This window comes from Calditrichota bacterium, assembly GCA_013152715.1.
In the GTDB taxonomy this organism is placed as follows: Bacteria; Zhuqueibacterota; Zhuqueibacteria; order Thermofontimicrobiales; family Thermofontimicrobiaceae; genus 4484-87.
In genome coordinates, this window is record JAADFU010000094.1 from 57,672 (window position 1) to 143,160 (window position 85,489).

The 85,489-nt window shown below is 45.3% G+C and carries 85 protein-coding genes (1 of these 85 running past the window's edge); 60 read left to right on the forward strand and 25 right to left on the reverse strand.

The window, feature by feature from the left end; genetic code table 11:
* Both GXO74_07440 and GXO74_07445 read left to right on the forward strand, forming a co-directional pair.
* Window positions 1-392, forward strand: partial view of a glucose 1-dehydrogenase gene (locus GXO74_07440; protein ID NOZ61500.1) — the 3' portion only. It extends 385 nt beyond the left edge of the window; the window shows 392 of its 777 coding nt (coding positions 386-777); the start codon falls outside the window, past its left edge; it ends in the stop codon at window positions 390-392.
* Window positions 393-480: 88 nt separating this feature from the next.
* A complete protein-coding gene (locus tag GXO74_07445; GenBank protein ID NOZ61501.1) occupies window positions 481-1,017 on the forward strand; it encodes a hypothetical protein in 537 nt (178 codons plus the stop codon).
* A gap of 261 nt (window positions 1,018-1,278) precedes the next feature.
* Here GXO74_07445 and rnr read toward each other — a convergent pair whose 3' ends face one another.
* The gene (gene rnr / locus GXO74_07450) at window positions 1,279-3,417 is read right to left on the reverse strand and encodes a ribonuclease R (protein ID NOZ61502.1); all 2,139 of its coding nucleotides are present in this window, start codon (window positions 3,415-3,417) and stop codon (window positions 1,279-1,281) included.
* A 394-nt stretch (window positions 3,418-3,811) separates the two neighbouring features.
* Window positions 3,812-4,087 carry an HU family DNA-binding protein gene (locus GXO74_07455; protein ID NOZ61503.1) on the reverse strand — a complete coding sequence of 92 codons (276 nt, stop codon included), beginning with the start codon at window positions 4,085-4,087 and terminating at the stop codon, window positions 3,812-3,814.
* Window positions 4,088-5,081: 994 nt separating this feature from the next.
* Between GXO74_07455 and GXO74_07460 the strand changes: the two genes are divergently transcribed.
* The 11 genes from GXO74_07460 to ychF all read left to right on the forward strand — a co-directional run bounded on the left by GXO74_07460 (window position 5,082) and on the right by ychF (window position 16,752).
* Window positions 5,082-5,927 (forward strand): MBL fold metallo-hydrolase, encoded by an 846-nt coding sequence (locus tag GXO74_07460; GenBank protein NOZ61504.1) that lies wholly within the window; start codon window positions 5,082-5,084, stop codon window positions 5,925-5,927.
* A 33-nt stretch (window positions 5,928-5,960) separates the two neighbouring features.
* Window positions 5,961-6,449: a hypothetical protein gene (locus tag GXO74_07465; GenBank protein NOZ61505.1), complete on the forward strand. Its 489-nt coding sequence runs from the start codon at window positions 5,961-5,963 to the stop codon at window positions 6,447-6,449.
* Window positions 6,450-6,559: 110 nt separating this feature from the next.
* On the forward strand, window positions 6,560-7,414 hold the full coding sequence (locus GXO74_07470) for an RNA polymerase sigma factor RpoD/SigA (GenBank protein NOZ61506.1): 855 nt from the start codon (window positions 6,560-6,562) through the stop codon (window positions 7,412-7,414).
* Window positions 7,415-7,615: 201 nt separating this feature from the next.
* Window positions 7,616-8,473: a deoxyribonuclease IV gene (locus GXO74_07475; GenBank protein ID NOZ61507.1), complete on the forward strand. Its 858-nt coding sequence runs from the start codon at window positions 7,616-7,618 to the stop codon at window positions 8,471-8,473.
* A 77-nt stretch (window positions 8,474-8,550) separates the two neighbouring features.
* Window positions 8,551-9,939: a dihydrolipoyl dehydrogenase gene (lpdA, locus tag GXO74_07480; GenBank protein NOZ61508.1), complete on the forward strand. Its 1,389-nt coding sequence runs from the start codon at window positions 8,551-8,553 to the stop codon at window positions 9,937-9,939.
* 29 nt (window positions 9,940-9,968) lie between these two features.
* Window positions 9,969-10,859 carry a lipoyl synthase gene (gene lipA / locus GXO74_07485; GenBank protein ID NOZ61509.1) on the forward strand — a complete coding sequence of 297 codons (891 nt, stop codon included), beginning with the start codon at window positions 9,969-9,971 and terminating at the stop codon, window positions 10,857-10,859.
* A gap of 128 nt (window positions 10,860-10,987) precedes the next feature.
* Complete coding sequence (locus GXO74_07490) at window positions 10,988-11,239, forward strand: 4Fe-4S dicluster domain-containing protein (GenBank protein NOZ61510.1); 252 nt, start codon at window positions 10,988-10,990, stop codon at window positions 11,237-11,239.
* Between the two features lie 103 nt (window positions 11,240-11,342).
* Window positions 11,343-13,763 (forward strand): AAA family ATPase, encoded by a 2,421-nt coding sequence (locus GXO74_07495; GenBank protein ID NOZ61511.1) that lies wholly within the window; start codon window positions 11,343-11,345, stop codon window positions 13,761-13,763.
* A 169-nt stretch (window positions 13,764-13,932) separates the two neighbouring features.
* On the forward strand, window positions 13,933-14,673 hold the full coding sequence (locus GXO74_07500; GenBank protein NOZ61512.1) for a phosphate ABC transporter ATP-binding protein: 741 nt from the start codon (window positions 13,933-13,935) through the stop codon (window positions 14,671-14,673).
* Complete coding sequence (fetB, locus tag GXO74_07505) at window positions 14,673-15,461, forward strand: iron export ABC transporter permease subunit FetB (GenBank protein ID NOZ61513.1); 789 nt, start codon at window positions 14,673-14,675, stop codon at window positions 15,459-15,461. Before GXO74_07500 ends, fetB begins: the two co-directional genes overlap by 1 nt.
* A gap of 199 nt (window positions 15,462-15,660) precedes the next feature.
* On the forward strand, window positions 15,661-16,752 hold the full coding sequence (gene ychF / locus GXO74_07510; protein NOZ61514.1) for a redox-regulated ATPase YchF: 1,092 nt from the start codon (window positions 15,661-15,663) through the stop codon (window positions 16,750-16,752).
* 7 nt (window positions 16,753-16,759) lie between these two features.
* Here ychF and GXO74_07515 read toward each other — a convergent pair whose 3' ends face one another.
* The 18 genes from GXO74_07515 to GXO74_07600 form a co-directional block, all read right to left on the reverse strand.
* Window positions 16,760-17,611 (reverse strand): PHP domain-containing protein, encoded by an 852-nt coding sequence (locus GXO74_07515; GenBank protein NOZ61515.1) that lies wholly within the window; start codon window positions 17,609-17,611, stop codon window positions 16,760-16,762.
* A 51-nt stretch (window positions 17,612-17,662) separates the two neighbouring features.
* Window positions 17,663-18,727, reverse strand: coding sequence for a quinolinate synthase NadA (gene nadA, locus GXO74_07520; protein NOZ61516.1), 1,065 nt, complete (start codon window positions 18,725-18,727; stop codon window positions 17,663-17,665).
* On the reverse strand, window positions 18,714-19,511 hold the full coding sequence (gene tatC, locus GXO74_07525) for a twin-arginine translocase subunit TatC (GenBank protein NOZ61517.1): 798 nt from the start codon (window positions 19,509-19,511) through the stop codon (window positions 18,714-18,716). The genes nadA and tatC overlap by 14 nt, the downstream gene beginning before the upstream one ends.
* 202 nt (window positions 19,512-19,713) lie before the next feature.
* A complete protein-coding gene (locus GXO74_07530; protein ID NOZ61518.1) occupies window positions 19,714-19,923 on the reverse strand; it encodes a hypothetical protein in 210 nt (69 codons plus the stop codon).
* Between the two features lie 19 nt (window positions 19,924-19,942).
* On the reverse strand, window positions 19,943-20,320 hold the full coding sequence (locus GXO74_07535; GenBank protein NOZ61519.1) for a response regulator: 378 nt from the start codon (window positions 20,318-20,320) through the stop codon (window positions 19,943-19,945).
* A 50-nt stretch (window positions 20,321-20,370) separates the two neighbouring features.
* On the reverse strand, window positions 20,371-20,754 hold the full coding sequence (locus tag GXO74_07540; GenBank protein ID NOZ61520.1) for a response regulator: 384 nt from the start codon (window positions 20,752-20,754) through the stop codon (window positions 20,371-20,373).
* A gap of 678 nt (window positions 20,755-21,432) precedes the next feature.
* Complete coding sequence (gene rsxA / locus GXO74_07545) at window positions 21,433-22,062, reverse strand: electron transport complex subunit RsxA (protein ID NOZ61521.1); 630 nt, start codon at window positions 22,060-22,062, stop codon at window positions 21,433-21,435.
* A 25-nt stretch (window positions 22,063-22,087) separates the two neighbouring features.
* Entirely contained in the window at window positions 22,088-22,684 is a 597-nt protein-coding gene (locus tag GXO74_07550) for an electron transport complex subunit E (protein NOZ61522.1), read from the reverse strand.
* Window positions 22,685-22,702: 18 nt separating this feature from the next.
* Window positions 22,703-23,314, reverse strand: coding sequence for an RnfABCDGE type electron transport complex subunit G (locus GXO74_07555; protein NOZ61523.1), 612 nt, complete (start codon window positions 23,312-23,314; stop codon window positions 22,703-22,705).
* On the reverse strand, window positions 23,311-24,402 hold the full coding sequence (locus tag GXO74_07560) for an RnfABCDGE type electron transport complex subunit D (GenBank protein ID NOZ61524.1): 1,092 nt from the start codon (window positions 24,400-24,402) through the stop codon (window positions 23,311-23,313). Before GXO74_07560 ends, GXO74_07555 begins: the two co-directional genes overlap by 4 nt.
* A 109-nt stretch (window positions 24,403-24,511) precedes the next feature.
* Window positions 24,512-25,846 carry an electron transport complex subunit RsxC gene (gene rsxC, locus GXO74_07565; protein NOZ61525.1) on the reverse strand — a complete coding sequence of 445 codons (1,335 nt, stop codon included), beginning with the start codon at window positions 25,844-25,846 and terminating at the stop codon, window positions 24,512-24,514.
* 55 nt (window positions 25,847-25,901) lie between these two features.
* Complete coding sequence (nrdR, locus tag GXO74_07570; protein ID NOZ61526.1) at window positions 25,902-26,348, reverse strand: transcriptional repressor NrdR; 447 nt, start codon at window positions 26,346-26,348, stop codon at window positions 25,902-25,904.
* A gap of 17 nt (window positions 26,349-26,365) precedes the next feature.
* Window positions 26,366-27,658 (reverse strand): serine hydroxymethyltransferase, encoded by a 1,293-nt coding sequence (locus GXO74_07575; GenBank protein ID NOZ61527.1) that lies wholly within the window; start codon window positions 27,656-27,658, stop codon window positions 26,366-26,368.
* Between the two features lie 122 nt (window positions 27,659-27,780).
* Window positions 27,781-28,221 (reverse strand): ribose 5-phosphate isomerase B, encoded by a 441-nt coding sequence (gene rpiB / locus GXO74_07580; protein ID NOZ61528.1) that lies wholly within the window; start codon window positions 28,219-28,221, stop codon window positions 27,781-27,783.
* A gap of 174 nt (window positions 28,222-28,395) precedes the next feature.
* The gene (locus tag GXO74_07585; GenBank protein NOZ61529.1) at window positions 28,396-29,676 is read right to left on the reverse strand and encodes a tetratricopeptide repeat protein; all 1,281 of its coding nucleotides are present in this window, start codon (window positions 29,674-29,676) and stop codon (window positions 28,396-28,398) included.
* A 181-nt stretch (window positions 29,677-29,857) separates the two neighbouring features.
* On the reverse strand, window positions 29,858-31,102 hold the full coding sequence (locus tag GXO74_07590) for a hypothetical protein (protein ID NOZ61530.1): 1,245 nt from the start codon (window positions 31,100-31,102) through the stop codon (window positions 29,858-29,860).
* Between the two features lie 35 nt (window positions 31,103-31,137).
* Window positions 31,138-32,328: a DNRLRE domain-containing protein gene (locus GXO74_07595; protein ID NOZ61531.1), complete on the reverse strand. Its 1,191-nt coding sequence runs from the start codon at window positions 32,326-32,328 to the stop codon at window positions 31,138-31,140.
* 35 nt (window positions 32,329-32,363) lie between these two features.
* A complete protein-coding gene (locus GXO74_07600) occupies window positions 32,364-33,638 on the reverse strand; it encodes an imidazolonepropionase (GenBank protein NOZ61532.1) in 1,275 nt (424 codons plus the stop codon).
* Window positions 33,639-34,085: 447 nt separating this feature from the next.
* On the opposite strand from GXO74_07600, the gene GXO74_07605 reads away from it, so the two are divergent.
* From GXO74_07605 to GXO74_07765, 33 genes are all read left to right on the forward strand, one after another.
* Window positions 34,086-34,424 (forward strand): HU family DNA-binding protein, encoded by a 339-nt coding sequence (locus GXO74_07605; GenBank protein ID NOZ61533.1) that lies wholly within the window; start codon window positions 34,086-34,088, stop codon window positions 34,422-34,424.
* Between the two features lie 34 nt (window positions 34,425-34,458).
* Window positions 34,459-35,223 (forward strand): class I SAM-dependent methyltransferase, encoded by a 765-nt coding sequence (locus GXO74_07610; GenBank protein ID NOZ61534.1) that lies wholly within the window; start codon window positions 34,459-34,461, stop codon window positions 35,221-35,223.
* 475 nt (window positions 35,224-35,698) lie between these two features.
* Window positions 35,699-36,967, forward strand: coding sequence for an exodeoxyribonuclease VII large subunit (locus tag GXO74_07615; GenBank protein ID NOZ61535.1), 1,269 nt, complete (start codon window positions 35,699-35,701; stop codon window positions 36,965-36,967).
* Window positions 36,968-37,017: 50 nt separating this feature from the next.
* The gene (gene xseB, locus GXO74_07620; GenBank protein ID NOZ61536.1) at window positions 37,018-37,230 is read left to right on the forward strand and encodes an exodeoxyribonuclease VII small subunit; all 213 of its coding nucleotides are present in this window, start codon (window positions 37,018-37,020) and stop codon (window positions 37,228-37,230) included.
* 13 nt (window positions 37,231-37,243) lie between these two features.
* On the forward strand, window positions 37,244-39,187 hold the full coding sequence (dxs, locus tag GXO74_07625; protein ID NOZ61537.1) for a 1-deoxy-D-xylulose-5-phosphate synthase: 1,944 nt from the start codon (window positions 37,244-37,246) through the stop codon (window positions 39,185-39,187).
* Between the two features lie 314 nt (window positions 39,188-39,501).
* Entirely contained in the window at window positions 39,502-40,377 is an 876-nt protein-coding gene (locus GXO74_07630; GenBank protein ID NOZ61538.1) for an NAD(+) kinase, read from the forward strand.
* 222 nt (window positions 40,378-40,599) lie between these two features.
* Window positions 40,600-43,197 carry a DNA mismatch repair protein MutS gene (mutS, locus tag GXO74_07635; protein NOZ61539.1) on the forward strand — a complete coding sequence of 866 codons (2,598 nt, stop codon included), beginning with the start codon at window positions 40,600-40,602 and terminating at the stop codon, window positions 43,195-43,197.
* 35 nt (window positions 43,198-43,232) lie between these two features.
* Window positions 43,233-44,297 (forward strand): PorV/PorQ family protein, encoded by a 1,065-nt coding sequence (locus GXO74_07640; protein NOZ61540.1) that lies wholly within the window; start codon window positions 43,233-43,235, stop codon window positions 44,295-44,297.
* A gap of 390 nt (window positions 44,298-44,687) precedes the next feature.
* Complete coding sequence (locus tag GXO74_07645; GenBank protein NOZ61541.1) at window positions 44,688-45,569, forward strand: YicC family protein; 882 nt, start codon at window positions 44,688-44,690, stop codon at window positions 45,567-45,569.
* 48 nt (window positions 45,570-45,617) lie between these two features.
* Window positions 45,618-45,881 carry a DUF370 domain-containing protein gene (locus tag GXO74_07650; protein NOZ61542.1) on the forward strand — a complete coding sequence of 88 codons (264 nt, stop codon included), beginning with the start codon at window positions 45,618-45,620 and terminating at the stop codon, window positions 45,879-45,881.
* Window positions 45,882-45,890: 9 nt separating this feature from the next.
* On the forward strand, window positions 45,891-46,484 hold the full coding sequence (gene gmk, locus GXO74_07655; GenBank protein NOZ61543.1) for a guanylate kinase: 594 nt from the start codon (window positions 45,891-45,893) through the stop codon (window positions 46,482-46,484).
* A gap of 14 nt (window positions 46,485-46,498) precedes the next feature.
* Entirely contained in the window at window positions 46,499-46,783 is a 285-nt protein-coding gene (locus tag GXO74_07660) for a DNA-directed RNA polymerase subunit omega (protein NOZ61544.1), read from the forward strand.
* Window positions 46,784-46,794: 11 nt separating this feature from the next.
* Entirely contained in the window at window positions 46,795-47,994 is a 1,200-nt protein-coding gene (gene coaBC / locus GXO74_07665; GenBank protein ID NOZ61545.1) for a bifunctional phosphopantothenoylcysteine decarboxylase/phosphopantothenate--cysteine ligase CoaBC, read from the forward strand.
* A 21-nt stretch (window positions 47,995-48,015) separates the two neighbouring features.
* Window positions 48,016-48,729, forward strand: coding sequence for a uracil-DNA glycosylase (locus tag GXO74_07670; protein ID NOZ61546.1), 714 nt, complete (start codon window positions 48,016-48,018; stop codon window positions 48,727-48,729).
* 57 nt (window positions 48,730-48,786) lie between these two features.
* Entirely contained in the window at window positions 48,787-50,145 is a 1,359-nt protein-coding gene (dnaB, locus tag GXO74_07675; GenBank protein ID NOZ61547.1) for a replicative DNA helicase, read from the forward strand.
* On the forward strand, window positions 50,126-52,381 hold the full coding sequence (locus GXO74_07680) for a bifunctional (p)ppGpp synthetase/guanosine-3',5'-bis(diphosphate) 3'-pyrophosphohydrolase (protein ID NOZ61548.1): 2,256 nt from the start codon (window positions 50,126-50,128) through the stop codon (window positions 52,379-52,381). The genes dnaB and GXO74_07680 overlap by 20 nt, the downstream gene beginning before the upstream one ends.
* 59 nt (window positions 52,382-52,440) lie before the next feature.
* The gene (locus GXO74_07685) at window positions 52,441-52,749 is read left to right on the forward strand and encodes an integration host factor subunit beta (protein NOZ61549.1); all 309 of its coding nucleotides are present in this window, start codon (window positions 52,441-52,443) and stop codon (window positions 52,747-52,749) included.
* A 91-nt stretch (window positions 52,750-52,840) separates the two neighbouring features.
* Window positions 52,841-53,251 carry a Holliday junction resolvase RuvX gene (gene ruvX / locus GXO74_07690; protein NOZ61550.1) on the forward strand — a complete coding sequence of 137 codons (411 nt, stop codon included), beginning with the start codon at window positions 52,841-52,843 and terminating at the stop codon, window positions 53,249-53,251.
* Window positions 53,252-53,490: 239 nt separating this feature from the next.
* A complete protein-coding gene (locus GXO74_07695) occupies window positions 53,491-54,501 on the forward strand; it encodes a Gfo/Idh/MocA family oxidoreductase (protein NOZ61551.1) in 1,011 nt (336 codons plus the stop codon).
* Window positions 54,498-56,048, forward strand: a complete 1,551-nt coding sequence (lnt, locus tag GXO74_07700; GenBank protein ID NOZ61552.1) for an apolipoprotein N-acyltransferase — start codon at window positions 54,498-54,500, stop codon at window positions 56,046-56,048. The genes GXO74_07695 and lnt overlap by 4 nt, the downstream gene beginning before the upstream one ends.
* 220 nt (window positions 56,049-56,268) lie before the next feature.
* Window positions 56,269-57,297: a hypothetical protein gene (locus tag GXO74_07705; GenBank protein ID NOZ61553.1), complete on the forward strand. Its 1,029-nt coding sequence runs from the start codon at window positions 56,269-56,271 to the stop codon at window positions 57,295-57,297.
* A 39-nt stretch (window positions 57,298-57,336) separates the two neighbouring features.
* Window positions 57,337-58,062 carry a hypothetical protein gene (locus GXO74_07710; GenBank protein NOZ61554.1) on the forward strand — a complete coding sequence of 242 codons (726 nt, stop codon included), beginning with the start codon at window positions 57,337-57,339 and terminating at the stop codon, window positions 58,060-58,062.
* A gap of 11 nt (window positions 58,063-58,073) precedes the next feature.
* A complete protein-coding gene (bamD, locus tag GXO74_07715; protein ID NOZ61555.1) occupies window positions 58,074-58,841 on the forward strand; it encodes an outer membrane protein assembly factor BamD in 768 nt (255 codons plus the stop codon).
* Window positions 58,842-58,869: 28 nt separating this feature from the next.
* Window positions 58,870-59,484 (forward strand): nicotinate-nucleotide adenylyltransferase, encoded by a 615-nt coding sequence (locus tag GXO74_07720; protein ID NOZ61556.1) that lies wholly within the window; start codon window positions 58,870-58,872, stop codon window positions 59,482-59,484.
* Window positions 59,485-59,836: 352 nt separating this feature from the next.
* On the forward strand, window positions 59,837-60,514 hold the full coding sequence (locus tag GXO74_07725) for a Crp/Fnr family transcriptional regulator (GenBank protein ID NOZ61557.1): 678 nt from the start codon (window positions 59,837-59,839) through the stop codon (window positions 60,512-60,514).
* Between the two features lie 59 nt (window positions 60,515-60,573).
* Window positions 60,574-61,023, forward strand: coding sequence for an NUDIX hydrolase (locus GXO74_07730; GenBank protein NOZ61558.1), 450 nt, complete (start codon window positions 60,574-60,576; stop codon window positions 61,021-61,023).
* Window positions 61,024-61,323: 300 nt separating this feature from the next.
* Window positions 61,324-62,697: a hypothetical protein gene (locus GXO74_07735; protein ID NOZ61559.1), complete on the forward strand. Its 1,374-nt coding sequence runs from the start codon at window positions 61,324-61,326 to the stop codon at window positions 62,695-62,697.
* A complete protein-coding gene (locus tag GXO74_07740) occupies window positions 62,694-63,284 on the forward strand; it encodes a hypothetical protein (GenBank protein ID NOZ61560.1) in 591 nt (196 codons plus the stop codon). The genes GXO74_07735 and GXO74_07740 overlap by 4 nt, the downstream gene beginning before the upstream one ends.
* Window positions 63,281-63,712 carry a hypothetical protein gene (locus GXO74_07745; GenBank protein NOZ61561.1) on the forward strand — a complete coding sequence of 144 codons (432 nt, stop codon included), beginning with the start codon at window positions 63,281-63,283 and terminating at the stop codon, window positions 63,710-63,712. Before GXO74_07740 ends, GXO74_07745 begins: the two co-directional genes overlap by 4 nt.
* Before the next feature lie 59 nt (window positions 63,713-63,771).
* A complete protein-coding gene (locus GXO74_07750) occupies window positions 63,772-64,302 on the forward strand; it encodes a hypothetical protein (protein ID NOZ61562.1) in 531 nt (176 codons plus the stop codon).
* Window positions 64,303-64,714: 412 nt separating this feature from the next.
* Window positions 64,715-65,938: a hypothetical protein gene (locus GXO74_07755; GenBank protein NOZ61563.1), complete on the forward strand. Its 1,224-nt coding sequence runs from the start codon at window positions 64,715-64,717 to the stop codon at window positions 65,936-65,938.
* Between the two features lie 205 nt (window positions 65,939-66,143).
* The gene (gene meaB, locus GXO74_07760) at window positions 66,144-67,076 is read left to right on the forward strand and encodes a methylmalonyl Co-A mutase-associated GTPase MeaB (protein ID NOZ61564.1); all 933 of its coding nucleotides are present in this window, start codon (window positions 66,144-66,146) and stop codon (window positions 67,074-67,076) included.
* A gap of 11 nt (window positions 67,077-67,087) precedes the next feature.
* Entirely contained in the window at window positions 67,088-67,717 is a 630-nt protein-coding gene (locus GXO74_07765; protein ID NOZ61565.1) for an HAD family phosphatase, read from the forward strand.
* Between the two features lie 28 nt (window positions 67,718-67,745).
* Here GXO74_07765 and GXO74_07770 read toward each other — a convergent pair whose 3' ends face one another.
* Window positions 67,746-68,090 (reverse strand): hypothetical protein, encoded by a 345-nt coding sequence (locus GXO74_07770; protein NOZ61566.1) that lies wholly within the window; start codon window positions 68,088-68,090, stop codon window positions 67,746-67,748.
* 145 nt (window positions 68,091-68,235) lie between these two features.
* Between GXO74_07770 and GXO74_07775 the strand changes: the two genes are divergently transcribed.
* Window positions 68,236-68,784 (forward strand): hypothetical protein, encoded by a 549-nt coding sequence (locus tag GXO74_07775; protein NOZ61567.1) that lies wholly within the window; start codon window positions 68,236-68,238, stop codon window positions 68,782-68,784.
* A 528-nt stretch (window positions 68,785-69,312) separates the two neighbouring features.
* Here GXO74_07775 and GXO74_07780 read toward each other — a convergent pair.
* Window positions 69,313-69,879: a hypothetical protein gene (locus GXO74_07780; GenBank protein NOZ61568.1), complete on the reverse strand. Its 567-nt coding sequence runs from the start codon at window positions 69,877-69,879 to the stop codon at window positions 69,313-69,315.
* A 123-nt stretch (window positions 69,880-70,002) separates the two neighbouring features.
* Window positions 70,003-72,291 carry a hypothetical protein gene (locus tag GXO74_07785; GenBank protein ID NOZ61569.1) on the reverse strand — a complete coding sequence of 763 codons (2,289 nt, stop codon included), beginning with the start codon at window positions 72,289-72,291 and terminating at the stop codon, window positions 70,003-70,005.
* A gap of 147 nt (window positions 72,292-72,438) precedes the next feature.
* On the opposite strand from GXO74_07785, the gene GXO74_07790 reads away from it, so the two are divergent.
* From GXO74_07790 to aroQ, 13 genes are all read left to right on the forward strand, one after another.
* On the forward strand, window positions 72,439-73,116 hold the full coding sequence (locus tag GXO74_07790; GenBank protein NOZ61570.1) for a hypothetical protein: 678 nt from the start codon (window positions 72,439-72,441) through the stop codon (window positions 73,114-73,116).
* 146 nt (window positions 73,117-73,262) lie between these two features.
* Window positions 73,263-74,201 carry a sugar phosphate isomerase/epimerase gene (locus GXO74_07795; GenBank protein NOZ61571.1) on the forward strand — a complete coding sequence of 313 codons (939 nt, stop codon included), beginning with the start codon at window positions 73,263-73,265 and terminating at the stop codon, window positions 74,199-74,201.
* Between the two features lie 176 nt (window positions 74,202-74,377).
* Window positions 74,378-75,208, forward strand: coding sequence for a sugar phosphate isomerase/epimerase (locus GXO74_07800; protein NOZ61572.1), 831 nt, complete (start codon window positions 74,378-74,380; stop codon window positions 75,206-75,208).
* A 160-nt stretch (window positions 75,209-75,368) separates the two neighbouring features.
* Complete coding sequence (locus GXO74_07805; protein NOZ61573.1) at window positions 75,369-76,595, forward strand: DegT/DnrJ/EryC1/StrS family aminotransferase; 1,227 nt, start codon at window positions 75,369-75,371, stop codon at window positions 76,593-76,595.
* 289 nt (window positions 76,596-76,884) lie between these two features.
* A complete protein-coding gene (locus GXO74_07810) occupies window positions 76,885-77,142 on the forward strand; it encodes a chorismate mutase (protein NOZ61574.1) in 258 nt (85 codons plus the stop codon).
* 15 nt (window positions 77,143-77,157) lie between these two features.
* The gene (gene aroF, locus GXO74_07815; GenBank protein NOZ61575.1) at window positions 77,158-78,174 is read left to right on the forward strand and encodes a 3-deoxy-7-phosphoheptulonate synthase; all 1,017 of its coding nucleotides are present in this window, start codon (window positions 77,158-77,160) and stop codon (window positions 78,172-78,174) included.
* A gap of 9 nt (window positions 78,175-78,183) precedes the next feature.
* Complete coding sequence (locus GXO74_07820; protein NOZ61576.1) at window positions 78,184-79,278, forward strand: prephenate dehydrogenase; 1,095 nt, start codon at window positions 78,184-78,186, stop codon at window positions 79,276-79,278.
* A 2-nt stretch (window positions 79,279-79,280) separates the two neighbouring features.
* Complete coding sequence (gene aroA, locus GXO74_07825; protein NOZ61577.1) at window positions 79,281-80,561, forward strand: 3-phosphoshikimate 1-carboxyvinyltransferase; 1,281 nt, start codon at window positions 79,281-79,283, stop codon at window positions 80,559-80,561.
* Window positions 80,554-81,432, forward strand: a complete 879-nt coding sequence (locus tag GXO74_07830; GenBank protein ID NOZ61578.1) for a shikimate dehydrogenase — start codon at window positions 80,554-80,556, stop codon at window positions 81,430-81,432. The genes aroA and GXO74_07830 overlap by 8 nt, the downstream gene beginning before the upstream one ends.
* A 1-nt stretch (window position 81,433) precedes the next feature.
* Window positions 81,434-82,624 (forward strand): chorismate synthase, encoded by a 1,191-nt coding sequence (gene aroC, locus GXO74_07835; GenBank protein ID NOZ61579.1) that lies wholly within the window; start codon window positions 81,434-81,436, stop codon window positions 82,622-82,624.
* Between the two features lie 59 nt (window positions 82,625-82,683).
* The gene (locus GXO74_07840; GenBank protein NOZ61580.1) at window positions 82,684-83,211 is read left to right on the forward strand and encodes a shikimate kinase; all 528 of its coding nucleotides are present in this window, start codon (window positions 82,684-82,686) and stop codon (window positions 83,209-83,211) included.
* Window positions 83,208-84,308 carry a 3-dehydroquinate synthase gene (gene aroB / locus GXO74_07845; protein NOZ61581.1) on the forward strand — a complete coding sequence of 367 codons (1,101 nt, stop codon included), beginning with the start codon at window positions 83,208-83,210 and terminating at the stop codon, window positions 84,306-84,308. The genes GXO74_07840 and aroB overlap by 4 nt, the downstream gene beginning before the upstream one ends.
* Window positions 84,309-84,310: 2 nt before the next feature.
* Complete coding sequence (gene aroQ, locus GXO74_07850) at window positions 84,311-84,751, forward strand: type II 3-dehydroquinate dehydratase (protein NOZ61582.1); 441 nt, start codon at window positions 84,311-84,313, stop codon at window positions 84,749-84,751.
* Window positions 84,752-84,827: 76 nt separating this feature from the next.
* Here aroQ and GXO74_07855 read toward each other — a convergent pair whose 3' ends face one another.
* Both GXO74_07855 and GXO74_07860 read right to left on the reverse strand, forming a co-directional pair.
* Window positions 84,828-85,208, reverse strand: a complete 381-nt coding sequence (locus GXO74_07855; GenBank protein NOZ61583.1) for a co-chaperone GroES — start codon at window positions 85,206-85,208, stop codon at window positions 84,828-84,830.
* Window positions 85,209-85,303: 95 nt separating this feature from the next.
* Window positions 85,304-85,489: nuclease (locus GXO74_07860; GenBank protein ID NOZ61584.1), on the reverse strand; the 186-nt coding region annotated here is incomplete at its 5' end.

Here is an 85,489-nt window from a genome sequence, read left to right on the forward strand (position 1 = left end):
CTTCTCTGATTGAGCGGGAAGGAAATATCGTCAATGTTTCCAGTGTGACCGGATTGCGCGCTTTTCCGGGAGTACTTTCCTACTGCGTGAGTAAAGCCGGCGTCGATCAACTTACTCGATGCGCAGCGCTCGAACTGGCATCCAAAAAAGTCCGCGTAAATGCCGTAAATCCCGGTGTGACAGTTACGGAATTGCATCGCCGCGGCGGCATGGACGAAAAAGCATATCAGGCATTTTTGGGGCACAGCAAAACAACACATCCCATTGGCAGGGTCGGCGAACCGAGAGAAATCGCGGAATTAATTTTATTCTTGGCGTCTCCCCATGCGAGCTGGATCACCGGCGTAAGTTACAGCATCGACGGCGGCAGAGCGCAGACGTGTGCAAGGTAAAAATAAATAGAAATAGCGAGAAATCGGGTTTTCCAAAAATCTGGGTTCTGAAATCAAAACTCGCTTTCTGAAACCAGCGGAAAAAGACATGTATTCAAAAAATATTTTTCTCACCGGCGATCTTCATGTGGGGAAATCTACAATTGTTCAAAATGTCTTGAATCGATTGAAAGTGGCAGAGATTGGCGGTTACAGAACTGAAGTTATTTTCGAAAACGGCAAGAAACTCGGTTTCAAAATGATTTCTTTTTCAGGCGAAGAAAAAATATTTGCCCATGCCAGTTTCACAAAAGGAAAGCGTTTTGGCGATTTTCGCGTGCAATTGGAAGTTTTCGAAAGCTTCGGTGCGCAAATTCTCACGACTGCTCTTGAACAGAATGGCCTCATTGTCATAGATGAGATCGGGGCCATGGAAAAACACGCCCAAAAATTCCGAGAGGTAATTTATGAATGTCTTGATGCGCCAATTCCGGTGCTCGGTGTTTTTCAGCAGCGGGCAAAATGGGCAAAAGCGATGTTGGAAGCGCGGAACGATTGTAAAATTTTCGCGGTTGAGCGGTTAAATCAACGCGCTGTGGAAGATTCAGTGTATCATGCGTTAACTGGAATTTTTTCTGGTCGTTAATTCAAAATATCTGAGCGTTGTCGGTTGAGAATTAATGCTGTGACCCTATGATGTGAGCAATTTTTCGTAATACGAACAAGTCCCTGTTCGCAAAATTTTTTTGATAATTTTTTTCGGGTTCCTCACCATTTGCTGTGGGTAAATATTCATCAGTCCGTCATTTTTACGCTAATTTGTGTACGCCGTGTATTACGTTCAATAGAAAAATGCATTATTTCAAATTTTGCAATGAATAGTTTCTGGTTAACACTTTGCTGAATTTTATTTGTACCGATACGGATCTTCTTTCAAAATTTCGACTAATTCAAAATCAATAATTTTTTCTTCCGGATTGACGAGCAAAACTTTGACAGTGACCGGATCGCCTAGTTGATAAGTTTTTCCCTGATAGGCGCCGAACAGCAGATAGCGCGCTTCGTCGAAATTGTAATAGTCGTCGTCAAGCGTCGTGATGTGCACCAATCCTTCGATGAGATAGTCTGAGAGTTCAACAAAAATACCGAATGACGTGACACCGGAAATGATGCCCTGGAAGGTCTGTCCCACTTTGTCTTGCATGAATTCAAGCTGTTTCGTTTTGACAGAAGCGCGCTCCACTTCCATGGCGCGAATTTCCATATCAGTGGCGTGGGAGCAGATTTTTTCCAATTTTTCCGCTGGCAAGGGAATTTTGTTGGCATCCTTGAGATATTGTTTGAGCAGCCTGTGCACCATCAAATCCGGATAGCGGCGAATGGGAGAGGTGAAATGTGTGTAATATTTCAGCGCCAGACCGAAATGCCCCTCGTTTTTGGTGGTATACTTTGCCTTCATCATGCTGCGTACCATGATTTCCTCTACCAACAGTTTCCGTTCGTTTCCTTCCAGAGATTGCTGCAAATCTTGAAACATGCGCGGCGTCACCCGAGATGTGGATTTGAAATTAATACCCAGCGCTTTGAGAAATCGGCGGAAGTCTTTGAGCTTTTCGCCGCCGGGTTTTTCGTGAACGCGATAGGGGAAAGGCAGGTCAAAACCGGTCTTTTCCTTCAAAATTTTGTCCACATGTCGGGCGACGATCGAATTTGCCAGTACCATGAATTCCTCGATGAGTCGGTGACTGTCCAATTGATAAACGCGAACAATATCCACAGGTTTGCCCTCATCGTCCAATTTGATGCGCACTTCGTGGCTGCCAAAATCGAGGCTGCCGCGCTCCTGGCGTTTCTGAATCAATTTTTTGCTCAAACGAAACATTTCGAGTATCGTGCCCTGAAATTTGGCGTCAGTGATTTTGCCGTCGATCAAATCCTGAATTTCTTCGTACGTAAATCGGCGGTCGCTGTCAATGATTGATTGCTGAATGTCATATTTAATCACGCTGCCATCTTTCGCCATCTCGATGAGTACGCTGAAAGTCAACCGATCGACTCCCTGTTTCAAGGAACAGATTTCATTTGACAGCCGTTCGGGAAACATGGGGATCACGCGATCCACGAGGTAGACAGAAGTAGAGCGATTCCGACTTTCGCGATCCAGCTCTGTCTCGGGCGCAACGTAATAGCTGACATCGGCGATGTGCACGCCTAACAGATAATGCCCGTTGTCCAGAATTTTGAGAGAAATCGCATCGTCAAAATCTTTAGAATCAACCGGATCAATGGTGAATGTCAATTCTTTACGCCAGTCCAATCGTCGCTTGATTTCACTCTGGGGAATTTCATCAGGAATGGCTTCGGCTTCTTTGATTATTTTTTTGGGAAAAATGTCCGGCAAATCAAAAGATCGGGCAATGGAAAGCACATCAATTCCCGGATCGCCGGGGCGGCCTAAAATTTCCACGATTTCGCCGGTCGGATTTTGCCTTTCGTCCGTCCATTCCAACAATTGAGCGACAACTTTCTGGCCGTCTTGGGCCCCATTTTGCTTTTCCGGAGCAATATAGAGTGTGCGGTGAATTTTCAAATTATCGGGAACGACAGTTCCCCAATACTTTCCTTGTCGAAATGTTCCCACAAAATTGTTATGGGCGCGTTGCAAAACTTCCACCACTTTGCCTTCCTGATTTTTCCCGCGCAAGCGGGCGAACAGTAGAGCGCGTACCCGATCGCCGTGAAATGCCATGCCCATATTCTTCTGGCTGATGAAAATATCCGCTTTGTCGTCGTCTGTAATCAGAAAACCGTAGCCCTGCGTCTTGACGTGTAAAATGCCCTCCACTTCGTAAGAGCGCAGTCCTTGACCGATTTTGCCTTTTTTGTGGCGTGTGATAATGCCCTGTTCTGCAAGCTTTTTCAGCTTACGTTTAAAAGCCGGATATTGGCGGTCGTCGATTTTAAGAATTTTTCCTAATTGCTTGGGTTTGTAATATCGCTCGGGATATTTTTCAAATAATTGAATGAGTTGGTCTTCGATGCTCATTGTTTACCTGCTTTCTACTGTATGTTTTTATTGACAATTTTTGATTCTATTTTTCGAATTTTGTTTTATTTTTAAAAAATTGTTTTCTCTGATTTACGCCGCCCCAAAATGCGTCCGTTTGTTGCTACTGTCGTTTTCACAGTACTGTTGCGATCAGGACTTCTTGGTGAAATAGCAGTGAGCTTTATTTTTTTCAGGAGCAATGGGTTCGAACCGATGAGGTACGAAATATGATTAGCCTTGATTTTGAAAATTAAAAAGGAAATTTCCATACCGAAGAAATAGCTTGTTTAGATAAAAGCGGGTTTCGTATTTTTTTCAATAGACACCACAAAAAAGAAAACGGAACCCCTGAAAAGAAGTTCCGTTTTATAAGAAGTTCTTTCTGAGAAAATTATTTGAGAGCGTCTTTCAAAGCTTTGCTCGCCGAGAATTTCGGTCTTCTTCCGGCCGGAATCTGAATTTTTGCGCCGGTTTGCGGATTGACGCCGGTTCTGGCTGCGGTATTCATTACTTTGAATGTACCGAAACCTTGAAAAGTGAAAGAGTCGCCTTTTTTGAGGCAATCGGTTAAAGCGCCAAAGACAGCATCGACGGCAGCAGCAGCCACTTTTTTAGAGGGCATTCCTTCTACCGCAGCGATTTTATCGATAATTTCGGCTTTTGTCATATTTTGTTTCCTCCTCAAGCTTGTTTAAAGTTAAATTGATGACATTGTGGCTAAAAGTAATAATAAAATTTGAAAATGTCAATGAAAAAATTAAAAAAGGCAAAAAACTCGAAAAAAATTTGGATTGGCGAAAAATGAAGAAACGACGATTATTGCCCTTCCGTTCGCTAATCACGCAGGAATAATACGATGAGCAATGGCCCGGAGAATTTGGGAAAGGACGATTTGTATTTTCTCTCATTTTTTTCTCGATGATTTCGGAAGTTCCTACGAGATGAAAAATATCAAATTCGCTCTTAAAATACGTCAGCATCGAGGTGTCGCGGCAAGAAAAGGCACAGCAATTATTGGCGATCCGGCCGTTTTTTGGGAGGATGCTACTATCGCGAGCTCTGTCATTTGGCGATTATTTTTCATCCTGTAGAATTTTCATCGAAGTCGAAGTTCATCTCAAATAGTCATAAAAGGCCATATTTTGGTTTTCCCGGCAAACAAGAGAATGATTTTTGCTACATATTTCCGCTAAATTGCGCTAAGTAATGTATTATTAGAAGAATGCTTTGCTGGCGATCATTTTGGCAACCAGATTTGCATTTCAAAAGATTGTTTCTGAAAACTATTGTTTTCCGATGGGGAAGGTTCAATTGAAATTGGAAGTGAGGGGGTAATTACAATATAATCGGAGAAAATAGGCTGAAAATGGTTGAAAGCGGACAATTATAATGGATATTGACATAATTTATCGGCTAATTGCTTAGTGAAAAAGAAATCGACTTTTCTTGAATACGCAAGATTACCATTTTTTCATGTTGACGTTTTATCTCTAATTTTGAACAATATTTGCTCAGTTAAGCGATTCAGTCGGGAAATTTTTACGCTTTTTGAATATCAGTGCATGACATTTTTGCAATCGCAATTGTGAATTACAGGATAGCTCTGTCAATCTGCAACTTTGAATTCAGACATGCGGCGCGTGCTTGAGGAGGCAACTGATTTGAAAGTGACATTTTGGGGTACCCGGGGGTCCATTCCGTCGCCCGGTCAAGAAACCATCCACTATGGCGGCAACACTACATGTTTGGAAATTGAATTGAGCGACGGCACATTGCTGGTTTTTGACGCCGGCACCGGGATAAAAAAATTGGGACAACATATCGTCTCAAATTCGCGAGTCGGGAAGATCAATATTTTTTTCACGCATTCTCATTGGGATCATATTCAAGGTTTTCCTTTGTTTGCTCCGGCGTATTCGGATAAATACGAGATTGAAATTTACAGTTGCCCACCGGTCTTTCGCAATGTCCAGGAAATTTTAACCAGCCAAATGGATGCGCGATATTTTCCGGTTCGCTTTAGCAATTTGAAAGCCAAAATTTTATTTCATCAGATAGAAGAGCCAAAGTTTAACCTGGGCGCGGCGGTCATCGAGTGCATAAAAAATAATCACCCCGGCGGAGCCAATGGTTTCAAAGTAACGGATCACAACAAAATTTTGGTTTTCATTACTGACAACGAATTACACGCGCCTGGGAATTCCAGTTCCACCTGGGAACAATTTGTCGATTTCTGTCGCGGCGCGGACCTGCTAATTCATGATTCGCATTATTTATCCGATGAATTGAGAAATGCCATCGGCTGGGGACATTCTTCTTACGAGCAGGCGTTTCAATTGGGAATCGCGGCGGGAGCAAAAGAATTACTTTTTTTTCACCATGATCCGGACCGCACTGATGGTCAGATCGATGAAATCGTCAGGGGTTTTCGCGAAAGAATAAAGAAAATGGGCCAAAAAATGAAACTTGACGCTGCAACTGAGGGTACAAAATATAGGTTAACTTAAGAGAGCACTCATTTAGCCAGTAGGAGGTACTGAATGAGTGAAATTGCTGAGAAACAACGAATAGTGAGCATGTTGCTCCAATCAACGCTGCGTTGCGCTGAATTTTATGAGGTATTAAGCGCCCACAGCAGGCATGAACAACTGAAGAAAGTTTTTACGGGTTTGAGCAAGGATGGCAGACAGTTGGGCCGGCGTCTCGAATCCTGGAGTGAATTGAGCGCGCACATTCATCCCCGCCAATACTTCGATTTCGATCGCTCCCGATTTTACTTTGAATCTCTGAGTCGGAAATCTTTACAAGCAAATACGGAAACCCGGGCAGAGGTTTTGCCGGAGTTAGCTGATACCATCTGCGCTATCCAGATCGCGATTAGTTTTGAAAAAGATGGCATTTTGTTTTGGGAAGAAATGAAATCCGTTTGTGAAGGAAGGTTGTCCGATTTTGTCAAAGAACTGATCTCCCTCAAGAAGCAACGATTATCTATGTTACTAAACATGAAAGGAAAATTAGCCTCGGGATAAAAATTTGCTTTTTTTGACGCGAATCACATTATTTTTTTATGAATTTGCTTATCTTTTATTTGTAATGTTAATAATGCTAATCTTCCAACCAAAGAAGGCGGGTGATTTCTATGAAGAGAAAAAAGCAGGTAAGCCAGCCCCATGAGGTGCTTTCCAATTATCTCCATGATATCGACCAAATTCCGATGTTGTCGGAAAAGGAGGAAATCAAACTCGCCGAACGTATCAAAAAAGGCGACCAGCACGCGCTGGACAAATTAGTTAATGCTAATCTCAAATTTGTCGTTTTTGTTGCCAAAGATTACAAGAATCGCGGTTTGCCATTTGACGAGTTGATTTGCGAAGGCAACGTCGGGTTGATGGAAGCGGCGAAAAGATACGACAGCAAGCGCGGCGTGAAATTTATCAGTTACGCGGTGTGGTGGATTCGGCAGTCCATTTTGCGCGCTCTTGCCAACAACTCCCGTATCGTCAGACTGCCGGTGAATCATGTCTGGGCATTGCAGAAAATGGTTAACACCGTGGAAACATTGGAACAAACTTTAGGGCGTTCGCCAGAATTGGAAGAGGTCGCCCATGCAATGGAAATTTCTCCGCAGAAACTCTCTAAAAGTTTGAAATACTGGGGCCGAGAAATGTCGCTGGAAGATTCAACATATCCCGGAGAAGAAAGCCTGTCTCTGCTGGAAAAGATTAGCAGCGATGAGTTCGTTGAGCCCTCGCGAAATCTGCTCGACGAATCGCTAAAACTGGACGTCAAAATGACGCTGGACACGCTGACGGACATCGAAGCGAGTATTATTCGTTTTTACTACGGTATCGGGACAGAGAGGCCTCTCACATTGCTGGAAATCGGAAAGAAATTAAATCTTAGTCGCGAGCGGATTCGGCAGATTCGCGATCGAGCGATTCGAAAACTGCGCTACTTACATCGACGGGAACGGTTGCAGGGATATCTTGGTTAAGGCAAGCGTTTCGGTTGCTTTGTTTGTGTATTTAAATTTCCTGGGGAAAAAGCCACTAGCGAATTTCAAATTTCGATGGTGGCTTTTTTGTTTTTGAAAGAAAATCTTGCAGTTTTTTCCGAATTAATTCTTTGAAATTTCAAAAAAATGTATTAAATTCAATACTTGAAATCAAACAAAATCAGGAGCCTGAATTTTCAATTGAATAAAGACGAGAATATTTTACTCGGCGCTCACGTTTCCGTCGCCGCCGGCGTGCATTTGGCGCCGCAGAGAGGCCAGGAGATCGGCTGTACTGCAATTCAAATTTTCACCAGAAATCAGCGCCAGTGGACATCACCGCCGCTTTCCGATGACGAGGTCGGGCAGTATTTCGAATCACTGAAAAATACCGACATTCGCAGCGTTGTGGCGCACAGCAGTTATTTAATTAATCTGGCTTCGCCCGACAAAAATCAATTGCAAAAATCGAGGGAATCTTTTATTTTAGAGCTCGACCGCGCCGAGCGACTGAAATTGGACGGCTACATTTTTCATCCGGGCGCTCATAAAGGCGCAGGGGAAAAATCCGGCATGAAGCGCGTGACCGAGCAGTTGAATCTCATTCTGGCGGAGAGACCAGATCACAAAACAAAAATTTTGTTGGAAACGACCGCCGGTCAGGGCACTTCGCTGGGGCACAGTTTCGAGCAATTGGCTGAAATGATCAGCGGAACCACGCAGCCGGAGCGGCTCGGCGTTTGTCTGGATACGTGCCACATTTTTGCGGCTGGCTATGATTTTCGCAGGCGGGAGCAGTACGAGAAAATGATGGCTGATTTTGATCGCATCATCGGACTGAACAAACTTGCGGCAATTCATGTCAACGATTCAAAAACTGGATTCGGCTCGCACGTGGATCGGCACGAACTCATCGGAAAAGGAGAAATCGGACTGCAAGCCTTCGCTTTTATCATGAACGATCAGCGTCTGGGGCAGGTGCCGAAGATTATTGAATTGCCCGGCGGGCCTAATAGCGACAGAGAAAATTTGCGAATTTTAAAAGGTTTAAGGAAATAGTCAGCTAATCTGCTGAAAGATGATTTTATTGATGTATTTTGTAAAAAAATAAACAAAAGGGGTGATTTGTGGAGAAAATGGCTTTCGATTTGGTTGTTGTTGGCGCCGGCCCTGGCGGCTATGTGGCCGCGATTCGTGCGTCGCAATTAGGGATGAAAGTTGCGGTTGTGGAAAAGGAACACTTAGGCGGCATCTGCCTGAATTGGGGATGCATTCCGACAAAGGCGTTGCTGAAGAGTGCAGAATTGTACTCGTCGATGAAATCAGCTAACAAATTTGGTTTGAAGGCGGAAAATATCGATTTTGATTTTTCGGCGATCATTAGGCGTAGCCGGCAGATTGCTTCGCGCATGTCGAAAGGAGTGGCTTTTTTATTCAAAAAAAATAACATTATGACGTTTGTCGGCAGCGCGAAATTGATTGACGCAAAGACAGTTGCTGTCGTGAAAGACGATGAACAAATCGCGGAATTGACAGGAGCGAAAGTTTTAATTGCCACTGGCGCCAGACCGCGGTCCATTCCGGGCATTGAAATCGATCACCAGAAAATCATCACCAGCCGCGAAGCCATGTCGCTGGAAAATCTGCCGGCGTCGCTCATCGTCATCGGCGCCGGCGCCATCGGCGTGGAGTTCGCGTATTTTTACCAGACGCTGGGTTGTCAGGTGGCATTAGTGGAGATGCTGCCGCATCTTCTGCCGGTGGAAGACGAGGAAATCTCTCAGCAGTTGGAACGTTCTTTCAAAAAACAGAAGGTGAAAATTTTCACGGAATCCCTGGTGAAAAATGTCAAAGTGGGTGCTGACGACGTGGTTGTTTCCATTGAGAAAAACGGAGAAATTGTGGAATTGCGGGCGGAGATGGCGCTGATGGCAATCGGCGTGCAGGGAAATGTTGAAAATATTGGGCTCGAAGATGTGGGCGTGAAAACGGAACGCAGTTTTATCCCGGTGGATGAATTTTACCGCACGAATGTGGAGTCGATTTACGCCATCGGCGACGTGGTGGGGCCGCCGTGGCTGGCGCACGTGGCTTCAGCCGAAGGCATCCGCGCCGTTGAAAAAATGGCGGGAAAAGATGTCGCTGCGGTGAATTACGACGCGATTCCCGGTTGTACTTATTGCCAGCCACAGATCGCCAGCATCGGTTTGACCGAAAAAGCAGCAGCGGAAAAAGGTTTTGCGGTGAAAATCGGGCGTTTCCCGTTCGTGGCAAATGGCAGGTCGCTGGCAGCCGGCGAGAGCGAGGGAATGGTCAAATTGATTTACGATAAAAAGACAGAAAAGTTATTGGGCGCGCACGTCATTCACGCCGAAGCCACGGAACTCATCGGCGAATTATCCGTTATAAAATCTCTCGGCGTTGCGGGACACGATTTGATTAACACGGTTCACGCGCATCCGACGCTTTCGGAGTCCATCATGGAAGCGGCTGCTGCGGCGTTCGGCGAGGCAATTCACGTTTAATTTTGTCGGAAAATTTCAGAAAGGATTTCATGCGAATTCGCGAGAAAAGACATCCGCGGTGGATGAAGGTTCCGCTTCCGGCCGGAAGATCATTTCAGAATGTGCGAAAATTGGTTCAGAGCAATCATTTGCACACAGTCTGCCAGAGCGCGCACTGTCCGAATATCGGTGAGTGCTGGGGCAACGGCACCGCGACTTTCATGATTTTGGGTGACCGCTGTACGCGAAACTGCCGCTTTTGTAATATTCAATCCGGAGCGCCGGCGCCGGTCGACCCGGACGAGCCGAAACGCGTCGCTGCGGCAGTGAAAACACTCAACTTGAATTACGCGGTAATCACCTCTGTGACGCGCGACGATTTGCCCGACGGCGGCGCTGCACATTTTGCTGAAACGATTCGGGAAATCAAAAAATTGTCGCCGGATTGCCGGGTAGAAGTTTTGATTCCGGATTTGCAAGGCAAAATTGAAGCTCTGAATATCGTCTTCGACGCCGCGCCTGATGTTTTGAATCATAATTTGGAAACCGTGCCCTCGCTTTACCGCCAGGTCCGGCCCGGCGCAGATTTTCAGCGTTCATTGACTGTGCTGAAACTTGCCAAAGAAAACGGGCTGCTTACAAAATCCGGGCTCATGGTCGGACTGGGCGAAGAATTGCGCGAAGTTTTGGGAGCGATGTCGCAATTGCGTCGGGTGGGTTGCGATTTTTTGACTATTGGTCAATATCTCCAACCTTCTGCCGAACATTTGCCCATTGCGCGCTATGTAACACCGGCTGAGTTCGCCAATTTGGAAAAGCAGGGAGAGGAAATGGGCTTCGTCCGCGTCGAAGCGGGCCCTCTGGTGCGCAGTTCTTATCACGCGGCTTTGGGATTTCAATTGTCAGAATCGGCTGAAATGAGTTATCCGTCTCCCAGTTGAAGAGCTGTTAAAGGGGGCATTTCAAAAAAAATTTACTAAAAAATTTCATGTAATTTCACTTGATTTTTTTGTGAATATTTTGTATAATTGCCACTTCAATTTTATTTTGAAAAATGCCAACACGTTGGATGACAAAATCATGGAGGAAAGAAGTGGCTCATGTAATCGTTGACCTGTGTACGATGTGCGGAAGTTGCGCGGAAATATGTCCGACCGAATGCATCAGCGAAGGCGAGGATCAGTATTACATTAATCCGGAAGAATGTATCGATTGCGGAACCTGCGTCGACGCGTGTCCAACGGACGCAATTTATGCGGAAGAAGAACTGGCGCCGGATCAAAAGGAATTTATTGAAAAAAATGCAGATTTTTTTAGTTAACCAACTCATTGAAATTTAAAAAGTTGCGGTAGGAGCTCTCCCGAGGCTCCTATCATCGTTTTTGGAATGGCGTTTTTTTGCCAATTTTTAGGAGACCAAGCCAATGTCCTCCCGATCAAAGGAAGTGCCCCCCAATAAGCTTCGTTATTTTTATGATCCGAAACAATTCAAATTTAAAACCACTGACGAGTTAGAGCCGCTGTCTGAAATTATTGGTCAAGATCGCGCGGTAACTGCGGTCGATTTCGGCGTTCAGATTAAAAATTTAGGCTACAACATTTTTGCCGTTGGTCCGACCGGAGCCGGAAGGACATCCACCATCAGAGATGCGGTGCAAAAAAGAGCGAAAAAATTGGCTGTGCCGCCTGACTGGTGTTACGTTTACAATTTTCAAAATGGGGACAGGCCTGTTGCGCTGAAGCTTGCGCCGGGAGATGGCAGAAAATTGGCAAAAGCGATGAACGGGCTCATTGTCAAGCTGGCTCGCGATGTGCCGGCGGCGCTGAATTCTGAGGAATTTCAACGGCAAAAAAAATCCATCATGGAGCAGTTGCAAATTCAGCAACAAAATTTGCTGAATGGTTTGACCGAAAAAGCGCACAAAAAAGGTTTCAGTCTGCGAAAAATTGCTTCCGGCCTGGTGCTGCTGCCTGTTCTCGACGGAAAACCGCTGACAGTTGAGCAAATAGATGCTTTGCCGGAGGAGCAGCGCGAGAAATTGCAGGAGGTCGGCGCCCGATTGCAGGAAGAATTGAATGACGGTCTGAAAAGCATCCGCAATTTAGAACAGGAAATGCAGGAGAAATTGGAAAAACATCTCAAAGAAATCCTGCGGCTGGCGATCGACAACCCGATTGCGAAAATCAGTGAGCAGTTCGAAAAATATCCGAAGGTCGTAGAATATCTGGAAGAAGCAGAAGAAGATTTGCTCAATACAGCGGCCGGGATGTTTTCCGAGGCGCCGGAAGAAGAAGAGGCGGAGGAATCCATCGACCACAGTTGGATCAAAGGATTGCAGCTTCACCGCTATCGGGTGAATGTTTTTGTGGACAACAGCGAAACAAAAGGCGCGCCAGTAATTGTGGAAACGAATCCGACTTACAACAATCTCATTGGCCGCATTGACCGCGTTCCGCGAAAAGGGCTTTTACTGACTGATTTTACAAAAGTTAAATCGGGTTCGTTGCAACGGGCAAATGGCGGATTTCTCATCATCGACGCGGAACAACTTTTCCGTTCAGCGTTGGCGTGGCAGGCGTTGAAACGCTCGCTGAAAAACCAGTGCGCTGAAATCACCGATCTCAGTGAGGAATCCTCTCATTTGAGCGTCAGAACGCTGGAGCCGGAGCCAATTCCCCTGGATATTAAAATTATTCTCATCGGCAGTTCCGGAATTTATTACACGCTGCTCAGCTATGACAGTGATTTCAGTAAATTGTTCAAAGTGAAGGCGGATTTTAGCGTCACCATGCCCTTGAACAAAAGGAATATTTTGAATTATGCTCGTTATTGTGCGGGTCAGTGTCAAAAAGAAAATTTGCTGCCGCTTTCGCCAGATGCAATGAGCCGCGTTGTGGAATATGGTGTGGAAATCGCAGAAGACCAGAAAAAATTGACCACGCGATTTAATTATGTTCGCGATGTGTTGGTCGAAGCAAATTATTTCGCGCAAAAAAATCAGCATCGCACGATCACCGGCGAAGATGTTCGGGAAGCGCTCGCTGCAAGCAGATTTCGGCACAATAAATACGAAGAATTAATTCAGGAGATGTTCCGCGAAAAAACATTATATTTGAACGTGAGCGGCTACCGCGTGGGTGAAGTCAATGGATTGACTGTCCTGGATTTGGGCGATTACACCATGGGGAAACCCACGCGCATCACAGCGAGAGTTTCTCTGGGTCAGGACGGCGTTCTTGCCATCGACCGGGAAGTGAAAATGAGCGGTCCCCTGCACAATAAAGGCGTGTTGATTTTGTCCGGTTTTTTGCAAGGCATGTTTGGCGCTGACAAAAAAATCTCCATTTCGGCAAGTATTACGTTTGAACAAGTCTACTCCACGGTGGATGGCGACAGCGCTTCATCGGCGGAATTGTACGCGCTGCTTTCCAGCTTGTCTGAAATTCCAATTAATCAGTCCTTTGCTGTCACCGGCTCTGTGAATCAGATGGGTGAGATTCAGCCCATTGGCGGCGCCAAATACAAAATTGAAGGTTTTTTCGATGTGTGCGCTGCGCATGGATTGACTGGCGAACAGGGAGTTTTGATTCCAAAATCCAATTTAGCCAATTTAGTGCTCCATGATCGCGTCATCGATGCTGTGAAAGAGGGGAAATTTCATATTTACGCGGTCGCTACTGTGCAGGAAGGGATTGAAATTTTAACAGGCAAAAAAGCCGGCCGCCGTGGCAAAAACGGGAAATTTCCGGCGGGAACTGTTTTCCGTGCAGTGGACGAAAGATTAGAAGAGATGGCGGAAAAATTGAATTCAGGCAGGTCGAAACAAGGGAAGAAGAATTCCTGATTTTTGAGAGCAGGTTGAGATCAACGGCTGGCAATTTCAGCGATGAAATGTTTACTGATCGCGAGTACAAAAAATACAACTCTAAAATTTGATTTGCACTAACGAAGACCAGAAATTCACCGCCGATTTTTCCGAGGGAATTTCCAAAGGGGAGGAACCGCAAATTCCAATGAAATTGACTGTTGCGCATGTTTTCAAGCAGATTCAGATTCCTGATGAAGAAAATGAACTGCGCAGGATTGATATTCTCAGCGATGTGAGCGTTGATTTTTTGGGCGCTAAAATTCACACCGTCATCGGGCCCTCCGGCAGCGGGAAAACGACTCTTTTGCGAATGGTCAACAAACTTGACTCGCCGACAAAAGGGAAAATATTAATAGAAGATCAGGACATCGCGGAAATTCCGCCGCGCGAGTTGCGCAAACAAATTGGCATGGTGTTTCAGACGCCGGCTTTGTTTCGCGGAACAATCACCGATAATGTGGCTTACGGCCCCGCGCTTTTCAAACGAAAATTTTCCGAAACCGATGTGAAAAATCTGCTTGAAAAAGTCGGATTGAAAGAATTGAATCCCAATCGGAATGTGGAAAATTTGTCCGTGGGGCAACAGCAGCGGATTTCTTTTGCCAGAGCCCTGGCGAACGAGCCGCGGATTTTGCTCCTGGATGAACCCACTTCGGCGCTTGACCCGACGGCTGCAAATAATTTGCTGGATTTAATCCGTTCCATCAATCAGGAATTAGGAATTTGTATCATCATGGTGACGCACATCATGGAACATGCAAAAAGAATCGCCGATAGTGTCTGTCTGCTGGTGGGCGGCAAAGTTGTGGAGACAGGGGAGACCAGGCAATTTTTTCAGCAGCCGCATACCGAAATCGCGCAAAATTTTATTCGCGGAGAGATGTGATGGAATACGTGAATCTGAGTTATTTTGATCTACTCATCGCTTTTATTTTGATACTCATTCCCATTATCATTTCCTTCAAAGCCAGGCTGGGGATCGAAAAAGAAATTTTCATCGGCACGGTGCGCACTTTTGTCCAGCTCATTGCCATCGGTTACGTTTTGAAATATATTTTTGGTCTGCGCGATTGGCGCGCTGTTTTGCTGATGATTATTCTGATGTCAATTGTCGCCGGGAGAAATGCTGTCAAACGGCAGAAATTTGAGATTCCCTATCTTTTTCCGCTGGTCACATTTGCCATTCTGTCAGGCGCATTTGTCTCCATGGCGACGCTGCAAATATTGATTTTGCGCGTAAAACCGTGGTTTGAACCGCAGTACCTGATTCCAATCAGCGGCATGATGCTGGGTAATGCCATGAATGCTGCGGCTCTGGCAATAGATCGTTTATTTAGCGAAGCGCGCAGCCGGCGTTACGAAATCGAAGCCGCGCTCGCGCTGGGCGCTTCTCCTTTGCGCGCAGTTTCGCCGCTTATCCGGGAAGCCGCACGCGCGGCAATGATGCCGACTATCAACGCCATGATGGTCGTCGGGCTTGTGCAATTGCCAGGAATGATGACCGGCCAGATCATTGGCGGCGTGGCGCCGGAACAATCTGTGCGCTATCAAATTATAATTATGTATATGTTGGCGGCGTCGGTAACAGTTTCCTGTTTGACAATTTTGTATCTGGCTTATCGTTTACTGTTCACTAAAGAAGAGCAATTGGAACTGAAAATGCTGCAATTTTAAAGCGGAAGATTTTATTGGAGAAAAATATTCTGCCTTAGAATCTCAGCGATTCAACAGAAAAAAAGGAAGTTTTCAAGTTTTTTTGAGGCATTAAACAGGTAAATATTCAGGGGGCACTTTTGAGTGATTTGACTAACAAGCTCAGAATATTTAATAACACTTTGAGCCTTCGCGGCTAAAAAAAGAAAAGGGGAAAATTATGGGCTTCAAGTGCGGACTTGTCGGCTTGCCCAATGTCGGAAAATCGACAATTTTCAATGCCCTGACCGCGCAGCAAGTGGCGTCTTCAAATTATCCCTTCTGTACCATCGATCCTAATATCGGAGTCGTTCCCCTTCACGACGAGCGGCTGGAGAAAATTGCCGAAATCATCGGTTCAGAAAAGTCAGTGCCGACAACGCTCGAATTTATCGATATCGCCGGGCTGGTGAAAGGCGCCAGTCAGGGAGAGGGTCTGGGAAATCAATTTTTAAATCATATTCAGGCTGTCGATGCGGTCGCTCATGTCGTCCGTTGTTTTGAAGATAAAAATGTGGCTCACACTTCCGAAAACCTCGACCCGATTCTCGATCTGGAAGTCGTGATCACAGAGCTCATTCTCAAAGATTTGGAAATTGTCGAACGACGGGTTAGTCGATTGCAACATGCAGTCAAAAGCGGGGACGCAAAGCTCAAAGAAGAACTGGCGATTTTGACAAAAATTCAAGATCACTTGTCCCGGGGAATTCCGCTGAAAAAAATGGAGCTGAATGAAAAAGAGCGCGATTTAATCCGTGAAATGAATCTGCTCACGCTCAAGCCGGCAATCTACATTGCGAATGTGGACGAATCGCACCTACAAAATAATGATTATGCTCAGCAGCTCAAATCTTTCGCCGAAACTCAGAGGGAACCGTTTGTCGCCATTTGCGGCAAAATTCAGGAAGAGATCAGCCAATTAGATACAGAAAGTCAAGCGATCTTTTTAAAAGAATGGGGGATAGACGAGTTGAGTTTGAATGCTGTGGTTCGCGCCGGGTACGAGGTTTTGCATTTGAATACATTTTTTACGGCAAACGAAAATGAAGCCCATGCCTGGACCGTTCCTCAAGCCACACCTGTGCATCGGGCGGCGGGAAAAGTGCACACGGATTTTGAAAAAGGGTTCATCAAGGCGGAAGTGATCAAATATGCTGATCTGGCTCGTCTGGATTCGGAAAGAGAAGTCCGGCAACGCGGTCTGATGGGAGTGCACGGCAAAGACTATCTTGTGCAGGACGGCGATTTGATATTTTTCCATGCTCATCGCTAACAACCGTTTACACGCCCGCACGTTCTTTCATTTTTTCCAGAAAATGATAAGGCACATTCAACTGTCCAATGTGCACGCCATTCCCCGGCGCAGCGTGGCAGTCGGAACCGCCGCTTTCCAGTAAATTTTTTTCGCGAGCGATCTGCCGAAAATGATCGACTTCTTCCTGCGTGTGTTTGGGGTGTAGCGTTTCAATACCATCCAGCCCGACTTTGGCTAAAGAACAAATTTCCTCGTCTGAAATTTCCCTGTCCGGATGCGCCAGCACGCAAATTCCGTGAGCGCTCTTGATCAAACTAATAGCATCTTGGGGTGTGATTTTGAATTTTGGCACCCAGCAAGAACAGCCATCGCCGAGAAAATGGCGAAAAATTTCCTGGAAAGAAGTTGCCAGTCCTTTGTTAATGAGCGCATAGGCGATATGAGGTCTGCCGATAGACGCATTTTTGCCTGCAGCTTTGAGCACATCTTCAAACGTCAAATCAAATCCGAGATTATTAAAATTTTTGATGATTTTCTTAGCGCGCTTGGTGCGTTCATTTTTAAAAAATTCAATATAATCGATCAGCGATTTATCGTTATAATTAAAAAGATAGCCCAGTAAATGCATGTCTTGCTTATTGCCGCGAGCCGAAATTTCTATGCCATTAACGAATTCGATGCCTTTTTTCTGGCTCAACTTATTTGCAGCGGGGAGCGCAGAGATATTGTCGTGGTCAGTGATACTGATGGCTTTGAGTTTCATTTTCTGCGCATGAGCAAATATTTTGTCAACGCTCAGATTGCCATCCGAATGATTGGAATGAATGTGAAGGTCGATTCTGTTTCCAGAAAAATCCACTCGTTGACGCGTAAGCATGCGAATTTCCTCGAATAAAAATTTACGGTTTTGGTTTTTTAAAGGAAAGTATCAGCTTAACGTGAGCATTCTTTCCAAAGCCAGCGACGCATCACGGGCAATGTCCGCCGGTACACGAACGATGTTTTCTTTGCCAAGATTTTCCAGCGTAAAACAAAGATTGTGCAAATTGATTTTGTACATGTTCGGACAAAGAGAACGAGCCAGCGGAAAAACGGTTTTGTCCGTCGATTCTGTGCTCAGTCGATGCACCAAATTGATTTCCGTGCCAATGGCAATCGTTGTTCCTGGCGGCGCATTTTTCACGTAAGAAATAATCTGAGAAGTCGATCCGTCCGCATCCGCAGCGTTTACGACTCCTTCCGGGCACTCTGGATGAACAATGACTTTTCCGTCGGGAAATTTCTGGCGAAAAACCTCGATGTGTTCGCTTTTAAACCAGGCGTGGACGTGGCAGTAGCCTTTCCACAGGATGACTTTTGCATTTTTTATCTGCTCCGGCGTGTTCCCGCCCAAGGGGAGTGTGCTGTCCCAGAGGATTTTTTGCTCCGCTGAAATGCCTAATTTATTGGCCGTATTTGCACCGAGAAACTGATCCGGGAAAAAGAAAACTTTGTCCGAATTGTTGAGCGCCCAGGTCAAAATTTGCCTGGCATTGGACGAGGTGCACACTGTCCCGCCATTCCTACCGCAGAAAGCCTTTAATGCGGCAGCCGAATTAATGTAAGTGATCGGCGTGATGGTGGTCTCGGGCGCTGCTTGTTTAATTTCTGCCCATGCTTCGGAAACAGTGACGGAATCTGCAAAATCGGCCAGCGGACAGCCGGCGGACAGTTCCGGAATGTGCACAATTTGGTGCCTTGCAGTCAAAATATCGGCGGCTTCAGCCATAAAATGAACACCGCAAAAAACGATGTATTTTGCCTCTTTCTGTTCTGCCGCTAGTTTACTTAAACCAAAAGAATCTCCCTTGAAATCGGCAAACCGCAGCACTTCGTCGCGCTGGTAGTGGTGACCCAAGATGGTTAGTTTTTTCCCCAATTTCGTTTTGACAGCAAGAATGCGTTGGCTCAACTCATCGGTGGACATTTGGCGATATTGCTCAGGCATCATCATCTTTTTCTTTTTCCTGCTTGCGGTAAACAAATTTTGAAACCCAGATACTAATTTCGTAAAGCAAAATCAGGGGTAAAGCCAGACATACTTGAGTAAAAACATCGGGCGGCGTCAGAATCGCTGCGACAAAGAAAATCAGCACGATACCGTAGCGACGTTTGCTGCGCAGAAAATCAGGAGTGAGAATCCCCAATCTGGTCAGAAAATAGGCTAAAAGGGGCAGCTCGAATATTGTTCCGAAAACGATAATGAGCAGGGTGACAAATTTTAAATAATCCTGAATTCTAATCGTCGGCTGCAATTGGTCGCTGCCGAATGACAAAAGGAAATTCAATCCGTAGGGGATGATGATAAAATAGCAAAATAAAGCGCCGACAGCGAAGAAAAAGACAGACACAAATACGAAAACCGGAATGTATTTTTTTTCTTTTTTGTAAAGACCGGGCGAGACAAATTGCCAGAGCTGGTAGAAAATTACCGGAAGGCTCAAAAGGATGCCGGCGAAAAGCGCGATTTTAATATGAACGATAAAGCCTTCAGTCGGAGCGAGAAAGATGAGCTTTTCATTTCGCGGATAAGGATGGAGCAAGATTTGCATGATTTCATGGGACACAAAGTAACTGCCGATGCTGAGAAGAATGACGGACAGGAGACTTTTCAACAATCTTTGCCGCAATTCTTCCAAATGATCAAGAAAAGGCATCACTTTTTCATCGGACGAATCATTCGATCCCTCTGACGCAGAATTCTCTTGATTTTCAATTTTTTCTTTTTCTTCGTCCATTTTTTCCAGTCATTCGTTCGTGAGATATTTGAAATTGAGAGAAACGCTGTTGTAAAGGCTTCCAAAGTACAAAAAATCACGCTAAAAATCAAGACATATTTAACGCTCACAGCGGGGTTTTAGTTTCTTTGAAAAAAAAAGAAGGCGGGCATTGCGGAGATTGAGCGACCAATGTGAGAAAATTAATTCGCCGCCATTATTCTTATTTCCAGATATGGTAAATGATTGCCACAATCCAGAAAAAGAAAGAAAGTCCGGCAAACGCAAGCGTCAAAATAGTCAACGGCGTCCACGCAAAAAGATGCGCCCCAAATTCTTTGCCGAATTTAATAATTTGTACTGCCACATGAATCCAGATAGTGGCGATGGAGAGTACTAACGATGTCTGGGCAATTTTATTGAAAATATCCATAAATAGCTCCTTGCTCCGGCTAGGGTTTCGTCACTGGGTATTTTGACTGAATGATTTCGATCAATTCGTCAATAACAAATGGTTTGGCGACTAACGCCAACGGTTTGATTTTTTTGACTTGTGGGTCATCGGTCATAAATGTCAGACCAGTCACAAAAATAACATCGATGGGGAATTGTTTTCGAATCGACTTGACGATATCGATGCCGTCCAATCCACTGGAAAAGAAAATTTCCGTCAGTACCAAATCGGGTTGATAATGCTTTATTTTTTCCAATGCCTGGTTGCTGTTTCTGACAATTTGGATGCGCTTGAATCCGAATGATTCCAAATTCGCTTTTATCTCCAGCGCAATGATTGATTCCTCATCGATTATGAGAATCTTTGGCGAAATCATTTTGTGCCTCGTGCTTTTAATCCCAAGCGGATTAAAAATTGTTTCTTTAGTCAGCTTTTTCCGTTGTTAGAGTTCAGAGCGGATTCAATAGCGTCCAAAAGCTCCCATTCGGCAACCGGCTTGCTGAGTACCGCCGCTGGTTTTGTTTGTTGGAGCTGTTTTTCCGAAATCAAATCCGTATTCCCCGTGAGAAAAATGACGGGAATTTTTCTCGCCTGTCTGATCTTTTCCGCCGCTTTAATACCGTCAAATTCTCCTTTGATCCTGACGTCCATCAATACCAGATCGGGCAGTTTTTTGGCTGCCAGATTCACAGCTTGTTGCCCGGAAGTTGCGGTAGAAAGTACCGAAAAACCCTGGGATTCCAAAATCAGATGAATTTCCAAAGCAATGATTGCCTCGTCTTCGACGACAAGTATTCGCGGTGCGTCCATAGGCTGCACTTTCTATGTTGTTATTGATTAGTGGTCTCCAGTGCTTGTTTCGGAACTGCTTTCTTTCTCTCAATTTTTTACAGCAAAAGCAAAGAATCAGGAAATTTATCATTTGCTAAACAGGATGTTGATGAGAGTCCCGCTTTTTTTTTAATGTCAATAGAGCCTTCCAATTGATTGTAACCAATGAATGCACTAATTTCATTGCCAGTGATTGTGCTTTTTCCAGCGAAAATTCAGGCGGTAGCCGATTCGATCTTACCGTCCTTGTTCTTTTTGCAGGAAAGAACTATCTAACTGCTCGTTGTAATTTTTCTGAAAAATTTTTACAAGTATTTCATTTTGAAAATTTTGTGCTTGGCGTTTTTCATTTCTAATATCAAATGAAAGCTTGTTTTTATTTTCAAAAAAATTTCGTATAATCAAATGAAGAAAATTTTCTGAATTGTGGCACAATAACCTCATAATAAACAATCGGATATATTGCTGCCTAAAAAAGAAAACAAGTGCTCGTTTTAGTTTGGGAAGATTGTCTTCAATCTTTACCTGATTCAATTCTTTCTTGCGCAAATGTTATGCCAAAAAAAAACCGAATCCCAATGAGGAATTCGGCTCTGGCAAAGCAAAAATTAATGAATAGATTAGTCAAAAAAAGTGTGGGAGGACTCTTGTTCTAATTTACAGTTTCAACCCGGAAAAACCCAAAAACGCAATAGACATCAAGCCGGCCATTAAAAAAGCAATGGGAACGCCGCGCAGCGCTTTGGGAATGGGCGCTAAATCGAGCCGTTCGCGAATCCCGGCCATCAAGACTAACGCCAATGTAAAACCGATTCCGGCAGTGAAGCCGTACACGATACTTTCGATGAAGTTGAAATTTTCGTCCAGGTTCAAAAACGCCACGCCCAAAATTGCGCAGTTGGTGGTAATCAAAGGCAAATAAATTCCCAGCGATTTGTACAGCGTGGGGCTGGCTTTTTGCACGACCATTTCCACAAATTGCACCAGGGATGCGATTACCAGAATGAAGGCGATTGTTTTCAGGTAGGTTAAATCCGGCGGCTCCTTGGCTGAAAAAATTAAATAGAAAATATTTGCAGTGGTGGGCTTGAGCATGAAAGCGTAGATCAGCCACGTCACCATCGACGCCAGCGTCATGACGAAAGTCACGGCCATGCCCATGCCGACTGCCGAGTCCATATTTTTGGACACGCCGATGTAAGGGCAGATGCCAAGGAATCTGTTGAGCACGAAGTTGTTGATGAAAATTGCGGAAATGGTGATGACAAACAAATGATTAAAATCCATTTTATCCTCCAAAAGAAAGCTTATTTCAAGCGTTTCGTTTCGCGTCTAACCAGTTAAAAAATCCCAAAAACAAGCCCAAAGTCAGAAAGGCGCCGGGCGGCAGAATGAGCAGCAGCACCGGCTCGAAGCTGTGCGGCATGAGTGGAATTCCCCAAAGACTTCCATTCCCCAGAATTTCTCTGACAATAGAAATTAATGTCAGGGCAAAGGTAAAGCCCAGTCCCATTCCCAGTCCGTCAAGGAATGAGTAGAAAACCGGATTTTTGCCGGCGAATGCTTCGGCTCGTCCTAAAATAATACAGTTGACAACAATGAGGGGAACAAAAATGCCCAGCGATTTATGCAATGCCGGCGCAAAACCAGCCATGAATAAATCGACAATGGTAACAAAGGTGGCAATGACGACGATGTAAATAGGAATGCGAATTTTCTTGGGCACACCTTTGCGGATGAGGGAAACGATGACGTTCGACATCATCAGCACAAATGTCACGGCAACGCCCATTCCGATGGCGTTCTGCACGGAATTGGAGACTGCCAGCGTGGGGCACAATCCCAGCACTAATTTGAAAACCGGATTTTGTTTGTAAAACCCTTTTGTGAATTCTTTTATCATCGACATAATTTAATGACCCTCTTGCTAACTTACTTGTTCGGTTTGTGTTGTATTCTTTTTTGTCTTGAAACCACCGAGACGTTTCTCTAATTGTTTCAGTCCTTCTTTGATGGAATTTGTAACGGCGCGCGATGAAATAGTCGCGCCGGTTATTGATTTTATCGGACCGTTGTCTTTGTCCACGGCTAACTCATCAGCGTAACGATTAAGGAACTGAATTTGAAACCAGGGAGAGCTTTCTCCATATTTGACTTGTTCGATTTTCGTGCCCAGCCCTGGCGTTTCCTGTTGTTCCATTATTTTGATGCCGATGATTTTGCCTGTTGTGTCCACGCCGACCATGGTTTCGATCACGCTGGAATAGCCGGATTTTTTGGCAATAAAAGCGTAGCCGGCAATTTCCTTTTTCTCCTGTGAAGGGTAACCGATGTAATAAAGAAGCTCATCGTTTTCCGTCACTTTCTCGATAGCTTTGGGGTCTGCTGTGGGAAGAGCGGCGATTAGCGCACGTTCGATTACAAGCCGTTTTTGCTCTTCGATTTTCGGTTTAGTTATTTTATTAACCATGGACAGAGCGGCGCTGGCAAGCACTGTTACCAGCAACAAAATTCCGCCTAATTTATAAATTTCCTTCATTTTTGCTCCACCTTTCCAAATGTTTTCGGTTTTGTGTATCGATCAAGCAAAGGCACGGTTAAGTTCATTAATAAAATGGAGTAAGAGACGCCCTCGGGATAGCCGCCGACGAGACGAATGATGACAGTGATCACACCGCAGCCAAATCCGAACCAGACGCGCCCCTTAGGCGTCACCGGCGAAGTGACCATGTCCGTCGCCATAAAAAAGGCGCCCAAAATCAGTCCTCCTGACAATACTTGAAACAGCGGATCGCCGCTAAAAAATCCCTCAGTGCCGGCAAAAATCCACGTCAACAGCGCGACAGTTCCGATGTAGGTCAAAGGAATTCGCAAGCCGATGTAGCGTTTGTAGATCAAATACAGCGCGCCGATAAGCAGCAAAAATACGGATGTTTCTCCGATACAGCCGCCGACTTTTCCCCAGAAGAGATTTGCGTAAGAGTCCGAGAGCTGTGAAATAGCATTATTTGCGAGATTCGCTTTTGCTTGCAAAACCGGATTTTCAATTCCGCTTTTGAGGACGTCACGCCACTCGGACAAAATGCCGCGCTGCGTTTTGAAGACATTCAGCGGCGTGGCAGAGGTAATTGCATCGAGGCCGTAGTTTACAATCGCATGTGGGTTTATTCCGGAAAGGCTTCCGCCTCGCGGCGCGACTTTGAAAATAGTCATGTGCGATGGCCAGGAAGCAAGCAAAAAAGCGCGACCTAACAAAGCCGGATTCATCGGATTGTAGCCTAATCCGCCAAAGGGGATTTTGCCAATGGCAATAGCAAAAGCGGAGCCAATCACAGGAATCCACCACGGCACTTCCGGCGGCACATTGAACGCTAACAAAATTCCGGTGACGATTGCGCTGCCGTCAGCTATGGTGATCGGTTTTTTTGTCAATTTTTCAATGAGCGCTTCGGTAATCATTGCCGAGAGAATCGCCAGAACAATGGTCCATGCCGCCTGCGCTCCAAAAAAATACACTCCGCCAATTGCGGCCGGCAGCAACGCGATGACAACGCCGAACATAATTTTCTGCACAGAATCCTTATGAGCAATGTGCGGCGAGGCTGAAACTAGTAATCGATTTTCCATTTGTTTCTTTCCCTGCAAGTCGTTCAGTTAGTAAAGAATTGACGTCAATTTTTCAACATTTGCTTTGAGCCTATTCCTGATAAATTAAAAAATAAAAGAGAGAAAAATTTTAAGCCCGCGCTTTGAGCGATTTTGTAATTTCCAATTTAGCGTATTTGAATAAATGGACGTGGCGAATTCGCGACGGACAAACAAATGAGCACGATCCGCATTCGATACAGTCCAGCACTCCTAACTTGTGCGCTTCTTCGAAATTGTCGTATTCTATCTGACGCGCCATCTCATTGGGCAACAAATTCATCGGACACACATCCACGCAACGGGCGCAGCGAATACAGGGATCCGGATCGCGGAGCGCCGTCTCTTTTTCGGTGAGCGCCAGAATTCCGGACGTGCCCTTAATCACAGGCACTTCCAGCGTGTACTGCGCAATTCCCATCATGGGTCCGCCGTTGACGATTTTGATGGTATTTTCTTTCAAACCACCGCAGAAATCGATCAAATTCTGAAACGGCGTGCCGATACGGGCGAGCACATTTTTTGGCTCGTTGATTCCCAAACCGGTCACCGTGACCACGCGCTCGATTAATGGTTTTTTGGAAGAAACCGCATCGAAAATTGCTTTGGCGGTGCCGACATTGTGGACCAGACAGCCCACATCCATCGGCAGACCGCCAGCCGGGACTTTGCGGTTAGTAATAGCTTTAATTAATTGTTTTTCAGCGCCTTGCGGGTATTTTACAGGCAGAGAAACGACTTCCGCATCCATTTTCATTTCTTTCACTGCCTGACGCATGGCACGGACAGCATCTGGCTTATTGTTTTCGATGGCGATGTAGCCATTTTTACAGCCAAGAATTTTCATAATAATTTTGACGCCTTCCAAAATGTCGCGCGTTTTTTCCAGCATTAAGCGATGGTCTGCCGTAAGATAGGGTTCGCACTCGGCGCCGTTCAAAATAAAAGTATCAATCGGTTTGTCCGCCGGCGGTGATAATTTGACATGGCTGGGAAAAGTTGCGCCGCCCATGCCTGCCAGACCGGCGTTCAAAATGCGTTTTTTCATTTCGTCCGCGTCCAGTTCCGCGTAATTTTCGTCAAAAGCAATGTCCGGAGACCATTCGTCTTTGCCGTCATTTTCGATGATGATGGACAAAACTTTTCCGCCGACAGGATGAGGACGTGGATCGATTGCTTTTACCGTTCCGGAAACGGTTGCGTGCGACGGAACGGAAACAAAACCCTTGGCCTGACAAACGACATCGCCAATTTTTACTTCGTCGCCTACAGCGACTACTGGCTCCGCCGGCGCACCGATGTGCTGCTGGACCGGAATAATAACCAATTCAGGAGCAGGCATCACTTCAATCGCTTTGTCCTCAGCGAGTTCCTTGTATTCGTGTGGATGAACACCGCCTTTGAAAGTAAGCTTCTTTAACCTCATAACACCTCGATCTTGTTTTTGTCAATTAACCATCTGTAAATTGATCTCTTGCTTCTTAATTTAATCCTTGCAGCTCTTCCAGAAATTCTTCTTTATCTTGAAATTTTCGGTAAACAGACGCAAAACGGACATAAGCCACATGGTCGATTTTTTTCAGTCGTTCCATGACCATCAGCCCGATTTCTTGGGAAGAAATTTCATCGACGGATTTGTCTTTCAATGAATTTTCGATTTGTTCAACAAGGTCGTCGATTTTTTTAATGGAAATCGGTCGTTTGGCGCAGGCGACAAGAATGCCCTGCCTTAGTTTCTCCCGATTGAACGCTTCCCGACGATGGTCCGCTTTGATGACCAGAATCGGCGTCTGTTCGATGTATTCTTTCGTTGTAAATCTTTTGCGGCAAGCCAGACACTCACGTCGGCGGCGAATAATTTTGCCGTCGTTCTTGGCTCGGGAATCAATTACACGGCTATTTTCGTGACCACAAAACGGACAACGCATAGGAATCCCTCATAAAATTATTCAAATTTTGGGTAGAGGGGAAATTTTTGGCACAGATCGAATACCCGCGATTTTATCTTTTCGTGAACGGCTTCACTGTCAATGTTCATTAAAACCTCGTTGATCATCTCAGCGATTTCAACCATTTCCGGCTCTTTCATTCCGCGCGTGGTCAAAGCCGGCGTTCCGATTCGAATGCCGCTGGTAACAAAAGGACTCTGGTCGTCGAAAGGAACCATGTTTTTATTCACGGTAATTCCCGCCTGTTCTAACGCCTTTTCTGATTGTTTTCCGGTGAGTCCTTTGTTGCGCAGATCAATGAGCATCAAGTGTGTATCTGTGCCGTTGGATACAAGATTGTAATCCATTTCCATTAATTTATTTGCCAGCGTTTTGGCGTTTTTGATGACTTGTTTCGAATATTCTTTAAACTCAGGCTGTAACGCTTCCTTGAATGCCACAGCTTTGGCCGCGATGACGTGCATCAGCGGGCCGCCCTGAAAACCGGGGAAAACGTTGGAATCGACAATCTGTCCGATTTTTCTGAGTTTTCCTTTGGGAGTCTTTATTCCCATGTCATTTTCTTCATTTTCCCCGACCAGAATCATGCCGCCGCGCGGTCCGCGCAACGTTTTGTGCGTTGTCGTCGTCACCAGATGACAGTGGGGAAGCGGGCTTTTAATTAAACCGGCAGCAATCAACCCCGCCGGATGTGCAATGTCGGCGATCAGTTTCGCACCGACACGGTCGGCAATTTGGCGAAAAGCGGCGTAGTCAATTTCGCGCGGATAGGCGCTGGCGCCGGTGATAATTAGGCGTGGTTTTTCTTTCAACGCCAGGTCTTCCACCTGATTCATGTCGATGTAACCGCTCTTTTTGTCCACGCCGTAGGAGATGATGCGAAACAATTTGCCGGAAAAATTAACCGGGCTGCCGTGCGTCAAATGGCCGCCGTGATCCAGATTCATGCCCATCACGGTGTCGCCGGGCTTGGCGAAAGTAAAATAGGCGGCAATGTTCGCTTGCGAACCGGAATGGGGCTGGACATTGGCGTATTCTGCCTGGAAAAGTTGTTTGGCCCTTTCGCGCGCTAATTCTTCCGCTACATCGACATAAACGCAGCCGCCGTAGTAACGCTTTCCCGGATAGCCTTCGGCATATTTATTTGTCATTACCTGACCCATCGCTTCCATCACCGCTGCACTGACAAAATTTTCAGAAGCGATAAGTTCCAGTTTATCGTTCTGGCGCGAAACTTCATTTTGAATCGCTTGAAAAATTTCAGGGTCTGTTTCTTTTAACATAGACATTTGTTTTCCTCAACAAATTGAAAAGTCAACTGATTACTCTTAATTTAAAGAGCGTGCTCCAAAACCTGTATTTCCAAAAATGTCAAATAATAGCAATTTATAATTCCAATATAGTCAATTATTTACATGCCAGTTAACTGATGAATTTTATTGATTCGTCTCAGATGCCTGCCGCCGTCAAAAGGGGTTTTTAGCCAGACATCGACAATTTTGAGAGCTTCAAAATGGTCGATGAGTTTTCCCGGCAATGCGAGAACATTTGCATTGTTGTGGCGTCTGCTTAATTCTGCCATTTTCTCAGTCAAACACAATGCCGCTCGGATGCCGCGTACTTTATTGGCGATGATGGACATGCCAATTCCCGACGCGCACATCAGAATTCCCAGATCAGCTCTTTGCTGGGCGACGGCGCGTGCAGCAAGAATCCCATAGTCCGGATAATCAACGGATTCGGATTTGAACGTACCAAAATCTTCTACTGCCAAGCCAATTTTTTCCAGATGCTCTTTTATCTTGTTTTTAAGATCAAGACCTGCATGGTCGGATGCAATCGCTATCGTCATTGGGAAAAGACCTTTTATGCCAAAAATTGCAAAATATGAAACGGGAAAACCGTTGCTCAACGAGGGATTTGATCAGGTTGAGCAAAAAACTCGTAGAATCAATTTGTCAAGCAATAACGAGCCTCAAAGGCGATCTGACTCTGAGGCTCGCTTTAAATCGTCAAACTGCAGTTGTTAATAAATCCAGCTATAACACTTTTTCTTGGGCTTTGTCTGGCCCTTGTGGAAAAAGCGGTCTTCTTTTTTGGGAATGAAATCTTTGAGGTAATTGAGACGCGCTTGCGCCGTGTCTTTAAATTGCAAATCAGTTGTTGCTTTTTTGTACTCTTTGTAAGCTAATTCGTAAACAAGCTTGTCGTCAAAGTCAGCCACATCTTTGCCGGTTTGGCGCATACATTCATCGACGGCCGCTTCGAAAATCTCCGCGCGTACAATGTAAGCCAATCCGTACTGGTTGTCAATTTTCAACGCCTTGTTTGCGTATTTGCGCGCAGTGGAGAATTGTTTGAGTTCTTTGTAGCAGGTCGCAATGTCCGTGTAAATTTTTTTGTTATCCGGCTCCATTTTTACGACTTCTTTGTAAATATTGATGGCGCGCTTGTAGTTGCCGACATTCTGCAATGCGGAAGCCAAATAAGTCATCGCCTGTACGTCATTCGGCTTCAAACTGAGCATCGCTCCAAAATTCGAGATGGCTTTCTCGTACTCGGCGACATTAAAATATTCTTTCCCCAGATTAAACAGGTTTTCTGTATTCTGCGGATCTAACTTTTTTACTGATTCCATTTGCTGAATGGCAGCGTCAGCATTTCCGGTGGATTTGTAGAGCTTGCTCAGCGTTTGCTGGGCGTCATTGTCATTCGGATCGAGCTTAACGACTTTCTCATAGGCGCGAATAGCGTCGTCAGTCTGATCGTTTTTAATGTAAAGCAGGGCTAATCGCTTCCAATCTGCGGGCCTCTTTTCATCAATAGCCAAGGCTTTTTCGTACTGGTCAATCGCCTCTTCGATGCGCCCGAGATTGTCGTAGATGTAGCCCAGGCTGCGATGAAGGTGCGCAATGTTGGGGAATCTTTGCACTCCCATTTCCAATGCAATTTGCGCTGAGTCCGCTTTGTTCAACTTGATATATGAGTCGGAAAGATAGGTGAATAAGTTTTTGTATTTATTGATGGTGTCCAGCTTAGCGACTTTCCAGAAATAGGGAATAGCGTTGCTGTACATCTTGTTTTTATAATTTTCATAGCCCAGACTGAAATTAAGCGCCATTTTTCGTTCGTAAACTTGCGTTAAAGAATCCTGAATTGCTTTTTGGCGTTCAGGAGAAATTTGCGGCCCTTGCTGTTGGGCTGTCGGCACACAGCCAAAATTGAAAATTCCAGCGATTGCAAGCAAAGACAGAACCGCGACGATCAGTAATCCGGTTAGAGTTTTGCGTCCTACAAAATCTTTCATTATGACACCTCTCAAGAATGTTCGATCTTTTCCAACGTTCAAATTTTTATTAGTGTTATTTAAACAATTGAATTTAAAAATTTTTTTAAAAGATGCAAGAGAAAAGTTACAAAATTTTATATTTTCAAAAAATAGTTTTTTTAGAATCGGCAAAATGGGAGCGCCGGAAAACAGCGAAGCGCTATTCCGCATTGTTATTTCTGCGAACAAACCATTTTTCGCCGGCAATCACGCTGATATACACCTTAAAAATCTGTTCTTTTACCGTATTGGTAGTCAATTCGCCGCGCCGGCCGTACTGCAGCGCTAAATCGACGCGACCCTTGCCGTTATAATAAGGAAATCCGAGTCCGAAAGAAACGCCGTATTCGTTGACAGTTTCGCCGTTTTCGTCTGTGTAATTGAGTTGCTGCAAAAAATACCCGGCGCGATAGGTCATCTTTTGGTGATATTTTGCCAACATATTAGTCGATGGCAGCATTTCCACGCCGGCGCTGATGCGGAAACGGTCTTGCAGTTCGCCTGCGACAATGCCGGATCCGTCAAATTTGCTCCACGGATCAGACAGGTAACTGGTCACAAACCGATATTTGTTGCGATACGTGTAGGACGTGCCAATTGCCCACATTTCCGGCATGGTCATCTTTTGCTCTTCCGACACATAATCCGCGAGCTTGTTCGGAAACGAGCCTTTTATTGTTCCGAATTGCGTCTCATCGCGAAACGTCAGGTTGTGCCGCGGAATAAAAAATGCGCCCAAATACAGGGAAGAAATCGGATTGACGTTTGCGCCGAAGGTAAAAGAAGAGCCCCAGACTTTGCGCGAGATAGCGTCTGAAGTGTCCCAGAACAGATCGGACACATAATCCACACGCCACTTTTTTGTCATTTTCCCGAAATAATAATTGAAATAAACTCCCAAAGAAACGTTTTTGATCGGCGACAAACCAAAGCCGGCGTGGATTTTATTCAAACCGCCTTCTCCCTCGACTATTTTTGTGTAATGGTAATCATCGATAGCGCCGGACACATTGAAAGAGTAGTCAAATTGTGAAAAGGGCGTCAGTCCTGCCGCTACTACAAATCTGTTTGTTTTCAACGGGAACGCGAGCGATACGCCATTGAAATTGCTGTATTTGGAAAAGCCGCTTCCGGCGTTAGATTTTGACCAAAACGACTGATGGACAAAATCGCCGCTCAATCGAGAAAGCGTGATGTTCACTAATGTCGCCGGGTTCAGACTATTGATTTGAAAACCGTCGGGCAAGGCGATGTTGGCGCCGCCCAGACCGATTGCCTGAGCGCTGGTGTAATCGATGCGCTCACCGAATCCGCGGTTGGAAAAAAACGATTGCGCCGTCGCCGGCGAACTGATAGCGATGAAAATTATTCCGATAATGAGAAAAAATATCGTTTTTCGTTTCATTGTCAAACTCCGTCTAACTTAAAAGTGGTGCGTCCTTAAAATTCATGATTTGCCGGCGTCGTGTAATAGAGATAAATTTTGGGCTGAAGCGCCGAATCCGCATTGACCGAATAAAATGCGATACGCGCCAGGGTTGTGCCTTCGCTGAATGCCTGCAATTGAAAGCCGTAATTTTCATACTGTTGCGATATCCACGCCTGTACGGTCGGCGTGATGTCGAACGTGAGCACACTGTCCGCCACTGTTGGGGAGTACGATGCGCTTTGCGGCGTTTCCCACAGCGAGGCGTCGCCCCAGGGCGAAGTCATGCGATAAATGAGCGCGTTATTTGCGCCTTCAGCATTACGAATGGAATGCGCTGCGTTTGAGGTCAGTTCCAGGATAGCGCGATTGATGTGGTAAGTCGTGTCAAATTCAGACAGGTCAAAATCCAGGTAGCTGCGAAACGCCACGCCTCTGCCCATATACAAAAAGTTCGCGTCCAAAGCGAGGTTTTCCGGTGGATCGAGAAAGATGAATTGATCTTTTGTCGTGTAATAAGTCAATGTGTCTTGCTTATCACCTGTGGAATCTGTGAAATTGTAAATCAAAGTCATTCTCGGCATGTAAGAAGCTTGCAACGATTCATAGGCGTAAAACACCGCCATGTATTCGGCGCTTTCCGTTTCCAGCCAAAATCCATGCTGCGCGCCGCTGGAGTCGGTTTTCAGCCATTGATTCACGAGCGTTGTGTCCAACGCAAAACTGATGCCGTTCAACGAGTCGGAATTAATCGTTTGCGTGGCCAATAGAAAATTGTTATCTGGCAGCGGCGGGTTTTCAGGACCGATGTCTGTGGTGTCCGCTAAATAGATGTTCACAGTCGCCTGCCGGGGTGTGTTCCAGTAAGTGGTGTCTCCCGGCGCCAGCCGATCCTGAATTTGGAGTTTCAACTCGGCGGAAATCACGTTGATCGTGTCGGGCAAATTGCTGAACTGTAAAAAAATGCCGCTGTGGTATTGCTCGTACGTTCCCAGCAGCAGATCTGTGCTTTGCGAAGTATCGATTCTTTTGGCTTCGTAAGCACCGCTTTCCGGCGTCGCTAACAGCGTTTTGTCGGCGATTTCGCCTTCTTGATTGCCGATAATGCGTTGATAACCGTCAGGAAGCGGTTTGTTTTTTTCGCAGCTAGCGACAAGGAGCCCCAATAACCCAATGAGTAAAATAAAACATCGCGATTGGTTCATCAAATTCCTCTTTGTTTTCATGTCAAAACATCCCTTTATCGTTGAACCGAATAATTTTTTTCCCAGATTACTCTTCCGGATTTTATAACCTGATTCACGTGCGAAACGCCGAAATGATACGGCAAATAGCGGTAATTGGGAATTTCCCACAACGCAAAATCAGCCTGCGCGCCCGCTTCAATTTTCCCTAATTTTTCTCTGTCAATTGCCTTCGCCGCTGTTGCTGTGGTTGCTGCCCACAACTCTTTTGCGCTCATCTTCATGTAAATGGAGGCAATGGTCATCATCAGCGGCAAAGATTGCGTCATGCAACTACCGGGATTGAAATCCGTGGCAATGGCTACTAGCGCGCCAGCGTCGAGCATTTTTCTCGCCGGCGCGTAGCGATTCAATCCCAGAAAAAACACGGCGCCTGGCAGCAAAACGGGCACGGTATTGCTATTCTTCAGCAGTCCAATGACCTCGTCGCTGACATAATCGAGGTGGTCCGCAGAAATCGCATTTAATCGCGCCGCCAGTGCAGCGCCACCGCTGGAACTGAGTTGATCGGCATGAATCTTCAATTTCAGCCCGGCATCGAGCGCCGCCGATAAAATTTTCTCTGTTTCTCTTAAATTAAAGACGTGTTCTTCGCAAAAAATGTCGCAAAATTCCGCCAGGTTTTCTTCGACGACGCGGGGAATCATTTCTTCGATGATCAACTGAATATATTTTTCCCGCTGATTGCGGTATTCATCGGGAATCTCATGGGCGCCCAAAAAAGTCGGAATCAAATCCAGCGGGTGGATGTCATTCAATTTTTTAATCGCCTGAAGCGATTTGATTTCATCTTCCAGCGACAGACCGTAACCACTTTTCGCCTCGATGGTTGTGGTGCCGCATTCCACGAATTGATCCAAATAGGGAAGGGCGTGTTCCACAAGTTCGTCTGTGGACGCTTTTCTCAATTGCCGTACCGAATAGCGAATGCCGCCCCCGGCTTTGGCGATTTCAGCGTAAGTTTTTCCCTGATTGCGCTGTTCGAATTCATGTTCGCGTGTGCCAAAAAACACCGGATGCGTGTGCGCGTCAACGAGACCGGGCGACACGACAAATTCCCTGGCATCAATAACATGAGTTTCCGGCGAAAGTGTAATTTCAGCCAAAACCTCTTTTGTCGAGCCGAACGCCGCTATTTCGCCAGCGACACACGCCACGGCGCCGTCAGGAATAATTTTGAATTTGCTTTCATCAGTCGGCTTGTCAGCAGGACAGATGAGTTCCCGGGCGCTTTTTATCAAAAGATCGGGTTTAATTGTTTTTTCCGCCATGAGTGGGTTACATTCTTATTTGAAAAAGCCACGCCAATATAATGAAAATTTCAGTGAAATGCCAATAAAAAAATGTGTTTTTCTCAAACAAAACTTTAACTCGCCACTGAGAAGTTTGTTTCATTAGTAAAATGATTTTGCAAACGGGAAAACAGCGGCTGATAAAACAATGCTCGTCAACTTTTCATATTTTATATTGACTTTTTGATTTAATTTTGTTATCTTAAATTTCTTGAACATTTACAGAAAGTTAGCAAACGGGGGCGTGCAAAAGGCGGATTATCAGAGCTTATTTTAGAGTAACGACGTCGGAATTGTCTGGCAGATTTTGAGAAAATTGTCAACCAAAGCCGACGGACGAATTATTTTCATTATTCGGGCGGCATAAAAAAATTGCGCTAATTGCCATTAGCAAAAAAATAATTTGGAAATCCAAAGCCGGGTCGAATGCGAAACTCGATTGTAATCGATGAACGGTTCTTAAGGAGGATAACCGTGACTAAAGCCGACATCGTCGATATTATTGCCGAGGGAACGGGTTTAACAAAATTGGAGACGGCTGCTGTGGTTGATGGAGTGATTGCCACGATAAGCTATGCCCTAAAAAAAGGCGAGCCCGTGGATTTGCGTGGTTTCGGTCGCTTTCACACTGTGCTGCGTGCGCCGCGCAAGGGAAGAAATCCCAAGACCGGCGAGGAAGTTGACATTCCGTCCCGTCGTATGCCAGTATTCCGCGTCTCCAAACAGTTGCGTGATTTTGTGAATGCGCCTGACGATGAGTTGTAAAAATTTTAGTTGCCTTGAAAAATAACAGAATTGCATGAATTTAGTTAAACGGCTGAAACAATTTGGCAAGACGGCGTCTGACGATCGTGGTGCCTATCAGAATTATCAAAATAGAATCGGTGAATATTATTTAACCCATTTTGTACGAAAATTTTCCACGGGTAAAAAAGTATTGGACATTGGCTGCGCCGAGGGCGGCGTGTTGGTGCCGTTTCAGCGGGCTGGTTTTCAATGCGCCGGTCTGGAATACAGCGAGCATCGGGTGCGTTTTGCTCGTGAGCATAGCCCGTCGGACATTCGGTTTTTTCACGGGAATATCGAAGAATTCCATCCGGACGAAAAATTTGATGTGATTTTGATGCTCGACGTCATTGAGCATCTGCAGCGCAAGCGGCAGGCGCTGGAAAACCTGCAAGCCATGCTGCAGCCGCACGGTTCTCTGATCATTGCATTCCCGCCGTTTAAATCGGCGTTTGGCGGACACCAGCAGGTGATGAGTTCGATTTTACAGTTCATCCCGTTTCTGCATTTGCTGCCTGAAAAAATTTATCGCTGGTTATTGGAACACGTGGAGCGCAAAAACGTTGAATCACATTTCCGTAACTACCAGACTGGTCTGACGATTGCCGAGTTCGAAAAATTAGCCCCAAAAGCCGGCTTTTGCATCATCGAACGCACTTTCCACATTGTTCGCCCGCGGCAAGCGTTTCGTTTTGGCATCAAAATGCGGGAAAATCGCTGCCCTATTTGCCGGGAATTTTTGAGTTCGGGAGCGATTTATGTGCTTGGTTTAGCCTGAGCGTTGAATTGAAATAAATTTAATTGAATACATTAAAGGACAGATGTTACCGTTAAGGAGGTGGAGAAATGCCGAGCGGAAAAAAGAGAAAAAGAGCGAAGATTGCGACGCATAAAAGGAAAAAAAGACTCAGAAAAGATCGCCACAAAAAGAAAAACCGCTAATTGATGGTATATTTGGTGACTGAGATTTTGATTTGCACAGGAATTTAATCCGGAAATTGGGTGGCGTAACGAAGTTTTAAACGAAATTTTTTGTCGGTCGAAAAAAATGCAGGCCTGACGAATGAAAGCCATATCATCGCACAATTCAATGGATAATTTTTTCCAGTCTGATTTCTTTGAATCCAATGCAAGCGAATTCTCATTTGAAATTTTAAACATGAAAGAGGTATGTTGAGTACCTCTTTTCATTTATATACCTGAAAAGCGTGAAAAGTTAATTACCGCGATTAAAATGAAAGTTAATGTTGCCGATGTTTGATGAATTTCCTGACATATCAGGCGGCGCTGTTTACACCGTGTCGCAGTTGAATCAGGAGATAAAAATGCTCCTGGAGACAACGATTCCGGTGATCTGGTTGGAAGGTGAGATTTCCAATTTGAAATTTCATTCTTCGGGTCATGTCTATTTTTCGCTGAAAGACAGGGATTCGCAGATTCCGGCAGTGATGTGGCGCTCAAGGAAAGAGCGTCTTGCTTTTACGCCGCAAGACGGCATGAAAGTGCTTGCTCTGGGTCGCGTGGCTGTGTTTCACAAGCGAGGTTATTACCAATTCGATGTGATGAAATTGCGTCCGGCCGGAGTGGGTGAACTTCAGTTGGCTTTTGAGCAATTGAAAAACAGACTTAAGGCTGAGGGTCTATTCGATCAGGCGCAAAAAAAGCCGATTCCGCGTTTCCCGCGCAGAATAGGCATTGTGACTTCGCCGACGGGCGCTGCGATTCGCGATTTGTATCAGGTGCTGAATCGCCGTTTTTCGGGTGTGGAAGTGATTCTTTTTCCGGTGAAAGTTCAGGGCGAGGGCGCTGCTGCAGAAATCGCCGCAGCCATTGATATTTTCAACGAATACGGCAAGGTGGATGTTTTAATTGTCGGTCGCGGCGGTGGGTCTCTGGAAGATTTGTGGGCGTTTAACGAAGAGGAAGTGGCGCGCGCCATTTTTCGCTCGAAAATTCCAGTCATCTCTGCCGTCGGACACGAGATCGATTTCACGATTTCGGATTTCGTCGCTGATCTGCGCGCTCCCACGCCGTCGGCAGCCGCGGAATTGGCAGTTCCCGACCGCGAAGAATTGCTGAGCAGAATTCACAATCTCCGACAACGGATGCAGCAAACCTCTCGCCAGCGGTTACAATTTGAGCGCGATCGTCTCAGCCGTTTGACCGGCAGTTACAGTTTTCGGCGCGCGCCGGATATGCTGCGCGAACACAAGTTGCATCTGGATGAGCTGCTCAATTCCCTGCAGCGGAGTGTGCAGCATCGGATTTCCATGTTGAAAACTCAGGTTTCTTCGACCGGGCGGCGTTTGCGGACGCTGTCTCCGATTCATGTTTTGAAACGCGGCTACAGCATTTGCCAGAAATCCGACAACGGAAAAGTCGTCCGGCAATTTGATGAATTGGCTGCGGGCGAGCCGGTACAACTGCTTTTTTATCGAGGAAGCGCACAGGCCGTGGTTGAAAAAATATCAAAGACGAATGCGTTGGAGAAACTTCAACAGCGATTTGCCCAAAATGAGTAAAATTTTATTTTGCTGAAATTATAAAATGTTCCAAAAGGGAGAAAGACGAGATGGCGGAAAAAACTTTTGAACAAGCCATGGAAAAATTGGAAAAAATTGTGAGCGAATTAGAAACTGGCGATTTAACTTTGGATGAAACTGTCCGCAAGTTTGAAGAAGGCATGAAGCTGGCGGATTTTTGCACGGAAAAGTTGAATCAAGTCGAACAAAAATTGAAAAAATTGGTTAAAAACGAGAATGGCATCGCAGAGGAAATTTTTTAGATAAGAGGCTTTCATGAACAATTTATTGGACAAAATCGATTCGCCGGAAGATCTGAAAAAATTATCCATTCCGGAATTGGCTAATTTATGTCGGGAGATGCGCGAATTTCTCATTAATAGCCTGTCCAGGACTGGCGGTCATCTGGCGCCGAGTCTGGGGGTCGTGGAATTGACGCTGGTGTTACATTATGTTTTTGATTCTCCGCGCGACAAAATTGTCTGGGATGTGGGACATCAGGCGTACGTCCACAAGATTTTGACCGGCAGGAGAGACCAGTTCCACACTATTCGTCAATTCAAAGGAATCAGCGGCTTTCCGAACATTTTCGAGAGCGAGTATGATTGTTTTGGCACAGGACACGCGAGCACGGCGATTTCAGCCGCTTTGGGAATGGCGACGGCTCGCGACCTGCAACTTTTAAATAATCACGTCGTTGCCGTTGTCGGCGACGGCGCGCTCACCGGCGGTCTGGCGCTGGAAGGTCTGAACAATGCCGGCGCTTCCGGGAGGAATCTTATTGTCATTTTAAATGATAATAAAATGTCCATTTCCAAAAATGTCGGTGCGCTGTCGAAGTATCTGACGACAATTATTACCGCGCAAAGTTACAATAAATTGAAAAATGAAATCTGGGAAATTACAGGAAGGCTGGCTTCTTTTGGTGAAAAGCTGCGTTCGGCAGTGGGGCGTCTGGATGAAAGTTTGAAGTCCATTTTGGTGCCGGGTCTTCTTTTTGAACGGCTTGGTTTTCGCTATTTTGGACCGGTGGACGGTCACAATATTTCCCGGTTGATGCATGTGTTGCGAGCGGCGAAACGGTTGAAAGGCCCGATTTTGATTCATGTCATGACGACAAAAGGCAAGGGCTACCAACTGGCGGAAGAAAACGCGCCAAAATTTCACGGTCTGGGTGCGTTTGACAAGACCACAGGCGAGTCCGTGAAAAAGAGCGCGCTTCCTTCTTACAGCAAAGTATTCGGCGAGACGTTGGTCGATTTGGCTCAAAAAAATGACAAATTAGTAGCTATCACCGCCGCCATGTCGCTGGGCACGGGACTGGTTCCTTTTGCGGAGAAACACCCTGACCGGTTTTTTGACGTTGGCATTGCGGAGGGACATGGCGTGACGTTCGCCGCCGGTTTGGCGACGCAAGGATTGCGGCCCGTCGTCGCCATCTATTCTACATTTCTGCAGCGCGGATTTGATTCCATCATTCATGATGTTGCGCTGCAAAAATTGCCGGTGATTTTTGCGCTGGATCGTGCCGGCTTGGTCGGCGATGATGGTCCCACGCATCATGGTGTTTTTGATCTGAGCTATTTGCGCGTTATTCCGAATATGGTTGTCATGTCGCCAAAAGACGAGGCTGAGCTCAAAAATATGCTCTACACCGCGACAAAATACACAAAAGGCCCCATCGCCGTCCGTTATCCGAGAGGCGTCGGGATCGGAGTTTCGCTCGATTCTCCGTACCATGAATTGCCAATCGGAAAAGCAGAAACGCTGAAAAAAGGCAGCGACGCGCTCATCGCTGCGATCGGGCCAATGGTGTATCACGCACTTGAAGCGAGCAAAAAATTGGCAAACAAAGGAATCAGCGTGGAAGTTATTAACGCGCGATTTGTCAAACCCCTGGATGAGGCTTTATTCAAAAAGAAATTTAAACATTTTGAGCATATTTTTACGCTGGAGGACAACACTGTTGTCGGTGGTTTCGGGAGCGCCCTGGAAGAATTGCTGCTGAGCACTGAAAGTTATCACAACGTGACAATTCACCGGCTCGGCGTGCCGGATCATTTTGTGGAGCATGGTACTCAAAATGAATTGTACCAAATCTGCGGAATGGATGTGGATTCTATTGCTGAAGTCATAGTCAGCAAAATATCCGGCCATCACCGACGAAAGATGAATCTTCGTCGTTTGTTCAGCGCTAACGGCTCTCGCGAAGGTGCTTGAAAAAGTGGGGCGGATTAGTTTCACGGATTCAGAGATAAATTTTATTTTGCGTTGAATGGTTGAGTTCATGCCAAAAATTGCTAATTGCACAATTTTAACTCTTTTAATTTCAACAAAATCAATTAGTTGAAACTTGTAACAGAGGCTTTTTGAAGCTCATGGTTTCCAATATCAAATTTGTTCAAAGATGGTATTATTTCAAAGAATCTTTGTGTTTTTTGTTTCTTTACGGCTTGTAATTTTGATTTGCAGAGTTCCATTTCTGCTCAGCAATCTCTTCGGCAAAACATAAATGAAAAGCGGAGCCTGAATTTATGATTTTTGGCGTCAGCGGCAATACCACGAAAGAACTTGTCAAAAGTGTGATACCTCAATTATTGCGCTGGTTTGCTGATCGACGGATAAAATTTATTCTGGATCAGGAATTAGCCAATTTTCTTCAATTGAACGGAGCCGTCGAAACCGGTCAGTTATCCGAGTTTTGTCGGAGTTGCGACGTCGTTTTGTCCTTTGGCGGCGACGGCACCATTTTGTCAACGGCGAGAACTGTGGGGAAAAGCGCAACGCCAATCCTGGGCGTTAATTTGGGAGGGCTCGGTTTTTTGACTGAGGTCGGCGTGGACGAGCTCTATCCCACGCTGGAAAATATCATTCACGGTGAGATGTCGATCATTGACAGAAAATTGTTAAAAGCGGCGGTTGTTCGGGGGCGTCATCGGGAAAAATATTACGCGCTCAACGACGTGGTTGTGGATCGCGGCGGATTCAGCCGCGTGATTCGCCTGGACGTTTACATTGATGATTCTTATCTGAATTCTTATCTCGGCGACGGCGTGATAGTGGCGACGCCAACCGGGTCCACGGCATACTCGATGTCGGCAAGCGGCCCTATTTTGTTTCCCAATGTGAATTGCACGATCATCAATCCCATTTGTCCGCATACGCTGAGCGTGAGACCTGTAGTCATCCATGATCGCAGTGTCGTGAAAATTATTCCTGATTTGCGGGAAAGCATCATCACCATGAGCGTGGACGGACAAATCAGCCAGCAATTCCCCAAAGGCGATCATGTGGAGATTATTCTGAAAAAAGCGGAATTCAGTATCCGCTGCATTCAAAAGGAGAGCAAAAATTTTAATGAGCTTTTGCGGAAAAAGTTGAATTGGGGCATTGACAAGCGGCATGATTGATGGGGGGATTTGGCTTTTGGCCTCTCGCCTTTGGCTTTTCGCTTTTGACTTTTAGGCATTTTCACTGATAAAAAGTTCGCCAGATGCTCCGAAGTCGCATTTCCGCCAGTTGGCGGGTGATGCGTTTAATCAGCGTCCTATTTTGGCAAAGATCACAAATGAGAAATTGGAAAAATATTCGGATTTGGGCACATGAAAGATAGTTCTGCGTCCACGCCTTTGATGGAACAATATTTAGCGATTAAAGCCAAACATAAAAATGCCATTTTGTTTTATCGCATGGGCGATTTTTATGAAATGTTTTACGATGACGCCAAAATCGCTTCCGAAGTGTTGGGGATTACTCTGACTTCTCGCGCCCACGGCAAAGCCGCTAAAGTGCCATTGGCAGGATTCCCTTATCATGCGCTGGATAATTATTTGACAAAAATGATCAAAGCCGGCTATCGGGTGGCAATTTGCGAGCAGGTTGAAGACCCCAAAACGGCGAAGAAATTAGTCAAGCGCGACGTAACAGAAATTGTGACGCCGGGAACGACCTTTTCCGATGAACTGCTGGATTCCAAACGAAATAATTATCTGGTTTCCATTTATCTGCGAAAAGATATCTGTGGTTTGGCGGCGGCGGATGTGACCACCGGCGAATTTTTTGTCAATGAATTTTTTCCGGAAAAGCTGCGCGAACAATTGATGCTGATCAACCCCTCGGAACTACTCGTGGCTGAGTCTCAGCAAAAAAATGTCGCTGACCAAATCGCTTCGGAACTCCATAGTTTCATTACTGCACGCGAAGATTGGGTTTTTAACCGCGATTTCGGCTACGAGAAACTCATCCATCATTTTAAAACTTCCTCGCTGAAAGGCTTCGGCTGCGAGGATTTGACCGTGGGGATTGTTGCTGCCGGCGCCCTGCTGGATTATTTGAAAGAAAATCAGAAAAACAGTCTCTCCCATTTCACACAAATCAAACGTCGTTTCGATTCTGATTTTATGGCGGTAGATCCAACCACGCAGCGCAATCTGGAGCTCATTCAACCGCTCTCTGCGCGTGACAATCGCGGCGTTTTGATTCACGTTCTGGACAAAACAAAAACCGCCATGGGCGGGCGTCGCTTGGTAAATTGGCTGCTGAATCCTTTGAACCAAATCGCTCCCATAAACCGTCGGCTGGACGCCGTGGAGGAATTGTTCAAGCAGGAGATGACGCGTCGCGAGCTGCGCGAATCGCTTGGAAAAATGGGGGATCTGGAACGGCTGTTGTCGCGAATCACCACCGGGCGCGCCAATGCCAGAGATTTGATCGCGCTCAAGTCGGCGCTGCGCATTGTTCCCGAAATAAAAGAAAAATTAGCGCCGTTGGAAGCGGACTATCTGGCGCAGATCAGAGAACAATTGCACGAGTTGCCCGAAGTCGTGGATGAAATCGAAGCGGCGCTGGTCGAAGAACCGCCGCTGTCCGTGGTCGACGGCGGACTGATCAAACGCGGCTACAACGAAGAACTGGATCAATTGCGCGAAATCGCTTTTTCCGGCAAGGATTGGATCGCCCGTATGCAACAGAGCGAACGCGAACGCACCGGAATTCCCTCGCTGAAAGTGGGATACAATAAAGTTTTCGGCTACTACATTGAAATAACCAAGCCGCATCTGGCAAAAGTGCCCACCAATTACATGCGCAAGCAGACGTTAGTCAACGCTGAGCGTTTCATCACGCCGGAATTGAAAGAATACGAGGAAAAAATTGTCGGCGCTGAGGAAAAAATCATTGAGCTTGAATTTCAGCTATTCGATCAAATACGTCAGCACGTGAGTCGGCGGGTGCGCGAAATTCAGGAAAATGCCAGACAAATTGGTGATCTGGATTGCTTGCTGAATTTTGCGCAAATTTCGCGTGATAACGATTACAACCGCCCGCAAATTACTTCCGGCGATGAAATTGATATCAAAGAAGGCCGCCACCCGGTGGTGGAACAGCTTCTTCCCGCCGGAGAGTCGTTTGTGCCCAACGATGTTTACGCCAACAATAGCAGCGACCAAATTTTGATCATTACGGGTCCTAACATGGCGGGAAAATCGACTTATTTGCGGCAGGTGGGTTTGATCGTGTTGATGGCGCAAATCGGCTGCTTTGTTCCGGCGCGGGAAGCCAAAATGGGACTCGTGGATAAATTGTTCACGCGCGTGGGGGCGTCGGATAATCTGGCGGGCGGCGAAAGCACATTTTTAATGGAAATGAACGAAACCGCTAATATTTTGAACAATGCGACGACGAAAAGTTTGATTTTGCTCGACGAAATAGGTCGGGGCACGAGCACTTTTGACGGGCTTTCCATTGCCTGGTCGGTGGCAGAATATTTGCACAATACCAGCGCCGTGGCGGCAAAAACGCTTTTTGCGACACATTATCATGAATTAACGGAACTTGCGCGGATTCTACCTCGTGTAAAAAACTACAATGTCGCGGTCAAAGAATGGGGCGACCAGGTAATCTTTTTAAGGAAAATTGTGGCTGGCGGTTGCGACAACAGTTATGGAATCCATGTGGCGCAATTGGCCGGCTTGCCGCGCATCGTGATCGAGCGGGCGCGGCAGGTGCTCAGCAATCTCGAAAAAGACGAATTCACCGAGACCAGGACGCCGCGTTTGGCGAGGCCTCGGTCGCCGGAGGGTAAGCAAATCGTTCCGAGCCAACTCGATTTTTTTTCAAGGCAGGAAACGGCACTGAGAGAAAAATTAAAAGAGATCGACGTTAATCAATTAACGCCGCTGGAAGCATTGAATACATTATCTGAACTGAAAAAATTGATTGATGGCGAATAAAATCGAATAATCAACTAAAATAGCGTGGGATTTCTATGAAATTAAAAAGAAATGTCAGCAATTGTTTAGTTTTGTCAATCTTTGTCTTTGTCGGTTTCGCGCAGGCCGGCAATATTGTCAAAGCAAAGTATGCGGGTGAATTTTTAGCGAGCGGCGTCGGCGGGCGCGCTCTCGGTATGGGCGGCGCTTCTGTCGCCATCGCCAACGATGTGACTGCCGGGTACTGGAATCCGGCGCTATTGACGCAAATTGATTACCCGCAAATTATCGGCATGCACGCGCAGCGGTTCGCCAATATCGTCAATTACAATTACGGCGCCGTGGCTTTGCCTTTCGGGAAAACAAGCACGCTGGCGCTGTCCGTGATTCGTCTGGGAGTGGACGACATTCCCAATACGACCGAGGCGCTGTTAGATTACGGCCTTGACGGAAAACCTAACACCGGCGATGAGGGCGAAGGCAATGGCGTCATTGATGAAAATGAACGAATTGATCCTTACAAGGTATTTTATTTTAATTCGGCTGAATGGGGCATGTTTTTGAGCTATGGTGCTCGCGCCAATCGGAAAATTTCCTACGGCGGAAGCGTGAAATTTTTGCTCAAGCAGTTGGGCGAACAGAGCGCCTGGGGAGTGGGTTTTGATGTTGGCATGATCTATCGCTTCAGCGACCGATTTAAACTGGGCGCCAATTTGCAGGACGCGACAACGACGTTGCTCGTTTGGGAAAAAGGCCGTCAGGAAGCGATTATTCCCACGCTGAAATTGGGAAGCGCTTACATTTGGGAATCCTCTCTCATCGGCGGCAGTCTGATTCCGGCCTTCGATGTGGATGTTCGCTTTGAAAATCGTCGGTACGCTTCGCAATGGAATGTCGGCGCCGTCAGTTTTGACAGCCACGCCGGATTCGAATATCAGTTCAAAAAACTGATCGCGCTCCGTTTCGGAATGGACGCCGGTCGGTTCACCGCTGGCATCGGTATTCGCTTGCCGAAGTTGATGGTGGATTACGCTTTTCTCAGTCACAATGATTTAGGAGATACCCATCGGATTTCCGTCAAATTGACAATTGATGAGAAGCGATTTCAACGCCGTCGTTGAACCTCTTCCGATTTGAGCGCATTCTTCTGAATTATTTTCCTGCTATTTGTTCACACGAAAAAGCATGCCGCCTTCTCAAGGGGATTGGGATGAATATTTATTTTTTTATTTGACGAATAAATATTCATTTTTTTTTGATGGAAATAGATTTTTCCGGAAGAAAATGAACGCCAGAATCGTCGGCAATTTTCAGCGAGACAGTTTTTCGTCTGAAAAAATGAAAAAAAATGGCTTAAACTCAAGACTATAAGCGGTAAAAACGGGATTTGAGATAACTCTTTAAAAAAAAAGAAAAAACATAAAAAAAAGTTTGACAATTTCAAAAAAAATTTGTATAATCTAACTCACACTTAATTTTCAACTTATACGTATTTAGGAACGGAAACACCAATGATCAAGAGCATGACTGGATTTGGGCGGGCTGAACTTGTACGAAACGATTTTGAAGTGGTGGCAGAGGTTCGCTCGGTGAACAATCGTTTTCTCGATATTCAAGTGAAATTGCCAAAACAGTTTTACCATTTGGAGCATGAGGTTAAAAATATTGTCAGGGATTATGTGACGCGCGGCAGGGTTAATATTTATGTGAATTTGAAATATGAAAATGGCGATGCGCAGAACGGGCTGGAGGTTGACGATCATGCGGTACGAATGTACCTGAAATTGCTCCAAAATTTAAAGAAGAAATATCGCCTGGGCGGAAAAATAAAGATCGATCATTTGCTCAATTTTGCGGATATTTTTTCTTTCGAGGCGGCTGGCGAATACAAGCAGGAAACGTGGGAGATCGTCAAGCAGGTGCTTTCTCAGGCGCTGACGCGCTTTTCAGAAATGCGCAGCAGTGAAGGCGAAGAGCTGGGAAAAGATTTGCGTGCGCGCATTGAGAATCTGAATCGTGTCGTTGCCAGAATAGAAAAAATTGCGCAAGATCGCCACGAAGAAGATCTGAGTCAGTTGCGGGAGCGAGTTCACGATCTCATTGCCGACGAAAATGTTGACGAACAGCGTTTGCAGACAGAGTTAGCACTGATGATTAACCGGATGGATGTGACCGAAGAATGCGTTCGTTTTCGCAGTCATAACAAGATGTTTCTGGAGTCGCTGAAGGCGGAGCAATCAATTGGGAAAAAATTGAATTTTATTTTGCAGGAGATGACGAGAGAGGCAAACACTATGGGCTCCAAAGCCAATCACGCGGAGATTGCTCATTTGGTGGTGGACATAAAGGAAGAAGTGGAAAAGATCAGAGAACAAGTACAAAATATTGAATAAATAATTTCAAAAAATCGGTTAGCGAATTAAAATAGAGAGGATATAACGATGATGATCAGTATCGGATATAGAAATTATTTATTAGCGGAACGGATCGTCGCCATCGTGTCGCCGGAGACGCGCCCCACAAGGAATCTGATTGCCGGCGCAAAAGAGCGCGGAATGCTCGTCGATGCCACAATGGGGAAAAAGACAAAATCTGTGATTGTCACTAACAGCAATCATGTGGTTTTATCGGCAAATTCAGCGGATACCATTGTCCATCGCATTGAAATCTCAGAGGTGAAAATTGGCGTGGACGAGGAGAACTGAATCGGGCGCATGAACGGATTATTGATTTTTTTTGCCTCTCCTTCGGGCGGCGGAAAGACGACGGTCATCAAGGAATTGCTCAACCGCTATCCGGAAAGATTTGTCTATTCTGTTTCGAGCACCACAAGAAAACCGAGGCCTGGCGAAAAACACGGCGCGGATTATTATTTTCTGGCGGAGCAGGAATTTCGGCAAAAAATCGATAGAAATGAGTTTCTGGAATGGGAGCACGTTCATGATTATTACTATGGGACGGACAAAGTTCTCATCGAACGCTATCTGGCGCAGGGTAAACATGTGCTGCTGGATTTGGACGTCAACGGCACGCTGAATGTCAGCAAGGAATATCCTGAGCATTCAGTGACGATATTTCTCGCGCCGCCATCGGAACAAGTTTTGATCAGGAGGCTCAAAGCGCGCGGTACAGATTCGGCAGCGGAAATTAGGCGGCGGTTGCAGCGATTTTCAATGGAAATGGAGAAGGCAAAATATTTTCAGCACGTGGTTGTCAATGATGAACTGGAAAAAACAGTTAGCAAAGTTTTGTCAATTATTTCAAATTATGAAAATAAAATGGACGTTAAAAATATAAAGCAAGCCTAAGGAGGGCGTTATTTATGTCAGCAACTATATCTCTGGAAGATTTGGAAAAATTTAGCGAAAATGTTTACGAAGCTATCATCGTCATTGCCAAACGAGCGCGGCAGATCAATCAGGAACAAAAGCGAATGGTTGAGGAAATTGTGGGCTTGGATGACATGGAAGGCTCCGAAGAGGACGAGGACTATTTGAACGATGAAGAAGAAAGAAATTACATCACATTACCCAAGCCGACGCGATTGGCGATGGAAGAATTTTTGCAGGGAAAAATAAAATATGAGTTCCTTAAAAATGCTGAGTAATTTGTAATTTTATGTTTGCCAATAAAAACATTTTAGTCGGAGTCACCGGGGGGATTGCCGCCTATAAAAGTTGCGAGATAATTCGAGAAATAAAAAAGAACGGCGGAAATGTCCGTGTTGTGATGACGCCGGCGGCGACGAAATTCATCACGCCGCTGACGCTGGCAACGTTGTCGGAAAATCCGGTTTTGATGGATATGTTTGCTGATGAATTCGGCGGTTCCACAATTCATATTGAATCCGCGCGTTGGGCTGATGCGATTTTGACGTGCCCGGCGACGGCAAACACAATCGGGAAAATTGCCTCGGGCATTTCAGATAATTTGTTAACCACGCTGGTCATGGCGGCGACGGTGCCTGTTTTGTTGTGTCCTGCGATGAACAAAGAGATGTATCGCAACATGATGTTCGTTGAAAATGTCGCCAAATTGAAAAAAGCGGGCTATATTTTTGTCGATGCTGACGAAGGTGAACTGGCGTGCGGCGAAGTCGGTGAAGGACGGTTGGCGGAAACGCACAAAATTATGTTCGCGCTGAGAAAGGCACTTTTCGGCAAAAATGTGCTATCCGGAAAGAAAATTTTGGTTACCGCCGGAAGGACAGAAGAAGATCTCGATCCGGTGCGCTTTTTGACGAATCGCTCCAGCGGCAAAATGGGTTACGCCATTGCGGAAGCTGCGGCTATTGCCGGGGGCGAGGTGACGCTTGTCAGCGGGCCGACGCAATTGCCGATTTTTTCAGCGGGAAAATTTATCAGTGTACGCACAGCGGCAGAAATAGCGGCGGCGACGGAGAAAGAATTCCCGAAACAAGATGTGGTCGTCATGGCGGCGGCAGTGGCGGATTTTCGGCCGGAACAAGTTTCAGCGCACAAATTAAAAAAAGACGATGCCCGCTTGACGCTAAATCTGGCGCGAACCAGGGATATTCTTCAGTGGATGGGAAAAAGAAAAGGCGACAAATGTCTCGTTGGTTTTGCGCTGGAGACTGAGAATGAGGTGCAAAACGCACTTGGGAAATTGCGACAAAAAAATCTGGATTTAATTGTGGTGAATAATCCGCTGACTTCAGGCGCGGGTTTCGCTCACAGTACCAATGTCGTAACTATCATCGACAAATCCGGGAATCAGGAACAACTCCCGCTGATGAGCAAATTTGAAGTTGCCAGCCAGTTAGTGGATCGTATTGCGAATTTGTTGACAAAAAATTAGGGGATTTATCTGAGGACAGAAGTGGACACATTCATCGACTTGCTCGATAAAACAAAAGAATTTTTTGCCGTTCAGCAGCAGCTTTACGGAGATCAAATTTTCACAAATATATCGGCGGAACGACTTTCGTTTTTATCTTCTGAACGTGCATTTCCTGCAATGATGGACCTGTCAAATCGCGTCAGGGATTGTCAAAAATGTCCGTTGGCAAAAACGAGAAAGCAGGTCGTGTTTGGCGGGGGCGACGTCAATTCAGATATTCTGCTCATTGGCGAAGCTCCGGGTTATTATGAGGATCAGGCAGGAGAGGTGTTTGTCGGCGAAGCCGGACAATTATTGGACAAAATTTTGGCGGCGGTAGAATTGGATAGAAAGCAAATTTACATTACGAACGTTGTCAAATGCCGTCCGCCAAAAAATCGCGATCCGGAGCCTCACGAGCGGGCCGCGTGTTTTCCGATTTTGCGCAAACAAATGGAGATTTTGAAACCAAAATACATACTGGCGCTGGGCAGGATCGCAGCGCATGTTTTGCTGAATACCACCAGACCGCTGAGCAATCTGCGAAATCGCGTGTACAGAAAGTACGGCGCCTTGATGGTCGTCACTTACCATCCGGCGGCGTTATTGCGAAATCAGAAGTTGAAACGGGACACATGGGGAGACGTTCAGGTTTTTCAGAAATGTTTTTCCGAAAAATATCGCGGTGAAGTGATTGACCTTGATAAACATTAATTTTTTGTACGGAAATTAATTCACGGGATTGGCGCCATGGCAACGACAAAAGATAAGATGCCGCAAACGCAGCGTATTCCCCCGCAAGACATCGAAGCGGAGATGGCTGTTCTCGGATCGATGTTTTTGGATCTGGAAGCCGTTGGCAAGACTGTCGAAGTTATTCGGGATGCGAATTATTTTTATAAAACGGCTCATCAGATTATTTTTGAAGCGGCAAAAGAACTGTACGACAGGCGCGAACCCATCGATGTGATCACTTTGTCTGACCGGCTTAAAAAAAGAAATAAATTGGACGCCGTCGGCGGGCAATTTTATCTCGTCCAATTGGCGGAGAAAGTGCCGTCCGCTGCAAACGTAGAATTCTATGCCAAGATAGTGCTTGAAAAGGCTTTGTTGCGGCGTTTGATCGAGCTGAACACAAAAATTATTGCCAAGGCTTACGGCCATTCTGGCGATGTGTTCGAATTGTTTGATGAAGTTGAAAAAGAGATTTTTTCGTTGACAGAGCGGAAACTCATTCGCGGTTTTGAGTGGATTTCGCCCACTCTGCACGAAACGATGTCGCTGATTCAGGAATTTGCCGGAAAAAAAGGCGGCGTCACAGGCGTCGCGTCCGGGTTTCGCGAGTTGGATGCGAAAACTTCCGGATTTCAGAAATCTGATTTGGTCATTATTGCCGGGCGGCCATCCATGGGCAAAACAGCTTTGTGTTTGAACATCGCCCGTAACGCTGCGCTGGATCATCAAGTGCCGGTCGGTTTGTTCAGTTTGGAAATGTCAAGTCATCAATTGGCACTGCGCATGTTGTGCGCCGAAGCGCGCGTCGATTCTAATGCCGTTCGCACCGGAATGTTGCCAAAACACGAGTTCCCTAAATTGAGCATGAATGTCGGAAAGTTAGCCTCAGCGCCGATTTTTATTGACGACACGCCGGCGATGAATATCCTGGAAATTAAAGCTAAGGCGCGACGTTTAAAATATGAGAAAGATATTGGTCTGCTAATTATTGATTATTTGCAGCTCATTCAAGGTCCGGAAAGATCTGAAAGCCGGCAGATGGAAATTTCTGCCATTTCGCGCTCGTTAAAAGCGCTGGCGAAAGAATTAAATATTCCGGTAATTGCGCTGTCTCAGTTATCTCGGGCCGTGGAAGCCAGGGGCGGAGATCGCCGCCCGATGCTGTCTGATCTGCGTGATTCCGGAGCTATTGAGCAGGACGCGGATGTAGTGCTTTTTATTTACCGGGCGGAACGTTACGGAAAAACCGATAAACCGGGAATCGCGGAAATCATTATTGGCAAGCAACGTAACGGGCCGGTGGGCACTGTGGAGTTGTCTTTTATCCCTGAATATACGATGTTTTCTGACTTAGCGCGCGGAAGGGAAGAGCAAGTTGAAGTTAGCACATTCTAAAACGAATATGTTAAAAGAGCGCCAGCCATTCGATATTTCCGGGGAAATTGAGGAAAGATATCGAAGCGGCTTGCGCAATTTGATTCGCAAAATTCGGAAGTACTATCCCGGATTCGATGTGCAATTGCTCAAGAAAGCGTACGAATTTGCTTACAACGCGCATCGTGACCAACTCCGTATGTCCGGGGAGCCTTACTTTGAGCATCCGTTGCATGTGGCAAATCTTTTAGCGGAACTGCGGATGGATCTGGTCACCATTTGCGGCGGTTTGCTGCATGACGTCGCTGAAGACACCGGCGTTTCGCTGGATGAAGTCCGCGAAGAATTTGGCGCTGAAATCGCGACGCTGGTGGATGGTGTGACGAAAATCAGCGAGTTGAAATTTGATAGCTTCGAAGCGCAGCAGGCGGAAAATTTTCGCAAGATGATTATTTCCATGGTTGAAGATATTCGCGTGATTCTGATTAAATTTGCCGATCGACTGCACAACATGCGCACTATTGACTTTTTACCGGAAAAAAAACGCGGTCGGATTGCGCGGGAAACAATGGATATTTACGCGCCATTGGCGCACCGGCTGGGCATTGCGCGGATCAAGTGGGAATTGGAAGATCTGGCGTTTAAAACGCTTTATCCTGATGAATATAAATCTATTGTTCAAAGAATTTCCGACAAACGAGAGGAACGGGAGCGTTACATTCAGCGAGTGAAAAGACCGCTGCAACGGGAATTGAAAAAGTACCATCTGCAAGCCGCTATCACCGGCAGACCCAAACATTTGTACAGCATCTACAACAAAATGCGGCGGCGTCATGTGCCGTTCGAGGACATTCTGGACCTTCAGGCGCTGCGCGTTGTCGTAAAAAAAATCGAAGATTGCTATTTTGCCTTGGGCATTGTTCATAGTTTATTTACGCCTATTCACGAGAAATTTAGCGATTACATTGCCACGCCCAAATCGAATATGTATCAATCGTTGCATACGAAAGTGGTCGGTCCCGAAGGAAAAACAGTGGAAATTCAGATTCGTACCGAAGATATGCATCGCACCGCCGAAGAAGGCATCGCCGCGCATTGGCGTTACAAAGAAGGAAAGGCAAAAGAAGATGAGTTGGATAAACATCTGATTTGGCTCCGCCGCGTACTTGAGTGGCAGCAAGATACGCCTGGTTCTTCCGAATTTATGGAGTATTTGAAAATTGACCTGTTCCACGATGAAGTTTTTGTATTTTCCCCCAAGGGTGATCTTTTTCGTCTGCCGGTCGGGTCGACGCCGATAGATTTTGCTTTTAGTGTGCATACGGCTATTGGCTACCATTGTCTTGGCGCAAAAGTGAACAAGAAAATTGTTCCTTTGAGTTATCAGTTGCAAAGTGGCGACGCGGTGGAAATTATTACTTCCAAGACTCAGCATCCCAATCCGGATTGGATTCATTTTGCGAAAACAACCAAAGCGAGATCAAAAATTAAACGCTGGGTAAATGAATCCATGTCCGAGCAGAGTCAGAAGCTGGGGGCGGAAATTTTGAACAAAGAACTGAAAAAGAGAAAAATTTCCGCGAAACCGGAAGAGTTGCAAGAACTGGCGCCAAGTTATGGCTTTAATGACGTGAACCAGTTTTTTGCCGCGATTGGGCGAGGCGAAGTGTCGCCGGTGAGCATTGTTCACAAATTAAAGCCTGATACCGAAGAAGAAAGAGAAAGCAGGAGCGGTTTTCAGAAATTTTTGCGACGGCCGAAAAAGGCGGGCAAGGGTGTTTTGGTTCAAGGGGTGGATAATTTGTTGATTACGTTCGGGAAATGTTGCCAGCCCGTGCCGGGCGAGCAAATTGTTGGCTTTATCACCAAAGGACGCGGCGTTGTTATTCATCGCACGGATTGCAAAAATATGTTTACTCTGATGAAGCAGCCGGATCGGATAATTGAAGTCGAATGGGATGTGGAGAAGGATCAGCTTTTCAATGTCTCATTATTTTTAATAGCTCACTCGCGAAAGAAATTTTTAAATGAATTAATTGATGCCATGTCGCGACTTAATGTTACAATTTCCAAGTTGAATTTGAAAAAAGCCGAAACTTTCACGCATGTTCATGTTACTCTTGAAGTAAAAAATTTGCATCATCTGAAGCAAATCATCGCCCGGTTGAATAAATTAGACGGCTTGTTACAGGTCGAGCGAGTGAGCAGCGGGGAAGAAGAAAAAGAGGAGGCGAAATTTTTTCATGTCGTAAATTAAGAATAATTAATTCATAGAAATCTAAAAGATTCGTCGCATAAACATAAGGAGCAGACTCAATGAAAAGAACCATCACAAAAAAAGATGTGGCTAAACGTACCGCGAAACTGGTCGGGGAAAAGATCTATCTTACTGAGAAAATTGTGGATGGTGTTTTTACAACATTGCGTGAGTTCATGTCCGAGGCAGACCCGGAAGTCCGCATTGAAATTCGAGATTTTGGCGTGTTTGAAGTAAAAACCACAAAACCAAAACCCAAGGCTCGTAATCCGAAAACAGGGGAAATCATTTATGTCCCGGCGCGTCGAAAAACCCATTTCAAGGCGGGAAAATTGCTGAAGGAAATATTGAAACAACCGCTTGAATAAAAGCGAAATTTCAAGACCGCCGTGATGAATTGATTGCGGCGGTTTTTGTCATAAATCGTTGAAGGAGAGTGATAGCATTCAAGGACGAATATTGTCCGTCGATTTTGGCGAACGACGCGTGGGCATTGCCATCAGCGATCCCCTGGGCGTCATCGCTCAGCCATTGCCGACGATTGAAGTGAAATCCAACGCACAACTTCTGCGCGATCTCGGAGAAATAATTCAAAAAAAAGCAGTCGTCCGGATCGTCGTGGGAATGCCGTTGAATTTAAAAGGCGAGCGAGGAAAAACAGCGCAAGCTGTGGAAAAATTTGTGCGGCAGTTGAGAAAAAAAGCCGCCGTGCCCGTGGAAATTTGGGACGAGCGATTCACCTCTGTGGTGGCGGAACAGACAATTCGCGCCATGGGAAAATCTCCCAGCCGCCACAAAGGAAAAATTGATCAAATTTCAGCGCAATTAATCTTACAAAATTATCTGGATGCAAAAGCTCTCAGAAGATGAGCGCTTAAAAACTGATAATGAGAATTGGTGCCCGCGAAATGGTACTGTGTCGGCATCGTGCATTTTTCGCGGCAAAGCGCTGAAATTTTCAGGCGTAGCTTGTAATGTCCCGATTTCTCAATAGACTCCGCCGCGGCGTCCGGGTTTTTGAATGTGCGCCTCCGAGATATTCAAAGCGGAATTCAAATGTGATGCGAAGCCAAAAACACAAAGGAATTTAACGACACGGATTTTAATTTATGGGATCGAAGAAGTTTCGAGTTGGAGTGAGCGGCGTCAGCGGGATCGCGCAGATGCTTCATTTGCCGATTTTAAGCAAGATGGCAAATGTCGAGGTCAGCGCGGTTTTCGATTATGATTACTATCGAGCGAAGCGCATCGCTGAAAAATTTAAAATAAAACATGTTTTTAATAATTTTGATGATTTTGTGCGCTCGCCAAATTTTGATTTGCTGGACATCTGTTCGCCGGTGAATTTGCATTTTAGCGAAGCTTCGTCAGCGATCAAATCTGGCAAGCATGCCCTCATTGAAAAACCATTCACACAAAACGCAATAGAAGCGGCAGCAATTGTCGAGCTGGCACAGTCGAAGCAAAAGCGCATCATGTCATTGATGAATTTGAAGTTTCGCCCCGATGCTATTGCGCTGAAAAGTCTCCTCGATTCTAACAAAATTGGCGATGTTTTTTTTGTCAAAGCCGGCTGGCTGAGGCGAAATGAAAAATGGCAACAAAAGGCTGTTTTTCAAAAAAATCAACAAGGCGTGATCATGCATTTGGGTTTGCAGTTAGTGGATTTGAGCTTGTGGCTGCTGAACGATCCGAATGTGAGAACTGTCAAGGCAAACGGTTTTCGCCAAATTATGAAGTCGTGGGTCGAAGACACTGCTTTTTTGCATCTGGGATTGGAAAATAACGTCAGTGTCGCACTTGAAGTCGGATGGAAGCTCGATTATGGCGCAGATTTTCTCTACGTCAATTTGCTGGGAGAACACGGCGCAGCGAAATTGAACCCCTTTACTCTGTTAACGGAGAATAATGGAAAATTGGTGGAGACAAGATCCGGCGAAACGATTTTTCATGACGACCCTTTTCATAAATCCTACGAAAACGCGCTCTCGCATTTTTTCTATTGTCTGGAAAATGATCAACCTTTACAAATCAGCGGCGCTGAAATTATCAACCGCATGAAAATTATCGATGCGGTTTATGAATCAGTCAAGACCGGGAAAGAGGTAGAACTGACATGAAGCGAGACCTGATTTTTTCACTATTAACAGGATTTTTTCTTTCTCTTGCTTTTCCGCCGTTTCATCTTGGATTTTTAGCGTATGTGGCATTGATCCCTTTCTTTTTTCTTTTGCAAAGTAAAAATTTCCGGGAATCGGCTCGCTGGGGCTATGCGACCGGTTTGTTTGTGAATCTGGGGACGCTTTATTGGATCAGTTGGGTCACAGTCCCCGGGGCAATAGCGGCTATTTTGTATTTGCCGGTATATTTTGTGCTTTATGCCGTTATTCACACTTTTTTGCAACGGCGGCTCCCTGAAAAATATTTCTATCTGTGCATTCCTTTTTTGTGGACTGGCATGGAATATTTGCGTTCGCTCGGCGTGTTGGGTTTCCCGTGGAATTCTTTGGCGTACACGCAAACTTATTACCTGTCGCTGATTCAATATGCCGAGTACACCAGTTTGTTTGGCGTTTCTTTTTGGATCGTATGGTTGAACGTCATTATTTTTCTGATCATAAAAAACGTGAATAATTACCGGAAAATTGTCTTCTATTTTGCACTGTTGATTTTACTTTTTCTCTTGCCTTACATTTACGGCAAAATTGTCGTGCCGCCGTCGAATGAAGCGCCTCAAGAAAAGATTCGCGTTGGTTTGGTGCAAGGGGACATCGATCCCCTGGAGAAATGGGACGACGCCTTTCGCATGGAAAATCTGAAAATTTACCAGTCGTTGACCTATCAAATGAACACCGATTCCCTCGATTTGATTATCTGGCCGGAAACTGCGACACCGGTCTATCTGCGCGATTCTGAAGTTTATCGTCAGGCGATACGGGAAATCGTGGACAGTCTCCATGTTTCGTTGATTACCGGCACTCCGGATTACCAATTTCTTCCCGACCATAGCTACAAAACGTTCAACGCCGTATTTTCATTTGTCCCCGGAAAAAAAAACTTTGACGTCTATCGGAAGTTACATTTAGTCCCTTTCGGCGAGCGCGTGCCCTTTACGGAAACGTTTCCATTCATTGCAGATCTGCTGGAAAAGTTGGAAATGGGCGAGGGGAATTTTTCGCCGGGAGATTCGATCGTGTCCTTTAAAATTCCTTGGAAAAAGACGTCTGCATCGCGAACGGCGTCTGAACGTCGCTATTTCATGGCGCCGGTGGTTGTCTGTTTTGAGTCGCTTTTTTCCAATTTGGTGCGAAAATTCGTATTGAACGGGGCCGATATCCTCATCATCATTACCAACGATGCCTGGTTCGGTAAAAGTCAGGCGCCGTTCCATCACGCTCAAGCCGCTGTTTTTCGCGCCATTGAAAATAGAATTTCTATTGCTCGCTGCGCAAATACGGGAGTTTCCATGTTCATCGACGCCTATGGCCGTACCAGTTCTGAGACGCCGATTTGGGTGCGCACCGCTATTTCTGGCGAACTGACGCCACGCCAAAAAAATACTTTCTTCAGCGTTCACGGACATCTGTTTACGAATATTGTTTCCTTATTCAACTTGCTTCCATTGATTTATGCAATTCTTTCTCTGTTGCGAAAAAATAACAGCTAAATTGCCGCCTTCTGGCAGGATTTTTGAGACTTATTCCCGACGATAAAATTAAAATATTAAAAACCATTATTATTGCCAAAAGTTGGGAACTATTTAATGAAAGATTGATTAAATGAGTACCCAAAAATTCAAGACAGTGTAAAATTCAATATTTTTTCCTGATTGCAAAAGCGGTTATTAACAAACGCCTCAGCGGGAAACGTAGGCGACTTACGAACAAATGAAAATTATCATTTTAAAATATTTGATTCCATTTTTGTTGCTCGGTTCAGTGAGCGTTCAAGCGCAAAATGATTTGTTTCTGTCGCTCAGCACGATGAAGGCAAAGCCGTTGTCCATGGCAAGCGCCTACACCTCCGTCGAGGATAATCTTGTTTCCGGACTTTACAATCCGGCGTCTTTGCGTTTGTTCAAAGGGGAAAAGAATTTTCGCGTCACGTTTTTCCTGAATCCGATCGCGCCGGCGAGCGCTATTTATGAACGCTACGGCAAAGAGCCGGCGGATCCGAGCCTGGAATCGCGTTCAGTGTGGAAAGATGCTTTGCTGCTTTTCAAAGGCGTTGTCATCTCTGCCAAATTTTTAGATTTCGGTCTGGTTTTTAACGAACAAATCATTGATCCGCGCGTGATTTCGCAGCAGAAAGATATTTTTTCTTATTATGATTTCTCCAAAAATAGTTCTCATTCGGCTATTTTGCATTTGCGGTTAGCAGACCGCGTCTCGCTTGGCGCATCAGGCACGTTGTTTTTGCGGGAGCAAGGCGATAAGGTTCAGCGAGGCTTCGGATTTAGCTACGGCATTTTGATGAAACCGGCCAAGCGAATGAACGCCGGCGTTGTCTACCATTACTTGCCGCGACTGATGTCGGACGTTCGTATCCCGCTGGAAAAAATGGTGGATCAAACCATCAACGTCGGGCTTTCTTACTATCCGTTTGACGCGACGACATTATCGTTAGATTTGAGAAATTTAACCGAGGAAAAAGGCAAGAGCGTCATCGAATTGCGTTTTGGTGTCGAGCAGCGAGTTTTTTCATTGTTCGCGTTGCGTGGCGGTTATTTCAAAGAGCGCTTTTCTGATCGGGAACAAATTTCGGCGGGAATCGGCATACTGGATACTAATATTTTCTTCTCGCGCGCGGAAAAATTTCAGCGCTCCCCGTTTTTGCTCAATTACGCGGTGATTTTCGAGAAAAACAACGCAGTGACCACGCGCTGGCACGTGGTCACTTTTGGCCTCAGATTTTAATAAATTTTCTGATTCATCGCTGGCAAATGAAAGCGATAGATGATTTCGCTTCCCTTACAATTGACCACTCGATTTTCCCATGAGCGGGAACTTTATCCCTACAGTGGAGTTTTATTTGGTGATTATTCTGAAGATAAAAACATGGCATTTCGTATTTTTCGCGCTCAAATTATTTTTTTGCTAATTTGTCCGCTTCTGCTGAGCGGTCAAACAAATCAACCCAGCTCTAATGTCGAAATTTTTCAGCGGTTAGCTCATGCCATCGTCTGCGAAGCAGCGCGGGACGCTGGCGTTGATTCGCTGCACGGCGTCGTTTTTCGTTCCCGAAGCGAAAATGGTTCTGGTGATTGGTTGGTTGAAAATGCGTTCATTCGCTATTTTCTGAAGCAAAATATCCCGGTGCAGATGGCTAATGACGCGAAAAACGAAAACGCTTTGTTGTTTGAATTTTATCTGACAGAGCTTAAAATTAGCTATCAGAAAGCAGCCGCCAGAAAGCAAGTGACGCGTCGCTTTTCTGTCAAAATTGACGTGCGCGTTTCGCGCGGACAGGCGAAATCGGTTGTTTTGCTAAAGAGTTATGTTAGAAAATATCAGGATACGATACCTGTTCATTCTATTGAACAGGTGGAATCTGCACGGTATCCATTCACACATGCGGATTTTTCCGGCAGCCATAAATTTTGGCGCTGGATCAATCCCGTCGTTATTTTGGCGAGTACAAGCGCCGTAATTTATTCATTCTTTGCCTTGCGGAGTAAATAGGAAGCAAATAAATGAAAAAGATTCTGACTCAGTCTGTAATGATTATTCTTCTGTTGATGTTAGCGACAATAGCTTGTAACCGAAACAAAATCAAACCCACGGCGTCCGCCGAAGAGCGAATGAAAATAGCTGAGAAAATGTTCAAAGACGAGGATTATTTGGATGCGCGCACTCAATTTCGCATCATTATTTATAATTTTCCCGGCAGCGCGGTCAGCGCCAGGGCGCAATATATGTTTGCCGAATGCTACTTCAAAACGAAAGAGTACCTTATTGCCGCTGCCGAATATGAAAAACTTTTGCGCGTTTATGCGAATAGCGAATATGTTGATGACGCTCAGTTTAAAATAGCGCTGTGCTACTACAAACTTTCTCCTAAATATTCATTGGATCAGGAGTACACGCGCAAAGCTGTCGAAGAATTGCAAAAATTCCTCGAAGATTATCCGAACAGCGAATTGGCGAAAGAAGCCAATGTTTATTTGCATAAATGCCGCTCTAAATTAGGCAAAAAATATTACAAGAGCGGTGAAATTTATCAAAAGATGGCGTTTTACAAGTCAGCGATTATTTACTACGATTATGTTCTGGACAATTATTACGATACTGAATTTGCCCCGAAGGCGCTCATCGGCAAGGCGGAGTGCTATCAAGATATGAAAAAGAACGATGAAGCAATAAAATTTTATCAGTTGTATTTGGAAAAATACCCCAAAGGATCGAGCGCCAGGAAAGTCAAATCTATTTTGGAAAAATTAAAAAAAAGCAAGCAAGGCTAATGACCAGATTCAGCGCGCGGGTGGGTCGATGACTAATCGCTCCAAAATTGGACTTCTGGGCGGTTCTTTTGATCCGATTCACTACGGTCATCTTCAATTGGCGCAGTGGACGTTTGAGAGATTGGAATTGAACAAAATTTTATTCATTCCAGCGGCGACTCCTCCGCACAAACGAGACGTCAATCTGACCGCTGCTGTTCATCGGCTGAATATGGTAAAAATCGCTTTGCAAGATTTCCCTCCCTTTGAAGCTTCCGACATCGAAATTAAACGCAAAGGCGTTTCCTACACCATCGATACAATTCATGAAATTAAAGATTTGTACCAATTGACCGGCGACGACGTGCATTTGATAATCGGCGCTGACAATCTAGTCACATTTTACAGTTGGCGCGCGCCCGAACAAATTCTCAACGACTGTCGCGTAGTTGTCTTTCGCAGAGCCGAGTTTGACATCAGCCAGGTGGACGCTGAATTGCTCGACAGCGTTCAAATACTGGATACGCCGCTGCTGCCTGTGTCGTCAACGGAAATCCGGGAAAAAATCAGGCTGGGCCAAAGTGTCGCCGGTTTAGTCCCTGAAAAAGTGCTGGCGTACATTGAACAACATGGCTTGTATCGAGAACCGAATTCAAAAAAATAACTCGCATTAAAAATCTTCTTGCATTTCTGGAAAATAACTCTTAATTTAAATCAGTCGCAATAAAAATAAAGTCTTTATTTTTCCGTTGTTTTGAAAAAATTCGGTATGTATCTTATAGTTACGGCCCGCATGTTTTGACTTTGGAGTAAATTGTTAACGGTTATTTTTTATTTGAATTTGCTGCCATTAATATGAGAATTTTCAAATGCAGAAAAAAGCAAAACTCAAAGAAATACTTAGCCGCTACTTTTTGAATTAGGGAGAAATTTGAAAGTAGCAATTTTTATCGAGCCAATTTGCAAAATATCATTCGGTTGAGTTCTTTGCCAAATTATCTATTCTCGGAGGGCGTATGGATATTGAATTATTGAAAAAGGTGCCGATTTTTTCCAATCTTAGCGATGAGGAATTGCAGAAAATCCGCAAACTGTGCGTAACGCAGCATTATGAAAAAGATCGTCTGATTCTCATTGAAGAAGAGAGCGGAAAGACGCTGTTTTTGATCCAAAAAGGCAGAGTGAAAGTGTCGCGCATGAGCGATGATGGCAGAGAAGTGATTTTGTCGATTTTGGGCGCCGGCGGTTTTTTCGGCGAGCTTTCGCTCATCGACGGAAAATCGCGTTCCGCCAGTGTGACCGCTATCGAAGATTCGGAGGTACTGCTGCTTCATCGGGCGGAGTTTTTGGTGCTCTTGGAAGATTACCCGCAAATCGCAATCAGCTTGCTCAAAGAATTAGCGGCGCGCATTCGAAAGAGCGACACGCAAATTAAAAGTTTGTCGCTACAAGACGCCATGGGACGCGTAGCTTCGACTTTGATTTTGCTGGCGGAAGATAGCGGCAGAATCCGCCAGGGCACAGTCATCATTCCGAAAATTCCCTTGCAGCAAGACCTGGCAAACATGTCCGGAACGTCGCGAGAGACCATTTCGCGCGTTTTTCGCTATTTTGAAGAAGAACAGTTGATGACACGAGAAGGGCGGCGCGTCACTATTCCGGAATATGAAAAATTTAAGCGCATGTTTTCATAACGACAAATTGAAATGATTAATCCGTAGCCACATTTATCTTTTCAGCCGGAGAATCCATCATGCCTCAGAATTTCGAGGGTCCCAGAGTCGGAGTGGGAGCTATTATCTTCAATGACAAAAATCAAGTTTTGCTCATCAAACGCGGCAACGTGCCTTACAAAGGCGTCTGGACTATTCCGGGTGGCCGAGTCGAATTAGGCGAACCCGTGAAAGAGGCGGCGTTGCGCGAAGTGCGCGAAGAATGTCACCTCGAAATCGAATTAGTCGATCTGTTGGGCGTTGTGGATTTGATTTTAAAAAACAAGAATGGGACGGTAGATTTTCATTACGTTCTGATTGATTATCTGGCAAAATTCAAAAGCGGCGCACCTCGCGCGGATTCTGACGCGACGGACATCGGTTGGTTTTCTCGGGAGCAATGGGAAAAATTGGACATTCCGTCCATTACTCGCAAAATGCTGGAGAAGGCATTCACTAAAATTTATCCCAGCGAAGAATCTTACAACTAACTCTCATTTCGCAAATTAAAATGTTTCCGTAAAATTGAAATTATTCTTCAAAACAAATTTTCCCTTGACATTGGAAAAGATATTCGTTATTATATTTTTGCAATATTTATTTTTTGAATGGAAAGTAGTCTCTTTGTCAAGGGCGAGTGGGCTTACTGAAAAAAAGATGTGAAGTCTCCTTTTCATTTTTTGCTACAAAACCATAGAACGTTTCGCCCGGCGATATTGCGATAATTTTATTTCTGCATTTTTTAACTGCTCGTACGTACTTACGTTTCGAATCAAAAAACAGGAGGGGCCATGGTCAATTATGATACGATATTTGTTCCTTTGTCCGCCGCGCTGGGGCTTTCCATTACGCTCGAACGAATATTGGAAATCGCCAAAAACATCATGCACCGGCTCATTGGCAATCAGAGGGGCAAAAGAATTCCTTCTGACGATGACTTTGCACGCGACCTTGCCGAGCTCGAAAATAGTTACCGCAGAGAAAAGCGGACGCGGGAGATCGAGAAACTGATCAAAGAACAGAAAAAAGAGCGCAAGAAGATTCTGGAACAACTCAAAAAGGAACGGGAGACAAAACATCCCGACGTCAAAAAGATTCAATCCTGGAAAAAACAGCTTCAAGAATTGGACACTGACGTCGAGTGCGACGAAGAATTTCCGCAAGACACGGTGCTGGTCGAGCCGGCGACCGATCAGGGCGATGGCAAAACAATGAAGCGGTTCTTGTTGCAGATGTTTGGTTTCACTGCCGGAATTATCGGTGCTCACTATTCGGGGATTCAGCTATTTAACAGTTTTCTCCAGGCATTGGGCCAGCCGGCGATGCCCGCTAATCTGGATTATTTGTTGACCGGTTTGTTGATTGGCGGCGGCAGCGGACCGATGCATGTGCTGGTGGAGTTTATTTCGCAGAGAAAAATAGTTTTGCTCAAAGAGAAAAAAACGGAAGGGGAAGGAGCCGCTGACACGGGGGACAAAGAGGCGCCGACGGTAAAAGTTACTCCTTCTGTGGGCGATGAGAAGCTCTGGGCGGATGTTGTTTACAAAGGCGGCGTGGATCGCGATTTGTTGGAATATGTCCATCGCCGGGAAAAAGACCCGGATTTGATTGTGTTTCATCACACCGCCATGCCCATGGATGCCAGTTTCGAAGATATTGTTCGTTTCATCAAAGACAAACGCGATTCTCAGGGAAATCGCTGGCTTACCGGATACCATTGTGTGGTCATGCCGGACGGCGCAATTAACGCCTTTTGTCGCTGGGATCGTTATGGCAATCACACCGCCGGAGTGAATTTGACATCGCTGGGAATTGCGCTGCACGGAAATTTTGAAATCGACCATCGCGTTCCTCATTCCAACGCCGACGGCAGTTTCGGCGACCAACGCCCCACGGAAATTCAACTCAAAAATGCGGCGCGCGTGGTCGCGCTGTGGCATTATTTGTACAAAATTCCGCTCGATTTTTCCCGATCAATTCTTCCGCACCGTTATTTTTCAGATAAAGCCTGTCCGGGATCAAACTTTCCTTACCCGGAATTTCAAAAGTGGGTGGATTTCTTCAGCGAGAGGTGGCAGAAATCCGCTTTCATTCAGGAGAAATTAGCGGAATTCAAATTGAGACCTTATGTTTACGCCGAGCATGGCGGGGAGGCGAAATCATGACAGTACTGCTGAAAGTGACAGTTTTGTACACGTTGGCCTTAGCGCTTGCTTTCCTGGTTGAACGGCTGTTGGAAATTTTGAAGTCATTTTATGATTTACTGGATAGCAAATTTGATTTGTACAAATTCTGGACAGTTCGCGCGTACAAAACAAGGAACGTGCTGGAAAACAAACTCCGCGTAGTGGAATTTTTAGGCGCAAAAAGCATGGCCAAAATGCTGGATAAATTCAGAGAAAAACTGCTCAACACTTCGGGCGAATATCAGGGCGCGTTGCCCGTGATTTCCGGCGACCTGGTTCGCGCGATGACGATTCGCACTTATTGCCGAATTTTGGGGATGATTTTTGGCGTCTTTCTGGCGATTTGGATGAAGGTCGATTTGATTCAAATATTCCAAGGCGCTGTCAGCGACATGACGCACTGGCACCTGGAAATTCGCTCTGATCTGGTGCGCTACATTTTGACGGGCATCACTTTAGGCATTGGCTCGGAACCGGTGCACAAATTGATCCGAACATTCGAAAGGCGGCAAAAACGGAAAGAAGCCGAAGCTATTCAACTCAAAGCAAAGGAGCATGTACAATGACTTTTGATTTACTTGTGGCGTTAGTCATTGCAATTATCGCAATTGTGATTTTTCTCCTCTACCAGTTGGGAAATTTGCCGAGAAGTAGCAAACGGAGCGTTTTATATTTCATCAGCGCCGCGGCGGCGATTTTTGGCATTTCCCTTTTCACCAATCATCGTCTGAAGCTTCTGCACAAAGAATTGCAGGAGCGTGAGAAAAAACTCCGCGAAAAAGAGGAAGAATTGAAGAAATTAAAAGACAAAGAAAAAATGTCGGAAAAAGAGCTGAATTTTATGAAGGCAAAATTGGAGCGGCAGGTCGACGCCTATCGGAAACTGATGCTGCAGATCAAAGCGAAAAATAAAGCGGAAAAAGAGCGAATCGACAAGTTGTCGGGCGAAGATTTGCACAATGAGTTCAGCGCCATATTCGGAGGGGGTGAATGAAAATTTCTGTAATTCCCAAAATTCGCGCGGGATGGTGAAAAACAGAAAAGGAGAAAATTATGCGCAAATTTCATTGGAGCCACACATTGGCAATTCTTTTGTTGCTCATTTCTTTTTTGCAGGCGCAAGAAACAAGCGACCAAAAATGTCAAATCGTCAAAGAATATCCGGACGGCAGCGTGCTGATCAAAATCAACGACAAAGAGATGCTCGCTATCACCCAGGACATGGAACGGCGCATGTTGAAATTGAAGCGGGATGTTTTGGACGCGGAAAAGGAGATTTTGCTCAAAGACTCGCTACTTGCCAATTACGACAATACCATCGGCCAATATGAAAAAACGATCACACAGATGAAAGATTATATTCAGGAATTGGAATATGTTCTTAAGGGCTACAAAAGCCTGGCGCGCGATTACAAAAAAATGCACGCGCCCTGGCTCAGTCTGCGCTTCGGAGTCGGTGCCACGAGCCGCGATCACAAACCAGCGATCATGATGGGGCTGGATGTTCGGCGAATTTTAATTTCAGGATTTGTGCAGGAAAGAAATTCCGGCGTGCTTGTGGGGACGAGCTTCCGCCTTTTTTAATTAAATTTGTGTCCAATGAGCTGGTTTAATTTCATTAGAGTCTTGCGAGATAGACTGCTAAAAAGTCAAAACATGCCACTCCTGCGAATGTCGGAGATGCGCTCTGGCATGCGGGAGTTCCCTGCTTATTAATAATGCGAATGACCGGTTAAAACTATTTTTAAAACGCTAATCTGTCGATTTTAAAAGGATAACGCCTTAATTCCAAATCAGGAACGGAATTGAGGCGTAAAATTTTTATTAGTTTTCTTCAATGCAATTGTTGCGTAATGCGCTTGCCGTTCTTCAGTCTTTTTGATGTGGATTATCAAGAACATGGGATTCGAGGAACGTATTTTCAACAATGCAGTTACAATATTTGAAAATATCAACTATTTCTGATGAAATTTGTAATGCCTGGGGATAACATGTCATGAGAACTGTAAATTCTGCAATTGTGATGTCAGATTTGCACCTGGGACGCGAATTGAGTTATCTGGATACGCGGCACCCTTCGTTCGAGCAAAACCGCCAGCATTTTTGGGAAGTATTGGAGCAAGCCGGAGAAGTTGAAGAGATTATTATTAATGGCGATTTTTTCGAAATTGCGATGGAGGGCTGGAGTGATGTCTGCGAGCAGGCGCGCGCTTTTTTCCGGGCGTTGGCAAAAGTAAGTTCGCCGCAGCGAATTGTTTACATTCCCGGGAATCATGATCATCATTTGTGGCAATCATTAGTGGAGCGATTTTACATCTTTAGCGCCATCAGGAATAGGCGCGATTTGCCTGATCAAGCGCATTATCCGCTCTATTTTGTCGACCGGAAATTCAGCAGCGCGAACCCGGAACACGCTGCACACATGATTTTGCCCGATTTATGGCCCGACAAGAAATCGCGGCCGGAATTTATCATCAAATATCCGCATCATTTGTTGGGCGTCAAAACCAAACAGGGAATTGATTACTATTTTTTCACTCACGGCCATTTTTTGGAGCCGCTGTTTCGGCCTTTGAATTTTTTAATTGAACCCGCCCGAATTGATGAGTTGGAAGGTTTCAATGCCTTGTGGTTGGAGTCGTTCAATTATCATTTGGGTCACGCCAGTCGACTGAGCAAACGGGTGATGGCTATCCTTTCCAGTTACGAGCAAGGCTACAGAAAATCGAAAAAGAAAATCAACCGCATTCTGAACGAAATTTTTCTCAATGTCAAACGTAAAACTCATTTAGGAGACGTCGGGTCATTTTTTCTGAAAATGGGCATGAAATTCGTCCTCAGATATTTTCCCAAAGAGGGGAGCTCCGCATTATTTCAAAGACCGATTGACCGAAATCTCCTTTCGGAAATAGACAATTATCTGGAAAAATATATTTTCCAGCGCTACCGACCTGAAAATTACGAGCGTCTTTTTTTACCGTCCCGCGATAAAATTCCCGTTCCGTTCACTTTTGTCTTCGGCCATACCCATCGACCCAATTTCATGCCGCAGGATCTGGCTTTTTCAAAAATCAAACTTGACAGCGAAAAAATTTCTGTTTTGAATACCGGCGGCTGGCTGCGCATCGACAGCGAAAAACAGAACGGCGAAAATGCCGGTATCTTGCTGATCAACGAACAAGGAAATCAATGGCTGTCTCTGGCAGGAAAATTGCGCTGAACTGTTTTGTGAGTGAACTGACGCTTTTTGCAAAAGAATTTTATTCAGCGGAGCAAAGTCGGCAAGCTTTCAATCGAAATTAAAATTAGAATTCACTTGAATCTGAACTGAAAAATTCGTAATATTAATCCAAGTGATTGAATTGTAATTTTGGCATGAGCGCCGTTTGGCAAAAAATGTAATTCCGGAAATTTACAGGATAAATATGAAAGACGTAATTGAAAAATATGAACAGGGCGACAGACGAGCGTTGGCGCGATTAATTTCTCTGATTGAAAATGAAGATGAGCAAAGCAAGCAGATTCTGGATAAAATTTTTCCGCGTACTGGTCATGCCTATCGCATCGGCATTACCGGGCCCCCCGGCGTCGGGAAAAGCACTCTCGTGGATCAGTTGACGAAGAAATTTCGTCAGCAGCAAAAAAAAATGGGCATCATCGCGGTTGATCCGACGAGTCCGTTTTCCGGCGGCGCTCTTCTCGGAGATCGCATTCGAATGAACGATTTGGCGACCGACGCCGGCGTTTTCATCCGCAGCATGGCGACACGCGGCAGTCTCGGCGGTCTGGCGCAGCGGGCGCAAGAGGTCGCGGATTTACTGGATGGGTTCGGCATGGTTATTTTCGAAACCGTCGGCGTGGGGCAATCGGAGTTGGATATCGTTGAAGCCGCGGACACGACAATCGTTGTGCTCGTTCCGGAATCGGGCGATGCCATTCAAGCGATGAAAGCCGGTTTAATGGAAATTGCGGACATTTTTGTCGTTAATAAATCGGATCGGGACGGCGCAGATCGCACGAAAATCGAAATCGAGTACGCTATTAATCTAGGCAATGATTCGCGGGAATGGAGGCCGCCGGTAGTTCAGACAATCGCCAGTACCGCCGTCGGGGTGGAAGAACTGATTGAAAAAATCGAACGTCATCGTGCGTTTCTGGTGAGCAATGATCTTCGCACTGAGAAAAAGTTGAGACGTCTGGAAAGAATCGTTCGACAGCGCGTGGCGGAATCGTTGCAGCAGGAATTCTGGAAACAGGAGCGGGAAAAATTATTGCAGAAAAAGTTGAAGCAAGCGCTTGGCGGCGAGACTTCGCCCTATCAGTTGAGCGAGCAATTGATGGAAGATTTTTTAAAATAGAAAACTGAACAATGGAAGGCGACTGGAAAGGTATGGTGCAGCACATTATTTTTGATCTGGGACAGGTTTTGGTCAGAGTTGCGTTTTTGGACTTTGCCCAAAGATTTGCGGAACTATTCAATACAGATGCGCAATTGATTTTGAATGCGGACGACAGGGACCCCCACAAGAAATTTTTCGTGGGGGAAATTTCTGGCGAAGAGTTTCACCGCGAAATTTGTGCATTGTTTGGGAAAAATGTTTCATTGGAAGAGTTCAAAAAACTCTGGCTGGGCATGTTGGATGGCGAGATTCCGGAGAGCGTGGCAATTGTCGAGGAACTGGCGCAAAGGAATTTTTCGCTATCCATTTTATCCAATATCGATGCCTGGCATTATGACTACTGCGAGCGCAATTTTTCGGTGATGCGGCTTTTCTCGAAAAAGTTTCTTTCTTTTGCTTTGCGAATGAAAAAACCGGATCCGGAAATATTCAAACTTGTCGCGCGGGAGTTGCAAACAAAACCCGAGCGATGCCTTTTGATTGACGACACTGCGGAGAATATTGAAGCGGCAAAAAAAGTGGGCTATCAAACGATTCATTTCACTGATGGTTGCAGTTTACGAGAAATCTTGAGTCAAATGAGTTTGCTGGAAAATTGAAATTGACGGTCTGGTTCGCGAATCCAATTCAGTCGTCCCCTCGGGAAAGGGATAAAATTCTGGCTTTTTGTCCGTTTGCTGCTTGGCGACTCGGTTTTTTCTTTTCGATGATAGCTTCGGCTGATTCTTTGGGAATTTTGACGATTTCGATGCGCATGGGGACGCCGTTGATCGTGAACTCGCCGCCGCGAATCTGATCGTTGTCCAGAATCCAGGTGGCGGTGAAAACCGGGACCTGCAGCACGAGGAGTTTGACGCGCCACCAATTCGGTTTCGCATCGGCGTAGATTTTCTCGACGCGGGCGAAAGATGAAGGTTTATTCTCAACATAAATTAACAAGAGGTCATTTTCGACGAATGCTCTTTTTTTCAAGGTAGCGTCCTCTGAAATAGTCCGTTGCTCATTTCTAAAAAATAAAATACAAAATCGGAATGAATTTTACAAGCAAAATTTATGATTTTTTTCAGGCGACAAAGCAAAACGATAATTGTTTCGGTTAATCACGGAGTGTTTTGATATGAAAATCAAAAAAACGACTATTTTATTACTCATTGTGATGTTGTTACTGGCAATCAACACGAACGCTGTGCTGGCTCAGTACAAAACTTACAGCGGCGATGATGAAGACGTCACTACAGTTCAAAATAAATCGAAAGAGGGGAAAATAACAAAAAAATCTATTGGCAGATTTTATGTCATCGAGGCCAGCCGCTGGCCCAAGATTCAATTCTTTGGCGTTTACAGCGCCATGATAGTATGGATTTCCTTCATTCTGGGACTCACAATTTTCTTAATGGCACGCTACGCCGGCGCCAGAGAAAGCAAATTTAAAATCTGGCTTTCAGTTTTCACTGCTGTGTTTATCGGCACTTTTAGCCGGTCGCTGAATATTTTGATTCGCGATGGTCTTTTTTGGTTGTTTAACCTGATTTTCAGCCAGGTGACTGCTTCTTCTATTGCTGATTTCCTTAGCTATGTTCTCTGGCTGTTATTTACTGCCGGCGTTGCAGTGCATCTTTATGAAATATTTACCGTGACCGCGAAAGAAGTTTTTCAGAATAGATAGCCCCGGAGTCATTTTCATGCGTGAAGTAGCTATTTTGTAGTTTCGAGTTTCGGGTTTGTAGTTTCGAGAATCAATTTTTAAAAGAATGTTTTCGGGAACTACGGATATAAATTAACTAATTTAAGTTTAATTTCAAAATAACTGAACTATATTGTATTATTTTGCACTAATACGTAATTTTATTTAAATAATCGCACTTCCCTCCAACAGCTCGTAGCTCGAAACGCAAAACTCGAAACTCGAAACTCTTGTAGCTATTAATGCTACTCTTTTCGGGCGAATTATTTTCGTTCAATCTTGTCGGCGATACGTTCAACAGCTCTAACCAATCTGAAAGCAAGAGTCAGAACAAAAATGACGACACCCAGCCAGATGAAGAAAATCACAAAACCAAAGTACGACATGAAATTAATCATAATTCTTCTCCCGTTTTTTGATGACAGTTGATATTTTGAAAAAGACTTGGTACAGCTATTTCTAAAATCATTCTTGCATCAATTTTGATTAATCACAATAGCTCGCAAATTATCATTCTCTATATTTTTTCAGTTTATCAGACAAAACTCGATCGGACGTAGTCAGTAAACCTTTGATTATTTCTAATTGAATAGCAAAAATTAACTTCACGGAATCATAATCTTTGATTTGACCAGCAATCAGCGAATTAATTGTCATAATGCCTATTCCCTGAAGTACTTCCTGTACTTGATAAACTTTCGAGATTTGGTCTGCCGTGTCGAAATCGATGAAAGAAAAAACTCCAATTGTCGTTGCTGTTTTGTAAGATGAAGAACTGAGCAGCGGCGGATTAAATCCCTGCCAGCCGGGTATTGCTTCTATTTTTGCTTCTTCGTGTTGCTGGGTCACGGTCAGGCTATCCAAAACGCTTATCATTTTCTTGTAATATTTCTGCTTATTTTGCAACTGCGCGCGATTTTGCTCGATTTCGGCAGCGATTTTGTGTAATGCAGATTGTGCTTTTGCCTTGTTATTGAAATTTTCCCGCCATTCATTAGCGACAAATCCCAAAATCACAGCGATGATGATGGAAAAAATTTCGATGAGCAGGGCATTGAGGGAGGTTTTTTTATTCATTGGAACAGTTTCCTGATTCATTCAGTCGGCAAATGCCGAAATTTGTTTTATTTAGGGGTAACTATTTTGTTTACAATAATATAAATGAAAGCGACTTCAATGTCAAGCAAAAAATCAGCGTAATCAAAAAGAATATTTTTCTTTATTGAAAAAAATCCAGAAGAGCCCTGCTGTTAGATTCAATCCCACAAACAACAAACAACTCCAACCCACTCCCCAGAATGGCAACAAAATGATCGTAATGAAGATCGAGCCGACGACAGAGCCAATCAGGTCAAAAGCGTAAAGCGATCCGCCACTACGTTCGGGCGCCGAGCTTCTGTTCGAACTCAAAATTGCGCTCGCGAAAGGAAATTGATGCCCGGTGATAAAGCCGAGGCTGGAAATGAGTAAAAAGAAAATTATTTGAATGGCAATTTCCGGGAAAGTGATGCTGGAGAGAAATTGCAAAACCGCATACAGGAGCAGGGGATAAATGGCAAAAATGAATTGATAGCGCACAATCTGATTTGTCAGTGAATTCTCTGTATGGCGAAGTTTTCGCAGTGCGTACCAGCTTCCGGCTGCCAGTCCGATCATAAAACCGCTCATGATGAGCGCGATCTGGTAGTAGGCGTAGCCGTAAATTGCCTGAAAACCATTGATGATGATAATCTCCAGTGAAATTGAGGCACTGCCTACGATGAAAATAGTGAATTTTGCCAGTTTGGCTGGAGATTTTGCGCTGCTATTTTTCCCGATCAATGAAAGGGCAAATAGAGCAATTGCAAAAAAAATGATGAGAATCGAAAGCCATGTGATCGCTTTTTGTACAGTAATTGCTTTTCCGATTATCGGGCTGAAAAATCCGGAGAGCCAGAGATAGATGCTTTGGAAGTAGACGACAGGATGTAAATCTCGGTTAATGACCGGTCTGGGCGCGTTCGCGATAGCGCTGCGGAGATAATTTAACCTCATTGGTGTGAGCCGAAATTTGATGTAGTAGTCGCGGATATATTTTGTCGGTAGGTGCCGCTGCGCTATTCTGTGGGACAATGAATCCGAATTTGTCGTGAGCATATTTTTTGTCTTGCTGGCGAGAAAATGCGTGGAATAGCCGGGAATAAATTTGACATCGGCAAAAGTGGTGCGCAGCGTTTTCAGCAGAGAAGCCATGAGTTGCGCCTGTTCGTTCCCGATGACATCGCCGACCGGAACGGAGAAAGAAAGCACACCGTTTTCAGATAATTTTTTCGCGGCGAGCTGGTAAAATTCCTGTGTGAAATAGCGATTGAGCATGGTCGTTTGCGGCGGCGGAAGATTGATCAGAATGACGTCGTACTTTTGATTGGTTCGCCGGAGAAATTTTCTGCCGTCTTCGAAATGGATTTTCACTCGCGGATCACGCCGAAGATTCTCGGTTGCCGGCAAAAATTTTGTGCTCACTTGAAATGACTCCGGATCGAGCAGCAGAAAATCGACTCGTTGGATGCTCGGATGAAATAATATCTGCGGAATTAAGCCTGCCCAGTTGCCGCTGATGACAAGAATATTTTTCGGCTGGGGATGTTCCAGCAGTGCAAAATGCACAATTTCTTCGTCGTTCAACTCGTCCGGATGCGAGTAAATTAACACGCCATTTTCGTAATAGCTCACTGTTCCGCCAAATTCCGTAAATGCGATGTTACCGTAAATGGTGGTGCGCGAGTCAAGTACTTTTAAATCGCCCCATTTTTTTAATTGGGCGTGGGAATAAAGGTCAGGAAAAAATAGCGAAGCGAACAACGCGCTGATTAAAATGAGTATCAGAGTAACGAAATTATTATCGCGAAGGACGAAACTATTGAGCAATAAAACAATGGCAAAATTAATTAACGAGATGATGAGGGCGATATCTCGATTTTCCAGATAGCGGAACAGAAAAATGCTGGCAACGAAAGCAGCGACGCCGGATCCAATGCCTTCCAGCAAATAAACTCTCCCCGGGACTTCATGTATCCGCGAATTAGCATCCGCCAATATTTTGCACGCCAAAGCGTAAAGGAATCCGCTTAACAGACATATCGGCGGGAGCAGCACAGCGGGTGTGAGAAAAATGAGTCCGGGCGGCAGGCCTTCGCCCATGGGAATATTGAGTAAATTGCGCACCGACGAGATGGCAAGCATGACGAGCAAAATCAGCCACGCCAGCGCGAACAGCATCCATCTGAATAAATTGATTGGACTTTTGCTGCGGGACGCGACGGGACTCAAGGCGCCGGCGCCAATGGCATTGAACAGCAGCCACATCGCCAACACAATGCCAATGGTTAACTCGTTGCCGACGAACAAGCTCAAAAATTCCCGCAGCAGCACAATTTGCGTCATCATGGCGGTAAACCCCATGGCAACAAAGCTGATTTGCAGAAAGGTAATTTTTTTTGGCTGATTCAATGGCGCCTCTCGAAGTCAATGACTTTCTTTTTAGAAAAGTAATCATTCTCAAACAAAAAATCAAGAAATTAGTGAATTTTTTGATTGACTTTAATTATTTAATTTTTAAATTTATAGTTCATAAAATTGACAATACGAGGGATGAAAATGTTTTTCCGCCAATCAAACATCAGAACACAAATCATATTTTTATTAATTATTCTTGCCGTTGTCATTGTTCTTATTATTGCCTCCAGGACTGGCATTTTCAAAATGAGCGTGCCTTTGCGTTTCATGCCGCATTTTGAGGGAAAAGAAACTATCGTCGGCAACGTCTATTACAACCGAATCTATTTGTTCGGCATTTCCCGGCCGAGTACGCGCTGGCGCATTGCTATGGAAAGAAATATCAAACAAGCGCCTGAATTTGGATTCCACACGGAAACATTGGATAAAGCGCATTGGGTGGCGGAACTGCTCCGTTATTCCGGGGATGAAATTTGGGGAGAGGTACTCGTTGCAGCGCTGCCGTCGGATACATCGAAAACACCGGTCTGGTGGGCGCAGAAATTTTTGGGCGAGATTACGGCTTTGTACTCTCCGCTCGATTCTCTGGTCATAACGCAGAATGTTACCGCGCGCGGCACTGGCGTTTTTCAGAGCGCCTATTTTATGGTGGAATTACCCGAGCGAAAAAATATTACCTATCCGGCGTTGGTGGCTTTTTTCCGTGCCCGAGGAGATGTCGCATTGGCGGTTATCTGTCGGGCGAAATTTGAAACGTACGATCTGGTCAAAGCTGATTTTGAAAAAATTTTGGCGAGTTTTGAATGGTTTCAGGAGTAAGGCAGTTTCGAGTTTTTCCTTGGGAAAAAACCGCCCTTTCTCATCAAAATTAAATGCGAACGCACGAAATCCTTTATACCAATCATTAGAATTTAGTTTGTTGCAGACCGGAAATGATGCGGCGTTATATTTAAATCAGGCGAAAAATGGACCAACCACAAATTTTTCTGTCATCCTGGGCAATTAAAAAATCGATTGAAAATGGAGAGAAGCGCGTCCTGGATTTGCCGGCGTTGGCGAAGGAAAATGATTTTCAGGGCGTGGAGATCATCGACCGCCATTTACCTGATCTCGCTCGTGGGACTTTGCAGCATCTCAAAAACGCAATTGTCGAAACCGGGATCGGCGTGACATTGGGCATCTCTACGGATTTCACTTCAGACGTGGAGTTTGAATTGGAGGCGCAAATTCAGTACACGAAAAAAATGCTGGAAATCGCGGAATTTTTTGAAGCACGGTCGCTGCGTATTTTACTTGGCGGAAATGAATTTTTTTTCCAAAAATGGATGAGGTCGAAGAAGGTTGATCGGCAAAGTTCCCAGCTAACGGAAATTAAAAAGAAAAAAAAATTGACAAATTGGTTGCAGAAGATCGGAATTTTTCATATTTTACATAAGCTGACAATTCAAGCAAAAAGACCGCGTCCGTTGAAAGAGCAAGTGAAACGCCGGGTGCTGCGTGCGTTAGACCAAATTGTGCCGCTTGCTGAGAACAGAAAAATTCCCCTTGCCATTGAAAATCACTGGGGTATCACAACCTTGCCGGAAAACATTTTATTCTTTGTGAATCATTATCATTCAAGTTTCCTCGGCACATGTCCTGATTTGGGAAATTTTTCGCACTGGCAAAACAGGTACAGTGAAATCGAAAAATTGTTACCTCATGCAAAAGAAATTCACGCCAAGACTTACGCTTTCGATGGCTCGGGAAATGAGAAAACGATTGATTACGGACGAATGATTTCTCTGGTTCGTGAGGCGCGATTTTCCGGGATGATAGTTATTGAATACGAAGGCAGCGGCGATCAATTGGAAAATAGTCTGCATTCCAGAGATTTGGTTTTGAAAAATTGGAATCAAAGTTGATGCGAAAAAAAGTTTGCTCTGCGAGTCGGGAACTCATTTCGCTTTTTTGAATTGAATAGATAACAGCATTTCAAAGAAAATTACCGGAAACTGTGATTGCTACCCTGCCAGCGCGCTGAGCGAGAAATTTTTACTCATTCGGTTGAGGAGGCACGGGAAAAAAGAGGGGCGTTAAATTGATTCGACTGGCTGTCGTTTCGGATGAAATCTCGCGGGATTTTGCCGTTGCGGTGAAGGTTGGTACTGAATGGGGAATTCGTGATTTTGAGTTGCGTTATTTGAAATCGGGCCGAGTGCCATTTGTGTCCAGGGAAGAGGTGGACACAGTATTGCATTTCAAAGAAATGTACGGCGCGCGAATATCGGCGCTTTCGCCCGGCTTGTTTCAAATTTCTTTGCGCGATGAAGCTGAATTGAAGCAGCAGCTTGAGGAAAATATTTACGAAACTTTTCGGCTGGCGGATCGGCTGGAAACCAAACGCGTGATCATTTTCGGTTTCAAAAAATATCCGCGCGAGCCTGAAACCAACTACATTCAGATCATTCACATTTTGTCGCGGATGGCGTCGCTGGCGCAAAAATATGGTTTTACGCTGTTGCTGGAGAATTTAGCGGATACTTGGGCCGACACCGGTGAAAATACGGCGAAAATTCTCAACGACGTCAATTCCGGGAGTCTGCGCGCCAATTGGGATTTGGCGAATGCTTACATGTCCGGAGAAATTCCTTACCCCTACGGTTATCTAGCAATTCGCCGCCATCTTTCGGCGATTCATGTCAAAGATGTCAAAGAGAACAAAAGTGCAAAATTCGAATTTGCCGTTGTCGGCGACGGCGAGATCGATTGGGACGGGCAAATTCGCGCCATCGTATCCAGTCAGGAGACGGATTTTCTCACGATTGAAACGCATTGTCAGCCAATACCGGAAAATTCCCGCCTGAATGTGATGAAGATGAAAAATTTGATAGAAAAATATCAATTGGACGAGAATTATATCGTAAAATGAACCCTGGCGCATTTTTTGCTGAAAAAGATTCTTATTTGTTATGACAAAGCAATAGAGAAGTACAAATGCAGTCACTGTTTTCGAACTTTTCAATTGAGGATTTCAGTTTAATAAAACTAATGAAATACGACGTGAAAATGAACAGATCAGGAGAAATGAAATGGCAAAATTAGCGATTAATGGCGGTGATCCGCTACGGAAAAAACCCTTTCCGAAATGGCCTGTGAGAGATGAGAATGAGATCAAGAACTTGAGAGAAGTAGTTGAGAGTGGAAAGTGGGGAGCTTTGCACGGCGACAAAGTCAAAACTTTCAGCGAAAAATATGCCGCATTTCATAATGCCAAGCACGGAATTTGCGTCAACAGCGGCACCACGGCGCTGAAAATTGCGTTGTCTGCAGTCGGAATTGGTCAGGGCGATGAAGTTATTTTACCGGCGTACACTTTTATTGCCACGGCGACAGCAATTCTGGACGCTGGCGCGATTCCCGTTTTTGTCGATATTGATCCCGACACTTACAACATCGACGTGGATAAAATTGAAGAGGCGATCACTGATCGGACGCGTGGCATTATGCCGGTGCATTTCGGCGGACGCGCCTGCGACATGGACAAAATTAATGCCATCGCCAAAAAACATGATCTGCGGGTGGTTGAAGACGCCGCGCAAGCCTGGGGTTCGGAGTGGAATGGCAAAAGAGTCGGCGCTTTGGGCGACGCCGGCGGTTTTAGTTTTCAATCTTCCAAAAACATCACGGCTGGCGAGGGTGGGATTATCCTCACTAACGACGATGAAATTGCCATGTTCGCTAAGTCGTACATGAATTGCGGCCGGCTGGAAAATGGCATTTGGTACGAGCATTACTACCTGGGCGGAAATTTTCGCATGACTGAGTTCCAGGGCGCGGTGCTGCTGGCTCAATTCGATCGTTACTGGGAAATGAAGCAGAAACGCGAACAGAACGCCAAATATTTGCTGGAGAAAATGGCGCAAATCAAAGGAGTCGAAACGCTGGCAGAGGATTCGAGAATAACCAGCAATTCCTATCACCTGTTCATCTTTCGTTACAAAAAAGAATATTTCGGCGATGTGCCCAAATCAAAATTCATCGATGCCATGCGCAAAGAAGGATTTATCATCAGCGCTGGCTACTCGATTCCTCTTTACACGCAACCTTTAATGAAAAATCAGGCATTCGGTCCCCGCGGCAAAAGAGTAGATGTCGGAGTCGATTACACTCAATACAAATTGCCGGAAACTGAAAAAGCTTGTTACGAAGAGGCTCTCTGGCTGCCGCAATATGTACTGTTCGGTGAAAAAGAGGACATGGATGATATCCTCGACGGCATTTTGAAAATCAAAGAAAATATCGATGAACTCAAATAGCGATTCACATTTTTTTCCATTTTTTGAAAAAATATCTTGACAACTGTCTTTGAATTGTTTATATTAAACAAAAATATTCAGCAATCAGGTAACTGACAAATCAGGAAATTTTGATGAAACAATTTATTCCCACAACTGTCTTTGGCGTTTATTTTAGCTTTTATTATTATTTTTATTATTTCCGTAAAGATAGTGGGTGGGAATCGTTTGTGCATTGAACAATCAGAATTTTTAAATCAAACCCGCTATCAAAACAAGGTAGCGGGTTTTTTGTTTTTAGGAGGTTCACGTGAGGGAATTGGAGAATTTGCGCGCCCGCATTGACAAGATTGACGGGCAGATTGTTTCTTTGTTGAATCAAAGAGCAGAAATAGCAAAACGCCTTGGCAAAATGAAAAAATTGAGCGGAAAAGAGATCTTCGACGCGAGCAGAGAAAAGATCGTTTTTGACAGGATTAAGTTGTTGAATGAAGGTCCGCTCAGTGAAAAATCTCTGGAAAAAATTTATCAGACAATTATCCGGCAATGTCGTGAAATTCAAAAATAAAACAGGGAGACAGAAATGGTGGTAATCATGGAAGATCAGGCGACCGAAGAAGAAATTCTCGTTGTAGAGACCAAGATTAAATCTCTGGGCTACGACGTGCACCGATCCGATGGCGCTGAGCGGACAGTCATCGGAGCTGTTGGCGAACGAAGAGATATTGACCGCAGGAATCTGGAGCTTTTGGCTGGAGTTCGAGAAGTCATTTCCATTACAAAATCTTACAAATTGGCCAGTCGAGAGTTCAAGCAAGAAGACACCATCGTCCCGTGTTGCGGCGCGCAAATTGGCGGCAACAACGTCGTTATGATGGCAGGGCCGTGCGCCGTGGAAAGCAGAGAGCAAATTTCAGAGATTGCAGAGATTTTGCATGGCAGCGACGTGAAAGTGTTGCGCGGCGGCGCTTTTAAACCGCGGACTTCGCCCTACTCGTTTCAAGGTCTGGGAGAAGACGGACTAAAATTCCTTCGCGAAGCTGGCGATAAGTTTGGCATGGGGGTAATTTCCGAAGTTCTCGACGTCAGCCAAATCGAGATGATGGAAAATTATGTGGATATTTTTCAGGTCGGTGCGAGAAATATGCAGAATTTTTGGTTGCTGAAACAATTGGGAAAAACGAAAAAGCCGGTACTTCTCAAACGCGGCATGTCGGCGACGGTTGAGGAATTGCTCATGGCTGCGGAATACATTATGTCTAGCGGAAATTACAAAGTGATTCTTTGCGAGCGCGGAATTCGCACGTTTGAAAACTCCACGCGGAATACGCTGGATTTGTCCGCTATCCCGGTGATTCAAAAATTGAGCCATCTGCCTATTATTGTTGATCCGAGTCACGGAACCGGCCGTCGCGATAAAGTTGCTCCCATGGCGCGGGCTGCCGTGGCTGCCGGCGCGCAGGGATTGATTATCGAAGTGCACAATCACCCGGAAAATGCGTTGTCCGACGGCGCGCAGTCATTGTATCCCGAGCAGTTCGAAAAATTAATGGGAGAAATTAAAACCATCGCTTCTGCGGTTCATCGAAAAGTAGTGTAGGAAAAAAACATGCGATTTTCAACGATATGCGTTATCGGTACGGGACTCATTGGCGGCTCACTTTTGTTGTCGCTGCGTCGGCAAAAAATAGGGGAGAGGCTCATCGCGGTCGACTTGCCGGAGACGATTCAACGACTTGAAAAAATGGGCATTGTTGATGAGACTTATTCGAACAAGGAGTTAGCTGGTGCGGTGGAAAATGCAGATTTGATTTTTGTGGCCACGCAAATAAGCCTCATCGAACAACTTCTGCCGGAAATAGCCCGCCACGCACGGCCTGGCGCTGTCATTTCTGATGTTGGCAGCAGCAAACGTCGCATTGTGGAAATAGCTGCACAGGTGTTCTCTTCGCAGCAATATTTTGTCGGAGGACATCCCATGGCTGGCTCCGAAAAGAGCGGGTTTGACGCGGCGGACCCGTTTTTGTTTGAAAATTGTTTTTACATTTTAACGCCGCAGCCAAAAACGCCAAATGATATTATTGAAAATCTGGCAGATCTATTGGCTGAAATCGGCGCTAAAATTTTGGTGCTCGATTCCGCAACGCACGATCGCATTGCTGCCGGCGTGAGTCATTTGCCGCAGATGTTAGCTGTCTCTCTCGTTAATTTCATCAATCGCTGCAACGAACAGCAGCCACATTTTTTGCAATTGGCTGCCGGCGGATTTAGGGACATGACACGCATCGCTTCCAGTCCGTTCGCCATGTGGGAAGATATTTGCCGCACAAATGACGAACAGATTCTTTCTTTTTTGGATCAATTTATTGATTATCTTTCTGAATTCCGGAATCAATTTGAAATCAATTTTTTGAAAAAGCAATTCGAGGATGCTGCCAGAATCAGACTTTCCATTCCCAGAGACACAAAAGGTTTTATCAATCCAAATTACGACATCGCCGTAGTTGTGGATGACAAACCGGGTGTCATCGCCAGGATGGCAACTGTCCTCGCTGAACATAAAATCAACATTCGCGATATTGAAGTGCTGAAAGTAAGATTGTTGGAGGGCGGAACCATTCGACTTTCGTTTGAAACAAAACAGGACAGAGAGGATGCGATGAAATTGCTGCGCGGAATTGGCTTTGAGTGCAGAAAGAGGTGATAATGAAAAAAGTTATCGTGCCGGTGAGAAAGTTGGCAGGCGAAATTGAACTTCCCGGCGACAAGTCGATTTCCCATCGGGCGTTGATGCTGACGAGTCTCGCTGATGGGGAAAGCGAAATTTACAATTTGTCCGCTTGTCAGGATGTAAAAAGCACGGCGCAATGTTTGCGGGAATTAGGCATCAAAATTGAAATGGCAAATAACCGCTGCGTTGTTCAAGGGAAAGGATTGGTTGGACTAAATCAGCCGGACAAAGTGCTCGATGCCGGAAACTCAGGAACCACAATGCGGCTTTTGTCCGGGATTTTAGCGGGGCAGGAATTTCCGAGCTGCATTACCGGCGATGAATCGTTGCGAAGACGACCGATGAGGCGCATCATTGAACCGCTGCGAGCAATGGGTGCTGTGATTTCTGGCAGGAATGATAATTTTGCGCCGCTGTGCATTGAAAAAGGCGCGTTGAAAGGAATTGAGCACAAGCTGAAAATTGCCAGTGCGCAGGTGAAGTCGAGCATTTTGTTGGCGGGCCTGTTTGCCGAGGGCGAGACAATTGTGGATGAGCCTGCCCTCTCCCGGGATCACACGGAACGGATGCTGGATTTTTTAGGCGCAGAAATTGTTGCTAAAAAACGCAGGGTTGTTGTTAAATCTTTTCCGCGATTGAGGGCGAAAAAAATTATCGTGCCTGGCGATATTTCGTCCGCTGCTTTTTTTCTGGCAGCCGCGGCGATTGTCCCTGATTCCGAAATTCGCCTCAAAAATGTGGGCATGAATCCGTCTCGTACCGGCATTCTGGATGTGCTGAAAATGATGGGCAAAAACGTGCGCATTGAGAACTTCAAAATTACAAATAACGAGGAAATGGCAGATTTGATCATGACTTCGCACAAGTTAAAAGGCGTCGAAATTGGCGGCGCGCTGATTCCGCGAGTCATTGACGAAATTCCGATTATCGCGATTTTAGCGACTCAGGCAGAAGGAGAAACTGTCATTCGCGATGCCGTGGAATTGCGGGTGAAAGAGACCGACCGCATCCGTTCTGTGGTGGAAAATCTGAAAAAGATGGGCGCTCAAGTTCAGGAATTGCCTGATGGTTTGGTTATTCAGGGAAGTCAGAAGTTGAAGGGCACAAAAATTGACAGCTTTGGCGATCATCGTATTGCCATGTCCTTTGCCGTTGCCGGGCTGGTAGCCGAAGGGGAAACGGAAATTTTAGGAGCTGAGTGCGCGGATATTTCTCATCCGAGTTTTTTCGTACAATTGGAGAAGATTTATGCCTGATGCAAAAACAGGAATGCTCGGCGTCATTGGCGATCCCATCGAGCATAGTTTGTCGCCGATCATGCACAATTTCATTTTTCAGAAACTTGGGCTAAATTTTTGCTACCATGCCTTTCGCGTAATTGACCGGGATTTGCCTCACGCCATTGATGGGTTTCGCGCGTTGAATTTTCGCGGAATAAATGTTACGCTGCCGCACAAGCAAAATATCATTCAATATCTCGATGAGGTTCACGATGACGCAGCGCAGTTGGCGGCGGTAAATACGGTACTTTTCTCGCACGGAAAGGCTTTGGGTTTCAATACGGACGTGAAAGGATTCATGAACGCAGTCATTAATTTTGGCGTAAATTTGGAGGGGGAGAAAGCTATTTTGTTAGGCGCTGGTGGATCAGCGAGGGCAGTGGCGTTAGGATTGTTGCGTCTCGGGTGCAAAGAAATTGCTATTTACAATCGCTCTTTGCCCAACGCGCAAATAATGGCAGCTTTTTTAGTAAAAAAAACTGGCATCAGTGTTTTTTTTGCTCACGATTTGAAAGATCGTCAGCTTTACCGCGATGTCGAGAATGCAGCCATTTTGGTCAACGCAACAAATGTGGGCATGGCTCCGGACATTGAGAAAAGTCCATTGCCCTATGATTTGAAATTGAATTCAAAAATGTTCGTTTTTGATCTGATTTACAATCCGGCGGAGACCGCCTTGCTGAGTTTTGCCCGAAAACAGGGCGTGCAGATACAAAATGGCCTTGAAATGTTAATTTTTCAAGGCATTGCTTCGCTGGAGATATGGTTAGGCAAAGAAATTGACGTCTCCAATTTTTTCAACAACTTAAAAAATAAAATTATCGAGGCATTAGAAGAAAATGGCTAAAATCAGATATTTGACTGCCGGTGAATCGCATGGACCAGCCCTGGTGGGAATTATAGAGGGGTTACCCGCTGGTCTGGAAATTGATATTGGCGTGGTAAATCTTCAGCTCTCCCGACGTCAGCAAGGTTACGGTAGAGGCGGTCGCATGAAAATTGAGAAAGACGAGGCAGTTATTTTGTCTGGCGTGCGGCATGGAAAGACTCTCGGTAGCCCGGTGGCGGTGATGATTAAAAATCGAGATTGGGAAAACTGGCGGGAAAGTATGAGTGTCGAAAAATTGGATGATTTGAGCAGTGTAACAAAAGTCACCATTCCCAGACCTGGACATGCTGATTTACCCGGGGCGGGAAAATACGGACATGAAGATTTACGTAACGTCTTGGAACGCGCCAGTGCCAGAGAAACTGCCATTCGGGTGGCAATAGGCGCAATTGCGGGACAGTTGCTGCGACAATTTGGGATTCAAATTGTCAGCCACGTAAAGCGCATTGGAGACGTGCTGAGTTCTTTTTCGCTCATTTCGTGGACTTCCGCAGAAAAAAATCAGTGGCAAGGACGTTTGCAAGACCTTTACGCTCGTGTGGAACAATCACCGGTTCGCTGCTTCTCAAAAGAGGTCGGGGAGAAGATGTGCCAAGAAATTGATCTGGCAAAAGAAAAAGGGGAGTCTCTGGGGGGTGAAATCGAAATCGGCACTTTTTTTCTGCCGCCCGGGCTGGGCAGCCATGTGCATTGGGATAGAAAATTAGACGGGAAAATTGCCGGCGCCATGATGAGCATTCCGGCAATAAAATGTGTGGAAATCGGAATAGGAAAACTCGCGGGAGGAACATGGGGGTCTGATGTTCATGATGAAATTTTCACGGATGAAAACGGAAATATTTTTCGACGAACGAATCGCGCCGGCGGACTGGAAGGGGGAATGACCAACGGCGAGCCGATTGTCGTCAAGTGTACAATGAAACCGATTCCCACGCTGATGAGACCGCTGCGTTCCGTTGATCTGGAAACAAAGCAAGCAGTTAGTGCCCACAAGGAACGTTCGGACGTATGCGCCGTCCCAGCAGCGGCAGTAGTGGCGGAATCCGTTTTGGCGCTCGTTTTGGCAGATGAATTTTGCGAAAAATTTGGAGGAGATTCGATTGAGGAAACGAGGCGGAATTTTGAGAATTACTTGGAAAAACTACCTTGAAGTCGCATCATCCTTCCAAAGCTTTGAAAGAATTAAACTTAACATATTGTTAAAAGCAAATGATTAAACATCCTCAAAAAAATATTTACCTCATCGGCTTCATGGGCTCGGGCAAAAGCACTGTGGGGCCTTTACTGGCGAAAAAAATGAACCGCGCCTTTTTTGACACGGATGAATGGATCATCAACGAAACCGGCAAAACCATTCCGGAAATTTTCGCTGAAGACGGCGAACAATTTTTTCGCGAAAAAGAGCGGGAAGCGATTCAAATTGTCTGCAAGTTCAAAAATATGCTGGTGTCTGTCGGCGGGGGCGCTGTAGTGGATTCGAGCAACTGGCTGACTCTCAAAAAATCCGGTCTGATGGTTTACTTGCAGTGCGACGCAAATGAGATTTTAAACAGAGTGAAAAATGATTTGAACAGGCCTTTATTGAGTCAAGCGGAGGACAGGCTGGAAAAAATAACAAGTTTGCTGACTCAAAGGGCGCCAATTTATGAAAAAGCGGACATCATCATTGACGCGAATAATCTGACGCCGGAGTTGATTGCCGAGAAAATTTACCAGAAAATTAAGGATTTTGTATGAGCGAAATTGCTGTTGAATTAGGTGAACGCAGCTATCCGATAATCATTGCTGCGAATGCATTAGCGGATTTGCCTCTTATTTTGGAAGAAGGGTCTGTAACAAAAAAGTTCGTACTCATCACTGACACTCGCGTGAGTTCACTGTACGGAAAAAAGGTTCTTGCTTCATTATCGGATGCTAATTTTGACGTGGAATACATTGAAGTTGCTGAGGGCGAATCTTCCAAACAACTGTCAATTTACGAATACGTCGTACGCAAAATGATTACTGCCGGCATCGATCGCAGTTCGGCTGTTCTGGCTCTCGGCGGGGGTGTCGTCGGTGATTTAGCCGGATTTGTCGCAGCGACTTACATGCGTGGCATAGATTTCGTTCAGGTTCCCACAACATTGCTCGCCCAAACGGATAGCAGTGTCGGCGGAAAAGTGGGCATAAATTTGCCTGAAGGGAAAAATTTGATTGGCGCATTTCACCAGCCGAAATTCGTTGTCATTGATCCGCTCGTGCTCAAAACATTGGATCGCCGAGAACTAAATGCCGGATTCGGCGAAGTTGTCAAGTATGCCCTGATACGCGACAAAGAGTTGTTTGCGTTGCTGGATGAGACAGAAATTCTGTCAGCACAAAAGTTGGATTTCGATTTGCTCGAACAAATTATCGCTCGCTGCTGTGAAAACAAGGCGGAAATTGTTGCGCAGGATGAGAAAGAAGGCGGACTGCGGCGGATTTTGAATTTCGGCCACACTCCCGCACATGCGTTGGAGGCAGCGACTGGCTACCGATATTTCCGCCACGGCGAAGCAGTCATCTGGGGCATGCGTGTTATGACTTACATTTCTGTTGCGGAAAAATTGATTTCAAAAGAAAAATTTAAGCGCATCGATAAGTTCATGAAGCGGATGCCGGTACCGCCTGTGCCGAAAGAGATTAGCAGCGTTGAATTACTGCAATACATGAAGAAAGACAAAAAACGAATCAGCGAAAAATTGCCTTTGATTCTACTGAGCGACATTGGTGCGACAAAAATTGTTACAAATTTGCCGGAAGAAAAATTGAGAATGGCAATGGACAAAGTATTCAATTTGGAGCGAAGTTGACGATGGCGCAAGAATTTTTAGTGATTCACGGCCCGAATTTAAATTTGCTCGGCGAGCGCGAACCGGAAATTTACGGACAGATGCGCCTCGCTGATTTGAATCGTGAAATAAAAAAATATGCCAGAGCCAGAGGTGTAAAAATCTCCTTTTTTCAATCCAATCACGAAGGTGAAATCATCGATCGGATTCATTCTGTGAGAAAAAAAATAACTGGTTTGATTATTAACCCCGGCGCCCTGACTCATTACAGCTATGCGTTGCGAGACGCCATTGCCGGGACGCAAATTCCCACCGTGGAAGTCCATTTGTCCGATATTCACAATCGCGAGCCATTCAGGAAAATTTCTGTGATCAAAGATGTTTGTTTGCAACAGATTTCAGGGCTGGGAAAGGAGAGTTATTTTCGGGGAATTGATCGAATAATAAATGAAAAAAGTAAGTGAACTAAATTCCCAAAGTTGCTCTGGCAATTTTAGCAAACGAATCAGAAATGCGGTTCTTCACGCTTTGTGCTGAAATTTATTCTTCGATTTCCGGAGAAATTTTATCCCGCACAACAGCCAGCACCGCGGATTGCGGGACAATGAGATATTTTTTATTTTCATATTCGATCTCGACTGCCTCTTTGCGCAGGAAAATGGCGTAATCGCCGGGGTGGACTTGCAGCGGAATGTAGCGCGGTTTAATTTGTTTTTCCAGCCAGGGCTCGGACGAATCAGTTGCCGGTAAAATGTAGCCGGGGCCTGTTTTGAGCACCAGGCCGCTGTGAATTTGTTCTTTTGTGGTGACACCTTGCGGCAGGTAAAGACCGCTGGGTGTTTTTTGTTTGTCAGTGTCCGGATTAATCAAAATCCGGTCCCCGATGACGACAATCTCTTTTTCTATTTTCACGTCGCTGATTTTTCTTTTGTCATAATTTCTTTGCTTGGAGTGCCAACTTTTGCCTCCCCAAAAACTCTAAACTAGGAACACAGCACTGATAATTCCCAAAAATTTCATCCCCCATACGGTTCGGCGTAGCCTTCCTTCATCATACGATCATTTACGTTGTAGTATTCGCCATTTTCATCCGTCGCCCAGATTTCGCCGAGGTATCTGCCGTATTTTCCTTTCCTGTCTTTGATCGTCTCAATGAAAACATCGCGGTCGAGAATGAGTTGTCTGAGATAATCTCGAGATAC

What these genes read in the sequence shown, in the direction of transcription:
- GXO74_07740 (NOZ61560.1), top strand. Translation starts at nt 62,694, where the DNA reads ATGACAGTACTGCTGAAAGTGACAGTTTTGTACACGTTGGCCTTAGCG.
- GXO74_07840 (NOZ61580.1), top strand. Translation starts at nt 82,684, where the DNA reads ATGATTAAACATCCTCAAAAAAATATTTACCTCATCGGCTTCATGGGC.
- GXO74_07470 (NOZ61506.1), top strand. Translation starts at nt 6,560, where the DNA reads ATGAAGAGAAAAAAGCAGGTAAGCCAGCCCCATGAGGTGCTTTCCAAT.
- meaB (NOZ61564.1), top strand. Translation starts at nt 66,144, where the DNA reads ATGAAAGACGTAATTGAAAAATATGAACAGGGCGACAGACGAGCGTTG.
- ychF (NOZ61514.1), top strand. Translation starts at nt 15,661, where the DNA reads ATGGGCTTCAAGTGCGGACTTGTCGGCTTGCCCAATGTCGGAAAATCG.
- GXO74_07490 (NOZ61510.1), top strand. Translation starts at nt 10,988, where the DNA reads ATGACAAAATCATGGAGGAAAGAAGTGGCTCATGTAATCGTTGACCTG.
- GXO74_07560 (NOZ61524.1), bottom strand. Translation starts at nt 24,402, where the DNA reads ATGGAAAATCGATTACTAGTTTCAGCCTCGCCGCACATTGCTCATAAG.
- GXO74_07555 (NOZ61523.1), bottom strand. Translation starts at nt 23,314, where the DNA reads ATGAAGGAAATTTATAAATTAGGCGGAATTTTGTTGCTGGTAACAGTG.
- GXO74_07615 (NOZ61535.1), top strand. Translation starts at nt 35,699, where the DNA reads ATGTTTGATGAATTTCCTGACATATCAGGCGGCGCTGTTTACACCGTG.
- GXO74_07455 (NOZ61503.1), bottom strand. Translation starts at nt 4,087, where the DNA reads ATGACAAAAGCCGAAATTATCGATAAAATCGCTGCGGTAGAAGGAATG.
- GXO74_07445 (NOZ61501.1), top strand. Translation starts at nt 481, where the DNA reads ATGTATTCAAAAAATATTTTTCTCACCGGCGATCTTCATGTGGGGAAA.
- aroA (NOZ61577.1), top strand. Translation starts at nt 79,281, where the DNA reads ATGAAAAAAGTTATCGTGCCGGTGAGAAAGTTGGCAGGCGAAATTGAA.
- aroB (NOZ61581.1), top strand. Translation starts at nt 83,208, where the DNA reads ATGAGCGAAATTGCTGTTGAATTAGGTGAACGCAGCTATCCGATAATC.
- GXO74_07585 (NOZ61529.1), bottom strand. Translation starts at nt 29,676, where the DNA reads ATGAAAGATTTTGTAGGACGCAAAACTCTAACCGGATTACTGATCGTC.
- mutS (NOZ61539.1), top strand. Translation starts at nt 40,600, where the DNA reads ATGGAACAATATTTAGCGATTAAAGCCAAACATAAAAATGCCATTTTG.
- lnt (NOZ61552.1), top strand. Translation starts at nt 54,498, where the DNA reads ATGAAGCGAGACCTGATTTTTTCACTATTAACAGGATTTTTTCTTTCT.
- GXO74_07790 (NOZ61570.1), top strand. Translation starts at nt 72,439, where the DNA reads ATGTTTTTCCGCCAATCAAACATCAGAACACAAATCATATTTTTATTA.
- GXO74_07515 (NOZ61515.1), bottom strand. Translation starts at nt 17,611, where the DNA reads ATGCTTACGCGTCAACGAGTGGATTTTTCTGGAAACAGAATCGACCTT.
- tatC (NOZ61517.1), bottom strand. Translation starts at nt 19,511, where the DNA reads ATGGACGAAGAAAAAGAAAAAATTGAAAATCAAGAGAATTCTGCGTCA.
- GXO74_07495 (NOZ61511.1), top strand. Translation starts at nt 11,343, where the DNA reads ATGTCCTCCCGATCAAAGGAAGTGCCCCCCAATAAGCTTCGTTATTTT.
- GXO74_07575 (NOZ61527.1), bottom strand. Translation starts at nt 27,658, where the DNA reads ATGTCTATGTTAAAAGAAACAGACCCTGAAATTTTTCAAGCGATTCAA.
- aroF (NOZ61575.1), top strand. Translation starts at nt 77,158, where the DNA reads ATGGTGGTAATCATGGAAGATCAGGCGACCGAAGAAGAAATTCTCGTT.
- GXO74_07830 (NOZ61578.1), top strand. Translation starts at nt 80,554, where the DNA reads ATGCCTGATGCAAAAACAGGAATGCTCGGCGTCATTGGCGATCCCATC.
- GXO74_07535 (NOZ61519.1), bottom strand. Translation starts at nt 20,320, where the DNA reads ATGATTTCGCCAAAGATTCTCATAATCGATGAGGAATCAATCATTGCG.
- GXO74_07765 (NOZ61565.1), top strand. Translation starts at nt 67,088, where the DNA reads ATGGAAGGCGACTGGAAAGGTATGGTGCAGCACATTATTTTTGATCTG.
- GXO74_07605 (NOZ61533.1), top strand. Translation starts at nt 34,086, where the DNA reads ATGCGAAACTCGATTGTAATCGATGAACGGTTCTTAAGGAGGATAACC.
- xseB (NOZ61536.1), top strand. Translation starts at nt 37,018, where the DNA reads ATGGCGGAAAAAACTTTTGAACAAGCCATGGAAAAATTGGAAAAAATT.
- dxs (NOZ61537.1), top strand. Translation starts at nt 37,244, where the DNA reads ATGAACAATTTATTGGACAAAATCGATTCGCCGGAAGATCTGAAAAAA.
- bamD (NOZ61555.1), top strand. Translation starts at nt 58,074, where the DNA reads ATGAAAAAGATTCTGACTCAGTCTGTAATGATTATTCTTCTGTTGATG.
- GXO74_07795 (NOZ61571.1), top strand. Translation starts at nt 73,263, where the DNA reads ATGGACCAACCACAAATTTTTCTGTCATCCTGGGCAATTAAAAAATCG.
- rsxA (NOZ61521.1), bottom strand. Translation starts at nt 22,062, where the DNA reads ATGGATTTTAATCATTTGTTTGTCATCACCATTTCCGCAATTTTCATC.
- GXO74_07595 (NOZ61531.1), bottom strand. Translation starts at nt 32,328, where the DNA reads ATGAACCAATCGCGATGTTTTATTTTACTCATTGGGTTATTGGGGCTC.
- GXO74_07720 (NOZ61556.1), top strand. Translation starts at nt 58,870, where the DNA reads ATGACTAATCGCTCCAAAATTGGACTTCTGGGCGGTTCTTTTGATCCG.
- GXO74_07640 (NOZ61540.1), top strand. Translation starts at nt 43,233, where the DNA reads ATGAAATTAAAAAGAAATGTCAGCAATTGTTTAGTTTTGTCAATCTTT.
- GXO74_07780 (NOZ61568.1), bottom strand. Translation starts at nt 69,879, where the DNA reads ATGAATAAAAAAACCTCCCTCAATGCCCTGCTCATCGAAATTTTTTCC.
- GXO74_07660 (NOZ61544.1), top strand. Translation starts at nt 46,499, where the DNA reads ATGTCAGCAACTATATCTCTGGAAGATTTGGAAAAATTTAGCGAAAAT.
- GXO74_07750 (NOZ61562.1), top strand. Translation starts at nt 63,772, where the DNA reads ATGCGCAAATTTCATTGGAGCCACACATTGGCAATTCTTTTGTTGCTC.
- GXO74_07540 (NOZ61520.1), bottom strand. Translation starts at nt 20,754, where the DNA reads ATGGACGCACCGCGAATACTTGTCGTCGAAGACGAGGCAATCATTGCT.
- GXO74_07735 (NOZ61559.1), top strand. Translation starts at nt 61,324, where the DNA reads ATGGTCAATTATGATACGATATTTGTTCCTTTGTCCGCCGCGCTGGGG.
- rpiB (NOZ61528.1), bottom strand. Translation starts at nt 28,221, where the DNA reads ATGACGATAGCGATTGCATCCGACCATGCAGGTCTTGATCTTAAAAAC.
- nrdR (NOZ61526.1), bottom strand. Translation starts at nt 26,348, where the DNA reads ATGCGTTGTCCGTTTTGTGGTCACGAAAATAGCCGTGTAATTGATTCC.
- rnr (NOZ61502.1), bottom strand. Translation starts at nt 3,417, where the DNA reads ATGAGCATCGAAGACCAACTCATTCAATTATTTGAAAAATATCCCGAG.
- GXO74_07745 (NOZ61561.1), top strand. Translation starts at nt 63,281, where the DNA reads ATGACTTTTGATTTACTTGTGGCGTTAGTCATTGCAATTATCGCAATT.
- GXO74_07730 (NOZ61558.1), top strand. Translation starts at nt 60,574, where the DNA reads ATGCCTCAGAATTTCGAGGGTCCCAGAGTCGGAGTGGGAGCTATTATC.
- fetB (NOZ61513.1), top strand. Translation starts at nt 14,673, where the DNA reads ATGGAATACGTGAATCTGAGTTATTTTGATCTACTCATCGCTTTTATT.
- GXO74_07600 (NOZ61532.1), bottom strand. Translation starts at nt 33,638, where the DNA reads ATGGCGGAAAAAACAATTAAACCCGATCTTTTGATAAAAAGCGCCCGG.
- GXO74_07610 (NOZ61534.1), top strand. Translation starts at nt 34,459, where the DNA reads ATGAATTTAGTTAAACGGCTGAAACAATTTGGCAAGACGGCGTCTGAC.
- GXO74_07650 (NOZ61542.1), top strand. Translation starts at nt 45,618, where the DNA reads ATGATGATCAGTATCGGATATAGAAATTATTTATTAGCGGAACGGATC.
- GXO74_07695 (NOZ61551.1), top strand. Translation starts at nt 53,491, where the DNA reads ATGGGATCGAAGAAGTTTCGAGTTGGAGTGAGCGGCGTCAGCGGGATC.
- dnaB (NOZ61547.1), top strand. Translation starts at nt 48,787, where the DNA reads ATGCCGCAAACGCAGCGTATTCCCCCGCAAGACATCGAAGCGGAGATG.
- rsxC (NOZ61525.1), bottom strand. Translation starts at nt 25,846, where the DNA reads ATGAGGTTAAAGAAGCTTACTTTCAAAGGCGGTGTTCATCCACACGAA.
- gmk (NOZ61543.1), top strand. Translation starts at nt 45,891, where the DNA reads ATGAACGGATTATTGATTTTTTTTGCCTCTCCTTCGGGCGGCGGAAAG.
- GXO74_07705 (NOZ61553.1), top strand. Translation starts at nt 56,269, where the DNA reads ATGAAAATTATCATTTTAAAATATTTGATTCCATTTTTGTTGCTCGGT.
- lipA (NOZ61509.1), top strand. Translation starts at nt 9,969, where the DNA reads ATGCGAATTCGCGAGAAAAGACATCCGCGGTGGATGAAGGTTCCGCTT.
- GXO74_07530 (NOZ61518.1), bottom strand. Translation starts at nt 19,923, where the DNA reads ATGGATATTTTCAATAAAATTGCCCAGACATCGTTAGTACTCTCCATC.
- GXO74_07755 (NOZ61563.1), top strand. Translation starts at nt 64,715, where the DNA reads ATGAGAACTGTAAATTCTGCAATTGTGATGTCAGATTTGCACCTGGGA.
- GXO74_07465 (NOZ61505.1), top strand. Translation starts at nt 5,961, where the DNA reads ATGAGTGAAATTGCTGAGAAACAACGAATAGTGAGCATGTTGCTCCAA.
- coaBC (NOZ61545.1), top strand. Translation starts at nt 46,795, where the DNA reads ATGTTTGCCAATAAAAACATTTTAGTCGGAGTCACCGGGGGGATTGCC.
- GXO74_07500 (NOZ61512.1), top strand. Translation starts at nt 13,933, where the DNA reads ATGAAATTGACTGTTGCGCATGTTTTCAAGCAGATTCAGATTCCTGAT.
- GXO74_07550 (NOZ61522.1), bottom strand. Translation starts at nt 22,684, where the DNA reads ATGTCGATGATAAAAGAATTCACAAAAGGGTTTTACAAACAAAATCCG.
- GXO74_07725 (NOZ61557.1), top strand. Translation starts at nt 59,837, where the DNA reads ATGGATATTGAATTATTGAAAAAGGTGCCGATTTTTTCCAATCTTAGC.
- GXO74_07630 (NOZ61538.1), top strand. Translation starts at nt 39,502, where the DNA reads ATGATTTTTGGCGTCAGCGGCAATACCACGAAAGAACTTGTCAAAAGT.
- GXO74_07775 (NOZ61567.1), top strand. Translation starts at nt 68,236, where the DNA reads ATGAAAATCAAAAAAACGACTATTTTATTACTCATTGTGATGTTGTTA.
- nadA (NOZ61516.1), bottom strand. Translation starts at nt 18,727, where the DNA reads ATGATGATGCCTGAGCAATATCGCCAAATGTCCACCGATGAGTTGAGC.
- GXO74_07805 (NOZ61573.1), top strand. Translation starts at nt 75,369, where the DNA reads ATGGCAAAATTAGCGATTAATGGCGGTGATCCGCTACGGAAAAAACCC.
- GXO74_07590 (NOZ61530.1), bottom strand. Translation starts at nt 31,102, where the DNA reads ATGAAACGAAAAACGATATTTTTTCTCATTATCGGAATAATTTTCATC.
- GXO74_07645 (NOZ61541.1), top strand. Translation starts at nt 44,688, where the DNA reads ATGATCAAGAGCATGACTGGATTTGGGCGGGCTGAACTTGTACGAAAC.
- GXO74_07710 (NOZ61554.1), top strand. Translation starts at nt 57,337, where the DNA reads ATGATTTCGCTTCCCTTACAATTGACCACTCGATTTTCCCATGAGCGG.
- GXO74_07820 (NOZ61576.1), top strand. Translation starts at nt 78,184, where the DNA reads ATGCGATTTTCAACGATATGCGTTATCGGTACGGGACTCATTGGCGGC.
- lpdA (NOZ61508.1), top strand. Translation starts at nt 8,551, where the DNA reads ATGGCTTTCGATTTGGTTGTTGTTGGCGCCGGCCCTGGCGGCTATGTG.
- GXO74_07685 (NOZ61549.1), top strand. Translation starts at nt 52,441, where the DNA reads ATGAAAAGAACCATCACAAAAAAAGATGTGGCTAAACGTACCGCGAAA.
- aroQ (NOZ61582.1), top strand. Translation starts at nt 84,311, where the DNA reads ATGGCGCAAGAATTTTTAGTGATTCACGGCCCGAATTTAAATTTGCTC.